110 protein-coding genes, 2 tRNA genes and 4 pseudogenes (2 of these 116 cut by a window edge) are annotated in these 108,728 nt (G+C 70.6%); 48 read left to right on the forward strand and 68 right to left on the reverse strand.

Annotation, left to right across the window (positions count from 1 at the left end; all coding sequences use genetic code 11):
* From ACYVF7_RS46720 to ACYVF7_RS46760, 9 genes and pseudogenes are all read right to left on the reverse strand, one after another.
* Window positions 1-126, reverse strand: partial view of a LysR family transcriptional regulator gene (locus tag ACYVF7_RS46720; protein ID WP_460352529.1) — the 5' end (the start) only. It extends 738 nt beyond the left edge of the window; 126 of the gene's 864 nt are visible here — the first part of the coding sequence; its start codon is at window positions 124-126; its stop codon lies beyond the left edge, outside the window.
* Between the two features lie 52 nt (window positions 127-178).
* The gene (locus tag ACYVF7_RS46725; RefSeq protein WP_460352531.1) at window positions 179-2,530 is read right to left on the reverse strand and encodes a glycoside hydrolase family 65 protein; all 2,352 of its coding nucleotides are present in this window, start codon (window positions 2,528-2,530) and stop codon (window positions 179-181) included.
* Window positions 2,527-3,297, reverse strand: coding sequence for an HAD family hydrolase (locus ACYVF7_RS46730; protein ID WP_460352533.1), 771 nt, complete (start codon window positions 3,295-3,297; stop codon window positions 2,527-2,529). Before ACYVF7_RS46730 ends, ACYVF7_RS46725 begins: the two co-directional genes overlap by 4 nt.
* A 153-nt stretch (window positions 3,298-3,450) precedes the next feature.
* Entirely contained in the window at window positions 3,451-4,479 is a 1,029-nt protein-coding gene (locus ACYVF7_RS46735) for an ABC transporter permease (protein WP_460352535.1), read from the reverse strand.
* Window positions 4,476-5,006, reverse strand: a complete 531-nt coding sequence (locus ACYVF7_RS46740) for an ATP-binding cassette domain-containing protein (RefSeq protein WP_460352536.1) — start codon at window positions 5,004-5,006, stop codon at window positions 4,476-4,478. The genes ACYVF7_RS46735 and ACYVF7_RS46740 overlap by 4 nt, the downstream gene beginning before the upstream one ends.
* A gap of 47 nt (window positions 5,007-5,053) precedes the next feature.
* Window positions 5,054-5,764, reverse strand: a pseudogene (locus ACYVF7_RS46745) (ATP-binding cassette domain-containing protein); the annotation flags it as partial.
* Window positions 5,765-5,846: 82 nt separating this feature from the next.
* A pseudogene (locus ACYVF7_RS46750) lies at window positions 5,847-5,993 on the reverse strand (ATP-binding cassette domain-containing protein); the annotation flags it as partial.
* Window positions 5,994-6,047: 54 nt separating this feature from the next.
* Window positions 6,048-8,054, reverse strand: a complete 2,007-nt coding sequence (locus ACYVF7_RS46755; RefSeq protein WP_460352538.1) for an NPCBM/NEW2 domain-containing protein — start codon at window positions 8,052-8,054, stop codon at window positions 6,048-6,050.
* Between the two features lie 128 nt (window positions 8,055-8,182).
* Complete coding sequence (locus ACYVF7_RS46760; RefSeq protein WP_433182760.1) at window positions 8,183-9,223, reverse strand: substrate-binding domain-containing protein; 1,041 nt, start codon at window positions 9,221-9,223, stop codon at window positions 8,183-8,185.
* 189 nt (window positions 9,224-9,412) lie between these two features.
* Between ACYVF7_RS46760 and ACYVF7_RS46765 the strand changes: the two genes are divergently transcribed.
* Complete coding sequence (locus ACYVF7_RS46765; RefSeq protein WP_460352540.1) at window positions 9,413-10,216, forward strand: DeoR/GlpR family DNA-binding transcription regulator; 804 nt, start codon at window positions 9,413-9,415, stop codon at window positions 10,214-10,216.
* A gap of 68 nt (window positions 10,217-10,284) precedes the next feature.
* Here the strand turns inward: ACYVF7_RS46765 and ACYVF7_RS46770 are convergent, their stop codons facing one another.
* A complete protein-coding gene (locus tag ACYVF7_RS46770) occupies window positions 10,285-12,570 on the reverse strand; it encodes an ATP-binding protein (RefSeq protein ID WP_460352541.1) in 2,286 nt (761 codons plus the stop codon).
* A gap of 467 nt (window positions 12,571-13,037) precedes the next feature.
* Here ACYVF7_RS46770 and mtlA point away from each other — a divergent pair, with 467 nt between their 5' ends.
* Both mtlA and ACYVF7_RS46780 read left to right on the forward strand, forming a co-directional pair.
* Window positions 13,038-14,207 carry a mannitol-specific PTS transporter subunit IIC gene (gene mtlA / locus ACYVF7_RS46775; RefSeq protein ID WP_460352543.1) on the forward strand — a complete coding sequence of 390 codons (1,170 nt, stop codon included), beginning with the start codon at window positions 13,038-13,040 and terminating at the stop codon, window positions 14,205-14,207.
* Between the two features lie 64 nt (window positions 14,208-14,271).
* A complete protein-coding gene (locus ACYVF7_RS46780; protein ID WP_460352545.1) occupies window positions 14,272-15,159 on the forward strand; it encodes an AraC family transcriptional regulator in 888 nt (295 codons plus the stop codon).
* A gap of 102 nt (window positions 15,160-15,261) precedes the next feature.
* Here ACYVF7_RS46780 and ACYVF7_RS46785 read toward each other — a convergent pair whose 3' ends face one another.
* On the reverse strand, window positions 15,262-19,398 hold the full coding sequence (locus ACYVF7_RS46785; RefSeq protein ID WP_460352546.1) for a beta-galactosidase: 4,137 nt from the start codon (window positions 19,396-19,398) through the stop codon (window positions 15,262-15,264).
* Between the two features lie 385 nt (window positions 19,399-19,783).
* Here ACYVF7_RS46785 and ACYVF7_RS46790 point away from each other — a divergent pair, with 385 nt between their 5' ends.
* From ACYVF7_RS46790 to ACYVF7_RS46815, 6 genes are all read left to right on the forward strand, one after another.
* On the forward strand, window positions 19,784-20,545 hold the full coding sequence (locus ACYVF7_RS46790) for an SDR family NAD(P)-dependent oxidoreductase (RefSeq protein ID WP_460352547.1): 762 nt from the start codon (window positions 19,784-19,786) through the stop codon (window positions 20,543-20,545).
* A gap of 234 nt (window positions 20,546-20,779) precedes the next feature.
* Window positions 20,780-22,066: an ABC transporter substrate-binding protein gene (locus ACYVF7_RS46795; RefSeq protein WP_460352548.1), complete on the forward strand. Its 1,287-nt coding sequence runs from the start codon at window positions 20,780-20,782 to the stop codon at window positions 22,064-22,066.
* Window position 22,067: 1 nt separating this feature from the next.
* Entirely contained in the window at window positions 22,068-23,009 is a 942-nt protein-coding gene (locus ACYVF7_RS46800) for a carbohydrate ABC transporter permease (protein ID WP_460352549.1), read from the forward strand.
* Window positions 23,006-23,824: a carbohydrate ABC transporter permease gene (locus tag ACYVF7_RS46805; protein WP_460352551.1), complete on the forward strand. Its 819-nt coding sequence runs from the start codon at window positions 23,006-23,008 to the stop codon at window positions 23,822-23,824. Before ACYVF7_RS46800 ends, ACYVF7_RS46805 begins: the two co-directional genes overlap by 4 nt.
* Window positions 23,805-25,082 carry a glycoside hydrolase family 36 protein gene (locus ACYVF7_RS46810; protein ID WP_460352553.1) on the forward strand — a complete coding sequence of 426 codons (1,278 nt, stop codon included), beginning with the start codon at window positions 23,805-23,807 and terminating at the stop codon, window positions 25,080-25,082. Before ACYVF7_RS46805 ends, ACYVF7_RS46810 begins: the two co-directional genes overlap by 20 nt.
* A 52-nt stretch (window positions 25,083-25,134) precedes the next feature.
* Entirely contained in the window at window positions 25,135-25,587 is a 453-nt protein-coding gene (locus ACYVF7_RS46815) for a DUF6292 family protein (protein WP_460352555.1), read from the forward strand.
* Here ACYVF7_RS46815 and ACYVF7_RS46820 read toward each other — a convergent pair.
* The 3 genes from ACYVF7_RS46820 to ACYVF7_RS46830 all read right to left on the reverse strand — a co-directional run bounded on the left by ACYVF7_RS46820 (window position 25,560) and on the right by ACYVF7_RS46830 (window position 27,641).
* Complete coding sequence (locus ACYVF7_RS46820; protein ID WP_460352556.1) at window positions 25,560-26,255, reverse strand: type 1 glutamine amidotransferase; 696 nt, start codon at window positions 26,253-26,255, stop codon at window positions 25,560-25,562. The two genes, ACYVF7_RS46815 and ACYVF7_RS46820, sit on opposite strands and share 28 nt — an antisense overlap.
* A 116-nt stretch (window positions 26,256-26,371) precedes the next feature.
* Window positions 26,372-26,761 (reverse strand): bleomycin resistance protein, encoded by a 390-nt coding sequence (locus tag ACYVF7_RS46825; RefSeq protein ID WP_460352557.1) that lies wholly within the window; start codon window positions 26,759-26,761, stop codon window positions 26,372-26,374.
* 25 nt (window positions 26,762-26,786) lie between these two features.
* A complete protein-coding gene (locus tag ACYVF7_RS46830; protein WP_460358489.1) occupies window positions 26,787-27,641 on the reverse strand; it encodes an oxidoreductase in 855 nt (284 codons plus the stop codon).
* Between the two features lie 354 nt (window positions 27,642-27,995).
* On the opposite strand from ACYVF7_RS46830, the gene ACYVF7_RS46835 reads away from it, so the two are divergent.
* The 4 genes from ACYVF7_RS46835 to ACYVF7_RS46850 all read left to right on the forward strand — a co-directional run bounded on the left by ACYVF7_RS46835 (window position 27,996) and on the right by ACYVF7_RS46850 (window position 30,559).
* Window positions 27,996-28,481 (forward strand): DUF4870 domain-containing protein, encoded by a 486-nt coding sequence (locus tag ACYVF7_RS46835; protein WP_460352559.1) that lies wholly within the window; start codon window positions 27,996-27,998, stop codon window positions 28,479-28,481.
* 90 nt (window positions 28,482-28,571) lie between these two features.
* Window positions 28,572-29,207 (forward strand): hypothetical protein, encoded by a 636-nt coding sequence (locus ACYVF7_RS46840; RefSeq protein ID WP_460352561.1) that lies wholly within the window; start codon window positions 28,572-28,574, stop codon window positions 29,205-29,207.
* A 109-nt stretch (window positions 29,208-29,316) separates the two neighbouring features.
* A complete protein-coding gene (locus tag ACYVF7_RS46845) occupies window positions 29,317-29,727 on the forward strand; it encodes a VOC family protein (protein WP_460352562.1) in 411 nt (136 codons plus the stop codon).
* An 82-nt stretch (window positions 29,728-29,809) separates the two neighbouring features.
* Entirely contained in the window at window positions 29,810-30,559 is a 750-nt protein-coding gene (locus ACYVF7_RS46850) for a PQQ-binding-like beta-propeller repeat protein (RefSeq protein WP_460352564.1), read from the forward strand.
* A gap of 75 nt (window positions 30,560-30,634) precedes the next feature.
* Here ACYVF7_RS46850 and ACYVF7_RS46855 read toward each other — a convergent pair whose 3' ends face one another.
* Window positions 30,635-30,895: a YciI family protein gene (locus ACYVF7_RS46855; protein WP_460352566.1), complete on the reverse strand. Its 261-nt coding sequence runs from the start codon at window positions 30,893-30,895 to the stop codon at window positions 30,635-30,637.
* Window positions 30,896-30,919: 24 nt separating this feature from the next.
* Here ACYVF7_RS46855 and ACYVF7_RS46860 point away from each other — a divergent pair, with 24 nt between their 5' ends.
* Entirely contained in the window at window positions 30,920-31,504 is a 585-nt protein-coding gene (locus ACYVF7_RS46860) for a Crp/Fnr family transcriptional regulator (protein ID WP_460352568.1), read from the forward strand.
* Complete coding sequence (locus ACYVF7_RS46865; RefSeq protein ID WP_460358492.1) at window positions 31,414-31,623, forward strand: Crp/Fnr family transcriptional regulator; 210 nt, start codon at window positions 31,414-31,416, stop codon at window positions 31,621-31,623. The genes ACYVF7_RS46860 and ACYVF7_RS46865 overlap by 91 nt, the downstream gene beginning before the upstream one ends.
* 16 nt (window positions 31,624-31,639) lie before the next feature.
* On the opposite strand, the gene ACYVF7_RS46870 is transcribed toward ACYVF7_RS46865, so the two are convergent.
* Window positions 31,640-32,029 carry a nuclear transport factor 2 family protein gene (locus ACYVF7_RS46870; RefSeq protein ID WP_460352569.1) on the reverse strand — a complete coding sequence of 130 codons (390 nt, stop codon included), beginning with the start codon at window positions 32,027-32,029 and terminating at the stop codon, window positions 31,640-31,642.
* Window positions 32,030-32,115: 86 nt separating this feature from the next.
* On the opposite strand from ACYVF7_RS46870, the gene ACYVF7_RS46875 reads away from it, so the two are divergent.
* On the forward strand, window positions 32,116-32,874 hold the full coding sequence (locus ACYVF7_RS46875; protein ID WP_460352571.1) for a helix-turn-helix domain-containing protein: 759 nt from the start codon (window positions 32,116-32,118) through the stop codon (window positions 32,872-32,874).
* Between the two features lie 64 nt (window positions 32,875-32,938).
* On the opposite strand, the gene ACYVF7_RS46880 is transcribed toward ACYVF7_RS46875, so the two are convergent.
* Complete coding sequence (locus ACYVF7_RS46880) at window positions 32,939-33,550, reverse strand: class I SAM-dependent methyltransferase (protein WP_460352573.1); 612 nt, start codon at window positions 33,548-33,550, stop codon at window positions 32,939-32,941.
* Window positions 33,551-33,675: 125 nt separating this feature from the next.
* Complete coding sequence (locus tag ACYVF7_RS46885; protein WP_460352574.1) at window positions 33,676-34,335, reverse strand: TetR/AcrR family transcriptional regulator; 660 nt, start codon at window positions 34,333-34,335, stop codon at window positions 33,676-33,678.
* A 77-nt stretch (window positions 34,336-34,412) separates the two neighbouring features.
* On the opposite strand from ACYVF7_RS46885, the gene ACYVF7_RS46890 reads away from it, so the two are divergent.
* Window positions 34,413-35,108, forward strand: coding sequence for a carboxymuconolactone decarboxylase family protein (locus tag ACYVF7_RS46890; protein WP_460352575.1), 696 nt, complete (start codon window positions 34,413-34,415; stop codon window positions 35,106-35,108).
* 75 nt (window positions 35,109-35,183) lie between these two features.
* On the opposite strand, the gene ACYVF7_RS46895 is transcribed toward ACYVF7_RS46890, so the two are convergent.
* Complete coding sequence (locus ACYVF7_RS46895; protein WP_460352577.1) at window positions 35,184-35,906, reverse strand: TetR family transcriptional regulator; 723 nt, start codon at window positions 35,904-35,906, stop codon at window positions 35,184-35,186.
* An 85-nt stretch (window positions 35,907-35,991) separates the two neighbouring features.
* On the opposite strand from ACYVF7_RS46895, the gene ACYVF7_RS46900 reads away from it, so the two are divergent.
* The 5 genes from ACYVF7_RS46900 (at window position 35,992) to ACYVF7_RS46920 (ending at window position 39,493) form a co-directional block, all read left to right on the forward strand.
* Window positions 35,992-36,450, forward strand: a complete 459-nt coding sequence (locus ACYVF7_RS46900; protein ID WP_460352579.1) for an SRPBCC family protein — start codon at window positions 35,992-35,994, stop codon at window positions 36,448-36,450.
* 263 nt (window positions 36,451-36,713) lie between these two features.
* Window positions 36,714-37,256: a hemerythrin domain-containing protein gene (locus tag ACYVF7_RS46905; protein WP_460352581.1), complete on the forward strand. Its 543-nt coding sequence runs from the start codon at window positions 36,714-36,716 to the stop codon at window positions 37,254-37,256.
* Window positions 37,257-37,297: 41 nt separating this feature from the next.
* Window positions 37,298-37,666 carry a hypothetical protein gene (locus tag ACYVF7_RS46910; protein ID WP_460352583.1) on the forward strand — a complete coding sequence of 123 codons (369 nt, stop codon included), beginning with the start codon at window positions 37,298-37,300 and terminating at the stop codon, window positions 37,664-37,666.
* A gap of 152 nt (window positions 37,667-37,818) precedes the next feature.
* Entirely contained in the window at window positions 37,819-38,370 is a 552-nt protein-coding gene (locus tag ACYVF7_RS46915) for a YceI family protein (protein ID WP_460352585.1), read from the forward strand.
* 166 nt (window positions 38,371-38,536) lie between these two features.
* Complete coding sequence (locus ACYVF7_RS46920) at window positions 38,537-39,493, forward strand: sigma-70 family RNA polymerase sigma factor (protein ID WP_460352587.1); 957 nt, start codon at window positions 38,537-38,539, stop codon at window positions 39,491-39,493.
* A 168-nt stretch (window positions 39,494-39,661) separates the two neighbouring features.
* Here ACYVF7_RS46920 and ACYVF7_RS46925 read toward each other — a convergent pair whose 3' ends face one another.
* Entirely contained in the window at window positions 39,662-40,393 is a 732-nt protein-coding gene (locus ACYVF7_RS46925; RefSeq protein ID WP_460352589.1) for a permease prefix domain 1-containing protein, read from the reverse strand.
* Window positions 40,390-40,728 carry a PadR family transcriptional regulator gene (locus ACYVF7_RS46930; protein WP_460352591.1) on the reverse strand — a complete coding sequence of 113 codons (339 nt, stop codon included), beginning with the start codon at window positions 40,726-40,728 and terminating at the stop codon, window positions 40,390-40,392. The genes ACYVF7_RS46925 and ACYVF7_RS46930 overlap by 4 nt, the downstream gene beginning before the upstream one ends.
* Window positions 40,729-40,937: 209 nt before the next feature.
* On the opposite strand from ACYVF7_RS46930, the gene ACYVF7_RS46935 reads away from it, so the two are divergent.
* The 3 genes from ACYVF7_RS46935 to ACYVF7_RS46945 all read left to right on the forward strand — a co-directional run bounded on the left by ACYVF7_RS46935 (window position 40,938) and on the right by ACYVF7_RS46945 (window position 42,459).
* Window positions 40,938-41,369, forward strand: coding sequence for a DoxX family protein (locus ACYVF7_RS46935; protein ID WP_460352593.1), 432 nt, complete (start codon window positions 40,938-40,940; stop codon window positions 41,367-41,369).
* A 192-nt stretch (window positions 41,370-41,561) separates the two neighbouring features.
* Window positions 41,562-42,011, forward strand: a complete 450-nt coding sequence (locus ACYVF7_RS46940) for a peptidase inhibitor family I36 protein (RefSeq protein ID WP_460352595.1) — start codon at window positions 41,562-41,564, stop codon at window positions 42,009-42,011.
* Between the two features lie 34 nt (window positions 42,012-42,045).
* The gene (locus ACYVF7_RS46945; RefSeq protein ID WP_460352597.1) at window positions 42,046-42,459 is read left to right on the forward strand and encodes a hypothetical protein; all 414 of its coding nucleotides are present in this window, start codon (window positions 42,046-42,048) and stop codon (window positions 42,457-42,459) included.
* 76 nt (window positions 42,460-42,535) lie between these two features.
* Here ACYVF7_RS46945 and ACYVF7_RS46950 read toward each other — a convergent pair whose 3' ends face one another.
* From ACYVF7_RS46950 to ACYVF7_RS46970, 5 genes are all read right to left on the reverse strand, one after another.
* Complete coding sequence (locus ACYVF7_RS46950; RefSeq protein ID WP_460358494.1) at window positions 42,536-43,237, reverse strand: chitinase; 702 nt, start codon at window positions 43,235-43,237, stop codon at window positions 42,536-42,538.
* 329 nt (window positions 43,238-43,566) lie between these two features.
* Window positions 43,567-44,250: an acetamidase/formamidase family protein gene (locus tag ACYVF7_RS46955; RefSeq protein ID WP_460352599.1), complete on the reverse strand. Its 684-nt coding sequence runs from the start codon at window positions 44,248-44,250 to the stop codon at window positions 43,567-43,569.
* 422 nt (window positions 44,251-44,672) lie between these two features.
* Window positions 44,673-45,770 (reverse strand): D-alanine--D-alanine ligase family protein, encoded by a 1,098-nt coding sequence (locus tag ACYVF7_RS46960; protein WP_460352601.1) that lies wholly within the window; start codon window positions 45,768-45,770, stop codon window positions 44,673-44,675.
* A gap of 105 nt (window positions 45,771-45,875) precedes the next feature.
* Complete coding sequence (locus tag ACYVF7_RS46965) at window positions 45,876-46,880, reverse strand: NAD(P)H-dependent glycerol-3-phosphate dehydrogenase (protein ID WP_460352603.1); 1,005 nt, start codon at window positions 46,878-46,880, stop codon at window positions 45,876-45,878.
* Entirely contained in the window at window positions 46,877-47,980 is a 1,104-nt protein-coding gene (locus tag ACYVF7_RS46970; RefSeq protein ID WP_460352605.1) for a 1-acyl-sn-glycerol-3-phosphate acyltransferase, read from the reverse strand. The genes ACYVF7_RS46965 and ACYVF7_RS46970 overlap by 4 nt, the downstream gene beginning before the upstream one ends.
* 79 nt (window positions 47,981-48,059) lie before the next feature.
* On the opposite strand from ACYVF7_RS46970, the gene cofC reads away from it, so the two are divergent.
* Both cofC and ACYVF7_RS46980 read left to right on the forward strand, forming a co-directional pair.
* Complete coding sequence (gene cofC / locus ACYVF7_RS46975) at window positions 48,060-48,713, forward strand: 2-phospho-L-lactate guanylyltransferase (RefSeq protein ID WP_460352607.1); 654 nt, start codon at window positions 48,060-48,062, stop codon at window positions 48,711-48,713.
* Between the two features lie 144 nt (window positions 48,714-48,857).
* Complete coding sequence (locus ACYVF7_RS46980; RefSeq protein ID WP_460352608.1) at window positions 48,858-49,058, forward strand: hypothetical protein; 201 nt, start codon at window positions 48,858-48,860, stop codon at window positions 49,056-49,058.
* 73 nt (window positions 49,059-49,131) lie between these two features.
* Here ACYVF7_RS46980 and ACYVF7_RS46985 read toward each other — a convergent pair whose 3' ends face one another.
* The 4 genes and pseudogenes from ACYVF7_RS46985 to leuC all read right to left on the reverse strand — a co-directional run bounded on the left by ACYVF7_RS46985 (window position 49,132) and on the right by leuC (window position 51,853).
* Window positions 49,132-49,416, reverse strand: coding sequence for an HU family DNA-binding protein (locus ACYVF7_RS46985; RefSeq protein ID WP_345443946.1), 285 nt, complete (start codon window positions 49,414-49,416; stop codon window positions 49,132-49,134).
* A gap of 108 nt (window positions 49,417-49,524) precedes the next feature.
* A complete protein-coding gene (locus tag ACYVF7_RS46990; RefSeq protein ID WP_460358497.1) occupies window positions 49,525-49,755 on the reverse strand; it encodes an SCO5555 family protein in 231 nt (76 codons plus the stop codon).
* Between the two features lie 103 nt (window positions 49,756-49,858).
* On the reverse strand, window positions 49,859-50,446 hold the full coding sequence (gene leuD, locus ACYVF7_RS46995) for a 3-isopropylmalate dehydratase small subunit (protein ID WP_460352610.1): 588 nt from the start codon (window positions 50,444-50,446) through the stop codon (window positions 49,859-49,861).
* An 11-nt stretch (window positions 50,447-50,457) separates the two neighbouring features.
* Window positions 50,458-51,853 (reverse strand): annotated as a pseudogene (gene leuC / locus ACYVF7_RS47000) (3-isopropylmalate dehydratase large subunit).
* A 76-nt stretch (window positions 51,854-51,929) separates the two neighbouring features.
* On the opposite strand from leuC, the gene ACYVF7_RS47005 reads away from it, so the two are divergent.
* The 3 genes from ACYVF7_RS47005 to ACYVF7_RS47015 all read left to right on the forward strand — a co-directional run bounded on the left by ACYVF7_RS47005 (window position 51,930) and on the right by ACYVF7_RS47015 (window position 54,515).
* Entirely contained in the window at window positions 51,930-52,643 is a 714-nt protein-coding gene (locus ACYVF7_RS47005) for an IclR family transcriptional regulator (RefSeq protein WP_345443956.1), read from the forward strand.
* A 98-nt stretch (window positions 52,644-52,741) separates the two neighbouring features.
* On the forward strand, window positions 52,742-53,377 hold the full coding sequence (locus ACYVF7_RS47010; RefSeq protein ID WP_460352612.1) for a MerR family transcriptional regulator: 636 nt from the start codon (window positions 52,742-52,744) through the stop codon (window positions 53,375-53,377).
* Window position 53,378: 1 nt separating this feature from the next.
* Window positions 53,379-54,515 (forward strand): helix-turn-helix transcriptional regulator, encoded by a 1,137-nt coding sequence (locus tag ACYVF7_RS47015; RefSeq protein WP_460352614.1) that lies wholly within the window; start codon window positions 53,379-53,381, stop codon window positions 54,513-54,515.
* 299 nt (window positions 54,516-54,814) lie between these two features.
* Here the strand turns inward: ACYVF7_RS47015 and ACYVF7_RS47020 are convergent, their stop codons facing one another.
* Entirely contained in the window at window positions 54,815-55,726 is a 912-nt protein-coding gene (locus ACYVF7_RS47020; protein WP_460352616.1) for an SDR family oxidoreductase, read from the reverse strand.
* A gap of 83 nt (window positions 55,727-55,809) precedes the next feature.
* On the opposite strand from ACYVF7_RS47020, the gene ACYVF7_RS47025 reads away from it, so the two are divergent.
* Complete coding sequence (locus ACYVF7_RS47025; protein WP_460352618.1) at window positions 55,810-56,793, forward strand: hypothetical protein; 984 nt, start codon at window positions 55,810-55,812, stop codon at window positions 56,791-56,793.
* A 232-nt stretch (window positions 56,794-57,025) separates the two neighbouring features.
* Entirely contained in the window at window positions 57,026-57,808 is a 783-nt protein-coding gene (locus ACYVF7_RS47030; RefSeq protein ID WP_460358500.1) for an SAM-dependent methyltransferase, read from the forward strand.
* 27 nt (window positions 57,809-57,835) lie between these two features.
* Here ACYVF7_RS47030 and ACYVF7_RS47035 read toward each other — a convergent pair whose 3' ends face one another.
* On the reverse strand, window positions 57,836-58,741 hold the full coding sequence (locus ACYVF7_RS47035; RefSeq protein WP_460352620.1) for a helix-turn-helix domain-containing protein: 906 nt from the start codon (window positions 58,739-58,741) through the stop codon (window positions 57,836-57,838).
* 86 nt (window positions 58,742-58,827) lie between these two features.
* Window positions 58,828-59,064 (reverse strand): DUF397 domain-containing protein, encoded by a 237-nt coding sequence (locus ACYVF7_RS47040; protein WP_460352621.1) that lies wholly within the window; start codon window positions 59,062-59,064, stop codon window positions 58,828-58,830.
* 198 nt (window positions 59,065-59,262) lie between these two features.
* Here ACYVF7_RS47040 and ACYVF7_RS47045 point away from each other — a divergent pair, with 198 nt between their 5' ends.
* Entirely contained in the window at window positions 59,263-59,766 is a 504-nt protein-coding gene (locus ACYVF7_RS47045) for an ATP-binding protein (RefSeq protein WP_460352623.1), read from the forward strand.
* A 136-nt stretch (window positions 59,767-59,902) separates the two neighbouring features.
* On the opposite strand, the gene ACYVF7_RS47050 is transcribed toward ACYVF7_RS47045, so the two are convergent.
* The gene (locus tag ACYVF7_RS47050; RefSeq protein WP_460352625.1) at window positions 59,903-60,964 is read right to left on the reverse strand and encodes a DUF2332 domain-containing protein; all 1,062 of its coding nucleotides are present in this window, start codon (window positions 60,962-60,964) and stop codon (window positions 59,903-59,905) included.
* 153 nt (window positions 60,965-61,117) lie between these two features.
* Between ACYVF7_RS47050 and ACYVF7_RS47055 the strand changes: the two genes are divergently transcribed.
* The 3 genes from ACYVF7_RS47055 (at window position 61,118) to ACYVF7_RS47065 (ending at window position 66,840) form a co-directional block, all read left to right on the forward strand.
* Entirely contained in the window at window positions 61,118-62,599 is a 1,482-nt protein-coding gene (locus ACYVF7_RS47055) for an MFS transporter (RefSeq protein WP_460352627.1), read from the forward strand.
* Between the two features lie 139 nt (window positions 62,600-62,738).
* A complete protein-coding gene (locus tag ACYVF7_RS47060; RefSeq protein ID WP_460352629.1) occupies window positions 62,739-65,945 on the forward strand; it encodes a BTAD domain-containing putative transcriptional regulator in 3,207 nt (1,068 codons plus the stop codon).
* 481 nt (window positions 65,946-66,426) lie between these two features.
* Window positions 66,427-66,840 (forward strand): DUF4345 family protein, encoded by a 414-nt coding sequence (locus ACYVF7_RS47065; RefSeq protein WP_460352630.1) that lies wholly within the window; start codon window positions 66,427-66,429, stop codon window positions 66,838-66,840.
* A gap of 80 nt (window positions 66,841-66,920) precedes the next feature.
* Here ACYVF7_RS47065 and ACYVF7_RS47070 read toward each other — a convergent pair.
* The 4 genes from ACYVF7_RS47070 to ACYVF7_RS47085 all read right to left on the reverse strand — a co-directional run bounded on the left by ACYVF7_RS47070 (window position 66,921) and on the right by ACYVF7_RS47085 (window position 70,547).
* Window positions 66,921-66,993: transfer RNA gene (locus ACYVF7_RS47070), tRNA-Glu, on the reverse strand.
* A 233-nt stretch (window positions 66,994-67,226) separates the two neighbouring features.
* Complete coding sequence (locus ACYVF7_RS47075) at window positions 67,227-67,619, reverse strand: hypothetical protein (RefSeq protein WP_460352632.1); 393 nt, start codon at window positions 67,617-67,619, stop codon at window positions 67,227-67,229.
* Window positions 67,619-69,625 (reverse strand): DUF4132 domain-containing protein, encoded by a 2,007-nt coding sequence (locus tag ACYVF7_RS47080; RefSeq protein ID WP_460352633.1) that lies wholly within the window; start codon window positions 69,623-69,625, stop codon window positions 67,619-67,621. Before ACYVF7_RS47080 ends, ACYVF7_RS47075 begins: the two co-directional genes overlap by 1 nt.
* A gap of 634 nt (window positions 69,626-70,259) precedes the next feature.
* Window positions 70,260-70,547 (reverse strand): hypothetical protein, encoded by a 288-nt coding sequence (locus tag ACYVF7_RS47085; protein ID WP_460352635.1) that lies wholly within the window; start codon window positions 70,545-70,547, stop codon window positions 70,260-70,262.
* Between the two features lie 556 nt (window positions 70,548-71,103).
* On the opposite strand from ACYVF7_RS47085, the gene ACYVF7_RS47090 reads away from it, so the two are divergent.
* The 3 genes from ACYVF7_RS47090 to ACYVF7_RS47100 all read left to right on the forward strand — a co-directional run bounded on the left by ACYVF7_RS47090 (window position 71,104) and on the right by ACYVF7_RS47100 (window position 73,184).
* Complete coding sequence (locus ACYVF7_RS47090; RefSeq protein WP_460352636.1) at window positions 71,104-71,562, forward strand: peptidoglycan-binding domain-containing protein; 459 nt, start codon at window positions 71,104-71,106, stop codon at window positions 71,560-71,562.
* A gap of 148 nt (window positions 71,563-71,710) precedes the next feature.
* Window positions 71,711-72,805 (forward strand): hypothetical protein, encoded by a 1,095-nt coding sequence (locus ACYVF7_RS47095; RefSeq protein ID WP_460352638.1) that lies wholly within the window; start codon window positions 71,711-71,713, stop codon window positions 72,803-72,805.
* Window positions 72,806-72,917: 112 nt separating this feature from the next.
* Window positions 72,918-73,184: a hypothetical protein gene (locus ACYVF7_RS47100; RefSeq protein WP_460352640.1), complete on the forward strand. Its 267-nt coding sequence runs from the start codon at window positions 72,918-72,920 to the stop codon at window positions 73,182-73,184.
* 28 nt (window positions 73,185-73,212) lie between these two features.
* Here ACYVF7_RS47100 and ACYVF7_RS47105 read toward each other — a convergent pair whose 3' ends face one another.
* From ACYVF7_RS47105 to ACYVF7_RS47125, 5 genes are all read right to left on the reverse strand, one after another.
* Complete coding sequence (locus ACYVF7_RS47105) at window positions 73,213-73,356, reverse strand: hypothetical protein (RefSeq protein WP_460352642.1); 144 nt, start codon at window positions 73,354-73,356, stop codon at window positions 73,213-73,215.
* Between the two features lie 94 nt (window positions 73,357-73,450).
* Window positions 73,451-73,690 (reverse strand): hypothetical protein, encoded by a 240-nt coding sequence (locus tag ACYVF7_RS47110; protein ID WP_460352644.1) that lies wholly within the window; start codon window positions 73,688-73,690, stop codon window positions 73,451-73,453.
* Between the two features lie 5 nt (window positions 73,691-73,695).
* The gene (locus ACYVF7_RS47115) at window positions 73,696-73,959 is read right to left on the reverse strand and encodes a DUF7161 family protein (RefSeq protein WP_460352646.1); all 264 of its coding nucleotides are present in this window, start codon (window positions 73,957-73,959) and stop codon (window positions 73,696-73,698) included.
* 74 nt (window positions 73,960-74,033) lie between these two features.
* Window positions 74,034-74,390 (reverse strand): hypothetical protein, encoded by a 357-nt coding sequence (locus tag ACYVF7_RS47120; protein ID WP_460352648.1) that lies wholly within the window; start codon window positions 74,388-74,390, stop codon window positions 74,034-74,036.
* Window positions 74,391-74,858: 468 nt separating this feature from the next.
* A tRNA-Gln gene (locus ACYVF7_RS47125) sits at window positions 74,859-74,930 on the reverse strand.
* Window positions 74,931-75,157: 227 nt separating this feature from the next.
* Between ACYVF7_RS47125 and ACYVF7_RS47130 the strand changes: the two genes are divergently transcribed.
* On the forward strand, window positions 75,158-76,234 hold the full coding sequence (locus ACYVF7_RS47130) for an MFS transporter (RefSeq protein WP_460352650.1): 1,077 nt from the start codon (window positions 75,158-75,160) through the stop codon (window positions 76,232-76,234).
* Window position 76,235: 1 nt separating this feature from the next.
* Here the strand turns inward: ACYVF7_RS47130 and ACYVF7_RS47135 are convergent, their stop codons facing one another.
* The 6 genes from ACYVF7_RS47135 to ACYVF7_RS47160 all read right to left on the reverse strand — a co-directional run bounded on the left by ACYVF7_RS47135 (window position 76,236) and on the right by ACYVF7_RS47160 (window position 80,786).
* Entirely contained in the window at window positions 76,236-76,619 is a 384-nt protein-coding gene (locus tag ACYVF7_RS47135; RefSeq protein ID WP_460352652.1) for a VOC family protein, read from the reverse strand.
* An 82-nt stretch (window positions 76,620-76,701) separates the two neighbouring features.
* Window positions 76,702-78,096: a glutamate--tRNA ligase gene (gltX, locus tag ACYVF7_RS47140; RefSeq protein WP_460358502.1), complete on the reverse strand. Its 1,395-nt coding sequence runs from the start codon at window positions 78,094-78,096 to the stop codon at window positions 76,702-76,704.
* A gap of 31 nt (window positions 78,097-78,127) precedes the next feature.
* Window positions 78,128-78,892: a fumarylacetoacetate hydrolase family protein gene (locus ACYVF7_RS47145; RefSeq protein WP_460352654.1), complete on the reverse strand. Its 765-nt coding sequence runs from the start codon at window positions 78,890-78,892 to the stop codon at window positions 78,128-78,130.
* A 99-nt stretch (window positions 78,893-78,991) separates the two neighbouring features.
* Window positions 78,992-80,245 carry a cellulose binding domain-containing protein gene (locus ACYVF7_RS47150; protein ID WP_460352656.1) on the reverse strand — a complete coding sequence of 418 codons (1,254 nt, stop codon included), beginning with the start codon at window positions 80,243-80,245 and terminating at the stop codon, window positions 78,992-78,994.
* A gap of 128 nt (window positions 80,246-80,373) precedes the next feature.
* The gene (locus tag ACYVF7_RS47155; protein WP_460352658.1) at window positions 80,374-80,574 is read right to left on the reverse strand and encodes a hypothetical protein; all 201 of its coding nucleotides are present in this window, start codon (window positions 80,572-80,574) and stop codon (window positions 80,374-80,376) included.
* An 8-nt stretch (window positions 80,575-80,582) separates the two neighbouring features.
* Window positions 80,583-80,786, reverse strand: a complete 204-nt coding sequence (locus ACYVF7_RS47160; protein WP_460352660.1) for a hypothetical protein — start codon at window positions 80,784-80,786, stop codon at window positions 80,583-80,585.
* Window positions 80,787-81,340: 554 nt separating this feature from the next.
* Here ACYVF7_RS47160 and ACYVF7_RS47165 point away from each other — a divergent pair.
* Entirely contained in the window at window positions 81,341-81,685 is a 345-nt protein-coding gene (locus ACYVF7_RS47165) for an antibiotic biosynthesis monooxygenase family protein (protein WP_460352662.1), read from the forward strand.
* A gap of 16 nt (window positions 81,686-81,701) precedes the next feature.
* Here the strand turns inward: ACYVF7_RS47165 and cimA are convergent, their stop codons facing one another.
* A complete protein-coding gene (gene cimA, locus ACYVF7_RS47170; RefSeq protein ID WP_460352664.1) occupies window positions 81,702-83,273 on the reverse strand; it encodes a citramalate synthase in 1,572 nt (523 codons plus the stop codon).
* A 356-nt stretch (window positions 83,274-83,629) separates the two neighbouring features.
* Here cimA and ACYVF7_RS47175 point away from each other — a divergent pair, with 356 nt between their 5' ends.
* From ACYVF7_RS47175 to ACYVF7_RS47185, 3 genes are all read left to right on the forward strand, one after another.
* Complete coding sequence (locus ACYVF7_RS47175) at window positions 83,630-84,205, forward strand: Uma2 family endonuclease (protein WP_460352666.1); 576 nt, start codon at window positions 83,630-83,632, stop codon at window positions 84,203-84,205.
* Window positions 84,206-84,418: 213 nt separating this feature from the next.
* Window positions 84,419-84,757 (forward strand): hypothetical protein, encoded by a 339-nt coding sequence (locus tag ACYVF7_RS47180; protein ID WP_460352667.1) that lies wholly within the window; start codon window positions 84,419-84,421, stop codon window positions 84,755-84,757.
* A gap of 23 nt (window positions 84,758-84,780) precedes the next feature.
* Window positions 84,781-85,320, forward strand: a complete 540-nt coding sequence (locus tag ACYVF7_RS47185; RefSeq protein WP_460352669.1) for a hypothetical protein — start codon at window positions 84,781-84,783, stop codon at window positions 85,318-85,320.
* Window positions 85,321-85,373: 53 nt separating this feature from the next.
* Here the strand turns inward: ACYVF7_RS47185 and ACYVF7_RS47190 are convergent, their stop codons facing one another.
* The 3 genes from ACYVF7_RS47190 to ACYVF7_RS47200 all read right to left on the reverse strand — a co-directional run bounded on the left by ACYVF7_RS47190 (window position 85,374) and on the right by ACYVF7_RS47200 (window position 89,192).
* Entirely contained in the window at window positions 85,374-86,471 is a 1,098-nt protein-coding gene (locus ACYVF7_RS47190; RefSeq protein WP_460352670.1) for a branched-chain amino acid aminotransferase, read from the reverse strand.
* Between the two features lie 146 nt (window positions 86,472-86,617).
* The gene (locus ACYVF7_RS47195) at window positions 86,618-87,664 is read right to left on the reverse strand and encodes a 3-isopropylmalate dehydrogenase (RefSeq protein ID WP_460352672.1); all 1,047 of its coding nucleotides are present in this window, start codon (window positions 87,662-87,664) and stop codon (window positions 86,618-86,620) included.
* 229 nt (window positions 87,665-87,893) lie between these two features.
* Window positions 87,894-89,192, reverse strand: coding sequence for an ROK family protein (locus tag ACYVF7_RS47200; RefSeq protein ID WP_460352673.1), 1,299 nt, complete (start codon window positions 89,190-89,192; stop codon window positions 87,894-87,896).
* Window positions 89,193-89,331: 139 nt separating this feature from the next.
* Here ACYVF7_RS47200 and ACYVF7_RS47205 point away from each other — a divergent pair, with 139 nt between their 5' ends.
* Both ACYVF7_RS47205 and ACYVF7_RS47210 read left to right on the forward strand, forming a co-directional pair.
* Window positions 89,332-90,729, forward strand: a complete 1,398-nt coding sequence (locus tag ACYVF7_RS47205; RefSeq protein ID WP_460352675.1) for an APC family permease — start codon at window positions 89,332-89,334, stop codon at window positions 90,727-90,729.
* Window positions 90,726-91,619, forward strand: coding sequence for an ROK family protein (locus ACYVF7_RS47210; RefSeq protein ID WP_460352677.1), 894 nt, complete (start codon window positions 90,726-90,728; stop codon window positions 91,617-91,619). The genes ACYVF7_RS47205 and ACYVF7_RS47210 overlap by 4 nt, the downstream gene beginning before the upstream one ends.
* A gap of 531 nt (window positions 91,620-92,150) precedes the next feature.
* Here ACYVF7_RS47210 and serA read toward each other — a convergent pair.
* Window positions 92,151-93,755 carry a phosphoglycerate dehydrogenase gene (serA, locus tag ACYVF7_RS47215; protein ID WP_460352679.1) on the reverse strand — a complete coding sequence of 535 codons (1,605 nt, stop codon included), beginning with the start codon at window positions 93,753-93,755 and terminating at the stop codon, window positions 92,151-92,153.
* Window positions 93,756-93,934: 179 nt separating this feature from the next.
* Between serA and ACYVF7_RS47220 the strand changes: the two genes are divergently transcribed.
* Window positions 93,935-94,609: a hypothetical protein gene (locus ACYVF7_RS47220; protein ID WP_460352681.1), complete on the forward strand. Its 675-nt coding sequence runs from the start codon at window positions 93,935-93,937 to the stop codon at window positions 94,607-94,609.
* Between the two features lies 1 nt (window position 94,610).
* Here the strand turns inward: ACYVF7_RS47220 and ACYVF7_RS47225 are convergent, their stop codons facing one another.
* The 4 genes from ACYVF7_RS47225 to ACYVF7_RS47240 are packed head-to-tail and all read right to left on the reverse strand — an operon-like array spanning window position 94,611 to window position 98,312.
* Window positions 94,611-95,291, reverse strand: coding sequence for a response regulator (locus ACYVF7_RS47225; protein ID WP_460352682.1), 681 nt, complete (start codon window positions 95,289-95,291; stop codon window positions 94,611-94,613).
* Window positions 95,288-96,418, reverse strand: a complete 1,131-nt coding sequence (locus ACYVF7_RS47230; RefSeq protein WP_460352683.1) for a sensor histidine kinase — start codon at window positions 96,416-96,418, stop codon at window positions 95,288-95,290. Before ACYVF7_RS47230 ends, ACYVF7_RS47225 begins: the two co-directional genes overlap by 4 nt.
* 48 nt (window positions 96,419-96,466) lie before the next feature.
* Window positions 96,467-97,417 (reverse strand): ABC transporter permease subunit, encoded by a 951-nt coding sequence (locus tag ACYVF7_RS47235; RefSeq protein ID WP_460352684.1) that lies wholly within the window; start codon window positions 97,415-97,417, stop codon window positions 96,467-96,469.
* Window positions 97,398-98,312 (reverse strand): ABC transporter ATP-binding protein, encoded by a 915-nt coding sequence (locus ACYVF7_RS47240; protein ID WP_460352686.1) that lies wholly within the window; start codon window positions 98,310-98,312, stop codon window positions 97,398-97,400. Before ACYVF7_RS47240 ends, ACYVF7_RS47235 begins: the two co-directional genes overlap by 20 nt.
* Before the next feature lie 199 nt (window positions 98,313-98,511).
* Between ACYVF7_RS47240 and ACYVF7_RS47245 the strand changes: the two genes are divergently transcribed.
* Window positions 98,512-99,696: a lipase family protein gene (locus ACYVF7_RS47245; RefSeq protein ID WP_460352688.1), complete on the forward strand. Its 1,185-nt coding sequence runs from the start codon at window positions 98,512-98,514 to the stop codon at window positions 99,694-99,696.
* A 114-nt stretch (window positions 99,697-99,810) separates the two neighbouring features.
* Here the strand turns inward: ACYVF7_RS47245 and ACYVF7_RS47250 are convergent, their stop codons facing one another.
* The 10 genes and pseudogenes from ACYVF7_RS47250 to ACYVF7_RS47295 form a co-directional block, all read right to left on the reverse strand.
* Window positions 99,811-100,437: a thymidylate synthase gene (locus tag ACYVF7_RS47250; RefSeq protein WP_460352689.1), complete on the reverse strand. Its 627-nt coding sequence runs from the start codon at window positions 100,435-100,437 to the stop codon at window positions 99,811-99,813.
* A 2-nt stretch (window positions 100,438-100,439) separates the two neighbouring features.
* Window positions 100,440-101,144 (reverse strand): hypothetical protein, encoded by a 705-nt coding sequence (locus ACYVF7_RS47255; RefSeq protein ID WP_460352690.1) that lies wholly within the window; start codon window positions 101,142-101,144, stop codon window positions 100,440-100,442.
* A gap of 300 nt (window positions 101,145-101,444) precedes the next feature.
* Entirely contained in the window at window positions 101,445-102,428 is a 984-nt protein-coding gene (gene ilvC / locus ACYVF7_RS47260; protein WP_460358505.1) for a ketol-acid reductoisomerase, read from the reverse strand.
* A 36-nt stretch (window positions 102,429-102,464) separates the two neighbouring features.
* Window positions 102,465-102,989 (reverse strand): acetolactate synthase small subunit, encoded by a 525-nt coding sequence (gene ilvN / locus ACYVF7_RS47265; RefSeq protein WP_460352692.1) that lies wholly within the window; start codon window positions 102,987-102,989, stop codon window positions 102,465-102,467.
* Between the two features lies 1 nt (window position 102,990).
* Window positions 102,991-104,757: pseudogene (locus ACYVF7_RS47270) on the reverse strand (acetolactate synthase large subunit); the annotation flags it as partial.
* Window positions 104,758-105,067: 310 nt separating this feature from the next.
* Window positions 105,068-105,619, reverse strand: a complete 552-nt coding sequence (locus ACYVF7_RS47275; protein WP_460352694.1) for a cysteine hydrolase family protein — start codon at window positions 105,617-105,619, stop codon at window positions 105,068-105,070.
* Window positions 105,616-107,055: an MFS transporter gene (locus tag ACYVF7_RS47280; RefSeq protein WP_460352695.1), complete on the reverse strand. Its 1,440-nt coding sequence runs from the start codon at window positions 107,053-107,055 to the stop codon at window positions 105,616-105,618. Before ACYVF7_RS47280 ends, ACYVF7_RS47275 begins: the two co-directional genes overlap by 4 nt.
* Window positions 107,052-107,501 (reverse strand): MarR family winged helix-turn-helix transcriptional regulator, encoded by a 450-nt coding sequence (locus ACYVF7_RS47285; protein WP_460352696.1) that lies wholly within the window; start codon window positions 107,499-107,501, stop codon window positions 107,052-107,054. Before ACYVF7_RS47285 ends, ACYVF7_RS47280 begins: the two co-directional genes overlap by 4 nt.
* A 19-nt stretch (window positions 107,502-107,520) precedes the next feature.
* Complete coding sequence (locus ACYVF7_RS47290; RefSeq protein ID WP_460352698.1) at window positions 107,521-108,495, reverse strand: zinc-binding dehydrogenase; 975 nt, start codon at window positions 108,493-108,495, stop codon at window positions 107,521-107,523.
* A gap of 1 nt (window position 108,496) precedes the next feature.
* Window positions 108,497-108,728: the 3' end of an LLM class F420-dependent oxidoreductase gene (locus ACYVF7_RS47295; protein ID WP_460352699.1), read on the reverse strand. It continues 611 nt past the right edge of the window; only the last 232 of its 843 coding nucleotides appear in the window; the start codon falls outside the window, past its right edge — the gene reads right to left on this strand; the stop codon is at window positions 108,497-108,499.

A 108,728-nucleotide genomic window follows, 5' to 3' on the forward strand; every position in this document is an offset into this window, starting at 1 on the left:
CTCCCGCTCGACGATGCCGAGCTGCTGGGAGAGGGTCGGCTGCGCGACGCTCAGCAGCTGGGCGGCCCGGCGCACGCTCCCGGTCTGGGCGACGGCGAGGACGTACCGCATCTGACGCACGTCCACGCGCTCCCCTTCCCGCCCCTGTGACGATGATCACACAGATCCGGGAGTTCCTCTACCGGGTGGTCTTGTCGCGGCGGGCCGGTTCGCGGCCGGGTGGCTGGGCGGGGGCGGGCCGGGACGGCGGCGGGGGGACGTCCATCCGCACGGCGCCGCCGTTCAGGTTCACCGGCTGCCCGTGGTGCTCGATCTGCAGCGGGTCGCCGCTCAGGAGCTCGTACACCGTCTCGTCGTGGGTGATGGTGACCCGCAGGCGCCGGCCGCGGAACCTCATCCGGAACGCCAGCCGCGAGATGCCCGGAGGCAGCCGGGGCGCGAAGCACAGCCGCGCGGTGTACTGGCGCATCCCGCCGAACCCGGCGACGAGGGCGTTCCAGGCGCCCGCGAGGGAGGCGATGTGCAGTCCGTCGCGCGTGTTGTGCTCCAGGTCCCGCAGGTCCATGAGGGCGGCCTCGCCGAGGTAGTCGTGGGCGAGTTCGAGATGGCCGGTCTCGGCCGCCATGACCGCCTGAGTGCAGGCCGACAGCGATGAGTCGCGCACCGTCAGGCCCTCGTAGTACACGAAGTTGCGGACCTTCTGGTCGTCCGTGAACGCGTCCCCGCGCAGGTGCATGGCCAGCACGAGGTCCGCCTGCTTGACGACCTGCTTGCGGTAGATGTCGAAGTACGGATAGTTGAGCAGCAGCGGGTAGTGGTCGGACGGGGTGTTCTCGAAGTCCCACCGCGCGTGGTGGGTGAAGCCCTCGTTCTGCGGGTGCACCTCGAGCCGCTTGTCCCAGGGAATGACGACGGCGGCCGCGGCGTCGCGCCACTCCGCCGTCTCCTCCTCGGTGACGCCCATCCGGCGCGCCTGCTCCGGGTACTGCTCGGCCAGGTCCGCGGCGGCCCGGAGGTTCCGCTGGGCCATGAGGTTCGTGTAGACGTTGTTGTCGACGATCGCGCTGTACTCGTCCGGGCCGGTGACGCCGTCGATGCGGAACCTCCCCTTGGCGTCGTGGTGGCCGAGGCTGCGCCACAGCCGCGCGGTCTCCACGAGGACTTCGAGCCCGACGTCGCGGGCGAAGTCCTCGTCCGCTGTGGCGTCGACGTAGCGGATGACGGCGTCGGCGATGGCCGCGTTGATGTGGAACGCCGCCGTACCGGCCGGCCAGTATCCGGAGCACTCCTGACCGGCGATCGTCCGCCAGGGGAACGCGGCGCCCCGCAGCCCGAGCTGCTCGGCCCGTTCCTTGGCGAGGTCGAGTGTCGAGTGCCGCCAGCGCAGGGCGTCCGCGGCCGCGTCCGGGCGGGTGTAGGTCAGCGGCGGCAGCACGAACATCTCGGTGTCCCAGAACGTGTGACCGTCGTAGCCGGGACCGGTCAGGCCCTTCGCCGGGATCGGGCGGCGCTCGGCGCGGGCGCCTGCCTGCAGCGTGTGGAACAGGCCGAACCGCACGGCCTGCTGGACCTCGGCGTCGCCGTCCAGCTCGACGTCGGCGCCCGCCCAGAAGTCGTCGAGGAGCTCCCGCTGTTCCCGTACGAGCCCGTCCCAGCCGGTCATCTTCGCGGCGGCCAGCGCGGCGATCACCTGGTCGTGCACGGCGGGCCGGGATCGGCGGCTGGACCAGCCGTAGGCGAGGTACTTGACGAGGCACAGTCGCTCGCCGGGCTGCAGGCGGGTGGCCACCGTGTAGCGGCAGACGTCCTCGAAGCCGTCCATGTTCACGGTGTGCTCGGGGCCCTCGATCTCATGGCCCATCGCCGCGGCGACGCGCAGGTCGCTGTGGCGGGTGCGGTGCACCATGACGGCGGTGTCCTTGTCGGCGACCGATTCCTCGCCGACGAGCGGGGACTCCAGCCGCCCGGCCATCCGCGGGTCCTTGCCCATGTCGGGCAGCGACTCGTTGGCGACCAGCTCGGACTGCACGACGACGCGCACCGGCCGGTCGACCGCCTCGACCTCGTAGTGGATCGCGGCGACGCCCCGCTGCACCAGCGAGACCATCCGGACGGTGCGGACCCGCACCGAGTCCCCGGCCGGGGACGTCCACTCGACGTTCCGGGTGAGGGTGCCCTCCCGGAAGTCGAGCACCCGCTCGTGGGAGCGCAGTTCGCCGTAGCGGACGTCGAACGGCTCGTCCTCGACGAGCAGCCGGAACAGCTTCCCGTTGGTGACGTTGATGACCGTCTGGCCCGACTCGGGATAGCCGTAGCCGGCCTCGGCGTACGGCAGCGGCCGCAGCTCGTAGACGGAGTTGAGGTAGGTGCCGGGCAGCCCGTGCGGCTCGCCCTCCTCGAGGTTTCCGCGCAGGCCGATGTGCCCGTTGGACAGCGCGAACACCGACTCGCTCTGCGCGAGCATGTCCAGGTCCAGGCTCTGCTCCCGGACGCACCACGGTTCGACCGTGTAGGCGGTCTGCCGGATCATGCGCCCTCCCGTCCGTCCCGCGCGGCCGGCGTGCCGTCGCCGCCCAGGAGCTCCTCCAGGTCCTTGACGACGTGGTCCGCGCCGTGCGCCATCAGCTCGGCGGCCTGACCGATCCGGTCGACGCCGACGACGAACCCGAAGCCGCCCGCGCGGCCCGCCTGCACGCCGGCGAGCGCGTCCTCGAACACCACCGCCCGCGCCGGCGGCACCCCGAGCGCCGCGGCCCCGGCGAGGAACATGTCGGGCGCCGGTTTGCCCGCCAGCCCGCGCTCCTGGGCGGTCAGCCCGTCGACGCGCGCGTCGAACAAGCCGGCGATGCCGGCGGCGTCGAGGACCTGGGCGGTGTTGGCGCTGGACGACACGACCGCGGTCGGCAGGCCGGCCGCGCGGGCGGCCTGGACGTAGCGCACCGACCCGGGGTAGACCTCGACGCCGTCCTCGGCGAGCTTGCGCAGGACGAGCTCGTTCTTCCGCTTACCGAGTCCCTGGATCGTCGGGGCACCGGACGGGTCGTCCGGCGACCCTTCGGGCAGCGTGATGCCGCGCGACTCCAGGAACGACCGGGTCCCGTCCTCCCGGCGCTTGCCGTCGACGTACTCGTCGTACTCCTTGACCGGGTCGAACGGCCGGTACGACGGTCCCTCACGCTCCCGGAGGAACTCGTCGAACATCTCCTTCCACGCCGCGGCGTGCACCGTGGCGGTGCGCGTCAGCACCCCGTCCATGTCGAACAGCAGGGCCGTGACCCCGTCCGGCAGTCCGAGCATGTGTCTTCCTCCCGCGATCGGCGATGACACATGCGTACCCCATGCCCTTGGGATAAGCGCGGCCGGGGCGAATCAGGTGGGCAGGCCGGCTGGGGATCAGGTGGGCAGGCCGACCGCCCTGGGAGCGGATCAGGTGGGCAGGCCGGCTGGGGATCAGGTGGGCAGGCCGACCGCCCGCTCGCCCGTACGGCGCTGCTGGATGATGACCGCGATCACGAGCAGGGCGCCCTGGGCGACGTTCTGCCAGAAGGTGTTGACGCCGACGACGTTGAGGCCGTTGTTGAGGGCGCCGAGCAGGAGGACGGCCAGCAGCGTGCCCGCGACCCCGCCCTTGCCGCCCTTCAGCGCCGCGCCGCCGAGCGCGGCCGCCGTGATCGACTGCAGTTCCAGGCCCTCGCTGCCGCTGGTGGGCTGCCCGGAGCCGGTCCGGGCGGTGAGGATGATGCCCGCGAGCGCGGCGATGATCCCGGCCAGCGCGTACACCGCGATCAGGTACTTGTTGATGTTGATCCCGGCGAGCCGCGCGGCGGTGTCGTTGCCGCCGATGGCGTAGATGTTCCGCCCGACGTCGGTGTACTTGAGCATCAGGTGGATCGCCAGCGCGACCACCAGCAGGATGCAGACCTGCACCGGCAGCCCGGCGATCCGGCCGCGCGCGATGAAGATGAACAGGTCGTCGCCGAGGACGAAGCCCTGCGCGCGGCCGCCGGAGATCAGCTGGGCGATGCCCTTGTACGCGGCGAGGGTGGCCAGTGTCGCGATCACGGGGTTGACGCGGCCGTACACGATGACGAGGCCGTTGACGAGGCCGGCCACGATCCCGACGCCGATCGCGGCGGCGATGCCGAGGAACGGATTGTGCCCGGTCGACATGAACGCCATCGCGGAGATCACCGAGGCGACGCCGGCCTGGGAGCCGACGGAGATGTCCATCGCGCCGCAGATGATGACGACGGTCTGCACGACCGCCAGGAGGCCGGCGACGGTGGCGGCCTCGCCGATGACCTGGACGTTGGACCAGGTCAGGTAGCCGGAGTTCAGGAACGTGAAGATGGCGACGACGACGATGAGGGCGGCGACCAGGCTGATGTTCTGGGGGCCGATCGCCGTGAGGATCCGGCGCGGCACCCCTTCCCTGGGCTCGGCGTCCACCGGCTCGCGGGAAGTGGTCGTCCTGGTCATGCTGGTCCCTCCTGCACGGTCGTGGACAGGTCCTCGGCCATGGCGAGTTCGAGGATGGCCTCCTCGGTGGCCTGGGAGCGGTCGAGCTCTCCGGTGACGCGGCCGTTCTGCATCACGACGACGCGGTCGGCGAGCCCGAGCACCTCGGGGAGCTCGGAGGAGATGACGAGGATGGCCACGCCGGACCGGGCGAGGTCGTCGATGAGGTGGTAGATCTCGGCCTTGGCGCCGACGTCGATGCCGCGCGTGGGCTCGTCGAGGATCAGCACCTTCGGCTTGCGGGCGAGCCAGCGCGCCAGGACGACCTTCTGCTGGTTGCCGCCGGACAGCTTGCGCACCTCGTGCTCGATGTCGGGGGTGCGGACGTTCAGCCGGTCGACGTACTCCCGGGTGAGGCGGCGCTCCTCGGCGCGCCGGACGAACCGGAAGCGGCGAAGCCGGTCGAGCACCGCGAGGGAGGTGTTGTCGCGCACCGAGCGCTCCAGGAGGAGGGCCTGGGCCTTGCGCTCCTCCGGGGCGTAGCCCATGCCGGCCCGTACGGCGTCGCGGGGCCGCCGGAGGCGCAGGGGCCGCCGGCGACGCGCACCTGCCCGGAGCGGATCGGCAGGTCCCCGACGATCGCGCCCGCCAGTTCGGACCGGCCGGCGCCGACCAGCCCGGCCAGCGCGACGACCTCGCCCGCCCGTACGGAGAGGCCGACGTCCTGGACGTCGTCGGTGGTCACGGAGTCGACCTCGAGGACGACCTCGTCGGTGGCGCTGTGCTCGCGGGCGAACATGTCCGACAGGTCGCGGCCGACCATCATCCGGACGATCTCGGCCTCATCGGTCCGGTCGACGTCGCGGACGCCGACCAGCCCGCCGTCGCGCAGGACGGCGATGCGGTCGGCGATCCGGAAGATCTCCTGCATCCGGTGGGACACGTAGACGACCGCGAGGCCCTGCTCCCGGAGCCGCCGGATCAGGTCGAACAGCGCCTCCACCTCGTTCTCCGACAGGGAGGAGGTCGGCTCGTCGAAGGCGATGACCTTCGCGTCGGTGGTGAGGGCGCGGAGGATCTCCACGAGCTGCCGCTGCGCGGGCGTGAGGCGCGAGCCGAGGGCGTCGGGGTCGAGGACGCGCTCGAAGCCGAGCCGCCGCAGGTCCTCCCGGACGCGGGCGCGCAGCCCCGCCCGGTCGAACGCCCGGCCGGCCTTGCGGGGCAGCGCGCCGAGGTAGACGTTCTCGGCCACGGAGACGTGCGGCACGATCTCGGGCTCCTGCGGGATCACCCGGATGCCCGGCACGCCGGGCGTCGGCGGGGGCGTGCAGGGCGAGCGGCGCGCCGTCGAGGATCACCTGTCCGCCGTCCGGCAGGTAGTCGCCATTGATGATCTTGATGAGGGTGGACTTCCCCGCGCCGTTCTCGCCCATGAGGGCGGTGACGGCGCCGCCGGGGAAGTCCAGCGTGACGTCGTCCAGGGCGCGCACCCCGGCGAACCGCTTTCCGATGCCCACGGCGCGCAGTTCCGTCATGCGGCCTCCTCGGCCGGTGAGGCGGGGCGGCCCGCGGGCCGCCCCGCCAGGTGATCAGGTGCAGGTGATGCGGGCGTCCGCCCAGTCGGCGTGGTCGCTGTCGTTCCCGTTGCCGCCGTCGGTGACGATGAGGCGGACGAAGCTCGCCCCGCCGACGCCGGCGGTCAGGTGCGCCGCCGGGTCGGCGGTCGTGAGCAGGCCGCTGTCGGCGACCTTCTTGCCGTCGGCCCAGATCTCGAAGGTCACCGAGCCGTTGGTCGTCTTCTCGTCGTCCACGCCGACGTCGGCCGCCACGGACGTGCACTTCTTGGCGGCGTAGTACTCGATGGTGCTCGGCGCGTGCGCGCCCAGGCCCTTCTTGTAGACGGCGCCGTTGATGGTGATCGGGTGGCCGTCGCCGGCCGCCGTCTCACCGTTGCTCATGTCCTTCTCCACCGGCCCCCAGCCGTTCGACGCGCGCACCCAGGGCAGGTCGCTCAGGTACGTCGTTCCGGACGACGGGGTCGTCAACTTCATGACGGTCGCCTGGACGGTCGACCCGGCCGAGGCGCCCACGTACGTGGTCGTCGCGGTCAGGTCGTACGCGCCGGCGGCGGCGTCCTGCGGCGGGGTGACGGTCCAGGAGGTGGTGAAGGACCTGTCGGTGCCGAGGGCGGGCGTGCTCCGCCGGGACGCGGCCCGTACGGTCCAGCCGTCCGGCGCGGTGAGACCGGTGCGGACCGCGAGCGCGGGCAGCCGCCCCGCGTTGGTCGCCGTCGTCGTCACGGTGACCGGTGTGCCGGGCTGCACGATCGGCAGGCCACCGGGGTAGGCCACCGGCAGGCCGACGCCGACGTCCACGGCCGGCGGGTGCAGGGCCCACTTGCGGTCCGCCGAGACCCGGAGCAGAACGGTCCCGTGCGCGGGAACGGTCGCCGCGAGTGTTCCGGCCGTCTCGCGGGTCGTGTGCGCCCACAGGTCGCGGACCGTGTAGCCGGGCGCCGCGGGCAGGCCGGCCGCCGTCGCCGAGGTGCTGATCCGCTGTGGCGCGTCGGACTCGTTGAACAGCGCGACGGCCCGGTCGCCGTTCTGCAGCGGCTTGACGAAGACGTCGCGGCCGCCGTCGGTGCTGATCGGGGCGCCCTGGACGCCGAGCGGGTCCTGGTCGACCGCGATGACCTCATGGTTGGTGAGGATCTTCATGGTGGCGGCGGTGGCCTTGCGCAGGTCGCTGCCGATCAGCAGCGGCGCGGCCATCTCCGACCAGAGGCTGAAGTGCGACTTGTACTCGGTGTCGGTCATGCCGCCGTTGCCGACCTCGAGCATGTCCGGATCGTTCCAGTGCCCGGGCCCGGCGTACGGCGCGAGCGCCATGTTCTGGTGGACGATCGACAGCATCGAGGAGTACGAGTCGGAGATGTCGCCGGTGGTGCGCCAGGAGTTGCCGACGTCCTTGGCCCACGTCCACGGCTTGTTCTCGCCCCACTCGCACATCGAGAACAGGATCGGCCGGCCCGTGGCGGCCAGCGCGTCGCGCATGGCCGTGTACCGCTTGACCGCGTCGACGCCCTGGTTGTTGCAGTTGTCGTACTTCAGGTAGTCCACGCCCCAGGACGCCCACAGTTTCGCGTCCTGCTGCTCGTGGCCGAGCGAGCCGGGCATCGTCTGCGCGCAGGTCAGCGTGCCGGCGCTGGTGTAGAGGCCGAACTTCAGGCCCTTGGAGTGGACGTAGTCGGCGAGCGACTTGATGCCGTGCGGGAACCTCGTGTGGTTCGGGACGTAGTCGCCGTTCGCGTCGCGGTCCTTCTCGGCCCAGCAGTCGTCGAGGTTGACGTACTGGTACCCGGCGTCCTTCAGGCCCGAGGACACGAACAGGTCGGCGATGCCCTTGACCATGTCCTCGTTGAAGTCGGCGCCGCAGTGCGTGGCGTTCCAGTTGTTGAACCCCATCTGCGGGGTCCTGGCGAGGCCGTTCTCGAGCGCCGCGGCCGGCGGCGCCGACGCGAACGTGAGCGCCACCGCGGATGCGGCGCTCATCGCCAGCGCGGCGAGGGCGGAGGTGATGGAATGGACGGTGCGCATGCTCGTCTCCTCAGGGGTCGGGGATTGCGCACGAGGGGACGGAGCGGCGTAGTGGCGCCGCCCCGTCCCCGGCGACCGATGGACGGCGGAGGATGTCCACCGGTCACGTTCGGGGGATCCGCGGTGGATCAGGTGCACTTCACGCCGGACTGCCGCCAGTTCGTCGGGTCGACCATCTTGGTGGGGGCGAAGGCCTCCTGCGGCATGGCCTTGCCGTTGCGCAGGTAGTCGACCATCGTCTGGACGGCGAGCCCGCCGACGTCGTAGCCGTTGATGAACAGCGCGGCCTTCATGCCGGTCTGCTTGCCGGAGCCCCAGTCCTTGCAGGCGAGGTACGCGCCGAGCCCGACGCCGTCGATGTCGGCGGCCTTGTACCCGGCGTTCTGGATGGCGTTGACGGCGCCGGAGACGTTCTCGTCGTTGCAGCCCCAGACCACCCAGTGCTTGACCGAGCGGTTCCCGGAGACGGCCGCGGCGGTCTTGGACTGGGCATCGGGCGGGGTGTTGTCGGTACCGACCTTGACGACGCGCACCTTCGTCCCGGCCGCCTGCTCGAACGCCGACTGCGCCGCGACCACCCGATCGGTGCACACGGTCACGTCCTGCTTCCAGGCGGCGATGATCGCCGTGTCGGCCGCCTTCCAGCCCGCCTTCTTGAACTCCTCGCCGGCGCGCTGCCCGACCTGCGTGCCCATCTGGGTGCCGGAGAAGCCGACGCGGGGCGCGAGCTGGTCCTTGGGGCACTTCGACGGGTCGGTACCGGTCTTGCAGATCTGGTCGTCGCTGGACAGCAGGGCCACCTTGGCGGCGGCGGCCGTCTGCACGATCTGGGGGCCGACGGCCGGGTCCGGCGGGACGATGATCACGCCGGTGGCCTTCTGCGCGATGGCGGCCTGGGTCTCCGAGACGGCCTTGTTGGTGTCGTTGCCGAGGTTGACGACCTTGACGTCCACGTCGCCCAGCTGTTTGGCCTTGGCCTGGGCGCCCGAGGCTTCGTCGATGAAGTACTGCTGGTCCCCCTGCTTCTGCAGGTAGGCGATCGTGATCTTTCCGGAGACCTTCTTGCTCGCGTTGGTGGAGGTGCTCTCCTTTCCTGACGAACAGGCGGTAAGGCCGAAGGCGACGGCGATCGCGATGAGGGCGCCGCCGAGCGTGCGTGTTCGCGCCATGCTCTGCCTTCCTTCCGGTGCTGGTCTGATCCGGTTGCCCCCGAGTTGCTGCTGAGTCACCAAGTGATTGCTTCGTATCATTGCCAACAGGAACCAACAAGACTCGATTCGATAACGTGTTGAGTGGTGTTGACATCTGTCGATTCAGGCGGGACGCTGCCTCCGTGGCCGAGGCGCGAAGGGGGGACGATGCTCGCCCAGCAGCGGCAGCAGGCGATCCTTGAGCTGGTCCAGCGGCGCGGCGGCGTCCGCGTCGCCGACCTCGTCCGCGAGTTCGGCGTCTCCGACATGACGATCCGCCGCGACCTCGAGGTCCTGTCCGAGCGCGGGCTCGTGACGAAGGTCCACGGCGGCGCGACCACGGTCGGCACCGCCTCCACCGAGGAGCCCGGCTTCGCCGCCAAGTCGGTGCGCCAGCGTCAGGAGAAGGAGGCCATCGCGCTGCGCGCCGCCCAGCTCGTTCGGCCCGGCACGGCGATCGCCGTGTCCGCCGGCACCACCACGTGGACGCTCGCCCGCCACCTGACCGACGTGCCGGACCTCACCGTGGTCACCAACTCGGTACAGATCGCCGACGTGTTCTACCGCGCCGCCCGCGGGGACCAGACGATCGTGCTCACCGGCGGCATCCGTACCCCGTCGGACGCGCTCGTCGGCCCCGTGGCGGTCAACGCCATCCGCTCTCTCAACGTCGACCTGCTGCTGCTGGGCGTGCACGGCATGAGCATCCGCGCCGGGTTCACGACGCCGAACCTCATGGAGGCCGAGACCGACCGTGCGATGGTCGGGTCGGCGCGCCGCCTGGCCGTCCTCGCCGATCACACCAAGTGGGGCACGGTGGGCCTGAGCACGATCGCCCGGCTGGCCGACGCCGACGTGCTCATCACCGACTCCGGCATCGGCGACGACGCCCGCAAGGACCTTTCCGAGACGGTCGGCGAGCTGGTCGTCGTCGACGCCGGGTCCGTACGGGACGGGGAGGACGCTGGGTGAGCGGGCGGTCGCCGTTCATCGGCTGATGCCTCGCGGATCTCCACGTCGAAGGCGTCCGACCACCGCGGTCACCGCTGGGCCGTCCAGGCGCTGGCGATCTGGGTCCTGGAAGTGAAGTCCAGCTTGCGCAGGATGCGTTCGACGTGGCCCTCGGCGGTGCGCTGGGCGATGACCAGCTTGCCCGCGATCTCTTTGTTGCTCATGCCCTGTGCGATCAGCTCGGCGACCTCGCGCTCCCGGCGGGTGAGCGTGGCGAAGATTCCGGCATCGGGGTCCATGGCGTCGGCGTGCGGTGCCGCGGCTTCATCCAGGGCGTGGGCGAAGACGTGTTCGTGGGGACGGTTCGCCCCCCGGGTGTACGCGACGGAGAACTTCTCGTCGCCGCAGGTCCGCTGAAGCCGTTGCTCGTATCCGTCGTGAGCCTCCGAAAGGTAGCCGGGGATCGGAACCCCGGCCGACCGCCAGAGGGCGCGGGCGGCGCCCAGCAGTTCGGCGGCGCGTGTGTGCCGCGCCTCGTCCGCCGCGATCCAGGCGAGGACCTCGACGCAGTGGGCGCCGGCCAAGTGATCGTCATCGGCCGCCCTCGACCGCAGCCCCTTGCGGATCAGCGCCGCGGCCTCCTGCGCGTGACCGCGCCGCCACCGGTCGAGGCCGCAGAGCCACAGGGCGTACGACTGCGACCAGCGTGCGTCGTCGTCCTCGCACATCGCCAGGCATTCGTTGGACAGGCTCCTCGAACGGTCCTCGCCCATCAGCACGGCGGCGACCGCCAGGTGGAAGAGCGCGGTCCAGGACCGCCCCCGGTCGCCGGTCGCGCGATGGCCGGCCAGCGCACTCTCCAGCAGCGCGCACGCGCGTGGCAGGTCGTTCTCCAGGAGTGCGGCCAGGCCCTTCGTATGAATCGTGCTGGCAATCTCGGCGCGGTCTCCGAGTCGCTCGGCCAGCGCGCCGGACTCCTGCAAGAGTGGCTCGGCCTCGGCGTGATCGCCGTGCAGGAGCAGGATGCACGCTCGCGCCCACAGCGCCTTCGCGCGCGTGGCGCTCGGGCCGCTTTCCTGTGTGAGAACCCGATCCAGCCAGCGGCGCCCCTCGCTGAGGGAGCCCCAGGACAGCGGAGTGCTCCAGACCGCGGCGGCGATGGGCGAGGCGGCCGATGCCTCGCCCGGCTCGCTCAGGCAGAACTCCAGCGCGGCGTGTATGTCGGCCTGCTCCTGCCGGATCCGGCCGAGCCACGTCAGCTGGCGCTTGCCGAACCATTCGGTCTCCGCGAGTGCCGCCGTCTCGGCGCACCAGTCGCGGTGCCGCCGTCGCACCGCGTGCTGCTGCCCGGATTCGGCGAGGCGTTCGCGTCCGTACTGCCGCATCGTCTTCAGCAGCCGGTACCGTACGTTCCCGCCGCGTGCGTCTCGGTACAGGATCGACTTCCCGACCAGCCCCACTATCGCCTCCAGGATGGTCTCCTCCGGTAGATCCGCACCCGAACACACCCGCTCGGCGGCCTCCAGGTCACATCCGTCGGCGAACACCGACAGCCGTGCCCACAGGGTGCGCTCCGCGGGCGAACACAGATCATGGCTCCAGTCGACCAGCGCCCGCAGCGTCCGCTGACGGGGCGCGACGGCAAGGCCCTCACTGCGGAGCAGCCGGAACGGGTCGTCCAGCCGATCCAGCAACTGCTCGACAGACAGCGCTCTCATGCGCTGAGCCGCGAGCTCGATGGCCAGCGGAATTCCGTCCAGCCGCCGGCACAGCAGGACGACGGCCGGGAATTCCTCGGCGGCGATGGTGAAGCCCGAAACGACGGCCGCCGCCCGCTCGGCGAACAGCCGCACCACCTCGTAGCGCTCGACGGCGTCCGCCGGCGAGACGTCGGCCTGGTCCGGGACCGGCAGCGGCCGGATCTGCAGGACGTGCTCCCCATCGGCGCCGAGGACCTGCCGGCTGGTCGCCAGTACCCGCAGGCCGGGAGCGAACCGCAGGAGGTGGCCGACCAGGTCCACGCACTCCGGATGCAGGTGCTCGCAGTTGTCCAGGACCAGCAGCAGCCGCCGATCTTTCAGCTGCTGCGCCAGGAGCACCGGTTCCGGACGGCCCTGGCAGCCGAGGGCATCGGCCACCGCCCAGGCAGGCGATGTCCCGCGTCCCGCCGAGGCGAGGTCGACCAGCCACACCCCGTCGGGAAACGCTCGCCGAACCCCGGCGGCCACCCGCAGTGCCAGCCGGGTCTTTCCCACACCGCCGACGCCGACGAACGTCACCAACCGGCTGACGGACAGCAACCGCTTCCCTTCTGCCAGCTCGTGCCGGCGGCCGATGAAGCTGGTCACCTCGGCCGGCAGATTCCCCTCCGACACGCTCCTCGTGACCGCACCCGGTCGCGAGACGGCTGGGCCACAGCGCTCGGTCATCAATCCCGCCACCTCGTACGGCCGGGGCTCATGAGGGCCTCCCAATGCGATCCAGGGCCTGCGTGCCCGGGAGCCGAGCAGAGCGATCTTCGGCGGGGAGAACGTCCACGCCACTCACGTTGGTATCTGTCTGATTGATTTCCGTTTATAGGTACATTACGCCCGATCGTGTGATATTCGGTCAACTGATCAGCCACGATTAGGGCCGATCAGCACCGTGTCTTGAGGAATCCGTTACCTGCGGCTTAGCCGCCCCGCCGCGATGGTCCGTGGACCGGGACGGGATGCCATCCGACCAGGTCGGACACTGCTCCCCCGCGCTTGAGAGCCGACCCGAGCCGAGTATCTTCGAGATGATCGGAGCCCTCGGGCGATTTCTTGTTAACCGGATTTTGAAGCACCCGGAGGCCGTCATGGCCACTGCGTACACCCCCGCCGTCACCGGAACCGGGGTCAAGGCCCATATCCAGCGTCTGGGCGGCTACCTGGCCGGGATGGTGATGCCCAACATCGGGGCCTTCATCGCCTGGGGCCTGATCACCGCCCTGTTCATCCCGACCGGCTGGCTGCCGGACAAGCAGTTCGCCGCCCTCGTCGACCCGATCATCACCCTGCTGCTGCCGGTGCTCATCGGCTACACCGGCGGCCGGATGGTCCACGGCCAGCGCGGTGCGGTCGTCGGCGCGGTCGCCACCGTCGGCGTCGTCGTCGGGGCCAAGATCCCGATGTTCCTCGGCGCGATGATCCTCGGCCCACTCGCGGCATACGTGCTGAAGAAGGTCGACGAATTCACCGCCGACCGGACCAAGTCCGGCTTCGAGATGCTGGTGGACAACTTCACCGCCGGCATCATCGGCGGCGCCCTGGCCGTCTTCGGCGTCTGGGGCGTCGCCCCCATCGTCCGCCAGGTCACCACCGCGGCGGGCCACGGCGTCGAGTGGCTGATCCACCATCACCTGCTGCCATTCGCCTCAGTGCTGATCGAACCCGCCAAGGTCCTGTTCCTCAACAACGCCGTCAACCACGGCGTGCTCGGACCGCTCGGCGTCGCCGAGGCCGTCAACCACGGCAAGTCGATCCTCTTCATGCTCGAATCCAACCCCGGCCCAGGCCTGGGCGTCCTGCTGGCCTACCTGTTCTTCGGCCCGAAGGCGCTGCGGCCGAGCGTGCCCGCCGCGATCGTCATCCAGTTCCTCGGCGGCATCCACGAGATCTACTTCCCCTACGTCCTGATGAAGCCCCGCCTCATCCTCGCCTCCATCGCCGGCGGCGCCGCGGGCATCGGCACCTTCATGATCACCGGCGCGGGACTGGTGTCCGTGCCTTCGCCCGGCAGCGTCCTCGCTTATGCGGCCGAGACCCCGAAGGGCGGCTGGTCCGGCGTCTTCGCCGGCGTGTTCATCGCCGCGGCGGTCTCCTTCGTGGTCGGCTCGATGCTGCTGGGCTTCGGCCGGTTCGCCCGAATCGGACCTCCCCGGCGATCCACCACGCGCCCGTCGGGTCGGCAGGCGGGTGCCACCGAGGGGGCGTTTCAGATCCCGGGAACCGAGCGCCGGACACCGCGGCATATCACCGGCGAATGACCGATGGCGCCGGAGGCATGAATGCGATGGCCGTGATCCTTGGCCGCGATGTTTCAATCGTTTTATGCCGCTGGACGCACTCTGCGCTCTGATGGCCCGTCACGCCCGGGCCGACGGAACGACCGCCATCGAGAATCTGCTGATCGGCCGCGAGGAGTCGGACTCGCCGCCGCCGGTGTCCTTGGCCGGAACGCGCATGTCGCTGATCGCCCAGGGCGCCAAACGTCTCGCGCATGACGAGCACGTGTACGACTTCCGTGCCGGGCAGTACCTGGTCTCATCCATCGCCATGCCCCTCAAGTGCCGCTTCAGCGATGCCACCCCGGAGCGGCCGGTGTTGGGCCTGTGCCTGCTCCTGGAGTCCTCGGAGGTCGCCGAGGTGATGTTGCAGACCGCTCCCGGCACCTTTCCGCGGAACGACGACACCACGCCACCCGCCGTCGCCTTCAGCACCGCGTCCGGGGAGCTGCTCGACGCCGCCGTGCGACTGCTGCGCCTGCTCGACCAGCCGCGCGACAGGGACATGCTCGCCCCCCTCTTCAAACGTGAGATCCTCTGGCGCCTGATCACCAGCGAGCACGGCGCGACGGTTCGCCAGATCGGTCTCACCGACGGCAAGCTCTCCCCTATCGCCAAAGCGGTGCAGTGGATCCGGGAGAACTATCGAGAGCCGTTTCAGGTGGAAGACCTGGCAGCGCTGATCGGGATGAGCACCTCCGCCTTCTACCGGAACTTCCAGGCCGTCACCCGGACGACTCCCATCCAGTACCAGAAAAAGATCAGACTCCATGAGGCCCGGCTTCTCCTAGCGGCAAATCCGAAAGACGTCACGCATATCGCGTACCTCGTGGGATACGACAGCCCGTCCCAGTTCAGCCGGGAGTACCGCCGGCTCTTCGGCGCGTCCCCCAGCCAGGACGCGATTCAATTCGCATCGCGATCTCGCCCGTGACGCGCCCCGCGGCCCTCGCCGGCGTCCCTCTCATCTCCGCCCACGCCGCGTCGGCTCCGCTCCTGGTATGGAGCGGAGCCGACGCGCGTGCCGTCGGACGGGTCAGCCGGAGCAGGTGAGCACGGGGTTCGCCCAGTCGCCGTGGTCGTTGCCGTTGCCGTCGCCGGTGTCCCCGACGATCAGGTCGACCACCTGGCCACCGGTGACCGGGACGTCGATCGAGATGGCCGGTGTCGAGCCGGTGACCGTGGGCGTGGTGATCAGCGTCTTGCCGTCGAGCACCACGCTGAACGTGACGGTTCCGTTGTCGCCTTTCTCGTCGTCCATGCCGACGGTCGCGGTGAACCTGCTGCACGTGCCGCCGAGGTAGACAGCGACGTCACTGACGGCGTTGGTGCCGAGTCCCTTGGCGTACACCGTGCCGTTGATGGTGATCGGGTTGCCGTCACCGGCGGCCTGCTCGCCGACGCTGGTGTCCCGCTCGACCGGGCCCCAGCCGTTGGTCGACGACAACCAGGGCAGGTCGCTGACCTTGTCCTGACCGGCCGGCGGCACCGGCGGTATCGGGCCGACGATCCGCTCGTCGCTGAACGTCCGCCGACTGCCCTGCTGGGTCATGCTCGCGGTGGCCGTGATCGGGGCTGGTTTTTCGATGGTCGCGGGTGGGGTGATGGTGAACGTGAAGGTGGCCGACTGCCCGCTTTCCAGCCTTCCGGCGGACGTGGGCGTCGGAGCGCCGGCCGTCCAGCCGTCGGGCAGCCTCAGCGCCGGGGTCACGTTCTCCGCCGTGCCGCCGTTGACGCTCACCGTCTCCGTCGCGGTGAACGCGGTCCCCGCGGTCACCGTGCCGGGAACCTGCAGGTTCACGGAGGAGATGGGCGGCTGCGGCATCTGGTACTCGGCCCCGTTGTACCGCGGGCTGGTGTTCTGGGTGACCGTCAGCGGGGACGCGTGGCTGCCGTAGTCGGTCAGCGCCACTGTGCCCAGGCCGCCGGTGGAGCCGTCCAGGTTCCACACGGCGATCTTGATGTCGTTCGTGCCGTGCGGGTTCAGCACCCCGTTCGGGATCGGGAAACTGTGCTGTGGGCCGAGGTAGTTCACGTAATTGCCCATGTCCCAGCCGTTGACGAAGATCTCCGCGCGGTACTTGCGGGACGGGTTGTCGCTGATGGTCAGGCCCAGCGACGTGTCCTGGCCGGGCGGCAGTTGCAGCGTCACGTTGGTGGCGTACCAGGAGACGCCCGGCGTCTTGTCGGTGGCCGGCAGCGTCACCGGCTGCCAGGTGCCGGTCGAGTAGCCCGGCAGGTACCAGCCGGCGCGCTCGCCGTAGAGGCCGCCGACGCTGAGTGGCCCGCGCACGGTGTCCAGTGGTGATTCGCCGCCCCGGGCGCCCTGCAGTTTCCAGGTGATCGTGTTCGGGGACCCGACCAGCCTGGCGCCGGTCAGCCCGCGGGCCGCCTTGTTGCCGCTGGACTCGTTGTAGTCCTCCTCATGGCCCATGTTCACGGTGAGGACCGAGATCAGGTTGTCGGGGCCGGCGTGCACCGACCCGGCCGGGAGCGTGTACGTCCTGGTGCCGTCGGAGGTGGAGCTGCCGAGGAAGACGCCGTTCAGCCAGACCGATGATGCGGCCGCGCCGCCGCCGCTCTGCGTGGACAACGAGATCCCGGTCTCCTTGCCGGTGCCGGTGAAGCGGCCGCGGTACCAGGTGCTGCCGGTGTGGAAGCCGTAGTCGTCGGCGAACAGCACCGGCAGCGTGCCGGGGGTGGTGATGCTGTTCGTCGTCATCTTGTCGGCCACCGCCCAGGTCGAGTCGTCGAACCTGGGCTGCGCCTCCGGCGACTCCTGGGTGTGCACCCAGTTGGTGAGTGCCGGCAGCTCGATCGGGGCGGCGGTCGGCACCTTCCCGACCAGGCTGCCGTCGCCGGATGCCGTGGTGGTCACGGCAGAGCCGTTCCAAGTGATCTTCGACGCGTCGCTCCACACCTCGATCGAGCCGTCGGTGTCCACGTCACCGGTCAATTCGACCGTCGAGCCGCTGGTCGTGGCGGTGCGCACCAGGTGCGTGCCGCGCACGAGGACCGGACCGGACGCGGTGTCCTGCCGCCAGAACGTCTTCGCCGTGGCCGTGTCCGCCAGCAGCAGTTGCAGCGGGTGGCCGCCGCCGGTGATCCGCACCCGGGCCAGGCCCTTGTGCGTGTAGTTCAGCCGCAGGTCGCCGGTGGCGGGATCCCACGTTTCGGTGACGTCGCCGCCGGTGGACGTGACGGTCGGCTTCGAGGCGTACCGCAGCACCGTCTCGCCCGCGGTGCCGGCGTCGCCGTAGAGCACGGCGACGTCGTGGCCGCCGATCGTCGCGTTGGTCATCAGCTCGGACGTCGAGTACCGCAGCTGGTTGCCGCCGAGGTCGTAGTCCGCCACGATGATCTTCGACTCGCGGCCGTCGAGCGCGATGCCGGTGCCGGGTTGTTGCGGCACGGTCGGGTAGGTCGCGGGCTGGTTCGTGGGCACGGTCAGATCGATGGCGTCGATCGCGACGTAGTCGTCGGTCGAGCCGGAGCCGTGCCGGCCGTCCACCACGATCTTGAGCGTGTGCGGGCCGTCGGTCAGGCCGCTCTTCTGGAACAGCACCGCCTGGTTCGCGCTGCCGGAGTCGTCGACCGTGCCCTGCAGAACGCCGTCCAGGTAGACGTCGGCGTACCCGTGGTTGTCGGTCTGCGATCCGATCCAGCGGACGGCGGTGCCGGTGAACGGCACGGTCAGCGAGTCGCCGGCCGTCTTGGAGAACGACTCGGTGTGCTTGTAGTCGCCTCCGGTGTAGCTCTGGTCGGCCACGTGCGACCAGGATCCGGAGTACTTCAGGGCCGCGTCGTTGTCATCGTAGGTGTAGGCCTGGTCGGTCACCGGCTTGGCGTTGAAGTCGAGCGAGATGTGCGTGGTGTCCTTCGACGTCGACGTGGAGTCGGAGTGCCGCAGCACGTGGAACTGCGTGCCGGTGTCCGGGTTCTTCCGCGCGGTGTCGACGATCCGCGAGTTGTCCGGATCGGTCACCGGGATCGCGTCGGTCTTGGTCAGCGGCGCCGCCGCCTGGGTGAAGTACCCGATGAGTTTGTCCTGGTCGTACTTGGGGTCGAGCTGGCGGGTCTCGCGGATCGCGGCGCCGTAGTCGTAGGAGGTGTAGTTCTGCGGCATGCCCAGCCAGCCCCAGTTGGTGCCGCCGTAGGTCATGTAGAAGCTCTGCGAGGTCGCGCCGACCGCGATGTTCTGCTTGTAGAACACGTCGGCGAACTGGTCATTGATGAGCTGCGCGCACTTGTCGTACCCGGGGCCGCCCCACGGGTCGAAGGCGCCGCCCTGGAACTCCGCCGTCTCCAGCGGCTTGCCGCCGGCCTTGCCGCCGCTGATGTCCGGTACGCCGTTCCAGCGGCTCGGGTTGCTGCAGTTGAAGCCCTGCGGGTAGGAGTCCATGCCGTCCACGTCGAGCGCGGCGGTACCGGCGTTGAACGTGCCGTTGTTGTTGCCGACCAGCGGGACCTTGATGCCGTCGGCCGTCGCCTGGTTCTCCAGGTGCTTCATGTACGCCCGGCCGGCCCCGCTGCCGTTGTAGTACTCGTTCTCCACCTGGTACTCGATCACCGGTCCGGTGCCCGTGGTGAGCTGGTGGCGGGCCAGGATCGCGTCGATCTTGGACTGCCACTCGTCGGAGTACTTGAGGTAATCGGCGTTGTCGCTGCGGGTGTTGCCGGCCTTGGTGGACAGCCAGCCGGGGAAGCCGCCACCGTCGACCTCGGCGTTGATGTACGGGCCGGGCCGGGCGATGACGTACAGGCCTACCTGGTCGGCGATGTCGAGCAGCTTGTCCACGTCGCGCACCCCGGTGAAGTCATAGACGCCCGGTGCCGGCGAGTGGTAGCCCCAGTCGAAATAGAGCGAGACGGCGTTGAAGCCGGCCGCCTTCACCTTCTGGAACACGTCCCGCCATAGGTCCTGGTTGGGCAGGCGGAAGTAGTGGAACTCGGCGGACCATAGGTACGTGCGCTTCCCGTCGATCTTGAACGAGTAGCCGTCGTACGTCACCGAGTGCGCCGTCCCGGCGGCGGAGGCGGGGGCCGCCGCCGAGAAGGGCGCGGCGTTCGCCACCGAAACGGTGCCGGCGCCCGCTCCGAGCAACGTCAGGGTCAGGATCGCGGCCATGGCCGCGCGCGAGCGGGCCAGGAGTCGGAGGATGCCAGGGAGCATGTTCGGGGCCTCGCTTACCAGCGGGACGCGTTTAAAGCTGTGTAAACGCGCTGTTTCGTGTGTGCAGTGTGCTGCCTGCGAAAAGACGGCGTCAAGGGGCGGTATGTGCCGTTTCGCGATCGATTGTGGACGATCAGCCGCATCACGTCCTGGACCGTAAGCGCCAGGGATGCGGTTCGTTCGACCTCGCGAATGCCCACCACGCAAGACAGGCGACCAATCCGACGCCATTGGCGTTGAAAAATGTTGGTTTCGTGGTGACCGCACTCTTCGCGCGAGGATCGTGCAAGCACCAGCGAGGATCGTTCTAACGCTTTCGCAGGTCACGCTGGTTGAGTGATGGGCGGCCCGCAGCAGCGTGGCCGTTCATCGAAAGGCTTGAACCATGACTGCTCGTCTTGAGGGAACCGTCGCCCTGGTCACCGGAGCCTCCAGTGGCATCGGCCACGCCACCGCATTGGAGCTCGCCCGCGAGGGCGCCTCCGTGGCCCTGGTCGGACGGCGCGAGGACCGGCTCACCGACCTGGCCGCGGAGATCTCCACCGTCGGCGGGCAGGCCCTGGTCGTGCCCGCCGACATCACCAACGCCCAGGCCGCCGCAGAAGCGGTCGAGCGGACCGTCGAGGGCCTGGGCCGCCTGGACACCCTGGTCAACAACGCCGGTCTCATGCTGCTCGGCCCCGTCCCCGGCGCGGACCTGAACGACTGGCGGCGCATGATCGACATCAACCTCATGGGCCTGATGTACACCTCCCACGCGGCCGTCCCCCACCTGATCAAGGCAGCCGCCCAGCAGCCCCGCCAGGTCGCCGACATCGTCAACATCGGCTCACTCGCCGGCCGCGGCGCCTTCGCCATGTTCGCCGTGTACTCCGCCACCAAGTTCGGCGTCGGCGCCTTCAGCGAGGCACTCCGCCAGGAACTCGCGTCCCAGCACGTCCGCGTGTCCGTCATCGAGCCGGGCAGCGTCGACACCGAACTGCGCACCCACAACCCCGACGTCGTCCAGCAACAGATCACCTCCGCCCTGGGCGATATCGAGCGGCTGCAGAGCCAGGACATCGCCGACACCGTCGGCTACATCGTCACCCGACCCCGCCACGTGGCCGTCGCCGAACTTCTCGTACGCCCCACCCAGCAGGTCTGACCTGCGCCGACCCGGACCCCCCGGATATCCGGGCGCAGGACTGGGGCACGCACGACCACGACATTTAGCAGGAACCTTTCCAATGACCCTTGACAGTGACCTCTGCCCCAAGTAGGAAGTGGTCCTACCAATAGGTGTCAAGTCGTGGATACGGCGAGCCTTTTTGGGCGAAGTAGGGCTAGAGGTCGGATGTCTTGGCCCTTTTCGCCGTCCTGGCGGGAGAAGGGTGACGCAGTGAAGAGGATCATCGCTCTGGGGGCGGCGGCCGTGCTCGCCCTCACCGGATGCTCGGTCAAGGACGACTCCGGCGGCAGCGGAGGCAAGGGCAAGAAGCAGATCACGTTCCTGGTGTTCGAGACGCCGAACCAGACCCCGCAGGTCTGGGACGCGGCGATCAAGCGGATCACCGACAAGTACCCCGACATCTCGGTGAAGAAGCTGGTCTCGCCGACGCAGGACCGCACCGCGTACGCGAAGCAGCTGCTCACCTCCGGGCAGCTCCCCGACGTGATGATCGCCGTCTCGCCGGCCGGGTTCGCCGAGTCCGGCAACCTGTACGCCTGGCAGCCGAACGAGCTGAAGGACTTCACCTACCCGAACAACGGCGCGGTGAACGGCAAGATCTACCAGCTCCCGGCCAACAGCCAGACGATCCCGGTCGTCTACTTCAACAAGGGCCTGTTCGCCAAGGCCGGCATCGCCACCCCGCCGAAGACGTACGGCGAGATGATGACCGACGCGCAGAAGCTCAAGGCCAAGGGCATCACGCCGTTCGTGGTCGGCGGCGGCAAGGACATCCACGACGCGCTCGGCCCGACGTTCGCCGGCATCCTCGGCACGGACCTGTACGCCAAGAACCCGAACTGGATGCACGACCGCCGCGCGGGCAAGGTGAAGTTCGCCGACCCGGACTACGTGAAGGCCGCCGGCAAGCTCGCCGACCTCGCGTCCAAGGGCTACATCGACAAGCGGATGCTGTCGCAGGACTACGCCGCGACCCAGTCGGCCTTCCTGGCCGGCAAGGGCGCGATGTACGCGATGGGCAACTGGTTCGCCGCGGCGGCCGACGACCCGAAGACCAAGCCCTCCTTCGACATCGGGCAGTTCTTCTGGCCGTCCGACGACGGCAAGCTCGTCGTCCCGACCTTCACCGGCGGCGGCCTGCTGGTCAACGCGCACTCCAAGAACCTGGACGCGGCCAAGAAGTTCGCGCTCGCGTACCAGCTCGACAAGACCAACCTCGACGCCTCGACCAAGAACGACGGCCTCTTCCCGGCGATCAAGGGGTACACCCCGCCGGCGAACTCCGGGCCCGTCTTCAGGACCGGCTACGACATGTTCAAGCAGGCCGAGTCCCAGAACGCGGTGGTCCCGGCGTTCGGCTTCGAGGCCGGCGACGACGGCATGCTGCCCGGCGTCTCGGACAAGTGGAGCACGTCGATGGGCGACCTGGTGACGGGCCAGAAGAGCGCGGCCGAGGTCGGAAAGTTCCTCGATTCCGAATGGCAGAAGGCCTCCTGACGTGGCGGTCGAAGTGGCGCGTCCGCCCACGCGGACCGGCTCGCCGGCGGCCCCCCGCCGCCGGCGGCCGGTCTGGCCGCGTGTGTGGCACTTCCTGTCCTTCGGCGCGCCGGGCGTGCTGGTCTACGTCTGCTTCGTGCTCGCGCCGATCGCCGTCAGCGTCGGGTACAGCCTGACCAACTACAACCCGTTCGGGCCGAAGACGAGGTTCGTCGGGCTGAGCAACTACAAGGACCTGTTCACGGACTCGGAGTTCCTCACCTCGCTGAAGGTCACGACGATCCTGACCCTCATCGTGGTGATCGTCCCGAACGTCCTGGGCCTGGGCGTGGCCCTGCTGCTCGACCGCCGGGGCTGGTTCTACAACGCGCTGCGCAGCGTGTTCTTCACGCCCGTCGTGCTCAGCTCCGTCGTCGTCAGCATCATCTGGACCCGCCTGCTCGCCGACGACGGCCTGATCAACCAGGCGCTGCGCGGTGTGGGCATCGGGCATCCGCCGGGCTGGCTGTCCGACCCGTCGTACGCGCTGTACTCCGTGGGCGCGATCCTGTCCTGGCAGATGCTGGGCTTCTGCGTGGTCGTCTACCTCGCCGGGCTGCAGGGCGTTCCGCAGGAGCTGCACGAGGCCGCGCAGATCGACGGCGCCGGGCCGGTCGAACGGTTCCGGAAGATCACCTGGCCGCTGCTGGCCCCCGCGCTGACCATCAACACGATCGTCATGCTGATCACCGGATTCAAGGCCTTCGACCACATCCAGGTGATCACGAACGGCGGTCCCGGCACCGGCACTACCGCGACGATCGCCTTCAACGTGCTGCAGACCGGCTTCAACGCGAACCGCCAGGGCTACGCCTCCGCGATGGCCGTCGTCATGCTGATCATCGTGGCCGTCGCCTCCGCGGTCGCCCTGCGGATCCTGCAGAAGCGAGAGGTGTCCCTGTGAGGCGCTCGATCCGGCCGCTCGTGGCGACCGCCGTCGCGGCGATCTTCTTCGTGCCGCTGTACGTCGTGTGCGTCAACGTCATCAAGCCCGGCCCGAAGATCGCCAAGTCGCCGGCGTCGCTGCCGATCCCGCCGACGCTGCACAACATCACCGCGGTGCTGACCCGCCCGGACCGGCTGTTCTGGGTGAGCCTGACCAACAGCGTCGTCGTCACGGCGCTGTCGATCCTCATCCTGACCGTGCTGTCGTCGATGCTCGGGCACTACCTGGCCCGCACCAAGAGCCGGTGGGGCCGGTGGCTCACCCTGCTCCTGCTGTGCGGCCTGATGATCCCCCCGCAGGTCATCCTGATCCCGATCACGCAGGTGCTGCGGTTCGCGCACCTGATGACGACGATCCAGGGCCTCGTGCTGTTCAACGTGGGCTACTACGTGCCGTTCGGGGTGTTCGTCTTCACCGGCTTCACCCGCTCGATCCCGGTCGAACTGGAGGAGGCCGCGGCGATGGACGGCGCGGGACGGTTCCAGATCTTCTGGCGCATCGTCTTCCCACTGCTGCGCCCGGCCACCGCCAGCGTGCTGATCTTCCTCGGCGTGTGGATCTGGAACGACTTCATCGACCCCCTGGTCATCCTCGGACCGGGCCAGGGCACCACGATCACGACCGGCATCTACCGGGCCATCGGGCAGTACCAGGCCGACTTCGGCACGGTGTTCGCCCTGATGTTCCTGGCGACGCTGCCGGTGCTGATCTTCTACCTCGCACTGCAGAAGCACTTCGTGAAGGGTCTCACCGGTGGCGCGACCAAAGGTTGATCCCGAAAAGGGCCGGGTGTACGAGCACGGCTGGCAGAGCTGGAGTCCCTCGACGACGTACCCCGTCACCGGGACGAGCCACCGTCCGGCGGCACCGGCGATGCAGACGATGTGCTGGCGCCCGGGCCGCCCCGGCCCGGAGCGGGGCTTCCAGGGCGAGGGCCTGCTCGCCGTCGACCCGGGCGACGGCGGCCCCGCCCGGGTGTACGCCGGGCCCGACGGCCGTACGGAGGTCCCGTCGATCCGGGCGACGTACGCCGACGGTGTTCTGGACATCGAGGCGGACGGCGAGATCGAGGAGACCGTCCACGAGGGTCCGATCGAGTCGGCGCTCGCCGCGTGGGCGGACGGCTTCACCGCCCGCGCGGGGGCCGGCGCGCCCCGCCGGGCGCCCACGGCGTGGTGCTCCTGGTACCACTACTTCGGCGGGGTCACCGAGGACGACGTCCTGGAGAACCTCGACGCCATCGGCAGGCACGACCTGCCCGTGGAGGTCATCCAGATCGACGACGGCTGGCAGGCCGAGATCGGCGACTGGCTCGCCTACTCCGGCCGGTTCTCCTCGCTCGAACGCCTGGCCGACCGCATCCGCCAGGCCGGACGGCGGCCCGGCATCTGGATCGCGCCGTTCCTCGTCGGCGCGCGCAGCCGCCTCTCCCGGGAGCACCCGGACTGGCTGACCGGCGACGCCGGCCACAACTGGGACCAGGACCTGCGAGGACTCGACATCTCGCGCGCGGAGGACCACCTACGGGAGATCTTCGGGACGCTCCGGTCGTACGGCTTCGACTACTTCAAGCTCGACTTCGTGTACGCGGGGGCGCTCGGCGGCCTCGAGGCCTACCGGCACGGCCTGACCGTGATCCGCGAGGCGGTGGGCCCGGAGGCGTACCTGCTCGGGTGCGGAGCGCCGATCCTGCCGAGCGTCGGCCTGGTCGACGCCATGCGCGTCTCCCCCGACGTCGACCCCGCGTACGAGCCGACGGACGGGGACTTGTCCCGCCCGTCGCAGCGCGCCGCCGCGACGACCACGGTCGGACGGGCGTGGCAGCACGGCCGGTTCTGGGTGAACGACCCGGACTGCCTGATCGCCCGCCCGGCGGTGGAACGCCGCGAGGAGTGGGCCGATGTCGTGGAGCGGTACGGCGGCCTGCGCGCGTCCTCCGACCGGATCGCCGACCTCGACGACTGGGGCCTGTCCACCACCCGCCGCCTGCTGTCCGAGATCCCCGACCCGGCCACGCCTTTCATCCGCTGACCTGTCCCCGAAATCGGTCGCCGCTGATCGGCGCTCCTGTGATGATGAGCCGATGGCCGGACCAGAACGCACGGATCATCGCGGCTACGGCGAGGCCGTCATCCGCGAACTGCAAGCGCTCGACATCTGGGTCGAAGGACACCTGGGCATCCAGCAGAGCGCGTCCAAGCGCGCCATGTCGATCAGCCTCGACCCCTTGCAGTTCTGGGACAACCGCCGCTTTGAGAACACCATCAGGGTCGGCCTCGAATGGGACGAGGAGCAGGGCTGGACCGTGCTCGACACGAATGAGCCCGGAGCGGTGCGAGGCCTCGCGTACACCTATTACGGCCTGGGCATGGACCTGGTCCCCGAACCGGCGGAGGTCGCACGAACCGTCGAGGCGCTATGCGCTGACGAGAGCTTCAGTGACAGGTCCATCTATAAACGCCGAAGAGCCGAAGACCACGACCCGGAATTCGAAGCGGCGCTGGCCGCTCATCTTCGGCCCGCAGACGGCGATTGAGGCCGGGCGCGTTCGCAGCGCTGGGCGGCCTCGCTGGACTCGTCAGCCACCTGCCTCACAAGTCCGCCGAAGTTGGCCGCGAGGCGTCTCGCGTTCCGCGCCGACTCCGGCTCGGCCTCCTCCGCCTCGGCGCGCAGCGCTCGAAGATCCAACCCGGACTCGGCGAGGGCCGCCTCATCCCAACGGTCGAGCCGGTCGGCTCCGGCCTCCGGATGGAACTGCACGCCCCAGGCCCGCTCTCCTACGCGGAAGGCCTGCACCGGACAGGCTTCACTCTCGGCGAGTCGTACGGCGTCGGGCGGGAGCTCGGTGATTTGATCTCGATGGTTCTGAATGACGCGGAATTCCCCGGGCAGCCCGGCGAACAGTCGGTCGGTCTCGGCTTCGCGGCGCAGCGAGACGGGACACGATCCGCGCTCCGGCCGACCATGCTCGCCGCGCACCGCACCTCCGGTCGCCACAGCCAGCACCTGAGCGCCCAGGCAGATACCCAGCAGCGGAACGCCGTCGGCTACCGCACGCCGGGCGAGCTCGCGTTCCACCGGCAACCACGGGGCGTGTTCGTCGTCGTCAGGCAGAAAGCCGCCTCCCAGCAGCACGACCGCGTCGAAGCCATCTGGCGTGCTGGGGGTCGAAACGCCAGGGACCACCATGACTTGCAGCCCCATCTCTTCCCACCACGATCGGAGGCGCCCGATTCCGCTCCGCTCGGCGTTCTGGACGACGAGGACGCGCGGGGATCGGGAATGAAAGGAAGTCACTGCCGCACTCATGACTGGGGCCCCTACCGCGGGCGCGTCCCGAGATGCTGGGACAGGCGCAACAGATAGCCATCCGGATCCTGCACGGCGAACTGCCGCACGCCCACGGCATCAACAGCTCGCTCGTACCAACGCTCTTCCAACGGCAGGAACAACCCGCAGCCGGCGGCCAGCACAGCGGCATGGATCTGCCCGACGTCCTCCACCTCGATGCTGAGGTTGATGCCCCGCCCATAGGGGTGGTCAAGCTCCGCACGGGGGTAGAGCCGGTCGCGACTCAATGGCTGCTCCAGCATGAGCTCTGCCCCACCTCGCTCCAGGTAGGCGAAACGCTCCTCCGGACGTGCGTAACGCACCTGGAACCCCAGCAGGCGGTAGAAGGCCAGGCTGGCCTCGATGTCGGAGACGATCAATTCCGGAACCAGACACGACATCTCGTCACCACCCGAGTTCCGTGAGGTCCTCCGGGCTCAGCTTCAGCGCGGCGGCGGCGATGTTCTCCTCCAGGTGCGTCAGGGAGCCGGTGCCGGGGATCGGCAGGATGTTCGGCGACCGGGCCAGCAGCCAGGCGATGGCCACCTGCGGCACGGTCGCGCCGTGCCGGGCGGCGACGGCCTCCAGGCGCTCGGCCGTGATCGGCTGGAAGCCCCCGACCGGGAAGAACGGCACGTACGCGATGCCCGCCTCCGCGCAGGCGTCGACCATGGGATCGTCGTCGCGTTGGGCCAGGTTGTAGAGGTTCTGCACACAGGCGATCGGCGCGATCGCGCGGGCCTGCGCGAGCTCTTCGGCGGAGACGTTGGAGACGCCCAGGTGGCGGATCAGGCCCTCCTCGCGCAGCGCGAGCAGCGCCTCCAGGGGCCCGGCCAGGGAGGCCTCGGAGCGGTCGAGGTCGCCCATCCGCAGGTTCACGACGTCCAGGCGGTCCACGCCGAGCGACCGCAGGTTCGCCTCCACACCGCGACGCAGATTGCCGGGCGTGAGCCCGGTCTTCTCCGCCGCGGGCAGGGCGATGTCGGAGCCCTCGACCAGCGCGCCCACCTTGGTCACGATCACCAGATCGTCCGGGTAGGGAGACAGCGCCTCCCGGATCAGCTCGTTGGCCGCCACCCCGTCACGCGCGTAGTAGTTCGAGGTGTCCAGGTGGTTCACCCCGAGCTCCACGGCCCGGCGCAGCACGGCCAGGGCCGTGGCCCGGTCCGGCCGGTCGCCCCGCGGCCAGCCGGTCAGCTTCATCGTGCCGTACCCGATCCTCGCGACGCTCAGGTCGCCGCCCAACGCCCACCGTTCCATCGTCACGACCACCAACCCTAAAGCGCCGGAGTGAAACCCGGGGCCGGGCACGGAGCCGGGTCGGTGTGGCATTTGCCGCACGATGTTGATCTTGGAAAGGTAAGATCCCGCTCTGGAGCGCCGGGAAGCCTGGTCGGCAATGACCACAGGCATACCCAGGAGGCGCCGGATGGCCGAGTTCCCTCAGCCGCCCGATCGACGGCCGTGGGCGGAACGTCGCCTCCGTGAGGTCCGGGCTCCGATCCCTGTGCGCGTCCACCGCGGACACCGGCGCACCCTCGCCGCTGCCGCCGGGGGACCACGCGCGACCGTTCCCCGGGCCGACGCAGCCCATCACCCTCCTGGAGGAGTGTCATGACCAACCCCGGCGAACCGTGGCCCGAACAACCCCCTGGGGGATCACCTGGTTTCGTCCCTGCGGGTCCGCAGCCGTACGGTGCTCCCCCGCAGCCGTACGGACCGGGCGCCTACCCTCCTGGAGTCGGGCTGAATGACGATGCCATGTGGTCGCTGCTGGCCTACGTCGGCCAGCCGGCCTTCGGCTTCATCGCACCGCTCGTCGTCTATCTCGCCCGCAGGAACCAGTCGCCGTTCATCCGATTCCACGCCGCCCAGGCCCTCAACCTGGCACTGAGCTACATGATCGTGCTCATCGGCGGCGCGGTCATCGCGTTCGTCAGCCTCCCTGGCCATCCGGCCCTCGTCCTCGCCCTGGTGGTCTTGCTGGTGTTCGTGCTCGCGGCCGTGCACCTGATCTACGTGATCATCGGTGCGATCAAGGCCAAGCGCCAGGAGATGTACCGGCTGCCGGTCTGGCTGTGCTGGCGCATGATCCGGTGATCAGCCCTCCGGCTCGGTCCGAGTGGTCGCGGCGCAGGCCGCCTCCCGGCTCAGCCGGCCTGCGGCGCGCCGTACGCGATACTGAGCCGCATGAGGCTGATCGGCACCGGCCCGGATCGATACTGGCGCGCCTCCTCGATCGCGGCGAAGGTGGCGCTGGCCGCGCTGCTGGTGTTCGCGCTCACGCATCGCGACTGGGACCGCTTCGCCGACAAGGCCATGGGCACCCGCGCCATCGCGTACCCCCTCGTCGCGCTGCTCGTACCGGCGGTCTGGGCGATGTGGCGGCGGCTGCGCGGCCCGGTCCGCTACCCCTGGGACGTGGACGCGTTCCTCGTCGCCCCCTTCGTCATCGACGTCGCGGGCAACGCCGCCGACCTCTACGACCGCGTGAGCTGGTTCGACGACGCGTGTCACTTCGGCAACTGGGCCCTGCTCGGCGCCGCGGCGGGCGCCACGCTCCGGCGCGGACGGGCACTGCCGGCGTTCGTGCTCGCGCTGTGCGTCACCGGGCTCGGCGCCATCGCCGCGATCCTGTGGGAACTGGCCGAGTACCTCACCTTCATCATGGGCACCCCGGAGACGGTCGGCATCTACCGGGACACGCTCGGCGACGAGGCCCTCGGCCTGTCCGGCGCGGCGGTCGCCGGGGTAGTGACCGCGCTGCGTGCGCGCGTCGCCACCGGAGCCCGGCCGGCACCGCGCGCGGACGGCGAGCCGGCCTGATCAGAACGTCGTAGGACCAGCGGCCGATGGGCGCATGATCATGGGCTCTCTAGGCTGGGGGCCACCCCGTCGGCTCACGATGGACCCGCGCCCACCAGGAGGTATCCCGATGCCGGCTGACGCCACGGCTCATGTACGCATCGCCCGCCCGTCACGTGACCTGCGGGCGGCGGAGCGCTTCTGGATCTCGGGTCTCGGCCTCGACGTCCTGTTCCGGCATGAGTCGGACGGCACTCCCGGAGAGCACTCGCTTCTCATGGCCGGCTGGCCCGACGCCGCCTGGCACCTGGAACTCGTCCACGACCCCGCCGCCCCCATCGATCCGCGGCCGACTCCCGAGGACCTGCTGGTGATCTACCTCGGCGAGCCCGTGCCCGACTCCCTGGTGGAACGGCTCGAACAGCACGGCGGAAAGCGCGTACCCGCGCACAATCCGTACTGGGACAGGTGGGGCGTGACTCTCGAGGACCCGGACGGCTATCGGCTGGTGCTGTCCACCCGCACCTGGTCCAACGCGTAGGGCGTTCGCCCGGCGGGCGGTCGGCTCCTCCCCTAGCGTTGATCCACTTGTGCGGGACGGACGACTTCAGGGGACGGTACGGATGACCGACGGACGAAGCGGCGCGTACGCGGTGACCGGGCTGCCGGACGGTGCGGAGATCGCCTGGGTCGCGGACCTCGGCCACCCGGTCTTCGCGCCGCCGGTTCTCGCCGGGGACACCCTGCTCGTGGGTGACTCGCTGGGGAGGGTCCATGCGCTCGACGCCGTGACGGGCGAGCGGCGTTGGCGTTCTCCCGACCGCGACGACGACGAGACCTGCAAGACGGTCGTCACCGTCTGGCGCGACGAGGTCATCGTCGGGGTCTGCGGCGAATTCAACTACTTCGACACCTTCGCCGGCGCCGGGTACGACGACGATGAGGAGTTCGACGAAGACGAGGAGGATTTCGAGGATTCCACCGACGGGCAGATCAGCATCCTTGATCTGCGATCGGGAAGGCTCCTGCGGACGGCGCCGCGAGGCTGGTACCCCTCCGTCGTCGGCGACCGCCTCATCCTGATCAGCCTCAACGGGGGCGTACGGGCGGTCGCCCTGCCGGACCTGACTCCGCTGTGGTGGAACAGGGACGCGACCGGGCGGGTACAGACCGCCCCCGCGGCCGGGCCGGACGATCTCATCTACCTGTCCGGTGGACGAGAGGCCAACCGCACGCACGGCGGACTCCTAGCCTTGGACCTTCGCACCGGCGCGGCCGCAGCCGTCCCGCCCGCGCCACCCCGCCTCCCTGCGCTGTTTGCTCTGCTTACCCCGGGTATACACCTGGAACGGTCCGATGCATACCTGAGGTGAGCAGAGCAAAGTCCTGTGGACGTTCCCGGCTTGCCCGAGGTCCGGACGCCCCGAAACGACCGCTGGCCGTGACCATCACGAAATCCGGGCCAGAACCCACTCTCGTACGTCGTGCACCCGGACGCCCGGCGTCGTGTAGTACGGATCGGCGTCCATGATCGCGTCCAGTCCCGTGCGGTCCACGTCGAAGATCAGCATCGCGCCGCTGTCGTCCGCCCACGGTCCGGCGGCGATGAGCCGCCCCTCGGCGTGCAGGCGGGCCAGGAACTGGCGGTGGGCGGGACGGGCGGCGAGTCGTTCGGGGCTCTCGGTGAAGGCGAGTTCGACGATCAGCATGCGGCCGACGGTACGTTCGTGGGCGTGACCACGTCTGTATCGGTCGATACACCTGAGCAGTGGCGGTCGCTGAGCGCCGTACCGTTGCTGGCCTCGCTCCCGGACGCGGCCTTGCGGCAGGTGTGGCACGACTCCGCGCCGCGCGCGGTGCCGGCCGGGCAGGTGCTGCGCAACGCGGGCGATCCCGCCGGTCACCTCCTACTGCTGTTGCGCGGCCGGGTGGCCGCCGCGACCACGACGGCCACCGGACGAGTCATCCGCTTCGGCGACTGGACGGCCCCCTGCGCACTGGACAAGATCGCCGTGATCGACGGCGGAGGACACACCGCCACCCTGACCGCACTCATGCCCTGCGTCGTGCGAAGCCTGCCACGCGACCGTTTCCTGACCCTCGTCGACGACGCGTCCTCGGTGCGGACACACGTGCTGCGCACTCTCGCCGGGCACGCGCGGCGGCAGCAGGAGCGCCTGACGGCGACGGCCACGCTGCCACCGATGCCCGGCTGTCGGCCTGGCTGCTGGACCAGGCGGCCACCGTTCCAGACCGCCCGGTCAGCCTTCCCGGCAGCCAGCAGGCCCTCGCCGACCTGCTGGGGGTCACCCGCGTGACTATCAATCGCGCCCTGGCCCGGCTGCAGCACGACGGACTGATCGAACTCCACCGCCGCACCATCGTCATCCTCGCCCCGGAACTCCTCGAGCTCCGCGCGCACGGCCGCCCCCTCTGACGATTAGTTGGCCGGGTCAGTGATCAGCGAATTCCCACCACGCCAGATTGGCGGCCGCCTGGGCCACCGGCTCGATGATCTCCCACGCCTCGGCGATCAACCCATCGTCGAACCGCCAGATATCGACGACCGCGATCCCGGGCCCGGCGCCGGGAAGCCGGCGCCGCGAGTACATCACGACGTGATCACCGTCGGCCAGCACGTGATGGACCTCGACCTGCATCTCGGCGAGCGGGATGAGCGCGGAGCGTACGGCGGCGAGCCATTCCGCCTTGGTCGACGAGGTGGAATCCGGCCGGTGATGGACGAAGTCGTCGCTCAGCAACGCCTCGAGCGCATCGACGTCGCCCGTCTCGACCAGTTCCGCCAGCGCCCGTTGGACGGTGCTCTTGTTCTCTGTGGTCATTGCGGCAGTGTTTCCGCCGTCGCGAGGGTTGTCGATGAACTCGGATTTCATGGCGCAGGACCCCACGATGAGTAGCATCGCTGGTCATGCACACGGTCGGGGAGCTGTTGCGGCAGTGGCGGCATCACCGGCGAATCAGCCAACTCGATCTCGCGATCGCCGCCGACGTCTCAGCTCGTCACGTCAGCCTGGTGGAAACAGGCAAGTCCAACCCGAGCGCCGACATGGTCCTCCGGCTCGCGGATCAGCTCGACGTGCCGTTGCGTGAGCGCAACCGGCTGTTGCTCGCCGCCGGTTTCGCACCCCGGTACGCCGAGCGGCCGGTCGACGCGGGCGCGATGTCGGCGGCATGGGACGCGGTCGAGAGGGTGCTCCGCGCGCACGAGCCGTACCCGGCGCTGGTCCTCGATCGCCGATGGAACATCGTGATGACCAATCGCGCTGTCGACCCGTTCTTCGCGGACGTCGCCCCCGACCTGTTGCGGCCGCCGATCAACATGGTGCGGCTGGGACTGGACCCGCGCGGGCTCGCTCCTCAGATCGTCAATCTGGCCGAGGCGCGTGCGGTACTCCGTACCCGCATCCGGCGTCAGCTTGCCATCGTCCCCGACGCCGAACTCACCGCGCTCTACGAGAAACTGCTGGCGCCCGACGCCGAGGACGCGAGCCACCCGGACGAGTCCGAGGTCGTGACCTCGATGATCTTTCGCTTCGGCGGACGAGAACTGCGGCTGTTCTCGACCATCACCACGTTCGGCACTCCGGTGGACATCACCCTGGACGAGGTCGCGATCGAGTCGTACTACCCCGCGGACGCGGAGACCGCCGCCTACTTCACGAAGTAGATCCGCCGTACGGCGTCCTCGTCGGTGGCGTCCACGTTCCTTCGTCGGATGTCGGGTGCGGGGATCAGATCCTGGTCGCGGTGACCAGCCAGGCCTCGATGCGGCCCGGTGGGACGGAGACGTCGATCGCCGAGGGCTCGATCGAATCGAGCCGCCACCCGTCGCCGAAGTCAGCGGTGATCTCCTCGTGGGTCAGCTTGTGCGGTCCCCACCGGCCGGGCTCGCGGTCGCTGATGCCGAGCATGAGGAATCGGCCTCCGGGTCGGAGTACGGACCGCAGGGCGGTGACGTAGGAGGTCCTGTCCTGTTCGCCGAAGACGTGGAACAGCCCGCTGTCCAGCACCGTGTCGAAGGATTCTCCCAGGTCTGCCAGGCGCCTGGCGTCGTGCCGCAGGAAGCGTGCGCGAAGGCCTCGTTCGTGGGCCTTGCGCTCGGCCGTACGCAGGGCGTTGCCGGCGAGGTCGACGCCGGTCGCCTCCAGGCCGAGGCCGGCTGCCAGCAGGGTGTGTTCGCCGGTGCCGCATCCGGCGTCCAGCATCTGCCCCTGGAGCGCACCGGCCTCGGCCAGTGCGAGGAAGGCCGGCTGGGGTCGGCCGATGTCCCAGGGCGGTGGACTGGCGTACAGATCCTCCGGCGTCGCCACTCCCCGGTGTGGATGGCCGTCTTCACTGCTCATCGGGTTTCTCCCGTCGTCGCCTCACACTCACGCACCGCCAATTTATCGAGACAAGTGTCTACGATCAACACGAATGTCTACAAAAGCAGCGCTGTCTATAGGGCGACGCCGTACGACCTGGGTGTTCACGACATCGTCGGGCGGACTCCGACGAGCTTGGTGAGGAATCGGTCGATCTGGTCTTCGAGCGGGGGCCAGGGAAGGTCGGGCTCGTTGACGCGCATCGAGACGGCGCCGTGGACTGCCGCCCTCAGGTCGAGTGCCACCGCCGTGGCGTCGTCGGCGGGCGCGAGTCCGGCGTCCATGCACCGCTGTACGGCCGCCGTGACGCGTTCGGCGAGCTCCTGTTTGAAAGCCAGGTGCGTCCGCTGGTTGAGGGTGCTCTCGTGGAGCACCTTGTAGAGGCCGGCGTGGTGGCCGACCCAGGTGCCGATGAAGAGCAGCCGGGCCCGTAGCCGGCCGACCGGGTCGGCCGCGGCGGTCTCGGCCTGGTCGAGATCGCGCATCAGGTCGCGGTGGCTGCGCTCCAGCGCGGCGTAGACGAGGGTGTCCCGGTCCTCGAAATGGATGTACACGGAGGTCGCGGCGATGCCGACCTCCCGCGCCACGGCGCGCAGGGACAGCGCCTCGTCGTCACCGAGCTCGTCGAGCAGCCCGAGGGTGGCGGACAGGATCTCGTTCCGCAGCCGTTCGCCCTGGCCACGGGGGTTGCGGCCGCGTGCGCGTCGCGGCGCCGGACCCTGCGCCTCGGAGGTCTCATCGTGCGCTGAGGAGGTCGCGTCCATAGATCCGCCATTGTATTGGAACGATCGTTGCCTTACAGTCGTAGCGCTACAGCCGTTCACTCAATGAGGGAGTCCTCATGCACGTTCCGTCCGACACCCAGGCGAAGGCGCTGGACCCGGTGTTCGCGGAGATGAGCGCCGCCACCGACCGCAAACTCTGGGAGGAGATCCCGGAGCTGTCGACGCGGGAGAAGATCCTGCTGTCGCTCGTCGCCGACGTCTGTCAGCAGACGCTCGGGCTGCCGTTCGAGTCGCACGTCGTGATGGCGCGGGAGCACGGCCTGTCGGCCGATGACCTCCGGGAGCTTCTCCGCTTCATCTCGTACGACAGCGGATATCCGGCGGCGCTGGCCGCCCTGGCGCGGCTGGCCGACGTCGAGCGCGAGCAGGGTCTGGCCGGCCCCACCGGCCAGAGTCACGAGGTGAACGCCGACGGCACGGAGAGCCCGATCCCCGCGCGGACCCGGCAGGCCGTCCGCAACCTCGACGCCCCGTTCGCCGACTACATGGACCTGCAGTCACGCATGCGCGCCGGCATGAGTCTCCTGAGCGTACGCGAGCGCGCGTTCGCGACGATGACGGTCGACGTGCTCTACCAGACGCTGGACGAGAGCTTCCGCACGCACGTGACCCGTGCCCTGAGCACCGGCGCGACCCCTGACGAGGTCCGCGCGGTGGTGCGGTTCTCCGCCCGGTTCGGCATGACGAAGGCATGGCACGCCCTCCGCGCGCTGAACGCGCTGTTCACCGAGACCGGAACCGTCTTCGCCTGACCGCTCCCCGGCGAGGCGGCCTCCGCGTGATCCGCCCGGCCGCCTCGCCGATCCACGGCTCCGGCGGTGAGCCGATCAGCCGCTCGCCGGGCGCGGCCCCTCGATATGGCCGATGCCTTCGTTGAGGACGGTGGCCGCCCTCCGGACATCAGCGGCGACCGCCTCGTACAGCCGGGCCGGGGCCAGACCACGGCCCAGATGCAGGCGCAGGCTGCGAGCCTGAACCTCCCACAGCCCGAGCAGCGCCACTGCCACGATCCGCACCTCCGGGGCGTCCGGGCTGGTCGCGGTGCGATCGGCGAGTAGTTCGCCGACCACACCGGTCAGCCGGTCCGTTGTGTCGCGCTGATGGGCGCGCAGCGCGGGCGTGGAGGCGATCAGGGCGCCGAACCGCTTGACGGCGGCGATGGCCCGAGCCTGGTCCCGCTGCGCGTCGAGCCAGGTCGTCAGGGCATCCAGCTCCCCCTCCAGCACACGCAGGCAGGCCTCTACCGGCGTGAGGTCGGGGACGGTCAGGATGGTGCGCAGGGAGGCCTCGGTCGCCTCCCAGCGGTCCAGGATCAGCGTCTCCTTCGTCGGGAAGTAGTTGAACACCGTCTTCACCGAGACCCCGCACGCTTCGGCGATCTCCGCGACACGGACGGCGTCGAACCCCCGCTCGAGGAACATCTCCGTCGCCGTGTCGGTCAGCCGCTGTCGCGTCAGCCACTTCTTCCGCTCCCGCAGCCCCCCGGTCGGCGGCTCGCCACCGCTGAAGCCGCGCAGGGCCGACCAGTCCACCGTCGTATGGGCGCTCATGACCCACAGATTAGTACTCTCGATATAAATTTACTTCTAGAGTATTTTTTTACCTAGCTGTAGAGACGTCTGTCCGGGAGGGCTCATGAGCAGCACCATCCACATCGTCCGTGACTACCCCCACCCACCGGCCAAGGTCTGGCGCGCCGTGACCGACCCGGAGCTGATCCCCCGCTGGACGGCGACCGGAGCCGGAGCCCGGCCCGAAGGCTTCCTTCCCGTCGTTGGGAACAGGTTCAGGTTCGTCGCGAAGCCCAAGCCCGGCTGGAGCGGTGTGGTCGACTGCGAGGTCCTGGAGGTGGAGGAGCCCGCCCTGCTGCGCTACTCCTGGCGAGACGAGGCCGGCGGCGAGGTGACCGAGGTGGCCTACCGCCTGGAGCCGCTCGCCGACGGCACGCGCTTCACCTATGACCACACCGGTTTCACCGGCATCGGCGGAGCCTTGATGGCCGCGGTGCTCGGCCGCGTCCGCCGCAAGATGCTCAGCGTGGGCCTGTCCGCCGTCCTGGACGATCTCGACGATGAAAGGCTCCCCCACGTTTGAACGCGAGAGCAACCGCAGCGGCCCCTGGCGTTGCCCCGGCGGCGGCGCCGTGGTAGATCCAGTGCTCGTGCCGCGTGCCGGCGCCAGGTGGACGGCGTCGGCATGGAGGCACCGTGATCAAGGAGACCGCCATGCGTCCACGCCTTCGGTCCCGCTAAGGGGCGTCTGGGCCTGATCGGCCCGTACCGCGGTCCAAGCCGAACCTGCCACCGCCGCATCATGGGCGGCCGGTTCCGTGTGCCCTCCTTGATCGAAAGTGATTCATGTCTGATTCGTACGCTGAGTCCACCCCGGCTCACGCGGGTGCTCCGGAGGACCGGGCACGGTCCCTCGGCGGGCAGTTGGCCGAGGTTCACCAGTGGCTCCGTGCCGAGCTGGCGCGGCTCCGCGAAGAGATCGCCGCCTATCCCGGCGGCGACACCGTACGGTCCCCCGCTCCGCTGCGGGTGCACTGCACGGCCTTCTGCCAGGCGCTGACCCGGCACCACACCAGCGAGGACACGACGGCGTTCCCGGCCCTCGGCGAGCGGTTCCCCGAGCTGATCCCCGTGCTGGAAGAACTGCGGCAGGACCACCAGCTGGTCGCCGACATCCTCCGCAGACTGCAAGAACTCCTCGCGACTCTGACACCGGACAACGCCGTGCCGGTACGGCGTGAGCTCGACGGGCTGACCGCGATCCTCGAGTCCCACTTCCGGTGGGAGGAGCGAAGGCTCCTGGACGCCTTCGACGCGCTCCGGACGCCGGAGGCGAGCGAGGACCTGTTCGGCCCGACCGTCCGCGGCGATGGCGAACACCGCCGGTAGGAGCCCCGGCGGCGTGACGCGTCCCGTGGGACGATCGCGAAGTGGCGCGCTTCGATCGTTACGTGGAGGAGCTGCTCGACTTTCTGCTGACGCGGCTGGATGAGCCCGGCTTCGATCGTCTCCTCGTCCATGAGCCCCGGCGGATGTCGGCCGCGTACGTCGAGACGGGCGGCGGCCGCTGCGAGACGCGAGGGGTGTTCTTCACGGGTTGCGGCACGTGCTCGCGGATCCCGCCGGGGACGGTGTTCACCGGTTACCCGGGCATCGACGTCGAGGACTGGCCGTGCACGCCGGTGCGGTCCCTGATGCTGCGGTTCGCCGACGACCCGGGGTACGACGAGGCGTGGAGACCCGCGTATGCCCGGCTCGTTTCCGGGAGGTTCGTCCACGAGGACGAGGTCGGCCGGTAACCGCCAGGCGGTCCGTGAGCCAGGGGAGCAAGGCCCGGCCGTGGGCGGTGGATCCGGCTCGCTGGACGTTCCGGGAGGCGGGTTGTGTTCAGTTGAAGATTCAACTAAACTCACCATCGCTACTCGTTGAACATTCAAGCACAGGAGCGACCATGAGCGTCACCGCCACGGACCTTGGACTGACCGCAGGCACCTGGAACATCGACCCGGCCCACTCCGAGGTCACCTTCACCATCCGCCACCTCATGACCAAGGTGCGCGGCTCGTTCACCGAGTTCTCGGGCTCCGTCGAGATCGCCGAGGACGTCCAGGCCTCCACCGCCACCGCCGAGATCAAGCTCGGGTCGATCGACACCCGGAACGCCGACCGCGACAACCACGTCCGGTCCGCCGACATCCTCGACATCGAGAACCACCCGGCGATGACGTTCCAGACCAAGGGCGTCCGCGTCGAGGGCGACACGAACCTGCTCGACGGCGAGCTCACGATCAAGGGCATCTCCCAGCCGGTCACCCTCGAGGTCGAGTTCATGGGCGTCGGCGAGGACCCGTGGGGCGGCACGCGCGCCGGCTTCAGCGCCACCGCCTCCATCAACCGCAAGGACTGGGGCATCGAGTTCAACGTTCCGCTGCCCGGCGGCCAGAAGGCCCTCCTCGGCGACAAGGTCGACCTCCAGCTGGAGATCCAGGCCGTCCGCGCCTGAGACCTCGCACACCACGGTCGCCGTACGCACCACGGCATAGAGCACTCGCGGGAACACCGCGGGTGCTCTCTGTCATGTTGAGGGTGCCCTCAATCGGGTATCGCGGAACAGCAGAGGACACATTCGCGTTGATCCGTTTGGGATTCGATGTGAGAGCGAGGTGGCCATGGCGGCGACCACGAACGACAGCAGGCGCGTCAGGCGGCCGGGGCGGGCGGCCGACGGCGATCTGCTTGGGGCATACCTGGATGAGATAGCCGCCACGCCACTTCTGAACGCCGAAGAGGAGATCGAGCTCGCCCTGGCCATGGAGGCCGGGCTGCTCGCCCACAACCACCTCGACGAGGACACCTTCCCGGACGGCGCGACCCGCGAGGAGCTCGAGGAGATCGCGGCACGCGGCGACGCCGCGAAGGACCGTTTCATCCTGGCCAACCTCCGCCTCGTCGTCAGCGTGGCCCGGCGCTACCCCACGGACGGCCTGAGCCTGCTCGACCTGATCCAGGAGGGCACGATCGGCCTGATCCGGGCCGTCGAGGGCTTCGACCCGCGCCGGGGTTTCAAGTTCTCCACCTACGCGACGTGGTGGATCCGGCAGGCCATCGGCCGGGCACTGGCCAACTCGTCCCGGTCCGTACGGCTGCCAGGCGCGGTGCACACCGACGTCAACCGGCTGCGCAAGGCCCGCCGTGAGCTGGTCCTGCTGACCGGCTCGGAGCCGACCGACGAGGAGCTGGCCGCCGAGCTCGACCTGCCGGTGGAGCGCATCGGCGAGCTGGACCGCTGGGACCGTACGCCCGCGAGCCTCGACGCCGTGGTCGGTGAGGACGAGGAGACCTCGCTCGGCGACCTCCTCGCCGACGAGACCACGCCCTCGCCCGAGGAATCGGCGATGGCGAGCGTTCAGCTGGAGATCATCGACGACATGCTGGAGCGCCTGGAGCCGCGTGAGGCGGTCGTGCTGCGCGCGCGGTTCGGCCTGGAGGACGGCACCGAGCACAGCCGCCGGGAGATCGCGACCCGCCTGGGCGTGTCCGCCGAACGGGTCCGGCAGATGGAGCTGGCCGCACTGCGCCGCATGCGCGAGATGGCCCAGCGCATGGACGCCCCCCTGGCCGCCTGACACCGACCAGAAAGACGGTGGTCCGGCCCGCGATCAGCGGACCGGACCACCGTTTCATATGGCCAGAAGAGGCCGTCGGAGCCGGCCCAGAGCATGGACGTACCCCTGGCCGTCTGACCGGGCGCGCTCACCTGTCGGGTCGCACCCTGGCCGCGTAGCCGGGCGCGCTCACCCCCTGGTTCGCTGCCATGTCGGCCGGCCACGGCCCCGGGCGAGGAGACAGGCGCGGGTCGCACGGACGGTGAAGGCCAGCCGGGCGAGGCTGGCGGCCGAGGCCGCCACCGCCGGAAACGCGGCGAACCGGCCGGGCGCGCCGGCCGCCTGCGCGGCGAGCAGGGTGACCAGGGTGATGTCGATCGGGACGGTGCCGCCGACGGCGACGGTCGCGGTGGCGAGCGGACGGGCGGGCAGCCACCGGGCGAGCCGTCCGGTGGTGGCCACGGTGAACAGGGTGCCGGCGATGGCGATCGCGAGGGCGACCACGGCCAAGTGGACGGCCGGCCGGGCTCCGGCGGGGATACCGGCCCAGCGCCAGGGCGCGGTGGGCCGGGCGGCGATGCCGCCGGCCAGGGCGGCGCCCACCCACAGGGCGCCGATCAGCGGACCGGCTGTCAGCACCGTCAGCGCGGTCCGGCGAGCCTGGGCGGCGGCGAGCTCGGCACGGAATCCGTCGGCGACCTGATCCGGGCCGCCGAATTCGGTGACGGCCGCGTGGGCGGCCTGGACGGGGTCCATCCCGGCGTCGGCGTGGGCATCGGCGGCGTCGGCGAGCCCGGCGGCCAGCTCGTCCAGGATGTCGCGGCGCGCCCTGTCCGGGCCGATCAGCCTGCCGGCGGTATCGGCCAGGTAGGACCCGATGACGTCCTCCGGAGGCCCGGGGGGACCGCCCGGACGGGTCATGGTGTCACCGGCCGTTGATGTGGACCGAGCAGAGCGGTGACGGCGGCGGAGAACTCCCGCCAGGCGTGCCGTTCGGCCTCGAGCGTCCGGCGGCCACTCGAGGTGAGTTCGTACACCCGCCTGCGCCGGCCGCCTTCCTCCGACCACGTCGCGCGCACGAATCCGGCTCTCTCCAGCCGGCGCAGCGCCGGGTAGATCGTGCCGGTGGGCAGGTCGAACCGCCCCTCGCTGCCGACCCGCAACGCCTCCATGACCGCATAGCCGTGCCGTGGGCCGTCGTCCAGCGCGGCCAGCAGCATGCCGTCCAGATGGCCCTTCAGTGCTTGTGCGCTCATACGTAGCAATGCTACTGTCCAGACATAGGTAGTAAAACTACATGTAGCAAAGCTTCCCAACGGCTCCTCAGGGCTGGATCACCGGGCCGCGCGGGCCCCGTCGGCGGGCCCCTCACGCGCCGGGACCTCGGCTTCCGCCGATCCCTGGCCTTGCGCGGCCCCGCCCGCGGCAACCTCGGACACCGCATCGACGAGACGAGGACGTCGGCATGGACACGACGATCGACTCACCGGCCGTCACTGACAGACGTGGATCCCCGCGCCGCCGATCGGCCGGCTACTGGACGGCCACCGTCCTGGTGGCGGGCGAGATGGGAGTGGGCGGCATCTGGGACATCGCGCGCATCTCGTACGTGCGCGATGTCGTGACGCACCTTGGCTATCCGTCCTACTTCCTGGTGCTACTGGGCACCTGGAAGGTGCTGGGCGCGGTCGCCATGGTCGTTCCGCGCCGCCCGTTGCTCAAGGAATGGGCCTACGCGGGCGCCTTCTTCACGTACACCGGGGCCATCGCCTCCCACCTGACCACGGGCTACGCCCTCGGTGAGCTGGTGCCGCTCACCGTCTTCACCGCACTGACCGTACTGTCGTGGACACTGCGGCCTCCGGGCCGCCGCATGGGCCGCTCCGCCAAGCCCTGAGCCCGGGAGGACGCAGAGGCCGAATCCCGGGCTCGCGATCGCTGGATCCACGGTCCCATTCGAGCGCCCGGCAATTAGGTCCTGCGGCTCTGTTTCCGGGATGGACGGTCAGGCAGGGTGAGCGTGCCCACGAATTCCAGGGGACGACCGGGTCTCAGTGCGGTGCGGTTCCCCGCGGTGGAAAGGACTCCCTTGCTCAGTCTGACCAAGCACGGCATCAAACTCCTGACGGCGACCGCGTTGGCGGGAGCGACCATCGCGGCCGGCACCGGAGCGGCGTCGGCACAGGCCAGGACGGCAGACGCCGCACCCGCCGCGAAGTCGGGCGTCTCCACGGCCAGGACCGGAGAGATCACCTGCCCGCGAGGCTACGCCTGCTTTTACGACCACACGTATTACCGGTGGGGGATGGTGTACGACAAGCCGACGAAGAAGCACCCCTACAAGTGCAATGTGGTCGAGCGGTGGAGTCTGCAGGCACCGGCGGTGTCATATCAGAACCGGACCACGTACAAGGTGAAGCTCTTGTCATCGAGGGGGAAGACAATCCGCACCATCCCGCAAAGGGGCGTGCACGGCGCCTTCAGTCCCAAGAGCGGGATCAAGGGAACCGTCGCCTACGCCTGCTTCGTCAAGCCCTGACCGCTGCCCCCGGCTTCCGATGAAAGGAACTCCCTTGCTTAGTAGGACCAGACACGGCATCAAACTTCTGACGGCGACCGCATTGGCGGGTACGGCCATCGTGGCCGGCGCCGGAGCCGCATCCGCGCAGTCGGGCGGCGTCGCGGCCAAGGGCGGACCGATCACCTGCCCGAGGGGAACGGGCTGCGTTTACGACACCACCTATTACAAGCACTCGATGACTTCCATCGTCCCCAAGTTCTTCCTCAACAAGTGCACGAGGAACTCAGCGTTCGCACTCCGCTACAATCCGGTCAATTCCTATCAGAACCGGACCGTGTACAAGATGAGGATCTACGACCAGAGCTTCAAGCTGATGCGCGTCGTCCCGTCACGAGGACACCATGGCGCCTTCAGCCCCAAGAGCGGGTTCAAGAAGTACGTCGGCTGGATCTGCTTCGTCAAGTGATCCTGCCGCGCACCGGAAACGCCGGGGAGAGCGGACGACGAGTCGCTCCCCCGGCGTCGGTGCCTCCTGACGGTGGTCAGCAGGTGAGGTTCGCGCCCGGGTCGACACCGATGATCGCGGCGAAGCTCCGGTAGAGGCTGACGCGGTGCTGCATCTGGCCAACGTTCTTGCCGTTGCACTCGAGCGCGCCGTTGATGCTGCGGATCGTCTCGCCGAACCCGCGCTGGTTCACCATCGCGTCGTGCGGCGTCACGGTGCCCGCGCCACGTTGCGTGTTCCAGAACCAGAGCGCCGTCTTCCACGAAACCGTCGCATCCCGCTCCACCAGCCACGGATTGCGGAGCAAATCGACGCGCAGGGCGTCACCGGCCGCCTTGTAGTTGAAGTTCCAGCTCAGCTGCAGGGGGCCACGCCCGTAGTACGCGGCCTGGCCGGCCGGGCAGCCGTACGGCTGGTTCCAATCGCAGTAGTGCGGATAGTTGGCGGTGTTCTGCTCCACGACGTGGACCAGGCCACCGGTCTCGTGTGAGACGTTGGCCAGGAACGCCGCCGTTTCCCGCTTCTTGACCGCGTCGCCGCCGGTGTTGGCGAATCCGGGGAAGGCGCTCATCGCCGAGACCAGCCCGTTGTAGGTGTAGAAGCCGTTCCGCCTCGGGAACATCTGGTCGAAATCAGCCTGGCTGACGACGAATCTTCCGGCCTTCGCGACCGCCGATTCCGGGACAGCCCAGGCTGCGGTAATCACGCGGGCGGTGCCGACCAATCCCACCGCCGCCATTACGGTCGAAACAGCGAGAACTCGTCTGATCAACGCACTTTCTCCTCACGGAAGAGCGGGCCATGCGACCCCGTTCCGCTATACCCCGTCCGCCCAGTGCGACAACAATATTCTTCCGAAGGCATGGTCACGCCCGACGTGTCGCATTTTGTGAGGAGAATTGTCAGGCGTGAACGCGGCATCGGCACTTTCTTCACGAGGCCGCGTACAGGAAACGCCGGGGGGAGCGGGAGACGAGTCGCTCCCCCCGGCGTCGGTGCCTCCTGACGGTATCCGAGCACTATCCGCTAGACACCACCTCCTCCTTCGCGCTACCCCGCGCGAGCCTTTTAGGCGACGTCGGCGGTCAAACCCGCGACGGTCGCATCGAGAGAACTGGTCGTTAGGGGCATCAGCACCGGTTCGGTCACCCGGAACCGTTCGACGCCCCGTTTGGTCAGATGCACGCGCAGGTCGACCCAGCCGTCCGCCGTACGGCACCGGCCCCGTTCGGGGAAGTGCAGGTCCCCGGCGGAGATCCGGGCCCCCATGACATGGACCGGCAGAAGGATCTGCGCTCGCGGCGTGAGGGCCCGGCAGGAGGCCCTGATCCGCCCGGCGTACGCGGCGGCACGGCTGCGCTCGGCCCGTGCGACCCGGGCGTGCTCGGCCGGTGCGACGCGGGTGTGCTCGGTCGTGGCCGGGGCGATGCGGCCGGGGACCGCTCCGGCCAGGTCGCCGGCGGGATCTCGCAGCATCGCGTGCGAGGGCGCGAGACCGAGGACGCCCGGATGCGCGCCGGTCGCGGGGCGGCCGTCCGTACGGCCGATGCCGAGGACCTCGATCATGAGAAGGTCACCCGGCTCCGCGCCGACCACTCCGACCGGACCGCACAGCAGTTCGCCGCCTTGACACTCCATTCGTACGGAGCCGCCCGCGACCAGTTCGGCGACGGGCGGGATCTCCGGATGCCAACGATCGTGGCCGGACGCGTGGCGGACGGTCGGGACCGGGGCGGCGGGCGTGAACAGCATCGTTTTGGTCCCTTCGATCGCCGGCTTCGGAACACCTCAATCCTGCACTCGGGGCTGTTTCGGTGTGGTTTCGCGCCTCTTAAACCGCCGTCAACGGACGTTCACCGGGATCAGACACTGGATCACCATCAGCGGGACCTGCAACACCCGCGAGGAGGTGCTCAAGCGGGACGGCACGAACGTCGTGACCGACTCGAGCTGCGCGGCCACCTCCGGCAGCCGGCACAGCCCGTACGACGGGGCGACCTGGATCCCACCACCTGGAAGCCGTCGCTGACGTCGTTCTGGTGCACGTACGCGCGCGCCTGGATCCAGGTCAAGTGGTACTACAGGCTGACACTCCAGAGCGCGGAGAAGACCGCGCTGACCAGCATGCTCAACACCTGCTGACCCCGCGCCGCACGGCCCCGGGGGCCCCGGGGCTAGCGGAGGCCCAGGGGACGAGCCAGGGCCGTACGGATCCAGCGGTCAACGAGGGCCGGGTAGTCCAGGCCCGTCGCCGCCCACATCTTCGGGAACGCCGAGGCGGGCGTGCAGCCGGGCATCGTGTTGATCTCGTTGAGGATCAGCCGGCCGTCCGGGGTGTAGAAGAAGTCCACCCGGGCGAGCCCCTCGCAGCTCAGCGCGTCGAACGCCTGGACCGACAGCCTCCGGACCTCGTCGATCACGGAGGCCGGGAGCTCCGGCGGGATGTCGAGCGACAGGCCCTCGTCGAGGTACTTGGCCTCGAAGTCGTAGTAGTCGTGGCCGGAGCCGACCCGCACCTCCGCGGGCAGGCTCGCCTCGGCCGGGTCGTCGTCGAGCCCCTGGAGCACGCCGCACTCGATCTCGCGCCCCGGCACGGCCGCCTCGACGATCACCTTGGGGTCGTGCTCGCGCGCGACCTCCACCGCGGCCTCGAGCTCGTCCTCGGACTCGACCTTCGAGATGCCCATGCTGGACCCGGCGCGGGCCGGCTTCACGAACACCGGCCAGCCCAGTTCCTTGATCTCGTCGACGACCTGCTTGCGCTCGCGCCGCCACTGGCGGTCCTTGACGACGACGTACGGGCCGATGGGCAGGCCGCAGCCGCGCCAGATCGCCTTCATGTACTCCTTGTCCATGCTGGCGGCGCTGGCGAACACCCCCGCCCCGACATAGCGGACCCCGGCGAGCTCCAGCAGGCCCTGGATCGTGCCGTCCTCGCCGTACGGGCCGTGCAGCAGCGGCAGCACCACGTCGACCTCGCCGAGCGTGCGCGGCACCTCGCCCGGCTCCACGACGACCAGGCCCCGGCTGTCCGGGTCGAACGGCAGCGCCAGCGGCAGCCCGTCCTCGGCGACCTCCGGCAGGCGGCCGTCCTCGATGGCGAGCCGCTGCCCGGAGGCGAGCACCCAGCGGCCGTCGCGCGCGATGCCGATCGGGATGACCTCATAGCGGTCCTGGTCGATGGCGGCCATCACGCTGCCCGCGGTGAGACACGAGATCGCATGTTCCGAACTACGTCCGCCGAAGACGACGGCGACCCGCATCCTGCTCATCGACCCCACCTCTTCTCACCTGCACCGACAGTCGGGTCCACCGACCTTACCGGCATTCGCCTCATGACGTTGATCCCCGTTTCAGGGGAAAGAGGAGCCCTCAGGTCAGACCCCGTACCGTTCGGGCTTCGGAGTACGCGACATCAGCAGGCGGCCGGCATCCTTCGGGCTCAGCCCGCCGTGCATCACCGCGACGATGCCCTCGGTGATCGGCATCTCCACATTGTGCCGCCGCGCCAGCTCGAGGATCGCGTCGCAGGACTTGACGCCCTCGGCCGTCTGCTTGGTGACCCTGACGACCTCCTCCAGGCTCATGCCGCGCCCGAGGTTCTCGCCGAAGGTGCGGTTCCGCGACAGTGGCGAACTGCACGTCGCGACCAGGTCGCCCATGCCCGCCAGCCCCGCGAACGTGTGCTGGTCCGCGCCGAGCGCCGCCCCCAGCCGGGCGATCTCCGCCAGGCCCCGGGTCATCAGCAGCGCCCGTACGTTGTCGCCCATGCCCATGCCGGCCGCGATGCCGACGGCCAGGGCGATGACGTTCTTGACCGCGCCGCCGAGCTCACAGCCGATGACGTCATGGTTCGTGTACGCGCGGAAGTAGGGGGTCATGCAGGCGAGCTGCAGCTTCTGCGCGGTCGGCTCGTCGACGCACGCCACGGCGGCGGCGGACGGCTCCTCGAGAGCGATCTCACGGGCGAGATTCGGGCCCGTCACGACCGCCACGCGCTCCTCCGGCACGTCCGCCACCTCACGGACGACCTCGCTCATCCGCTTGCAGGTGCCCAGCTCGATGCCCTTCATCAGGCTCACCAGCACCGCGTCGGCGGGTATCAGCGGCCGCCACTCCGCCAGCCCCGAGCGCAGCGTCTGGGCGGGGACGGCCAGCATGACGTACGCCGCGCCGTCCAGTGCCTCGGCGACCTCGGTGGTGGCCCTCAGCCGGTCGGGGAGGCGTACACCCGGGAGATAGTCGGGATTCTCCCGCCGCTCGTTGATCGCCTCGACCAGCTCGGCGCGGCGCCCCCACACCGTGACGTCACCGCCCGCGTCGGCCAGCACCTTGGCGAAGACGGTGCCCCATGATCCTGCCCCGAATACCGCGATCTTCAAGAGGCCTTGGCCTCCTTGCCCGTGTCGCTTCCCTCAGCCTCGGCCGTACGGTCCGCCGGGGCGTCGCCCGCCGCACTCGTCTCCGCTTCGGCCGTGCCGTCCTGCTCGGCCTCGGCCGCGTCACTCGCCTTGGCCTCCACCGTACGGTCCGGCTCAGCCTCGGCCGCACGGCTCGCCTTGACGCCGGCCCCGTCACTCGCCTCCGCGCGGGCCGTACGGTCCGGCTCAGCCGCCTCACGCGCCTCCGTCTCGCCCGCACGTTTCGGCTCGGCCGCGTCGCCCGCCTCCGCGTCGGCCGTACGGATCGGCTCGGCGTCGTCCGTTCGGCTCGCCTCAACCTCGGCCGCGTCGGTCGCCTCGGCCTCGGTCGGATCGCCCTTCTCGGCGGCGCGGCGGGCGCGAGTGACCTCCTTGTGGTCGTACAGCTTCTCCGGCGCGGGCTCGCCGCGCAGCTCGCCGAGCAGGTCGGCGATGGCCCGCATGATGTCGGCGGTCGCGGCGTTCAGCGTCGCCGCGTCGAGCGGCCGGCCCTCGTACTTCGACAGGTCGACCGGCGGACCGGCGATGACGTGCATGGTCTTGCGCGGGAACGGCCGGAACTTCTTCGTGCCGTACGGCCACAGGATGTGCGCGCCCCAGTGCGCGACGGGGATCACCGGGACTCCGGTGGTGAGGGCCATCCGCGCGGCGCCGGTCTTGCCGGCCATCGGCCACAGGTCCGGGTCGCGGGTGCAGGTGCCCTCCGGGTAGAAGATCACGCACTCGCCCCCGCGCAGGCCCTTCTCGGCGTCACGGAGGGCCAGTGCCGCGTCGGACCGCTCGCGGTACACCGGGATCTGCCCGGTCCGGCGGATGATCCGCCCGATCACCGGGGTCTTGAACACGCCGGCCTTGGCGAGGTAGACGGGGAAGCGGCCCGCCTTGTAGATGAAGTGGGCGAGGGCGAGGGGGTCGGACCACGACAGGTGGTTGACGGCAATGATCACTCCGCCCTTCCGCGGGATGTTGTCCTGCCCCTTCCAGTCCCGCTTCAACAGCGTGAACAGCAACGGGCGCAGAATCCCCACGACGATCGCGCGCCAGACGGGCGACTGATCCATGCCCTCCTCCTCACTTCGTCCCGGTCGCGCCGGGGTGTCGTCAAGTGTCGCGGGTGGTTCCGCGTAGTGTCGACCCACGATGTCCGATACCCATCGCCTCGCGTGGACGCTCGTCGTGCCGGTCAAGCCGCTGGCCCGCGCGAAGTCACGGCTGTCCGGCCCCGCGGGCCCGCATCGCGAACGGCTCGCGCTGGCCATCGCGACCGACACCGTATCCGCCGCGCTGCGCTGCCCACGGGTGCGGGGGGTCGTGGTGGTCACCGACGACCCCGTCGCCGCCCCCGCGCTGGCGGCGCTCGGCGCCCACGTCGTGCCCGACGAGCCGGACGCCGGGCTCAACCCGGCCCTCGTTCACGGCGTCGAGCGGGCACGGCTGCTGGCCCCGGACGGGGGCGTGGGCGCGATGTCGGCCGACCTGCCGGCCCTGCGGCCCGCCGAGCTAGATCGGGTGCTGGAGGCCGCCGAGGAGGCGCCGAACGCCTTCCTGCCCGACCTCGCGGGCGCCGGTACGACGCTGTACACGGCACGGCCCGGGATGATGTTCGCCCCCGCCTTCGGGACGGACTCCCGCGCCCGGCACCGGGAGCTCGGCGCGCGCGAACTGCTGCTGGACGACGTCGCCAGCGTGCGCCAGGATGTCGACACGATCGACGACCTGCGGGCCGCCTTGGCGCTCGGCGTCGGACCGCGCACGGCCTCCGTGGCCCCTCTGCTACCGGTCGGCGCCGGATGACGGAGCGCCGTACGGCTCCCGTGGCCCCCTGCCGCCGATCAGTGCCGAGTGACGGACCGCCGTACAGCCTCCGTCGCCCCACTGCCACCGGTCGGCGCCGGGTGACCGACCCCTGTACGGCCCGGACGCTTTAGTCTGTCCGGCATGCAGGGGACGGTGAAGGCGTACGACGCCGAGACGCGGACCGGCAGCGTGCTGCTGGACGACGGGAGCGAGATGGCCTTCGACGCGGCGGCGTTCGACGCCGGCGGCCTGCGGCTGCTGAGGTTCGGGCAGCGGGTCAACCTGGCGGTCGAGGGCGAGCGCATCACGGTCGTCACGCTGTCGACGTTCCCCCTGCCCTGAGCCGCTTCTTCTCACCAACGACCACGACGGCGCCCGGGAGACGGATGTCTCGCCGGGCGCCGTCGATGGACCGTTATTTCTTCTTGGCTCCGGCCACGAGGTTCTTGAAATCCGAACCGGCCTTGAACTTCGGAACCGAGGTCGCGGGCACCTTGATCGTGGCGCCGGTCGCCGGGTTGCGGGCCTCGCGAGCCGGCCGATCGGCCTTCTCGAAAGATCCAAAACCGGTGATGGCCACCTTCTCGCCCTTGGCCACGGTCTCCTGAATGGTGTCCAGGATCGCGTCAACGGCTTCCGTCGCCGCTTTCTTGCTACCTACTCGCTCAGCGATCGCATCGACGAGTTCGCGTTTGTTCATGGGTTTGCTCCTCTTCCCCCTTGCTCGCTCGAAACTAGGGGACCTTGGGCCATCTACACAATCACCCATGGCCGATGTTTTCGGCTGTGTCGCAGGCCGAAGAGCCATTCAAGGAACGTTTTCATCGTCGTCGAGCTCGATCATGAAGGATTCGAGACGCTTGATCGCAAGTGTCGGATCCCTCTTGGCAAGATCGGTTATCAGCAAGAGTTGCCTGGTCAGGCGGGGTTTGAGCCCATCCGGGAGGTCGGCGACGCGCGTGTGCGCCTCGCGCAGCCGCCGGGCAAGGGCGTTCAGCTCCGGGTCGTCCCAGTGCGGCCCGGACGTTGTTGCCATCATCACACTTCGTCACCTGCTTCCCGTGGAGGCGCGCCGCGCCTCGGACGGCAGAAGGGGCCGGCAGCGACTGCTGCCGGCCCCTCCACCGTACGTACGCGGGCGATCAGGCCGTCACCGGGAGCCAGGGCCGCCGGTTCTGCTCGAAGGTCGTGATCGCGTCGGCGTTACGGAGAGTGAGGCCGATGTCGTCCAGACCCTCCAGCAGCCGCCAGCGGGTGTAGTCGTCGATCTCGAACGTCTGAACGCCGTCCTCGCAGCGCAGCTCGCGGCGCTCCAGGTCGATGGTGAACTCCTTTGCCGGGTTCGCCTCGATCTTGTCCTGGAGGCGCTCTACGGTCTCCTCGGACAGTTCGATCGGCAGCAGGCCCATCTTGGTGGCGTTGTTGCGGAAGATGTCGCCGAAGCGGGCCGACACGACGGCGCGGAAGCCGTACTGCTGCAGCGCCCAGACGGCGTGCTCGCGGGACGATCCGGTGCCGAAGTCGGGCCCGGCGACGAGGATCGACGCGCCCTGGTACTCCGGCTGGTTCAGGACGAAGCCGGGGTCCTCGCGCCAGGCGGCGAACAGGCCCTTCTCGAAGCCGGTACGGCTGACCTGCTTGAGCCAGACCGCCGGGATGATCTGGTCGGTGTCGACGTTGTCGCGCCGCAGCGGCACGGCGCGGCCCGTGTGCGTGGTGAAGGCTTCCATGGCTGGCTCCGTTACAGGTCGGCCGGGGCGGTCAGGCGCCCGGTGACGGCGGTGGCGGCGGCGACGGCGGGCGAGACCAGGTGGGTGCGGCCGCCCTTGCCCTGCCGGCCCTCGAAGTTGCGGTTGGAGGTCGAGGCGCTGCGCTCCCCCGGCTTGAGCTGGTCGGGGTTCATGCCCAGGCACATCGAGCAGCCCGCCTCGCGCCACTCGGCGCCCGCGGCCTTGAAGACCTCATTGAGACCCTCTTCCTCGGCCTGCGCCTTGACCTTCATGGAGCCCGGCACGATGAGCATCCGCACGCCGTCGGCGACCTTGCGGCCCTTGATCACCTCCGCCGCCGCGCGCAGGTCCTCGATCCGGCCGTTGGTGCAGGAGCCGACGAAGACGGTGTCGACGGCGACGTCGCGCAGCGGGGTGCCCGCGGTCAGGCCCATGTACTCCAGGGCCCGCTCGGCGGCGGAGCGGCGCGTCGGCTCCGCGAACGAGGCCGGGTCCGGCACGCTCGACGCCAGCGGAGCGCCCTGGCCGGGGTTGGTGCCCCAGGTGACGAACGGGGTGAGCTCGGAGGCCTCGATGACGACCTCCTTGTCGAAGGTCGCGTCGTCGTCGGTGCGCAGCGACCGCCAGTACTCCTTGGCGGCCTCCCAGTCGGCGCCGGAGGGCGCGTGCGGGCGGCCCTCGAGGTAGGCGAAGGTCGTCTCGTCCGGCGCGATCATGCCGGCGCGCGCCGGCCTCGATGGACATGTTGCAGACCGTCATGCGGCCCTCCATCGACAGCGACCGGATCGCCTCGCCGCGGTACTCGATGATGTGGCCCTGGCCGCCGCCCGTGCCGATCTTCGCGATGATCGCCAGGATGAGGTCCTTGGCGGTCACGCCGTACGGCAGCTCGCCGTTGACCGTGACGGCCATCATCTTCGGCTTGCGCTGTGGCAGCGTCTGGGTGGCGAGGACGTGCTCGACCTCGCTCGTGCCGATGCCGAACGCCAGCGCCCCGAACGCTCCGTGCGTGGAGGTGTGCGAGTCGCCGCAGACGACCGTCATGCCCGGCTGGGTCAGGCCCAGCTGCGGGCCGATGACGTGCACGATGCCCTGACCGGCGTCGCCCATCGGGTGCAGGCGGACGCCGAACTCCGCGCAGTTCTTGCGCAGCGTCTCGACCTGGGTGCGCGACACCGGGTCGGCGATCGGCTTGAGGATGTCGGTGGTCGGGACGTTGTGGTCCTCGGTGGCGATCGTCAGGTCCGGGCGCCGGACCGTACGGTTCGCCATGCGCAGGCCGTCGAAGGCCTGCGGGCTGGTGACCTCGTGGATGAGGTGGAGATCGATGTAGAGGACGTCCGGCTCGCCCTCGGCGCTCCGTACGACGTGCGCGTCGTAAACCTTGTCCGCCAGTGTTCGGCCCATCACTCCACCTCTTCCGGGTCTCTTACTCCTCTGCTCACGACTTGCATCTCAGATTGCGAGACGGCAGTATCGAAGCATGGACAACTCTAGCGGAGTCGGCGTGCTGGACAAAGCCGTTCTCGTCCTGAACGCCCTGGAGGCCGGCCCGGCCTCGCTCGCCCAGCTGGTGCAGACGACCGGCCTGGCCCGGCCCACCGCCCACCGGCTCGCCGTCGCGCTGGAGCACCACCGCATGGTCCACCGTGACACCCAGGGCCGGTTCATCCTCGGCCCCCGGCTGGCCGAGCTGGCCGCCGCGGCCGGCGAGGATCGTCTCCTCGCCGTCGCTCAGCCGATCCTGACCCAGTTGCGCGACCTGACCGGCGAGAGCGCGCAGCTCTACCGGCGGCAGGGCGACGTGCGCGTGTGCGTGGCGGCGGCCGAGCGGATGAGCGGGCTGCGCGACACCGTCCCGGTCGGCAGCGCGCTGCCCATGACGGCGGGCTCCGCCGCCCAGATCCTTCTCGCCTGGGAGGAGCCCGACCGCCTGCACCGAGGGCTGCGCGGCGCGAAGTTCACCGCCACGACGCTCGCCTCCGTACGGCGCCGGGGCTGGGCGCAGAGCGTCGGCGAGCGCGAGCAGGGGGTCGCCTCCGTTTCCGCCCCGATCCGGGGCACCGGCGGCCGGGTGATCGCGGCCATCTCGGTCTCCGGGCCGATCGAGCGCCTCACGCGCGCCCCCGGCCGCATGCACGCGCCGCCCGTCCTGGCCGCCGCCGAAAAGATCTCCGAGTCGATGCGCCGCGGCTGAGCCCCGCGCCGGCCGCTCCTCCCCCGAGTCGCGGCAACGGTTGGATAGTGACGCCCCCCAAGAATTGGATAGCGATAGTATCCAGTCGAGGGGGGCGCATGAAGATCTCTGAGCTCAGCGATCGGAGCGGGCTGCCGGTCCAGACGATCAAGTACTACATCCGGGAGGGCCTCCTCCCGAAGGGCACGGCCACCGCGGCGACCAGGGCGGAGTACGACGGCCGGCATCTCGATCGGCTCCGGCTGATCAAGGCCCTCCGGGGGGTGGGCGATCTGCCGATCGCGTCCGTCCAGCAGATCGTCGCTGCCGTCGACGACGAGGACATCCCGCTGCACGAGCTGCTCGGCACGGCCCAGTACGCCCTGGGCCCCGGGGCCGAACCGCACCCCGAGGACCCCGACTGGCGGGCCGCGCGAGAGGACGTCGACGCGATCATCGCCGAGCTCGGCTGGCGGGTGCTGCCGGACGCCCCGACCCGTGACCTCCTCGCCCAGGCCTTCGTCGCCCTGCGCCGGCTCGGCCTGCCCATCGTCCTGAGCGACCTCCGCCCGTACATCGAGGCCGCCGAGCTCATCGCGGACCACGAGGTCGGCGCGCTGTCGCTCGACGAGGACCGCGAGAAGGCCGTGCAGACCGTCGTCGCCACCAACGTCCTGTACGAACGGGTCCTCATCGCCCTGCGCCGGATGGCCCAGGAGAACGTCTCGGCCCTCCGCTTCGACGACGAGGGCTAAGGTGCGCGCGGCTCGGCTGATCTCCCTCGTCCTCCTGCTGCAGAGCCGGGAGTCGATGACCGCCGGGGAGCTGGCGCGGCGACTCGAGGTCTCCGAACGCACCATCACCCGCGACATGCTGGCGCTCGCGGAGGCTGGCGTTCCCGTGTACGCCGACCGCGGCCGGGGCGGCGGCTACCGGCTGCTCGAGGGCTACCGCACCCGGCTCACCGGACTGGGCCGGGCGGAGGCCGAGGCGCTGTTCCTGTCAGGGGTTCCCGGTCCGCTACGCGACATGGGATTGGGCGACGCCGCGCTCGCCGCCCGGCTGAAGGTCTCGGCGGCGCTGCTGCCCGAGCTGCGCGACGCCTCCGCGACGGCCGCCCAGCGCTTCCACCTGGACGCCCCCGCGTGGTTCCGCATCGCGGACCGCCCACCGCTGCTGCCGGAGCTGTCACAGGCGGTGTGGGACGACCGCGTCATCTCGGTCCGCTACCGGCGCGGCGATCGGGTCACCGACCACGCCCTCGAGCCGTACGGCCTGGTGCTCAAGGCCGGCGTCTGGTACACGGTCGGCCGTGAGGTCGGCCGTGAGGTCGGCCGTGAGGTCGGCCGTGAGGTCGGCCGTGACGTCGGCCGTGACGTCGGCCGTGACGTCGGCCGTGACGTCGGCCGTGACGTCGGCCAGGAAACCGGCCAGGGTCGAATGGTTCGGGAGAGTCCGGGTCGGTCGGGTGGGGAGACTCGCGTCACGGGCCGGTTCCTGGTGTTCCGCGTGGATCGTTTCGAGGACGTGCGCCGCGACGAGGACGGCTTCGTCCGTGACGAGGACTTCGACCTGGCGGCGTTCTGGGACGAACGGGCGGAGGCATTCGAGCGCTCACTGCTGAGGACGCGCGCCACGCTCCGGCTGACACCCGCGGGGCTGCGGGTGCTGCGCCATGTCGCGGATCCCGCCGCGCTGCCCGACGCGATGGCGTCGGCGGGCGCCCCCGACGAGCAGGACCGGGTGACGGTGGTCCTGCCCGTCGAGTCGATCGAGGTCGCCTACTCCCAGATCCTCCGCCTCGGCCCGGAGGCGGAGGTCCTCGACCCGCCCGAGCTGCGCGCCCTTCTGGCGGACGCCGCCGGCCGCATGAGCCGCCTGTACGACACGTAGGCGCACGCGGGTCACCGGCGTGGACGAGTACTTCACCCTCGTCGTCGGCGCGGACGACGAGGGCGGCGAATTCTGGGCCCGGCTCGGCACCGTACTCGACTCCTGCGCGCCAACCGAGATGGGCCCGTCCCGCCGTCTTGCGCGGCATCGCCGCGGAGAGCGCCGACGACGACGGCTGCTGCTGATCCGTTCAGCTCGGTGCCGCCTGAGCGGCGATCACGCTTCGGCGAATGCCGTGTCCAGTCGGCTCGGTGCCGCCCGGGCCGCGATCACGCTTCGGCGAACGCCGTGTCCAGGCCTCATCGGTAGCCGGCGTCGTCGGCGGGCCGACCGGCCTGTCGCACCTCGGTGATGTACCGCCATGCGTCCGGCCGGGTGCCGTCGGCGTCGGTGAAGCCGTAGACGTTCGCCAGCCCGCCACTGGAGAGCGTCTGCCCGCTCCACCGGCCGACGTCGGGGTCGGCGGCGAGCGCCGCGACGGCCCGGCCGACGTACGTCGGCGACTCGGAGACGCAGAAGTGCGGCTCCTTCGCCGTGGCGTCCCGCCAGTTCTCCTCGGTGACGCCGTAGATGTCGAGCATCGCCTCGGACCGCATCCAGCCGGGCGTGACCGCGACCGCCGTGCCCCCGAACGGGCGCAGCTCCTCGGCCTGGGCCAGCGCCATCCGCTGTACGGAGACCTTGACCAGGTCGTAGAAGTACCCGACGTCGGCGCGGTACGCCGCGTTGAACTCGGCCGTCCCGTCCGTCATCTCGACGACCAGGCCACCCGGCCGGCGGATGAGCAGCGGCAGCGCGCAGTGGCTCGTGATGGCGTGCGTGTCGATGCCGAGCCGCAACATCCGCAGCCCGTCCTCCAGCGGCTGCTCCCAGAGCCGCCGCCCGAACCTGAGGTACACGTCGCCGCCCCAGATGTCGTTGATGAGCACGTCGAGCCGCCCGTGATCCCGGTCGATCCGCTCGACGAGGGCGCGTACCTGGTCGGGCTCCAGGTGATCCACGGCCACGGCGATGCCCTCGCCGCCCGCCGCCGTCACCAGCTCGGCCGTCTCCTCGATCGTCTCGGGCCTCCCCACCTCCGAACGCCGCTCGCGCGTCGTCCGCCCGGTGACGTACACGGTGGCGCCCGCCCTGCCGAGTTCGACCGCGATCGCCCGGCCCGCGCCCCGGGTGCCCCCGGCGACCAGTGCGACCTTCTCCTTCAACGTCATACCTCTCCCCTTTCCGCGTGCCGAGGATGCTGGCAGCGAAAGCAGACACCTTGTGTCGTCTTTACGCGGGGAATCATGAGGAGGTGGACTTCGAGACCGCCGCTGACCGGCTCTACGGTGTCTCCCCGTCCGAGTTCACCGCCACGCGGAAGCGGCTGGCCGGGGAACTGTCCCGGGAGGACGCCCGCCGCCTGACCGCGCTCCGCCGTCCGACGGTGTCGGCGTGGGCGGTGAACCAGCTGGTCCGCGACGGGGCGGTCGCGCCGCTGCTCGAGCTGGGCGAGCGGATGCGGGAGGCGTGGTCGTCCGGCGGCGACGTGGGCGAGCCGGAGCGCGAGCGCGGCCCCCTGGTGGACCGGCTGCTGCGCCGGGCGCGAGAGCTGGCCGAGGAGGCGGGCCGGCCGCTGGGCGAATCCCAGGCCCGCGAGGTGGAGGACACCTTGCAAGCCGCCGTCGCCGACCCTTCGGCCGCGGAGGCCGTACGGGCCGGGCGCCTGGAGCATCCGTTGAGCCACTCCGGGTTCGGGCCGCTCGGCGCCGTTGCGCCCTCGGTCACGCATCGCCGGAAGCCGGCCCCGCCCAAGGAGGACCCGCGCATCCGCGCCCGGCGGCTGAAGGAAGAGGCACGGGCCGCCGCCGCACGGCGGGCCGAGGAGGCTGAGCGCGCTCTCGCCGAGTGGCGGTCCGAGCGCGACGCCGCGCGGAAGGCACTGGCCGATGCCGAACGGCGGCTGCGGGAGCTACGGGAACAGGTGAAGGCCGCCGAGGCGGAGCATGCCGAGGCCGCCGGCACGCCCAGGTCTCCGAACGCGAGTACGAGCGCGCCGCGCGTACGGCCGAGGACGCCCGCCGCCGCGCCGACGAGGCCGACCACGCCGCAGACCACTGACGACGCCCCCGACACACCGCAGCCGCCGACCGCGTCTCAGGCCGCCGTCGCCGGCCCTTCGGCGGCGGAGGCCGTACGGACCGGGCGCCTGGAGCACCCGTTGAGCCGCGCCGGGTCCGGACGCTCGGCACCGTCGCGCTGCAGGCCGTTGACGACGGCGCCGACGTGCCGCAGCTGATGACGGCCCTGAAGTGCGGCAACCCACCAGCACCGAACGCGCCATCGTGGCCGGTGCCGGGCGTACCCCGCGGTCGCCGGCCGCGTCTGCGGACACGTCCCCCGGCCGTTCACGGGAGGACCGAACACGCCGCGCACTGTTGAATCAACCGAGTGTCGCTGGCAGAGTAAGATCCACATAAATCCTGGAAGGGTGAGATGTGACCTACGTGCCCCGCCGTGGCCTGGCCGATGTGGACACGAACGTTCCCAATATCGCCCGAATGAACGATTACTTCCTCGGCGGGAAGGATAATTTCGCCGTCGACCGGAAGGCCGCCGACGATCTGCTCGCGATCGCGCCCGAGATCAAGGATATGTCCGTGGAGAACCGGGCGTTCCTGGGGCGCGCGGTGCGGTTCCTCGCCGAGCAGGGCATCGAGCAGTTCATCGACGTCGGATCCGGGCTGCCCACGCAGCGCAACACTCATGAGGTCGCCCGGTCGGTGACGCCCGACGCGCGAATCGTCTACGTCGACAAGGACCCCGTCGTCCTCTCGCACGCGCGGGCGATCCTGGTCGACAACCCGCGGACGGCGGTCGTGGAGGGCGACGTCCTTCACTCGGAGGAGGTCCTCGCCGAGTGCCAGCAGCGCGGGCTCATCGACCTCGAGCGTCCGGTGGCCATCGTGATATGCGGCGCGCTGCACTTCATCCCGCATTCGGATGACCCGTTCAAGAGCGTCGCCTGGCTGCGTGACGCGATTCCGTCCGGGAGCCATCTGGCGATCTCTCACGTCGTCTTCGACACCCACAAGGACATCGTCGATCCGATCGAGGACATCTACCGGGCGATCCTGGAGCGGCCGGGCGAGAACGCGGCACGGACACGCGACCAGGTGCTGCCGTTCTTCGACGGCTTCGAACTGGTTGATCCCGGGCTCGTCTATCTCCGGCAGTGGCGCCCGGACAACCCTTTGGAGGTGCGTTCGCCGGAGAAGGTGTGGATGCTGGGCGGCGTCGGACGCAAGCCCTAGAGACGGGCTTTTAGACCGGCGCTGGCCTCACAGTTCCTTGAGGATGCGGCCGAGGGTGTCGCGGATGCGGGTGGCCGGCTCGGCGTCGATGCACAACCGCTCCATCACCGCCAGATAATTATCCACATCATCACGCTTATCCAAGTACAACGCACTCGTCAACTGCTCCAAATACACCACATCCGGCAAATCCGGCTCAGCAAACCGCAAAATACTGAACGGACCACCCGCCGCCGCATGCCCACCCAGATGAAACGGAACCACCTGCAACGTCACATGCGGCAACTCCGTCACCTCGATCAAATACTCCAACTGCCGCCGCATCACCGCAGCCCCACCCAACGGCCGCCGCAACGCCGCCTCATCCACCACCGCCCAAAAATGCGGCGGATCATCCCCCCGCAACAACGCCTGACGCCGCATCCGCAACCCCACACGCCGCTCGATCTCATGACCCGGCGCATCCGGATGCCCCAGCAACGTCACCGCCCGCGCATAATCCTCCGTCTGCAACAACCCAGGCACGAACTGCACCTCATACGCCCGGATCCGAGACGCCGCCTCCTCCAACCCGATGTACACCTCAAACCACGACGGCAAAATGTCCGAATACGAATGCCACCAACCCGGCTCATTCGCCCGCTCCGCCAACGCCAGCATCGCCGCACGCTCATCCTCCGAGCGCACCCCGTACAAGCTCAGCAGATCCGCGACATCCCGCGCCCGAAACCGAACCCGCCCCAACTCCATCCGGCTGATCTTCGAATGCGAAGCCCGGATCGCCTCACCGGCCTCCTCACACGTGATCCCCCGCGCTTCACGCAACCGCCGCAACTGCGCCCCCAGCACAATACGCAGCACCGTCGGGCCACCACGATGATGACCGAACAGGCTGCTCACGGCCGTCTCGCCGTCAGGCTGAGAACCGATCATGTGCTCCCCTCAGAACACCGAATCCGCCCAGTGTCCCACCGGGGGCGCCGATTGCAAAGCGGTCACGTCGAACGAGCATGCGGACGCTAAAGAAGCATGTGGTCGAAGTCTCCGTCCTTGGCGCCCTGGATGAAGGCGTCGATCTCGGCACGTGTGTAGAGCAGCGCCGGGCCGTCCGGGAAGCGGGAGTTCCGTACGGCGATGGCGCCGTCGGGCAGCTCCGCCAGCTCGACGCAGTTGCCGCTCGGGTTGCTGGCCCGGCTCTTGAGCCAGCTGACCTCCTTCAAGCAGGACGCCGACATTCCGTTGTAGGCCTGATACATCCTCGCCCCTCCACGCCTCTGTCGAGAATGCCCGGTCGCACCTGACGGCCGGACGCCGCTCCCCCCACACGCTGCACGCTCAGATGCACGTGCATTTGAGTGTGCAGCCGTGCTTGCATATGCACGACTTGAGGAGCAAGATAGCGGAAGCGGCGCACCGGGCGCCCGGCGACGAACAGGACTTCCCCAGGGTTCGCAATGACCATGTCCCCCCTGCGTGAAACCACCGGCATCCCCCTGGCCCACCGAGGCTGGGACGACTGGCTGACGCGTCTCGACAACGCCCCGCACCAGGTTCCCGACCGCCCGTGGGTGGCCACCCGGAACCTGCCCGCGGAGGCCGAGTCGCCGAAGATCGCGCGGGACGTCACGAAGACCACGTTGATGGAATGGAGCCTGGGGCAGTTCTACGACGACGCGTCGATCGTCGTCTCCGAACTCGTGACGAACGCGGTCCGCCACGGGCTGCGTTGCGGGATCGGCTTCGAAGAAGCCCTCCGGCTCGTACTGGTCCGCTACCGCTGTCACCTGGTCTGCATGGTCACCGACCCGGCGGACCGCGCCCCGGCCATGCGGGAACCCGACTATGTCGCCGAGACCGGGCGGGGCCTGCACATCATCGACGCCATCAGCCGGGCCTGGGGCTGGACCCCTCTGCTGGGCGGCGGCAAGGCCGTCTGGGCCGCGTTCTCCATCACCTGACCGCCCGCGTCACGGTCGTCCGGCCACATCACCGCTCACGCGCAGGACACCACGTCGGCGTCCACGCGTCCGGTCACATCACCGCTCGTACCCACGACACCGCGTCGGCGTCCACGCCTCACCGCGTCCGGTCACATCACCGCCCCTCGTACATGCCCCCGTTCCTCCACGTGTCACCGTGGCGGGGATCGGTGATCCACTCCACGTGCCCGTCGGTGATCGCCAGCACCCGTTCGGCGGCGTCTCCCTGTCGCAGGCGTGCCGCGAAGGCGACCGGGCCGAGTTCTCGCGAGCCCTCGAGGGACAGGTGGAACAGCGCGTGCGTCCGGCCGACGGCGGCGATCGCCTCGTCGAAGCGGTCGCGGCGGTCCTCGGGGACGTGGATGCGCGTCGCGGCGTGGAAGACGACGACCGGCGTGCCCGGCGGCACGTCCGCGACCAGGTGCGGAAGCACCTCCACGGCGTCACCCGCGATCGTCCGCGGCGGGTCGGCGGCGGCCGCTTCCAGGGCGGCGGCCTGCAGGTCCGCCTGTTCCCGGTTCTCCGGCCAGATCAGGGAGCGCAGCCACAGCCGCTCGTCCGGGTCGGTGACGTCGACGGGGTGCAGATCCACGCCGACGCGATCGGCGATGGCCGGAAGAGGACCCAGATCCGGCGCGGGGCCGGCGCCCTCCCACCGGGAGCGGATCTCCACCGGTGAGGCCGGCGGCCCCCAGGTCCGGCCGCCGAGATCGTAGCGGTAGTCATCGAACCGCAGCAGCAGGCCCGCGCTGCACCCGATCTCGATCAGCGTGACGGGTTCGCCGGTCATGTGGGCGACGGCGGCGAGTCCGAGGCGCAGGACCGTCGCCCGCTTGACGACGTTCGTCTGGACCATGTGGCGCCGCATCAGTTCGACGAGTTCCGGCCGCCGGGTGAGGCAGAAGTCGGTGAACGCCGGACCCGGGTCGCCGTCCGGCGGCCGTGTGGACCCGGTCGAGGGATACCAGGCCGCCAGGTCGTGCGACGGGTCCCGGAGCAGCAGACAGTGCACCGCCGCGAACAGCAGGTTCGTGGGGAGCCGGCCGGCAGGGGCCTGCGCGGCGAGCGCCAGCAGCCGCTCGTCCGCCGCCACGACCGTACCGAGCCGGCCGTAGAGCGGAGACGTGGGGAAGTGGCGGGGCGCGTCCGCGAACAGACGTGTCAGTTCGTAGGCCATACCGGGATGCTGACGACGGCCATCGACATTGGTCAACGTTGATTATCGTCATCATTCGACCGCGAGTTGAGGCTCGCAGGGCGTTCATGGCCGGTCACCGGCCCACCGGTGACGCGGAGTCTCCGGAGTGACTTCAACGGAACGGTTGAGGTCATGGACGTGAGAGACGAAGAACCGCAGGTAAAACCGGACGGACGGCCGTGGTGGACGCTGGCGGTGGTCAGCGCGGCACAGCTGTTGGTGGTGCTGGACGGGACGATCGTGAACATCGCGCTGCCCTCGGCGCAGCGCGCGCTCGGGATGTCGGACGGGAGCCGGCAGTGGACCATCACCGCGTACGCGCTGGCCTTCGGCGGGCTGCTGCTGATCGGCGGAAGGGTCAGCGGCGCGCTCGGGCACCGGCGCACATTCCTGATCGGGCTGCTGGGCTTCGCGGCCTCTTCGGCGGTGGGCGGCGCGGCGGTGGACCCGCTGATGCTGTTCGGGGTGCGGGCGGTACAGGGAGGGTTCGCAGCCGTGCTGGCTCCTGCCGGGCTGTCGCTGCTGACGACCACCTTCACCCAAGCGCGCGAGCGCGGCCTGGCGTTCGGAGTGTTCACGGCGGTCGGCGCGGCCGGTTCGGCGATCGGCCTGATCGCCGGTGGCCTGCTGACCGAGTACGTCGGTTGGCGGTGGTGCCTGTACATCAACGTGCCCATCGCGGTGGCGGCCGTACTCGGCGTCGCGATGGTGCCGCCCGACCGGCCGATCGCCGCGCCGAGGCGGCTGGACGTCGCCGGGGCGTTGTTGAGTCTGACGGGGTTCGCGGCGGTCGCGTACGGGTTCGGCCGGGCCGAACCGCTCGGGTGGGGATCGGCCGAGGTACGGGCACTGCTGGCCGGCGGGGCGGTGCTGCTGGCGGCGTTCGTCGCCGTCGAGTCCCGCGTGGCACACCCTCTGCTGCCGATGCGGGTGCTGGTGCACCGTGTTCGCGCCGGGGCGTTCCTGGCCATCACCCTGATGTTCGTGGCGATGTTCGGGTTCTACCTGTTCATGAGCTACTACACCCAGGCCGTGCTGGGCTACTCCCCGGTCCAGGCCGGACTGACGCTGATCGTCAACGCGCTCGCCGCGCTGGCCGGGTCCACGCTCATCGCCGGGAGACTGCACGGCCGCGTCCAACCCGCGGCGCTGATCGTGCCGGGGCTGCTCGCCGCAGCCGCCGGAGTCCTGATCCTGACCCGCTTGACGGCCGACAGCACAGATGTGTTCGCGGTCTTCCTGCTGCCCGCGCTGGTGCTCACCGGGCTCGGCCTCGGCTGCGTCATGCCCCCGACCGCCGCCCTGGCCACCGAGGGGATGCGCGGACACGACATCGGAGCCGCGGCCGCCGCTTACAACGCCGCCCAGCAGTTGGGTGCGGCCTTGGGCACCGCGCTGCTCAACACTCTGGCCTCCACCGCCACCGCCGCCTTCCTGGCCACTCACCGGAACGCCCCGCCGGCGGCGGCCGTGCACGGCTACACCCTCGCCCTCACGGTCGCGTTCGCGATCCTGCTCGCCGCCGCGTGCCTCACCGCACCACTGATCATCGCGCGGCGTAGCGGAAAGGACGCTTCGGTACAGGAGCAGGCCATCACCTCGACCCGACACTGAACCCTGCGTGCCCAAGGCCTTCAGGGCCTGTCTCGCTGTCCTCCTGCGCGGTGACTTCGAGACAGGCCCTACGGGGATTCTGGCCGGATATGCCCACGGCCCCGTCTCGCACACCGCGTCGATCCGCGACAATCTGGGCATGCGATTCGGCATCCTGGGCCCTCTGGAGGTCCGCGCCTCAGATGGCGCCCCGGTCGCGGTCGGCGGCCCGCGCGTACGCGCGCTGCTCGCCCTGCTGCTGCTCGACGCGGGCCGGGTGGTGACCGCCGAGCGCCTCATCGACGCCCTGTACGGGGAGGATCCCCCGGCCGGAGTCGCGAACGCCCTGCAGTCCCAGGTCTCACGGCTGCGGCGTGGCCTCCGGAGTGTCGACGGGTCCGGCGACCTGGTGGAGTTCCACCCGGCGGGGTACCGGCTCGCGGTCGAGCCGGACGACGTGGACGCCCTCCGTTTCGAACGGCTCGCCCGGGACGGCCGGCGCGCCCTGGCGGCCGGTGACCACGCCCGCGCCGCCGCCCTCCTGCGCGAGGGACTCGATCTCTGGCGTGGCCCCGCGCTGGCCGACGTGACCGCGGCGTCGTACGCCGAGGCGCAGGCCGCCCGGCTCGAAGAGCTGCGGCTGGGCGCATTCGAGGACCACGCCGAGGCGCGGCTCGCGCTGGGGGGCCATCGCGATCTGGTGACCGGGCTCCAGCAGCTTGTGGCGGCCCATCCGCTCCGGGAGCGCCTGCGCGGGCAGCTCATGCGCGCCCTGTACGGGGGTGGCCGGCAGGCCGAGGCGCTCGCGGTGTTCGAGGACGCGCGGCGCACGCTCGCCGACGAGCTGGGCGCCGACCCTTCGCCGGAACTGGTCCAGATCCACCTCGCCATCCTCCGGGCCGATCCCGCGCTGACCGCAGGCCCTCCGCAGGAATCGGTCTCCTCGACCCGGAGCACGCTCGCCTCCCAGCTCACCAGCTTCGTCGGGCGCCAGGAGGAGCTCTCCCGCGTCGGCGGGCTGCTCGCGGCCGAACGCCTCGTCACACTCGTCGGGCCAGGCGGCACCGGCAAGACCCGCCTGGCGATCGAGGCGGGCGGCCGCGTGCCGGGCGAGGTCCGCTTCGTCGACCTCGCCGTGATCGAGGGTCGTGCGAAAGACGGGAGCGGCACGGTGGCCCAGACGGTCATCGACGCACTCGGGATCCGGGAGGCCGGGCGGCTGCCCGCCGCACCGGGTTCGCAGCCCGACCCGGCCGGACGGCTCGTCGAGGCCCTCACCGACCGGGATCTTCTGTTGATCCTGGACAACTGCGAGCACGTGATCGACGAGGCCGCCGGGCTCGTGCACCGGCTGCTCGGAGCCTGCCCCGGCCTGCGGATGCTGGCGACCAGCCGGGAGGCCCTCGGCATCACCGGTGAGGCGCTGTGCCCCCTCACGCCGCTCGCCGTCCCCCCGCCCGGCGTGGATCCGGCCGACGCGCTCGGCTATCCGGCGGTGCGGCTGTTCGCCGACCGGGCGGCCGCCGTACGCCCGGGCCTGGAGCTCGACGCCCCGGCCGTCGCCACCATGGTGCGCGTCTGCGACGCGCTCGACGGACTGCCGCTCGCGATCGAGCTGGCGGCGGCGCGGCTGCGCACGCTCACCGTCGAAGAGGTCGCCGCGCGCCTCGGCACACCGGACGGCCCCGGAGCGTACGACCGGTTCCGGCTGCTGTCGCGGGGCGACCGGACGAAGGCCCCTCGCCACCGCACCCTGCGCGCCGTCGTGCAGTGGAGCTGGGATCTGCTCGGCGAGGACGAACGCCTGGTCGCCCGGCGGCTGACCGTGTTCGCGGGCGGCGCGACCCCGCGCGCGGCGGCGCGGGTCTGCGACCTCTCCGAGGAGGAGACCGACGACCTGCTCACCGACCTCGCCGACAAGTCCCTCGTCGAGGGCGACGGCGGGCGGTACCGCATGCTCGACACCATCCGTGAGTTCTGCGCCGAACGCCTGGCCGAGGCCGACGAGACGGAGACGGCGCGCGCCGCCCACGCCGCGTACTTCCTCGAACTGGCCGAGACCGCCGAACCCCACCTGCGCCGGGCCGAGCAGCTCGAGTGGCTGGCCCGGCTGAACGCCGAACGCGGCAACCTCCTGGCGGCGCTCCGCGTGCTCGTCGACACGGACCACGCCCGTGCCCTGCGGATGCTCGCGGCGATGTCGGCCTACTGGTGGCTGCGCGGACTGCGCAGCGAGGGCGCCGCGACCGCCACCGAGCTGCTCGCCCTGATCGGCTCCGAACCGCCGGCCGGCATGGATGAGGAGTACGCGTTGTGCGTCATGCTCGCCCTGCACGGCGGCGGCGACGACCCGGCTCTCGACGGCTACCGGCGCCGCGTCGATTCGATCATGGCGGACCTGGGCTCGGACCGGCCGACGCTACGGCCGATGTCCACCCTGCTCTGGGCGCTGAACGCCGGTCCCTCCGAGTCCAACATCGAGCTGCAGGAGGCGCGGATGGGCCGGGACCCGTGGTCCGGGGCCCTCCGCCACTTCGGAGGCGGCTATCAGCTGCTGTTCGCCGGCGACCTCACCGGGGCCGACTCCGAGTTCTCCCAGGGAGAGGCGGGCTTTCGCGCGTTGGGCGATCGCTGGGGGCTGTCGGCGATGCTGGCGGAGCGAGGTCGCATCGCCGCGGCGCGCGGCGACTGGGAGAGGGCGCGAGCGCTGATCGACGAGGCCGTCGAGTACCTCCGGCAGCTCGACTCCGCCGAGGACATGGCGGACTGCCTGTGGCTGACCGCCGAGATTCGGCTGCGCCGCGGCGATCTCGACGGCGCCCGGGAGAGCTTCGAGCACGCACAGGTGCTGGCCCGCCGGGCGGGCGGGGCGGAGAAGATCTCCGACACGCTCGTCGGCCTGGGAGAGGTCGCCCGTTTGCGCGGTGACCTGGCGGAGGCACGCCGCCACTATGAGGCTGCGCTGAGCCGATGCGTGGCGGACGCGTTCGCGATCCGCTACACGCGGGCGATGGCGCTGATCGGGCTCGGCCGGCTCGCCGAGGCGGAGGGCGACGCCGCCGAGGCCGAGGCACGCTGCCGGCAGGCGATCGCCGTCGGCGTCGAGCAGGGGGACATCCGGCTCCTGGCCCACGCCGCCGAGGCCCTGGCCGGAGCGATCGTGCTCCGGGGCGACGGCGCGCGAGCCGCCCTCCTGCTCGGAGCCGGGGCCGCGCTGCGCGGTATCTCCCTGGCGGGCGATCCCGACGTCGCCCGCGTGGCCGACCGGGCGCGGGACCTCATCGGCGCCGAGGCCGTCGCCACCGCCCGGGAACGCGGCGCGGCCATGTCACGGGACGAGGTCCTCGCCCTGCTCACGGCCGTGTAAAACGGCGCGGCCGGCCGCGTAGCGCGCCGAGACGCTCTCCTGCTCAGCTCCTCGTAGCCGGGCACGGCGGCCGCGTAGCACGCCGAGACACTCCCCCACTCACCACCGCGTAGCCGACACAACGGCCACGTAGCACGCCGAGACGTTCCCCGGCTCACCGCTGGGTAGCGGCCGGAGAGGACGCCGCGGGCGACCAATCCACGGCCGAATCCGGGGGCCCCGTACTCCCGACCGGGCTAGATGGGACCACGCCGCCCACCGTCGGTCACCTCCTCAGGCGGCACACGTCCGCACAGCCGCGACCAGGCGCTCCCCCGCTCACCGTAGCGAGACGGTACGCCCGGCCGCGCGGCGCAGCCTTGCCCGCCGCTGCGTAGAGGCGCGCGGCGGCGTGACGCGGTGAGGCGCTCGTCCTGCCCACCTCGCGTAGGGGCGGGCCGCGTCGATTACCTGGCAGGTCATCGACGCGCCGCCACCGCGGATGCTGGGCTACCGCCCGTACGAGCCGTACGGCGTGACGCGGGAGGACGGGATGGACGAGGTGGTCATCGGTGTGGTCGCCGTTCTCTTCGGCGGGATGGGCCTCTACGGCCTGCTCGCGCCGACCGCGCTCCTGGCCCCGTTCGGCACGCTGGTGCGCTCGGCGGATGGGCGCAACGAGGTGCGCGCGGTGTACGGCGGGTTCGGCGTCGCGGTCGCCCTGACGCTCGTGCTCGCCCTCCTCGACGACGGGCTGCGGGCCGGGCTGGTCCTCGCCGTGGCGCTGGCCCTCGCGGGCATGGCGGGCGGCCGGATCATCTCGTTCGCGGTCGAGCGGCCGGCCGGTTTCTTTCCAACCGTCTTCTACCTGCTCGTGGAAGCGCTACTGGCCGTCACGCTGGCGGCCGCCCGTTGAACCGGGCCGATGCTCTCGGGATCTGCCGGGAAAACAGCGAAGGCCTGATCACTGTGTGATGATCAGGCCTTCGACCTGTGTAGTCCCGACCGGATTTGAACCGGCGTTACCGCCTTGAGAGGGCGGCGTCCTAGGCCACTAGACGACGGGACCTCGTGTCTCGCTCGCTCGGTCTCCCTCGCGGGCGACGCCCAGCTTAGCGGACGTTCTCCCCTTGTACGAACCGGGCATCGGCCCGGGCCCCACATGAGAAGCGGGTCGCTTCCGATGTCACCGGAGGACCCTGCCGACTCGCCGGGACCGAATCTCGTCCCCGCCTGCCGACTCCTCAACTGTACCGGGTGATCACAACGACGCCAAACCGCGCTCAGCGGGACGGAGCGGGATCAGCCGCCGACCAGCGGGACGAGCTTGAGGAAGACGATCTCCGTGTCCGCGCCGAACTCGACGACCTCATCGAGATCGTCGGCCTGGCGGTCACCGACGAGCAGAATGAAGCCGTTCCGGCCGAAGGCCCGCTCGGCGAGGTCGGCCTGCCGCTCCGCGTCGACGCGCCTCGCCTCGCGCAGGAGATAGCCGTTCAGCTCCGTCTCCGCGTCGTCGGGCCGTACGAGGCCGCGGAAGTGGCGCGACGGCCGCGCGTTGTGCCGGGCCACCTCCTCGCGCACCCGCGTCCGGATCAGGTCGCGCACCGTGATCCGGTCCGGCAGGTCGGGCAGGGACATCTCGTCGAGTCGCCGCCCCGTCGCGGTCTCGTCCCGGACCGTCACGGTCGCCATCACACGCTCCGCTCGATCTGCCGGAGGATGTCCGGGTCGGTGATGCCCGTGTCGTCGGCCAGCAGGAACGCCTTGCTGAGGATCAACGACAGCCGCTCGTCCTCGAAGGGGATGAACAGCCCGTCCCCCGCGGCGCCGCGGGACGAGGGCACGATGCACAGGTAGGCGTCGTCGGGCTCCATGAGGATGTTGGCCGAGCCGAGATGGATCTTGTACGTGCGCCGGGAGCCCCGTACGCGCAGGAACCGTCCGCTCAGCTCGACCCGGTCGGCGATCCTGGTGCGGGGCAGCAGCCGGGCCAGCGCGTCGCGGCGGACCTCGGCGGAGGCGCTGAGATCCCCGAAACCGGCCCGGTGCCAGTAGTCGCGGTACCGGTCTTCGCCCCGGTCGGTCCACTCCGGGTCGGCGGCGATCGACGTCACCCCGACGAACAGGTCCACGTCGCGCATGACCTCGCTGAACACGGTCGGCGGCACGTCCTCCAGCGCCGCCTCGCGCCAGCCGTCGTCCGTACGCCGCTCGAACCGGACCTGGTCGGTCGAGGCCAGCTCGTCCTGCCAGGCCGGATCGACGTACTCGACGAAGAGGCGCCCCCGCCAGCGTCGGCCGGGAAGCACACGCGTCGCCTCGCCTTCGTACCCGCCGTCCCAGGGGCCGAGCATCCCCGCCTGCCAGCCGCGCGCCTTGAACAGCGCGTAGAGCCGCCGGTACCGCAGGATGTGCGCGGCGAACCGGTTGGAATAGATCCGGGTCTCCTCTTCGGCCGGAGTGAGCAGGTAGATCTCCCGGAACGCCTGCTTGAACGGCTGGCGCAGGTGGCGCTCGGTCAACTGGTCACGCCACGCCCGGATCTCGCCGGGCGTCGCGCGGACGGGATGCCACAGCCGGATCACGGCGTCCTCCCCCACCGCGGCCCAGGGCTCACCGGCCGCGTCGACGAAGCGCCGGCCGCCCTCGACCGGCAGGCCGGCGCGCCACTCGCCGGGCGCGACCTCGACCTCCCAGATCAGGCGTTCGGTGAGGGGACGACCGAGCGGGTGCTCGGCCTGCTCCGCGCGCCACCGGCCGTAGGCCTGCCCGGACTCGGCGAGCAGCGCGCCCTCCAGTGCTCGGGTGAGCGTCGTGAGGTGCGCTCGGGTGCGTTTGACGAGCTCCCGCAGCTCCTTGAGCCGCTCCGGGTGGTCGCGCCGGACCGCCGCGGGCACACCGCGCAGGTCGTTCCCGTCGCGGCGGTGCCAGGTCAGCGTCGCGTCCTCGCCGACCGTGATCCGCGCCTCGTACTCCCCGACCGCGCCCCGGTACACGCCGTCCGGCCCGAACCCGAGGTCGGGCAGCCGGAAGGCGACCTCGGTACGGTCCGCGAGCGCGGCGTCGATCCGCTTGAGGCTCCGGTCGAGCTGCTTGGGCACCCCGGCGTGGCGGACGATCCCGCGCACGGCCCGCAGCGCGGCCGCCGCCTCCGGCGTCGGGAACTCCTGCGCCGACCGGGCGACCTCGAACACCAGCGCCTGCGACGGGAGCGTACGGGCCGCCGACGGGGCGACCGCGACGGCCGGCAGCAGCCGGTCGAGCAGCTCGGGCAGCCAGGTCTCGTCGCGAAGCAGGGCGACGCGGACCGCCCGGCCGAGCACCGCCACCTCGTCGGTCGCGAACGCCTTGTCCGCGGCGTAGGGGATCTCACCGGCCTGGATCGCGGCGGCCCGTACGACGGCGGTCTCGAGCACGGTCCGCGCGAACCCGGCGTACGCCGAGTCCGCCAGCCGCTCCCAGTCGTCCCCGCTCGGCGGCTCGTTGTAGATCCTGGCGCGGATCACGTCCAATGACTTACGCGTCGCGCCGTCGAGCCCCTCGGCCAGCGCCTCCTCTGCCACGACGACCGGCCCGGGCAGCGTCTCGGCCACCGGTGCCGGCTCCCCGCCGGATTCCGATCCGGAGCCGGATTCCAGTGAGCCGGATTCCGGCGTGGACTCCCCCAGGTGGACGGAGATGAGGGTTCGCAACGACATACCGGCGATCTTGGCACGCCACAACGACAGAATTCCGCGCGCCGGGAATCGGGTGCGGGAAAGGACCATCGGGAGCAGGCACGGACCGGAGCACGCGCCGGGAGCGAGTGCGATCCGGGACCGAGTGCGCGCTGGGACCCGTCTGGAGCCGGCGAGAGCCGGGACCCGCTGGGGCCGAGTGCGGGCCCGTGACGCGCCGGGCAGGTACGGGCTGGGAGCCGCCGAAAGCAGGTGCGGGCCGGAGCGGGAGCGGGCGGGCGGCCCGGAGGCCGGGAGCGAGCGATTGGCCGGGGCAGGTACAGGCCGCGACCCGTCGGGAGCAGCTGTGGCCCGGAACGGGAGCGGGCAGGTGGCTCGGAGCAGGCGGGCCGGGGACCGGAAGCGAGCGAGTGGGCCGGGGCAGGTACCGGGACCCGTCGAGAGCAGGTACGAGCCGGGACGTGTCAGAGCGGGAGCGGCCAAGCGGCCCGGAGCAGGCGGACCGGGGACCGGGCGCGGGCAGGCCGGGCACGGGCAGGCCGGGAGCCGGCAGGCCGGGAGCGGGCGGGGCGGAAGCGGGCGAGGCGGGCCGTCGTCGCGCCGAACGCCCCGCCGGAGCGGAGCGTTCGGCGCGGAGACCGTGGGTGTGCCGGCCTCAGGCGCGCTTCCAGCGCCACCGGCCGTTCGAGTACTTGACGCACCGGTACCTCTTGTGGGTCTTCACCGCGTACCCGTAGCGGCCGTGCGCGGCCTTCGGGCAGTACGAGCCGGGCGTCACGCACGTCCAGTGCTTGGTGTAGGGGACGTGCTGGGCGTGACACCGCGCGGCGCTGTCGGCACTGACGCCGGATCCCTGGATGCCCGCCTCGGCGGGCCCGCCGACGGCGAGGCCGCCGGCCAGTACTGCGACCGAGACGGCGGTCGCCGCGATTCTCCCGTGCATTCGTCTCCTCATGAGCGTAAAAGCGGGGCAACACGCCGTTTCTACGCTCAATCGGCAGTTAACGGGTGCATCTGGCCGAACACGGACCGCACGTGAACCGATCGCCCGGCTCAGGGGTCAGTACGGCCGACGTCGCACGGGACGAGGCAGGCGTCCGTACGGCCGACGCCGTGCGAGAAGAGGCAGAGACCCGTACGGCAATCGTCGCCCCGGAAACGGCACGGGTCCCTACGACCGACGTCACGCCGCACGAGGCAGGAATCCATACGGCCTGCGTCGCACCGGAAGCGGCACAGGTCCGTACAGCAGGCCTCGCACCGTACGAGGCTCGGGTCCGTACGGCCGGCGTCCCACCGTACGAGGCACAGGTCCGTACGGCAGGCGTCGCGCCGTACGTGGGGCGGGCGCATAGGGCAGGCTTCCTGCCGCGAGGGACAGGGTCTGCTCTCCGGATGGCGAGGAGGCCTTGACCAGCCCGAACTCTTCGGGTCAGGAGTTCGTCTCTCCCTATGTACTCGCATATCGCGAGGGAACCCACCATGGGGAGGTGGATCGCATGACCGTACAGGCATCCTGGCCGATCCTTCGGCAGGGCAGCACGGGGCCGGACGTCACCGCACTGCAGTACCTGCTGCGGGGCGCCCGGGACCAGTGGCGCGGGCTCGCGGCCGACGGGGTCTTCGGACCGGCCACGGACAGCGTCGTACGGGCGTTCCAGGACGTCGCGGGCCTGACCATCGACGGAGTCGTCGGCCCCGCGACCTGGGAGAAGCTGACCGACGGACAGACGATCGGCTCGACCGTCCGCGAGGGCGACAAGGGCGAATACGTCAAGGCGGCCCAGACCGAGCTGGTCAAGCACGGCGACCTGAAGTCTTCCGCCCAGGTCGACGGCGTCTTCGGCCCGGGCACCGACACCGCGACCCTGCGGTTCCAGGAGCGGGCGGGCCTGACGGTCGACGGAATCGTGGGCCCGGCCACCTGGGGGCAGCTGATCTCCCGCTCCGGGAACTGATCGGCTCACGGACCGCGCCCGCGAGTGAATGACCCGACGGCCGCATGACCACCGGTCATGCGGCCGTTCCCGCTGTCGCCGCAGGAGACGCCGGCTTCGCCGGACGGACCGTTGACAGCGCGGCCGGCATCACGAGAAGGTCCCGGCGATGAAGATCGCCGACTTGACCCCGTTCGAACGCCGGCTATGGGACGCGTTCCCGCGCGGTGACAGCGTCGAGGCACCCGACGCCGGCGATGAAAAGGCCGAGGAAGGCCGTTCGTGGGGTCCGGACCGGACCGTACGCGCCGAGGTGATCCGAAAGCTCCTTCTCAGCGGCCGCCCCGCCGACGGGGAGATCGCGGCACTCCGCCTGGCGGGCGCGCGCATCGTGGGACGGCTGGACCTGAAGTACGCGACAGTCCCCTACCCGGTTCGATTCTGGAATTGCCACTTCGAACGCGCCCCGATCCTGTACGGCATGCACGTCCGTCAGCTGAACCTCAGCGAGTGCCATCTGCCCGCCCTGGACGCCGCCACCATTCGCGTCGACGGCGTCCTGCGGCTCACCGGTTGCCGCATCCCCGGTGAAGTACGGCTCGGCGGCTCGAAGATCTCCGGAGCCTTCTTCCTCGACGAGGCCCACCTGGGCCGAGAGCGCGTCGACGAGTTGGAGCGGAAGCCGATCCTGCAGCTCAATCAGGCCACCATCGCCGAAGACGTGTGGGGACCGCGATTGGTGGTCCACGGACAGGTCTCACTCGCCGGGGCGACCATCGGCGGAGCCGTGAACCTGGAGGAGGCCGACCTGAGTGAGCCGGGTCGCACGGTGTTGCACGCCGACACTCTGACGGTCGGTGCCAATCTGAGCGCCTGGCGGCTCCGCACCGACGGTGCGATCAATCTGCGCGGCTCGAAGATCCCCGGTCAGCTGAACCTCATCGAGGCGCGCCTCGCCAACCCCGGCGGAGTCGCACTGCGAGCCAGCAGCTGCACGGTCGGCGAGCTCTGGCTGAGCGATGCCGCGCCCATCGATGGTTCGGTGAATCTGCGTCGCTCGCGATTCGAACTCATCCGCGCTGCTCCCGAGGTCTGGCCGGCCCAGGTCAGGCTCGACGGGCTCACCTACGGCTCACTCACCCCGCACCTGCCCGCGCCGGCGGCTCGAGCTTCTGGAACGCGACGAGGACGGCTACGTTCCGTACGCCTACGAGCAGCTCACCGCGGCGTACCGGCGGATCGGCGACGACACCGCCGCCCGTGAGGTACAACTCGCAAAGCAGCGCCGGCGCCGCGCCACGCTGTCCTGGTACGCCAAGATCTGGGGTTACGTCCAGGACGCCACCGTCGGCTACGGTTTCCGGCCGACACGGGCGATGGCGTGGCTCCTGGCGCTGCTCGTCCTCGGGAGCGTCGTCTACGGAGTGCACCCTCCCCAGCCCGTCGAGCCCGGCAAGGCCCCGGATTTCAACGCCGCCGTGTACACCCTCGACCTCCTCCTGCCGGTCATCGACTTCGGTCAGGAGAAGGCTTTCAATCCGCACGGCGTATACCAGTGGTTCGCCTACCTGCTCGTCGCCGGGGGTTGGATCCTGGCGACGACCGTGGTCGCCGGCATCACGCGCAGCCTCAGCCGCCAGTGACCGGCCGTCGGGGCCGGAGCGTGTCGCGTCACTCGGGAAGCCGCGGAAGACGCCGTCCTCGTCCGCGCTGGTCGACCACCGCCGGCAGCGACGACTCGTCGTCGTCCGTGAGCAGCCCGACGACCTCCTCGACCGGCAACTCCCGATAGGCCACATTGTCGACGAACTCCACGCCGTCGCCACGCCACGTGGCCCGACCAGGTGGCGCAAGATCACGGTCGTACCAGGGTCGGCGCATGAGTGACACACGCGCCGTCAGGGATCCGTCACAGGCCGCGGCCCCGTCGCCGCTCGGCTTCGATTTCGGCCGCGAGTGCGGATCGCTCCGCCTGATGCCGGCCAAGGAGTTCGGCGCTGTAGGCCGTCCAGGCGGCCTCTTGGTCTGCGGTCATCTCGGCCCCGTCGACTTCGGATTCGACATCTGGATGGGCATCGAGGAATGCCGCGAACAGCAAACCCATCTCCCGGCTGTGCCGGCGGTTGAGCTCGATACGTCGCGGATCCATCGCTCTCACGCCTCCGGCGAATTCTCGCAGAGCGCCAATTGGTCGAACACGACCAACGCCATGCGCGTGGGGTCGCCCGGCGGGTGAACCCGCAGCGTGTGATGTGGGTTTGGTTCATCATCAACGATGACGACCGTTTCGATCCCGGCCGGCAGGTCTGCGGGCCAATCGATTTCATCGGTGGGTTCCTCGACGAGGACCCGGGCGAGCCTTCCTCGCAAGCCCGTCTGGTTGTACCGCAACGGCGTGCGGTCCCGATTCTCACTCACGCGCTGATCTCCTCCTCGTCCTTGGGGACCACGCGTCCGCGGCGAAGAAGTGGATCGTCCAAACGTCCCGCCCGCTATCCGCGCAGGCGGGCCGCGACCCGCTCGGCTTCATCGGCGTCCAGCGGATAGGGGCTGCCGTACAGGATCGGGCCGGCGATGACGGCGGGGCCTACGACCGGCGGAAAGCCGTGCTCGGCGGCGAGTCGGCTGGCGGCGGGATTGGGCCGGCCCGGTCGGGTCCGGCCAGGGCGGTCCTCAGCGTGCCACAGGGTCAGGTCATCGCCGAGCCTGGTGGATCGTATGTGCTCCGAGCCGAGCAGGCGAGCCACCTCCTGCACGAGTTCCATCCCGGAGAAGTTCGTCGTCACCTGCTGGACACCACCGGCGGTGACCACCAACAGCCACGCGGCTTCGCCTTGTCCGTCCGTCATCCCGGGATCATATGGCCCGCCTGTGAACCGCGCGACGAGTTGAATTCTGAGCAGCACGGATGCACTTTTACCTGGCTGCGCGCTGCCCGTGCACGTGACCGCCTGACGCTGCCCTCTCAGTGGCGAACGTCCGGACCTATGCCCGCGGAGCCTACGACGCGATTTCCCCGGACCGGTCAACACCACCCGCCCCCGTTACGGGCAGACTCTGACCACCATCCAGGTCACGGCTGAACAACGCTGACCGAATTCAGTTTGTGCCGTGGCCGGATACCGACGCTTCGTAGCGCCTGGCGTGTTCTACGCGCCAGGCGCTTCTGCCTGGGGCGCGGACCGCCGTCAGCCCGTGCTCCATGGTCTCGGAGCGGGGCGCAATGCGTCCGGGCCACTCACAACATCGAACGTGCGGCTTCCGGACAAGAAAAGAGCGGGGGTCTCGATGAGACTCCCGCCGAGGTCAGCGACTTGCTGGGGTACCAGGACTCGAACCTAGACTAACTGAACCAGAATCAGTCGTGCTGCCGATTACACCATACCCCACTGGCCTGCGGATCTTCCGATCTCCAGCGCCTCGGAAAGTTTAGCGGACGTTCGCGGGTGCTCGCGAACTAGATCCGCCGAGGCGCGCCCTCCCGCAGCGGCCCGTGGGTGTGGAACGCCCGTTCTGTTCCGGAGCGTACGGCACGGTTACGCTCCCAGATGTGGATCAAACGGGCGGGTTGAGGCGGGGCACCGCGACCTGGGTTCTTTACACGGTGCTGAGTTGTATGGGGTTCCTGCTCAACGGCATCGGGGCGGTTCTGGCGCCGCTGCAGAAGGACCTGGGGGTCGACCGGGGCCAGGTGGCCTTCTATCCCACGCTCTTCGCGGTGGGGCTGCTCGTGGTCGGTCTGGTGGGCGGTCCTCTGGTGGGCCGTGTCGGGCGGGGGATGGCGCTGCGTGCGTCGATCGGCGGGATGATCGCGGGTGGTCTGCTGCTGGCCACGCCCGTGCGGGTTCTGACGCTGGCCGGCGTGCTGCTCCTCGGCATCGGCGGGGCGCTGCTCATTCAGCTGATCCCGCCGCTGCTGGGCGCGCTGCACCCGCACGCTCCGGCCGCCGCGGTCGGTGAGGCGAACGGCCTGGCGAGTGCGGCGTCCGTGCTGGCGCCGCTGGCGGTGGCCGGTGCGCTGGCGGGCGGTCTCGGCTGGCGGGCCGGTTACCTGGCGGCTCCGCTGGTGTTGCTCGCGGTCGTCGCGCTCTTTTCTTGGCGCGTTCCAATGCCTGATGCGGCCGAGCCTCACGAGGACACGCCGGTCGGTTCGAGAGCCGCGTTGATCGGGCCGTGGATCGAGGTGCTGCTGGCGGTGAGCGTGGAGTTCTGCATGGTGTTCTGGGCCGCGTCGGCGGTCGGTGACTGGCATCACGCGTCGGCGGGGCTCGCTCCCGCGGTCGCCGCGCTGTTCCTGGTCGGCATGGCCGCGGGGCGCTCCTTCGCGGTGCCGGTCACCCGCCGGCTGCGTGGGCACCGGCCGTTGATGCTGACGTGCGTGGCCGTCGCGGGCGGCGGCTTCGCGCTGTTCTGGGCGGCTCCCTCGCTGCCGCTGTCCGGCCTCGGGCTCGCCGTCGCGGGGCTGGGCGTCGCACTGCTCTACCCGACCACCGTGAGCCGTACGGTGGCCGCGTGGCCGCACGCTCCGGACAAGGCGGCGGCACGGGCCGCCATGGCCTCCGGTCTGGCGATCGGTGGCGCGCCGTTCCTCCTCGCCCGGCTCTCCGACACGGTCAGCCTGCGGACGGCCTATCTGATCGTCCCGGCGCTGCTGATCGCCCTCGCGGTGCGGTCCGTGGCGGCGCGGGCGTAGCTCAGGCGCCGGGCAGGAACAGGCAGAACGGGTGCCCGGCGGGATCGAGGCAGATCCGCACACCCTCCAGAGGCTGATGGTCCGCGACCTCCGCGCCCGCGGCCACCGCGTGCTCGACCGCGGCGTCGAGGTCGTCCACCTTGATGTCCAGGTGGGCCAGCATCTGCTGGTGGCCGGGTTCGGTGGGCCAGACCGGGCGGACGTACTGTTTCTCGGTCTGGAACGACAGGCCGACTCCACCGTCGGGGTCGGTCAGCTTCACCCAGTCGGGTTCGTCCGCCACGACGTCCCAACCGAGCAGCCGCCGGTAGAAACCGGCGAGCTCACGGGCGTCGGGCGACTCCAGCACGATTGCGGACAGTGTCAACCGAGGGCTGTCGCTCATGTCACTCCTCGATCGGGCCGTTCCCCGCCCGGGGCGTGGACGGTCATCAGGGCGAGACCGTCCATGCCCCTTGGGTGCCGGGCTACTCCGCGGTCAGCCGGTCGAGTGCCGTACGGACGCGGGCGAGCGTACGGTCGCGGCCGATGATCTGCAGCGATTCGAAGAGCGGCAGGCCGACCGTACGGCCCGTGACGGCCACGCGGATCGGGGCCTGCGCCTTGCCGAGCTTCAGGCCGTACCGGGCGCCGATCTCCTCGGCCCGTGCCTTGAGCTCTTCGGCCGTCCACTCCGCGTCCTGGAACGCCTCCAGCGCGCCCCGGAGGATGTCCGCGGCGGGCTCCTTCATCGCCTTGTTCCACGATGCCTCGTCGATCACCGGCTCGTCGAGGAACGCGAAGTCGACCATCGCCGTGATCTCCGAGAGCACCGCGACGCGCGTCTGCGCCAGCGGCGCGAGCCTCGCGAACACCTCCGCGTCGTACTGCTCGGGCGACCACGGGGCGTGCGGCTCCCGCAGCCAGGGCGCGCAGCGCTCGGTGAAGTCCTCGACCGGCAGCGCGCGGATGTACTCGCCGTTGAACGCGCGCAGCTTCTTGACGTCGAAGAACGCCGGGGAGCTGTTGACGTCCTCCAGCCGGAACTCCTCCTCGACCACGCTCCACGGGACGATCTCGCGGTCGCCGGAGGGCGCCCAGCCCAGCAGCATGAGGTAGTTGCGCGTGGCCTCGGCGAGGAAGCCCTCGGCCTGGTAGTCCTCCAGCGCGACCTTGTCCCGGCGCTTGGAGAGCTTCTGGCGCTTCTCGTTCACGATGACGGGGACGTGCGCCCAGGTGGGCGGCTGCGCGCCGAGGGCCTCCCACAGCAGCTGCTGCTTCGGCGTGTTCGACAGGTGCTCGTCGCCGCGGATGACGTGGGTGATGCCCTGGACCATGTCGTCGACGACGTTGGCGAGCATGAACAGCACCGAGCCGTCCGCCCGCGCGATGACGAAGTCCTCGATCGTGGCGTTCTCGAACGCGGGCTTGCCGCGGATCAGGTCGACGACGATCGTCGTGCCCTCGTCCGGAGTGCGGAAGCGCAGCGCGCGCCCCGGGCCCGGCTCCAGGCCGCGGTCGCGGCAGAAGCCGTCGTAGCCGCGGTGGGAGTCACCGGTCCGCGCGATCACGTCGTCGCGCGTGCAGTCGCAGAAGTACGCGCGGCCGGCGGCGCGCAGCCGCTCGACGGCCTCGCGGTGCTTGTCGGCGTTGGCCGACTGGAAGTACGGCCCTTCGTACTCGTTCTCGTCGATGCCCAGCCAGCCGAGGGCGCGGATGATCCCCTCGGTCCACTCCGGGCGGTTGCGCGAGGCGTCGGTGTCCTCGATGCGCAGGACCAGCGCACCGCCCGCCTGCTTGGCGAAGACCCAGTTGAACAGCGCCGAACGCGCTCCCCCGACGTGGAAAATGCCGGTGGGCGACGGCGCGAACCGGGCTCTGATGGTGCCGGAGCCGTGCTCCGGGGAAGAAGGGTCAGTCACGGGACACCACTGTATTGCTGAGCGTGCCGATGTTCTCGATCATTACGGCCACCTCGTCGTCCACCTGCAGCGGCCCGACGCCCTCCGGCGTGCCGGTGAGGATGACGTCGCCGGGCAGCAGGGTCATGATCTGGCTGACGTACTCGATCAGCTCCGGGATGCCGTGGAGGAGCTGCTTCGTGCTGGACGACTGGCGGGTCTCGCCGTTCACCGTGGTGGTGATGGCGAGGTCGGACGGGTCGAGCTCCGTCTCGATCCACGGACCGAGCGGGCAGAAGGTGTCGAAGCCCTTGGCCCGCGTCCACTGCCCGTCACGCTGCTGAAGATCGCGCGCCGTGACGTCGTTGGCGCAGGTGTAGCCGAGGATGACGTCCGCCACCCGGGACGCCGGGACGTCGCGGCACAGCCGCCCGATGACGACGGCCAGCTCACCCTCGAAGTCGACGCGCTCGGACAGGCTCGGGTAGACGATGGTCTCGCGGTGGCCGATCACGGCCGTGGACGGCTTCATGAAGACGACCGGCTCGGCCGGTGGTTCGCCGCCCATCTCACGGGCGTGCTCGGCGTAGTTCTTGCCGATCGCGACGACCTTGCTCGGCAGGATCGGCGCCGTCAACCGCACGTCGGCCAGTGGCTGGCGCTCCCCGGTGAGCTGGATCTCCCCGAACGGGTGGGCGGCGATGGTGGCGATGGTCTCGTCGTCCTCGACCACGCCGAAGGACAGGCCGCCGTCTTTGGTGAACCTCGCGATACGCACGTTACGAGGCTATCGACATCCGCCACTGCCCTCGCCGTCGGTCTCCGTAAGACTGAAGCCGGTCACCGCGCGACTCGGCTCACCGGCCCGGCAGACGGCTCAGCGGGCGACGAACGCGCAGGGCGCTCCGTTCAGCCGGCAGTCGGCCGGCATCGACGGCGATCCGGAGCCGCCGAACCGGACCTCGAGCGTCGCGCCGGGGGCGATCGGCCGTGCCGTCGCCGTACTGGTGAGGACCGCGTCCTCACCCCTCCGCTGGAGGACCGCGTCCCAGGTGTTGTGGATGTCGGCCCCTGGATACCGGAAGGAGAGCGTCCAGGACGGCATCGGCTGGTCCCCGTGGTTGGCGATCGTGACGGTGCCCTCGAAGTAGCCCGCGTCGCGCTCGACGGTGCGGTACGCGATCTGCGCCCCGGAAGGGGCGGCATGACGGACAGGCTGCGGCGCGCATGACTTGCCGCCGCACGGGGCGGGATGCTTGTCGCCCCCGGAGAACCCGCCGTACACCAGTAGGAACCCGACGCCCATGAGAACGGCGCCCGCGAGGATGACGCCGACCCGGAGCGCTCGGGTGAGCGGTCTCCTCCCGGCCACGGGAGGTGCCACCGGCCGGTACGGGCCGCCGGGCGGCAAGGGGATGCCCTCCTCCACGGTCACCGGCGCGGCGTACGGTCGCGGCGGCGGGATGATCGGGTGCACCTGCACGTCCGTCGCCGGCACGGGCCGCGTGGCGCCCGCCTGGCTCTCGCCCGCCTCCCCCGGCGCGCCGGCCGACGAAGGCCCGGCCACCGACGGCGAGTCGGCCTCCAGGAAGGGCCCAGGAGTCGGATCCGCCGACGCCCCGTCCTCGTCCGGCCGGTCCATGCGCTCCCCTGCCTCGGCCGCAGCGTCGGCCCTCGTCGATACTCCGGCCTCGTCCGGCCGGTCCACATGCTTCCCTGCCTCGGCCGGCGTGTCGACCGCCGTCGGCGCTCCGGCCTCGGTCCGACCGGCGGCCGATGACGATGCGCCGGTCGCGGTCGGCCGATCCGTGGTCGCCGATGCCGCCGCCTCGCCCGGCGCGTCGCCCGGCCCGTCGCCCGGCCCGTCGCCCGGCCCGTCGCCCGGCCCGTCGCCCGGCCCGTCGCCCGGCCCGTCGCCCGGCCCGTCGGCAGGAGGGTACGCCTCGGCCGAGGGGGCGGCCGTCGCGGCGGGCCCGGCCCCGGTGGGCGCGTCGGTGTCCGTGGAAGCCGTTGCCGCCGGGGGTCGACCTCCCGGCGGGACGCCTTCCGGGCGCCACGGGGTGCCGACCGGTATCTCGTCGGTCACCCGCAGATGGGCGGGGACGTCCCTGTCGTCCCGTTCACCCGCCATACCCGTCGCCATGACGCCCTTTCTTCCCTCGCCTACCCGTTCCGACGATCGGCGGGCCGGGTTGGTTCAGAACGTACGAGTGCCCGCGCGGTCGAACTCCGCGCGGGCACTCGTCGATGCGGTGAGGGTCAGGGTTCGAGCGGCCGGTCGAGGGCGCGGCAGGCGGCGAGCCGTTGCTGCCGGTCCAGCATCGCGGTGATCGACTTGACCGCCTCAGGACGCCTGGTCCGGCTGGCGTCGGCCAGCCACTGGCCGGCCTCGGCGATCAGCCGCAGCTCGGCGTCGCGGTCGTACCGGAGCGAGCTCGGCGTACGTCGCTTGGGGGGCATGCGACCTCTCAATCGCCGATGATCTTGTCGAAGAACACGAAGGCGCTGACGAAGGCGACCCCTGCGGCCACCATCGACGAGGCGAGCCGGCGGTCACCGATGAAGGTGAGCGCGCCGGCCAGCGCGGCGATGACGACGGCGCACAGCGCGATCAGGCCCGTACGGACGGAGAGATGCGATCCGCGTGGGGCCGCGGATTCACCTGTGCCCATGCCGTCGTTCCTATGGTCACTTCGCCCGAAGGCACGTAGAGTCATGGGTGTCTTGACCTCCTTAGGGTCGGGACGTAGCGATTGCTGACGGCCTCCTGTTCGCGCAGGGGGCCGTCGCCTTTTTCACGGCGACGACCTTGGCCGTACGTGAGAGAAGTGTGGCGCTAAATGACCTTCGTCCGCCACCGATTCTCCAACCTCGCGAAAGTTTCCTGCGCCTCGCTGGCCTCTTCACATGGGCACGAAACGCGGAATCACGTCCCCACCTGCGGCGATCTTAGTAAACAGAATTAGATTCCGAACGGTTTCATCGCCGAGAGCGAACAGCCCTTTATGATCATGGCGTCACCTCATATTCGGTGAAATCCCGACATACCACCGATCTGCACGCGCATTTCGACTGTTCGTTTGCACGTGCATTAGAACGTTCCTCTTCATTCGCACCCGCACTCCACAGGACATACGGGACGACACGCGGTACATACGGGACGACACGCCGCGCGTCGCAGTGCCCCCGGTGACGCCCCCCGGGCGCGCCGCGAGAGGATTCGCTCATGAGCGTGGTGAAGATCAACGTGCTGACCGTGCCGGAGCCGATGAAGGAAGAGCTGGAGCGCCGGTTCGCCGGGCGCGCCGGGCTGGTCGAGGGGGCCGACGGCTTCGAGGGGTTCGAGCTGCTGCGCCCCGTCGAGGGCACGGACCGCTACCTCGTCTACACGCGCTGGCGAAGCGAAGAGGACTTCCAGCGCTGGACGGAGAGCCGGGCGTTCGCGGAGGGACACGCCCAGGCGGCGGCCGGCGCGGGCCACGGACACGGACATGGGCATGGCGGCCCGGCGTCGACCGGCGCCGAGCTGTGGTCGTTCGAGGTCGTCGAGCGGGCCACCCCGAAGGAGTGACCCGCCCGGCCGGGCGTCAGGACGGGTCGTAGCCCGCGCGCAGCAGGCAGTAGGTCACCGACTGCGCGAGCGCGTCCCACGAGGCGGCGATGACGTTGTCCTCGACGCCGACGGTGCCCCACTCGCCCGTGGCGTCGCTCGACTCGATGAGCACCCGGGTCCGCGCGTCGGTGCCGTGGGCGCCCTCCAGGATCCGGACCTTGTAGTCGACGAGCTCCAGGCCCGACAGCTCCGGATAGCTCCGCTCCAGGGCCAGCCGCAGGGCACGGTCCAGGGCGTTGACCGGGCCGTTGCCCTCGCCGGTGGCAACGATCCGCTCCCCCTTGGCGTGCAGCTTGACCGTCGCCTCGCTGACCATCGTGCCGTCGGGCAGGCGCTCGACGATCGTGCGCCAGGACTCCACGTCGAAGTAGCGGGGGCCCGCGCCGTCGAGTTCCTCGCGCAGCAGCAGCTCGAACGACGCATCCGCCGCCTCGAAGGTGTACCCCGCCGACTCCAGCTCCTTGACCCGCTCGACGACCTGGCGGGCCTTGTCACCGGTCAGCTCGTAGCCGAGCTCCCGGCCCTTCAGCTCCACCGACGCCCGGCCGGCCATGCTGGAGATCAGCATGCGCATGTCGTTGCCGACCAGCTCCGGGTCGATGTGCTGGTAGAGCATCGGGTCGACCTTGACGGCCGAGGCGTGCAGGCCCGCCTTGTGGGCGAACGCCGACATGCCGACGTACGGCTGCTGGGAGCCCGGCGCGACGTTCGTCACCTCCGAGACGGCGTGCGCGATGCGCGTCATCTCGCGCAACTCGACGCCGAGCTCGTAGCCGCGCTTGAGCTGAAGGTTGCCGACGACCGTGAAGAGGTTCGCGTTGCCGCTGCGCTCGCCGTACCCGTTGGCGCAGCCCTGCACATGCGTCGCCCCGGCCTTCACTGCGGCGAGGGTGTTGGCCACCGCGCAGCCGCTGTCGTCGTGGCAGTGGATGCCCAGGCGCGCGCCCGAGGCCACGACCTCGGCGACCACGTCGGCCAGCTCGTCGGGCAGCATCCCGCCGTTGGTGTCGCACAGCGCGATGACGTCGGCGCCCGCCTCGGCCGCCGTCCGTACGACCTCGAGGGCGTATTTCGGGTTCGAGCGGTAGCCGTCGAAGAAGTGCTCGGCGTCGAGGAAGACCCTCTGGCCCTCCGCACTCAGGTGGGAGACCGTGTCGCGGATCATCGCGAGGTTCTCCTCCAGCGTCGTGCGGAGGGCCAGTTCGACGTGCCGGTCGTGACTCTTGGCGACAAGGGTCACGACGGGCGCGCCGGATTCGCGCAGCGCGGCCACAAGAGGGTCGTCCGCGGCCTTCGCACCGGCCCGGCGGGTCGCGCCGAACGCGGCGAGCTGCGCGTTCTCCAGGTCGAGCTCGGTCTGAGCCCGCTGGAAGAATTCGGTGTCCTTGGGATTGGCGCCGGGCCAGCCGCCTTCGATGAAGCCGACCCCCAGCTCGTCGAGGCGGCGCGCGATGATCAGCTTGTCCGCCACGGTGAGGTTGAGGCCCTCCTGCTGGGCCCCGTCGCGCAACGTCGTGTCGTAGACGTGGAAGCCGTCATCACGCATGGGTGCTGTCCTGTTCGTGTCTGGAATATGCGGCGCCGCCGGAAAACAAAATGACCCCTCACGGGACGTGAGAGGTCTGCGCGCCGGCGGTGTGTGAACGTCTAGGTGCCGGCGCGCCAGCCGATAATCACCAGGCTGATGCGCATGATGGCTCCGAGTCTGCCACACCCTCGCCCCGATGGACACATCCATCTCACGATCCGAGACGCGCTCCGCTCACCAGCCCGAAGGCGCGAGACCCGCCGTCGCGAATCGAACTGACGATCGGCCGATTCACCTGCGCACAGATCCCGTTATCGACTACCGTCCGTCACGCTACGCATACTTTACGTTCTAGACGACGGGAGAGGATGATCGTGCTGGAGAAGCCGACCGACATGGAGACCGACGAACGCAGCGACGTCGAGCGCCGTTGTCAGGAGCTCAGCGAGCGCTGGCCGGACCGCAAGGTCGAGATCATCGACGGCCGGATCGTGGTGAGGGAGGTGCCCACCACCGATCACGCCGATGTCATCTTCGGCCTGATGCTCCAGCTCATGCCGTACGTTGCGAAGCGCGGCTGGGAGATCTGGCAGGACGTTGCGCTCTTCCTTGGTCCGCAGGTCGACCGGTACCGCCCCGAGCTGCTCGTCGTGCCGCAGGATCCGCCCAAGTGGGGCGACGACCATGTCTTCGGCAACGCCACCCATCTCGTCGTCGAGGTCGTCTCCAAGAGCAGTGTCCGCGACGACCACGAGGTCAAGCCCCGGACCTGCGCGCGGGGCGGGGTTCCGCTGTATCTGGTGGTCGACACATTCGCCGGCAAGGCGCGACTGCTGAGCCAGCCCGGTAAGGACGGATACGCGCACGAGGTGGACGTGAAGCTCGGCGAGCCGATGGACCTCCCGGCCCCCTGGGAGCTGACCCTCGACACGGCCCGACTGACGGTCTGATCGCGTCGGCGGCCGATCCGCGTACGGGCCGCTCACAGCGCAGCAGACCAGCGATGCGGCCTCCAGCGTCCACAGGTTGGTGATCTTCGTCTTGCCTTCCGAGATCGGGGCGTGGGTTCGCGGATGATGGAAAGCGGCCGTACCTGGCCATCGCGTTGAGATGATGATCAAGAAACCGCCAGGATTCCTCTCGCCGCTCTTCAGGGGGAACACATGGACACGGGGCATCGACGGCCTGTCCGGGGTCACGTCGTCTCTTGGGACGAGGAAGCGGGATGGGGAGTGCTCACCTCGCCGGAGGTGCCCGGCGAGGTATGGGCGCACTTCTCATCCATCCGGCTTCCGGACCCGGACGCGTTCGCGGCGTTGAGTCCTCGTGAGCCTGTGCTCTTCACCTGGGAGGAAGCCGATCAGGACGGCTATTCCTTCCGAGCGGTCGAAGTTCGCCGGGCGTCCGACGTCACCGACTCCACCGTCTGGGGACAGGACGAGCCCGGGGACGCCCCCGGTTACCGCTCCGATCTAGAGATCCAGTGGGACGAAGATCGGTAGCGGGACAAACGAAAGAGGAATACATGCGCACGATGAGCAAGCTGCTCGTCGCCCCCGTTCTCGCGGCCGCCGTCACGACCGGTGCCGCAACCGCCGCCTCGGCGTCGGTGGCCCCTCAGGCCGCCCACAAGCACTTCACCTTCACCAAGAAGCACGAGGGTCACAAGTACACCGGCAAAGCGGGCACCTTCCACGCGCAGATCGCCGTGAAGCACCCCAAGAAGGGCTACCCGATGGCCTGGAGCTTCAAGGTCGCCCCGGCGCTGCAGGCGATCGCGACCGGCAGGATGACCTGCACCGCGACCGGACTGAACGGCCACTACCACGACAAGCACGTCGTGCCGGTGAGCTACCTCTGGCACTCCTCGGTCAAGGGACACCGCACGAAGAAGGTGTACAACCTGTCCCTCACCTGCCACTTCCCCGTGCAGGTCGCCGGGAAGCCCGGCAAGGCGACCATCGGTCACTCGTTCTACTACGCGATCGACCCCTCCTCGCGTAACCGCGTCGCCGCGCCCGAGGGTGCGTCGGCGATGACGACCACGGTCCGCATCAGCCGCTGACCTGATCGAGGGCGCGCCTCCCAGCGGGAGGCGCGCCCTCGCCGTGTCCGGCGTCAGGCGAGCTTGTGGATCCAGCCGTACGGGTCGGGGCGCTCGCCGTACTGGATGCCGACGAGCTCCTCACGGAGCCGCATCGTGACCGGGCCGGGCTCGCCGGAGCCGACGAGCCACTCGTCCTTGGCGCTCTTGACCCGGCCGACCGGCGTGATCACGGCGGCGGTGCCGCAGGCGAAGACCTCGGTGAGTTCGCCGGAGGCGTTGCCCTCCCGCCACTGATCCGTGGAGATGCGCCCCTCGGAGGCCGGGACGCCGAGGTCGGGGGCGAGCTTGAGCAGGGAGTCGCGGGTGATGCCGGGGAGCAGCGTGCCGGTGAGGGCGGGCGTCATGACGCGGGCGTCCGGGCCGGAGCCGTACACGAAGAAGAGGTTCATGCCGCCCATCTCCTCGACCCAGCGGTGCTCGTTCGCGTCGAGCCACACGACCTGGTCGCAGCCCTCCTGGACGGCCTGGGCCTGGGCGACGAACGCGGCGGCGTAGTTGCCGCCGCACTTGGCGGCGCCGGTGCCGCCGGGGGCGGCCCGGGTGTACTCCTCCGACAGCCAGACCGAGACCGGCTTGATCCCGCCGGTGAAGTACGACGCGGACGGCGAGGCGATGACGATGAACAGGTACGACGAGGACGGGCTGTTCACGCCGAGGCCGCGCTGGGTCGCGATGATGAAGGGACGCAGGTAGAGGCTGTGCCCCTCCTGGGTCGGCACCCAGTCGCGGTCGGCGTCGACCAGCAGTTCCAAGGAGCGGACGAACGTCTCCTCCGGCAGCGGCGGCATCGCCATCCGCTCGCAGGAGGTGTTGAAGCGCGCGGCGTTCGCGTACGGGCGGAAGGCGACGATCGACCCGTCGGCCCGGCGATAGGCCTTCAGGCCCTCGAACAGCTCCTGGGCGTAGTGGAAGACCGCCGTCGCCGGATCGAGCATCAACGGCGCGTACGCCTCAAGGCGCGCGTCATGCCAGCCGTGCTCCGCGTCCCACCGGATGGTGATCATGTGGTCCGTGAAGGCCTGGCCGAAGCCCGGGTTCTCCAGCAGTCGTTCGCGCTCGTCCGCCGGCGTGCGGTGGTCGGAGAGCCGCATGTCGAACTCGATGGTCATCTGACGTCCTCTCGCGGTGCGGCCTCTTCGCCGCTCCGTACTCATTGTCGCCTTTTGTCGCCTTCAAGTCTCCTTTGCTCACGGCAGCCCAAAAAGGGCGCGCCGTGGGGCGCGCCCGGAGGGTTTCCCTGGGGGAAAGGCGCGCCCTAGCCGGATACTCGCTCGGCGATGTCATCGCCCGCCTCGCGGGTGGACCGCGCGGCCCAGGCGCCCTGGCGCTCGATGAGGTCGTCGGAGACGGCCTGCTCCACCTTGCGGGCCTCGGCGGTCAGGCCGAGGTGGTCGAGGAGCAGCGCGACGGAGAGGACGGTCGCGGTCGGGTCGGCCTTGCCCTGACCCGCGATGTCGGGGGCGCTCCCGTGGACCGGCTCGAACATGCTCGGCGCCGCACCCGTGGGGTTGATGTTGCCGCTGGCCGCCAGGCCGATGCCACCGGCCACCGCCGCGCCCAGGTCGGTGATGATGTCGCCGAACAGGTTGTCGGTGACGATCACGTCGTAGCGCTCGGGCTGCGTCACGAAGAACATCGTGGCGGCGTCGACGTGGGAGTAGTCGACCTCGATGTCCGGGTACTCCTTCGCCACGGCGTCGACCGTGCGCGACCACAGGTCGCCCGCGTAGACCAGGACGTTGTTCTTGTGGACGAGGGTGAGCTTCTTGCGGGGCCGACGCGCCGCCTGCTCGAAGGCGTAGCGCACGACGCGCTCGACGCCGAACGCGGTGTTGAGGCTCTCCTGCGTGGCGACCTCGTGCGGCGTGCCCTTGCGGAGCACCCCGCCCGCACCGGCGTACAGGCTCTCGGTGCCCTCCCGCACGACCAGCATGTCGATGTCCTCGGGCCGGGTGTCGGCGAGCGGCGTCGCCACGCCCGGGTAGAGCCGCACCGGGCGCAGGTTGACGAAGTGGTCGAGCTCGAACCGCAGCCGGAGCAGCAGGCCGCGCTCCAGCACGCCACTGGGCACGGTCGGGTCGCCGACGGCTCCGAGCAGGATGGCGTCGTGCTCGCGGATCTCCGCCAGCACGGAGTCCGGAAGCGTCTCACCGGTCTTGTGCCAGCGGGCCGCGCCCAGGTCGTACGCCGTCTGCTCGATCTTGAGGCCGAGCGCGTCGAGGACCTTGAGGCCCTCGGCGATCACCTCGGGGCCGATGCCGTCGCCCGGAACGACGGCCAGGCGGATGCTGCGGGAAGCCATGCGTGTACCTTACCGGGTCGTCTCATCCCATGAGAAGTCGTCTCAAATTATGGGCGATTTCCGCCCATGCGCTGGATGCCGCCCGTTCCCTGGATGCCGCCGACCCGCGGGCACCGCCGGCCCCTGACGCGCCACGCGGTCCCGCCGCACCACCGGTCCCCGGCCCGCCGTACGGCGGGGAACCGTCCGGAGCCAGGAGCGGCGCCGAGCCCGGAAGCGCCGCCGGTTCTCATGCGCCGCGCGATCCCACCCCACCGCCGGCGCCTGTCGCGCGGCCCGTACCCGGCCCGCCGTACGGTCCCGGCGCGCCGTACGGGCCGGGGACGTTGCCCGCTCCGGCGATGGCCCGGTCGAACACCAGGGCGCGAGCGGTCGCCAGGCCCGTGGCCAGCGCGCCCAGGACGACCGCGTCATCGCCGAGCGGGGACACCTCGACGCGCGGCGGCCCGAGCGGCGTCATGGTCTCGAGCCGGTCGCGCACCTCGTCGAGCAGGACGTCCGCGCCGTGACCGCCGATGCCGCCGCCGAGGGCGATCAGCTCGGGGTCGAACAGGGCGATCACACCGGCCAGCGCGTGGGCGAGGTGGTCGGCCTCCCGCGCGACCGTCTGGACCGCCGTCGGCTCGCCGTCGCGCGCCTCGTCGAACACCCGCTTGGCCGTGATCTCGCCGGTCATGCCGAGCCGCCGGGCCGTGGCGACCACTCCGGTCGCCGAGGCGACCGCCTCGAGCATGCCGTGCCGCCGGGAGTCCGCCACGCGGGCGACCGGGTCGGCCTCCCCCATCGGCAGGAACGCGATCTCGCCGGCCGCGCCGCGCGCGCCGCGGTAGAGGCGGCCGTCGATGATGATCCCCATGCCGATGCCGGTGCCGATCGACACGTAGACGAAGTGCCGCAGCCCGGCGCCGAGCCCGTAGCCCTGCTCGCCGAGCGCGGCCAGGGCGATGTCGTTCTCGATCGCGAACGGCGCGGGCAGCCGCTCGGCGAGCTTCGCGGTGACTCCGGGGGTGTTCCAACCGGGGATGTTCGGCGCGAGGTGAAGGCGTTCGTTCTCGACGTCGTGCACGCCGGGCGTGCCGAGCACGATGTTGGTGATCTCACCGCCGGCCGCCGCGGCGAGACCGTCGACGATCTCGCTGAGCTGGCCGATCAGCTCGGTCGCGCCTCCGGACCGCGCGGGGACGTCCTCCCGTACGGCGATCTCGCCGCCGAGGTCGACCAGGGCGGCGCGCACCCACTGGCGGCCGACGTCGATGCCGATGACCCACCCGGCCTCCGGCCGGATCTCATAGAGCAGCGCCGCCCGCCCGGCGTTGCCGGTCCGGTGGCCGACGGGGCGGACCAGCCCGGCCCGCTCCAGGTCGGCCAGGGCCAGCGAGATCGTGGGCTTGGACAGCCCGGTCTCCTCGGCGAGCTGCGGTCGTGACACCGGCCCGAGCAGCCGGATCCGCTCGTACACCGCACGCTCGTTCATGATGCGCAACACGCTCGTGGTGTTGGCCGTCTCCCCGCCCCTGGGCACGTTCATCCTCTCGCCGTACGCTGCACAACAGAGTGTCACATGCCGTCGAGGACTTGATTTGTTAGGGAGGCTCTCTTACATTCTCCCCAAACGCCGCTGACCAGGCAGAAGGCCCCTATAGCGCCATGAAAGGGAGTGGGGAGCCATGACGTCTCCCACGGCACCGGGGTTCGAGCGTCGCCTCGGGCTGTTCCAGGCCACCACCGTCAACATGACACAGATGTGCGGCATCGGGCCGTTCGTCACGATTCCCGCAATGATCAGCGCCCTGCAGGGCCCACAGGCCATGTTCGGCTGGGTGATCGGCGCGATCATCGCGGTCGCGGACGGCCTCGTGTGGGCCGAGCTCGGCGCCTCGATGCCCGGCGCGGGCGGAACGTACCTCTACCTGCGTGAGGCGTTCCAGTACCGCACCGGCCGCCTCATGCCGTTCCTGTTCGTCTGGTCGGCGGTGCTGTTCATCCCGCTGATCATGTCGACCGGGGTGATCGGGCTGGTGCAGTACGCCGGGTACCTGTGGCCCGCGCTCGTCCACGGCAAGGGTCTGTCGACCCTCGGCCACGTGGTCGCGGTCGGCGTCGTCGGCCTGGTCGTCCTCGCGCTGTACCGGCGGATCGGCGACATCGGGAAGATGACCTCGATCTTCTTCGTCGTCATGCTGGTCTCGGTCCTCGGCGTGATCGTCGCGGCGTTCACCCACTTCCACTCCAGCCTGGCCTTCGGCTTCCCGCACGACTCGAGCTCGAAGTTCTTCAGCGGCCTGGGCGCGGGCCTGGTCATCGCGATCTACGACTACCTCGGCTACAACACCAGCGCCTACCTCGGCGCGGAGGTGCGCGATCCGGGACGGGTCATCCCCCGCTCGATCATCTACGCCATCCTCGGCATCATGGGGCTGTACTTCCTGCTCCAGCTGGGCGTGCTCGGCGTCGTGCCCTGGCAGGAGGCGAAGGACTCCAGCTCCGTGGCCTCCCTGGTGCTGGAACGCACCTGGGGCAAGGGCGTCGCCCAGGTGTTCACGGTCGGGATCATCATCACGGCGTTCGCCTCGGTCTTCGCCGGGCTGCTCGGCGGCTCGCGCGTGCCCTACAACGCGGCACGCGACAAGGTGTTCCTCCCGTGGTTCGGGCGGCTGCACCCGCGCCTGCACTTCCCCACGGTCGGCCTGTACGCGATGGGCGTCGTCACGGCGATCGGCTCGCTGTTCACCCTCACCGACGTGATCAGCATGCTCACCGCGGTGTTCGTGCTCGTGCAGTCGGTGGCCCAGATCGCCGCCGTCACGGTGCTGCGGATCCGTCGGCCGGACATGCCCCGCCCGTACAAGATGTGGCTGTACCCGCTGCCCAGCCTCGTGGCCCTCGCGGGCTGGATCTACATCTACCAGGCGGCCGGGCTCAAGCCGATCCTGCTCTCGGTGGCCTGGCTCGCCGCCGGCGTCATCGCCTACCTGGCCTGGGCCCGCGCCGAGCGGGCCTGGCCGTTCGGTCACGAGGAGATCCACGAGGGCTTCGCCGAGCACCCTGGGCAGGCCTCCGCATGACGATGGACGGTACGTCGGTCGGCGAGTTCGTGCTCGGGATCGACTTCGGGGGGACCAAGGTGGCGCTCGCGACGGCGAGCGTCACCGGAGAACCGGTGAAGCGCACGCGCCTGGCGACACACGCCGCCGACGGCGCCAAGGAGGTGGTGCGCCGGGTACTGGACGCGGCGCACGACCTCGTCGCGGGCACGCCCGGCCGCCTCGTCGCGGCCGGCGTGTCCACGTTCGGGGTGATCCGCGAGGGCCGGGTGCGCCTCGCGCCCAACGTCCCCGGCTGGGAGGACCTCCCGCTGCCCGCCCTGCTCCAGGACGGGCTGGGCGTCCCCGCGGTCCACGTCGACAACGACGTCAACGCGGCGGCCGTCGCCGAACTGCGCTGGGGCCGGCTCCAGGGGACGAACGTGGGTCTCTACGTCAACCTGGGCACCGGCACCGGCGCGGCCATCGTGGTCGGCGGCAAGGTCGTCCCCGGCACGCACGGCGCGGCCGGCGAGATCGGGTACCTGCTGCGCGAGCCCGGCGAGCCGGGCTACACGGACGGGCGCGCGCCGCTCGAGGAGTACACGTCCGGGAGCGGGCTGGCCGCCCGCGGATCCGCGCTGCTCGGCGAGCGGGTCACGGCCGAGGAACTCTTCACCCGGGACGAGCCCGCCGTGAAGGCGCTGCTCGACGACGCCGCCGCGGCGGTGGGGATGGCGGTCGCCAACCTGACGATCTTCCTCGACCCCGAACGCGTCGTCGTCGGCGGCGGGATGGCCGAGGTGTTCCTGCCCGCCCTCCGCGCCGCGATCGCCCGCGCGACGCCCTTCCCGCCGCCGGTCGACGCCGCGCGCTTCGTCGACGACGCCGCGCTGATCGGCGCCCTCGCCCTCGGCGTCGAGGCCGCCTGACGCGACCGGTCCCTTACGGGCGGACGGATTCGTCACCCGGGGCCGTATCGCCGGCGCGGGTCGGTCTCCTACGGAAGATGCGGATAGCACGCCTGCGGGCGCTCGCGGCGCTGTGGCCGCGGGCGCCCGTACGGCGAAGGGTCAGCGACCGGCGGCGCCGCCGTTGTCGCGGCGGTCCAGCGCGGTCTGAACGGCTCGGGCGGCCTCTTCGGCGACCTCGTCGGCAGGGGTCCAGACGGGAGTGGCGTCCATGGGATTCGTCTCCGTGAAAGGTGTCAAGGGCGGACGGATCAAATGGGACTCACGGCCAGCGGCGCACTCCGCGGCGGGTCGCCGGCCTGCCCAATGATCAGGCCCCGCCGCGGCGGCTAAGAATGAGTACGAAGCGCCGCATGACCTTTTCGACGCTACCCGCCGATCCCCATTCTGTCTCGCCTCTCGGCCGGGAATCTCACATACCAAGACGCTTTACCGAGCCGCGGCGTCCGACCTCGTCTTTCTCGAGGGCATTCCTCGACGAAGAATCTTCTTTCAGGCCGGCCGGGCCTCATGGTCGAGGTCGACCCGGCGCCCCTGGTCGGCGCCGATCTCCTCGGTGATCGCGTCGACGAGATCGAGGGTGAGCGCCGAGTCGACGGTCAGCGCGATCAGGGCCCGTCCGCCCTTCTCGTGCCGGCCCACCTGCATCCCGGCGATGTTGACGCCCGCGTCGCCGAGCAGCCGGCCGACCACGCCGACCATCCCGGGCCGGTCGGTGTAGGTGAAGAAGCCCATGTGCGCGGCCGGCGCGATCTCCATGACGTAGCCGTTCACCTCGACGATCCGCTCGACGTGCCGTGGCCCGGTCAGAGTGCCGGACACCGACACGGTCGCGCCGTCGGCCATCGTGCCGCGCACCGTCAGGAGGTTGCGCCAGTCGGGGCTGTCCTCGCACGTGGTCAGCGTCACCTCGACGCCCCGGGCGCGCGACAGCAGAGGCGCGTTGACGTACGTCACCGCCTCTTCGACCACGTCCGTGAACGCGCCCTTCAGCGCGGCCAGCTCCAGCACCTTCACGTCGTGCCGGGTGATCTCGCCGCGCGCCTCCACCTCGAGGCGCACGGGCAGGCCGCCGGCGAGCGCGGTGAAGATCCGCCCGAGCTTCTCCGCGAGCGGCAGCGCGGGCTTGACGTCCTCGGCGACGACCCCGCCCCGGACGTTGACCGCGTCGGGCACGAACTCGCCCGCGAGCGCCAGCCGGACCGAACGGGCGACCTGGGTGCCCGCCTTCTCCTGTGCCTCGTGGGTGCTCGCCCCGAGGTGCGGGGTGACCACGACGTTGTCGTGGCTGAACAGCGGGCTGTCGGTGCACGGCTCGCTGCCGAACACGTCCAGGGCCGCTCCCGCGACGCGTCTCTCCTTGAGCGCCAGGTCGAGGGCGTTCTCGTCGACGATGCCGCCCCGCGCGGCGTTGACGATCCGCACGGACGGCTTGACGAGCCGCAGCTCCCGGTCGCCGATGAGGCCGATCGTCTCGGGGGTCTTCGGCAGGTGTACGGAGATGAAGTCACTGGCGCTCAGCAGCTCGTCGAGCGGGACGAGCCGCGCGCCGAGCTGCGCCGCACGCGCCGCCTGGACGTACGGGTCGAAGGCGATGACCTGCATCCCGAATGCCGCGAGCCGCTGCGCGACGAGCACGCCGATGCGGCCGAGGCCGAGGATCCCCATGGTCTTGTCCTGCAGCTCCACCCCCGTGTACGCGGCGCGCCGCCACTCGCCGCGTTTGAGGGCGGCGTGCGCCTGCGGAACGTTCCGGGCGGTCGCCAGCAGCAGCGCGATCGCGTGCTCGGCCGCGGTGACGATGTTCGAGGTCGGCGCGTTGACGACCATGACGCCGGCGCGGGTCGCCGCCTCGACGTCGACGTTGTCGAGGCCGACGCCGGCGCGGGCGACGACGCGCAGCCGGGGCGCGGCGGCCAGCACGGCGGCGTCGACCGTCGTCGCGCTGCGGACGATCAGGGCGTCCGCGTCGGCCACGGCGGTGACGAGCGCGGCGCGATCGGCGCCGTCGACGCGGCGGAGCTCGAAATCGGGCTCCAGGAGCGCCAGACCGGCGGGCGAGAGCTCTTCGGCGATTAGCACGACAGGCCTTCTCACGGGCACGACCCCCTGCGCAGGTTGCACGGTACGGGGACGTGTGATCCGCACGAGGCGTGACCCTCGCCCTCCGCGACTTTAGTAATGCCCGGTGTATCCGCCAATGAGATCTGGTGAATAGGCGTTGCCTTGGCCGGGTTCGGCCCATCAGGTGTCCCACACGCACTAATGTCGGGCGCATGGCAAACGGAAACCCGACGCTGGCGGACGTGCTCGCCCAGCGCGGTGAACCTGAGGAGATCCTGCGCGCGCTCGTGGACGGCGGGGTCCTCATCGTGACCAACCCCGACGGCTCCGTCCTGGTCGGGCAGCTCGAGGATGAGAGCGTCGCGCTCGCCGCGTTCACCAGCCCGGGTGCGTACAGCGAGAAGTCCGAGAGCGAGGAGTTCCAGCAGGCCGACGCCGCCCTGCTGCTGGAGATCGCCCGCAGCGGCGAGGTCCAGGCGCTGGTGATCGACCCGGAGAGCGACGACGCCGCTCTCATCCCGTTCAGCGACGTTCAGGGCTACCTCGTCACCCAGGGCATGGGCGTCGACGAGGATGTCGAGGTGGCGTTCCGCGCCAGCGAGCACGAGTTGGTCCCGCACCTCAAGGACGGCGTCGCCGAGCGGCTGCCGGACTTCCCCGCCGTCGAGCGCGTGTGGATCTCCGACGTCCGCATGCCGAGCGGCGTCGAGGGCATCATGCTGCACGTCGTCATCTCCGAGGGCGCCGACCCGCAGCTCGCCAACGACCTGCTCCAGGCCACGATGGAGAAGCTGCCGGCCAGCGACGTTCCGGTGTTCGCGCACGTCGCGGACGACGAGAGCGAGGAGTTCCTCGCCGAGATGGAAGCCGCCGTCGTACGCCGCTGAGTCAGTGGGTTCCCGGCCGGACGAGACCGTTCTCGTAGGCGTAGACCACCGCGTGAACGCGATCGCGCAGACTCAGCTTGTCCAGGACATGGGCGAGGTGGGTCTTGACGGTCGTCTCGGCGATGAGCAGCGCCCGGGCGATCTCCGTGTTGGTCCGGCCGGCGACCACGAGATCGAAGACCTCGCGTTCGCGCGCGCTCAGCCAGGCCAGGGCGGCCGGCGGCCGTGGCGGGACGCGTCCCCGGTCGGTGAACGCCTCGATCAGCGGTCTGGTCACGCCGGGTGAGATGAGCGCGCCGCCGTGGGCGGCGGAACGCACCCCCAGCAGGAGTTCCTCCGGCATCGCGTGCTTGAGGAGGAAGCCGCAGGCGCCCGCGCGAAGGGCGTCATAGACGTATTCGTCCAGGTCGTAGGTGGTCAGGATGACGACGTGCGACCCGCTCCCGGGCGGGCCGGCGGCGATCCGGCGGGTCGCCTCGATGCCGTCCATCACCGGCATCCTGATGTCCATCAGGACCACGTCGGGTGCCGTCTCGCGCGTGCGCGCCACCGCGTCGGCCCCGTTGGCCACCTCCGCGACCACGGTGAGATCGGGCTGGCCGCCGACCAGCGCGACCAGCCCCGCGCGAACCAGCGCCTGATCGTCCGCCACCAGCACGGTGATCCGCCGTCCCGATGTCATGATCGGTCCTTCCGGGGAACGTAGGGAAGCGCCGCGGTCACCGTGAACCCGCCGTCCGTGGGCGAGGCGCGCAGGTTCCCGCCGGCCGCCTCCGCCCGCTCGCGCATGCCGAGCAGCCCCCGGCCTCCCGTGCCCGGCCGGCCGCCCCTCCGCCCCCGGTCCGACGGTCCGTTGACGATCTCGAGAGTGAGCCGGTCGTCGAGGTAGCACAGCGTGACGAGGGTCGGGGCGCCCGGCGCGTGCCGGGCGACGTTCGTCAGCGACTCCTGGACGATGCGGTACGCCGAGAGCTGCAGGCCGGGGCTCAGCTCGCGGACGCTCCCGGTTACCTTCAGGTCGGCCGGAACGCCGGCTTCGCGGGCACCGGCCAGGAGCGTGCCGATCTCGGCCAGGGAGGGCACCGGCCGGCGCGGCGCACCGCCGGGGCCGGTCTCGTCGTCCCGCCGTAGCGTGCCGAGCAGATGGTTCAGCTCGGTCAGCGCGTCGCGGGACAGGCCCTCCACCGTGGCGAGCGCCTCCAGCGGTGGCGATCCGTTCAGCCGGGCGGCCCCGGCCTGCACGGCGATCGCCGAGAGCTGGTGCGCGAGCACGTCGTGGAGTTCGCGGGCGATCCTGGTGCGCTCGGCCAGGTGTGCCGCCTCGACGGCGGCGGCGGCCTCGGCCCGTCGCGCGGTGGCCGCGTCGCCGACCAGGAACGCCGCCCCGAGGAGCGCGAACGGCAGCCCGGCCGCGCGGTGCAGGTTGAGCGCCACCCCGATGACGGCCCCGATCGCCAGGCAGGTCCGCCCGAGCCACCGCGCGTACCTCCGCGCCCCCGTGTCGTACGCGCCCACGCCGTACGCCGCCACCAGCACCGCCGCGAACGCCGCGATGACGTTCTGCCGCAGTGCGGCGCGGGCCGCGAGCACGCCGCCCGCGATCAGGAGCACCGGGACCGGGAACCGCCGCCGCCACAGCATGGGAACGGAGGCGGCCACCTCCAGGGCGAGGTAACCGAGGACGACCGGGGTGGCGGGGACGTGCGTGGCCGGCTTCCACCACCACGGCACGTCCGGCGCGCCCCACACGAACAACGCCGCCGCGACGAAGGCGTCGACCCGCCGTGGCGTCACGACCTGACCGGGCATGGTTCCCTCCCGCCGTGGGGCGCGCCGGCGCCCCACGGGACGATCTCATCAGTTCACATCGGAGCGGCGGAACACCAGAACGGCGGCGAGCGCGCCGGCCACGAGGGTCGCGGCCAGGCCCGCGAGGCCGGCGAGCGGACCCGGCGATCCACCGGCGTCGGGGATGAACCGCGACCAGAAATTGTCCGGCAGGGTGGTGACCGAGCCGAGCCCGGCGGCGAAGCCCATCCATTCCCCCACCCAGGTCGCGGGCGTCCACCGACCGGTACCGGGCAGTCCGGCCAGGGCCAGCATCGCGACGAAGATCCCGGCGGTGGCCGCCATCGTCCCGACCGAGCCACGTGTGAGGACGGCGGCGAGCAGCCCCACGACGGCGAACACCGCCAGGACCGGCAGCGCGCGACCGCACTGGGCGGCCGAATGACGCAGCTCGGCGGCCACCGGGGCGTCCGGATGAGGCAGGTGGTAGGCCCGGACCAGGATGGGACCGGCCGCCGCGAGCGCCGCCCAGCAGGCGGCGACGACGCCGGCCGCGGCGAGCCACAGGCTCACGAGCTTGGCGGCGAGCACCCGTCCGCGGTGCCCGCACCGGGCCAGCACGGTCTTCAGCGTCCGGCCCGACCATTCGCCCCCGATATGACCGCCTGCCAGCAGGGCCACCGCCAGCACACCGGGCAGCGACGCCATGAGCCCGGCCGCCTCGGCGCCCGCGGCCGCCGGATCGAGCTGCGCGGCGGTCCGTCGCGCGTCCTCGATCTCGCGCGCGTGCCGGAGCTCGGCCCGGGCCCGTGCGCTCGTCTCGGCGACCGCGCACGCCTGTCCTTCCGGCATCCCCATCTCCGCGCACGACGTCGGCGCGGAGGCCGTGTCGCGGGCGTCTCTTGCGGCATTGGACGCGCCGGCGACGGCCAGCAGCACGCAGAACAGCATGGCCGCGAACGCCACGCCGTACAGCAGGGGCCGGTTCAGTTTGCGCAGTTCAGCGCGGAGTGGACGCATCGGTGGCCTCCTCGGCGGCGGTCAGGGTCAGGAAGGCCTCTTCCAGGCCGGGGCGTTCGACGAGGATCTGGCGGGCCCATACGCCGGCGTTTCCGAGCGTTCGGTTGACCTCGCGGCCGTCGGCGCCCTCGACCAGCAGCGCCTCGGGCCCGTCGGTCCGCAGCGTCCGGCCCGCCAGGGCCTCCCGGGCGCGATCCAGGTCGGTCTCGTCGAGCACGACGCGCAGCCTCCGCCGTACGGTGGACAACCCGGCGACCGGTCCCTCCTCGACCAGGCGCCCGTGGTCCATCACCGCGACGCGATCGCAGACCTGTTCGACCTCCGCGAGCAGGTGGCTCGACAGGAACACCGTCGTCCCATCGTCCGCGAGGGACCGCAGCAGCGCCCGGAACTCCCGGATGCCGGCCGGGTCCATCCCGTTGGTCGGCTCGTCCAGCACGAGCAGGACCGGATCGGACAGCAGCGCCGCGGCGAGCCCCAGCCGCTGCCGCATGCCCTGGGAGTACGCCTTCACCTTCCGCTCGGCGACGGCGGACAGGCCGACCCGTTCCAGGGCCGCGCCGACCGCGTCGGGGCGGGGCGGAGGCGGTCCGTGCAGGGCCACCACCTCCAGGTTGCGGCGGCCGGTCAGCCACGGATAGAACGCCGGCTCCTCGATCATCGCGCCGACCCGGGCCAGTCCGTCGGGGTCGGGGAGCCGCTGCTCGTTCACCCAGGCGCGGCCCGCCGTCGGCCTGACGAGCCCGAGCAGCATGCGCATCGTCGTCGTCTTGCCCGAGCCGTTGGGGCCGAGGAAGCCGAAGACCTGACCGGCGTCGACCGTGAGATCCAGCCGGTCGACCGCCACCGTGGCGCCGTACCGCTTGGTCAGCCCGTCACATCGGATCACCCGCATGGGACCGACCGTAGGGAGCCGCGCGCGTGGCGTCCTCCTCCCGAGGATCCAACCGTGCCTCGTCCATTCGACGACACCGGTGGCGCGGCCCCCGCGTTCCGGCCACGGACGCGGGGCGCCCGCGTCGTCGAACGGGCGAGGCCGGGATCGGCCGCTCGCACGACGACGGCGCGCCCCGCGCTGCCTAGCGTCCTGTGCCATGAGACGCGCGATTCCTGCCCTCGCCGCCACGGCGGTCCTGCTCACCGCGTGCTCGGGGACCGCCGGTACCGACCCCGACGCGGGCGAGGCCAGTCCGCATCCGCGCCCCACGTGGGCGTTCTACCGTCCGCCGGCGCCCCTGCCGAGGCGAGCGCCCGGCACCCTGATCCGCAGCGAACCGGTCGCCGCGCCGACCGGGGCCCGTGGTCGCCTGATCCTGTACCACTCGCGCGATGCGGCCGGCCGGGACATCGCGGTCTCCGGCTCGGTGTTCGTGCCCGGAGGCAGACCGCCGGCCGGAGGATGGCCGGTCGTCGCCTGGGCGCACGGGACGACGGGACTGGGCGACTCCTGCGCGCCGTCCACCGACCCGTACCCGCTCGGGGGGATCGAGGACGGCCCGGCGCTGCTGGCCGCCGGGTTCGCCATCGTCTCGACCGACTACGAGGGCCTGGGCACCCCCGGTCCCCATCCGTACCTCGTCGGGCCGAGCGAGGCCCGCTCCGTGCTGGACGCGGTCCGTGCCGCCGTACGCCTGCCCGGGGACGGCCTCGGCCGGTCCTTCGTGGCCTTCGGCCACTCACAGGGCGGGCACGCCGTGCTGGTCACCGGCGAGCTCGCGGCGTCGTACGCGCCCGACCTGCGTCTGCTCGGCGTCGCTGCGGCGTCGCCGCCGATCGACCTGACGGCGCTGGCGCGTCACGTCACCGACCTCGACTACGGCACCGGACGGCTCGTCGAGGTGGCCGCCGGTCACAGCGCGGCCGACCCGGCCGCCCGGCTGGACTCGATCATGACCGCGGCCGGCCGGGCGGGCCTGAAGGTGCTCGAGACGGGCTGTGACGACGACGTGATCGGGGCCTACGCGAAACTGCCCGCGCGGGCCGTGTTCGCGAAGGATCCGCGCACGACGCCGCCGTGGTCCACCGGCCTGGTCCGCGACAGCGTCGACGCGCTTCCCCGCGGCGTTCCCCTCCTCATCCTGCAGGGCGGACGCGACCCGATCATTCCGGCGAAGCTCACGAAGGCCGCCGTCCACCGGATGTGCGGCCGCGGAGACGTCGTCGCCTACCGGGTCTACCCTCGCGCGTACCACAACGTCGTGCCGTCGGCAGCGTCGGACCTGAACGCCTGGATCACGGCGCGCTTCCACGGCACTCCCCCACCGGACGACTGCCGCTGACCGGGGCGACCGCGCGGGCACTCGGCCGCCGATCCGCATCGGTCCGGCGGCCATCCGCACGACGAGCGGCCGCTCACGCGACCGAGGTCGCCCGGGCGGCCGCCGTACGGTCGATCAAGCGGCCACGCGCATCGCGGTCCGGGCCAGGACGCTGGTGACCGCGCCGGTGTCGGCGATGTACACGTGCGGCACGTCGACGAAGACGCGCATCGTCCCCGCCGGAAGGCCCACCGCCCCGGCCACCTCGAGCTGTACCGCGCGCAGCGGCAGGTAGTTCAAGTAACTAGTAAAGGCGTTCTGGGACCGGAACGTCGCCGTCATCGAGAGCCGGCGGTCCCGGATCCGGAAGGCCAGGGCCGCCAGGCAGGGCACGGCGTCCTGGCGCTCGCCCGGGACCGTCAGCGAGATCCAGCCGCTCTTGGTCCACGGACGCGTCAGCAGCAGTCGGGTCACCCAGTCGAGCTGGTCGACGCCCCGCAGGTCGCGCAGCCGCGCGCCGTAGCTGTACTTGAACGGCGGCACGACGTCGGTCCGGGTGAACTTGGCCGTGTAGCGAGCGACGGCCTCCGCGTCGCCGTGCGCCCGGATGATCGGGTCGTCCCAGCCGAGGGCCGCGATCTCGAACAGCCGCGGCGGTGCCTCGATGACCGGCCCGCGGTCGTCGAGGCTCGCCTCACCTGTCGTCCACACGTGCCGCATGAGGCCGATCCAGGCGTCCCCGCACGTGAGCCAGCGTTCCATCCTCAGGACTCCACCGACGGGAAGCCGTACGGGTTGGCCGGCTCTCTGCGGCGCCGGGCCGTGCCCATGCGGACGTGGTAGACGAGGAAGAGGAGCGTGGCGGTGACCGCGATCCAGACGGTGACCACGATCGGGGTCGGCCGGGCGCCCGAGAGGCCGAGCAGCCCGATCGAGATGTAGGCCGCGTCGACGATCGCGAGCCCGATCGCGGTGACTCCGGGGCCGGACGTCGGCGCGAAGGCCTCGGGGTAGGCGGGGTCCACCGGGAGGTTCGGCGTCCAGCCGATCTCGCGGAAGTGGTCGCGGAGTTCCTCGACGTACAGCAGCCGGAAGTTGTTCATCGCCCGGGCCGTCCGCAGGTGCCGGGAGGTCGCCTCGATGAGGCGGAGGTACGGCAGGACGCCCATCGCGCCGAAGATCGCCGTCAGGGCGAAGACGTACGGGGGGATGCGATGCCAGGTGGTCAGTGCCGCCGGGTCGAGCACCTTGGCGCTCGCCAGGGCGACCACGGCGCCGAACGGCGCGGCCAGGAGGCTCATCGCCAGCCTGAGCATCTTCAGACGTTCTTCCGAGGCGGCCAGGTAGACCTGGTAGATCCCGCCGAAGTCGGTCGCAAGGAGTTGCACGAATTGTGTGGGGTCGATGTCGGCCCGGTCGCGGTGTACCCGCAGGTCCGTCCGTGGCGTCCCTAAGCCTGTCTTACGCATGAGCCCTTCCCGCTCTCGCGCCTCACGGTACGACTCCACCCCATGCGGCTCAACGGAGTCGAAACCGCCCATTCCGCCGACTTAGTATCCTCCCTCCCGGAGCCGGTCGGTGCCGAAATCCGATTGAGGCGCGGCCCAAAGATGGATTCGAAGCATTGTTTTACGGAGTGTTAAGCACCGTGGACAAGGCCCTCGCGGTTGCCGAATTTCACGCCCCGGAAAAGGCGTTGCCCCGGCCGTGCGGACGCACGCGCCGGGGCGAATCGTGGAGCCGGTGAGACCGGCTCGCCGCCGCTCGGGTCAGTCCTGCAGCCAGGACATCATCGGGCGGAGCTTGGCGCCGGTCTGCTCGATCGGGGAGTTCTGCTCCTCCTCGCGGCGCTTGAGGAAGTTCGGCCGGCCGGCGTCGAACTCCTCGACGAGCTCCTTGGTGAAGGTGCCGTCCTGGACCTCCTTGAGGATCTTGCGCATCTCCTCGCGGGTCTGGTCGGTGATGATGCGGGGGCCGCGGGTGTAGTCGCCGAACTCCGCGGTGTCAGAGACCGACCAGCGCATCTTCGACAGGCCGCCCTCGTACATGAGGTCGACGATGAGCTTCATCTCGTGCAGGCACTCGAAGTAGGCGGCCTCGGGCTGGTAGCCGGCCTCGACGAGGGTCTGGAACCCCGCCTTGATGAGCTCGGAGACGCCGCCGCAGAGCACGGCCTGCTCGCCGAACAGGTCGGTCTCGGTCTCCTCCGTGAAGGTGGTCTTCAGCGCGCCCGGGCGGGTGCCGCCGATCGCCTTGGCGTACGAGAGGGTGAGCGGCCAGGCGTTGCCGGTGGCGTCGCGCTCGACGGCGACGAGCACCGGCACGCCGCGGCCCTCGGTGTACTGGCGGCGCACGAGGTGGCCCGGGCCCTTCGGGGCGACCATGCACACGTCGACGCCCTCGGGCGGCTCGATGAGACCGTAGCGGATGTTGAGGCCGTGGCCGAAGAACAGCGCGTCGCCCTCGACCAGGGACGGGGCGACCGCCGTCCGGTAGACCTCCCGCTGCAGGTGGTCCGGGATCAGCACCATCGTGAGGTCGGCCTCCTCACAGGCCTCCTCCGGGGTGACGACGCGCAGGCCGTCGTTCTCGGCCTTCTCGCGGCTCTTGGACTCCTTCGGCAGGCCGACGCGCACGTCGACCCCGGAGTCACGGAGCGAGAGCGCGTGCGCGTGCCCCTGGCTGCCGTATCCGAGCACCGCCACGTGACGGTCCTGGATGACGCTCAGGTCGGCGTCGTTGTCGTAGTAGATCTCAGCCACTTGCCTTTGCCTTGCCTCTCTGAAATTTCACGCGCTGCGCTCGATGGCGCGCAACGAGCGGTCGGTGATGGAGCGGGCGCCACGGCCGATGGCCACCATGCCCGACTGCACCAGTTCCTTGATACCGAACGGCTCCAGGACCCTGATCAGGGCCTCCAGCTTGTCCTTGCTTCCGGTCGCCTCGATCGTGACCGCGTCCGTGGCCACGTCGACGACCTTCGCACGGAAGAGCTGGACGGTCTCCAGAACCTGGGAGCGGGTCTCCGCGTCGGCCCGGACCTTGATCAGCATCAGCTCGCGCTGCACCGACGCCGACGTGTCCAGCTCGACGATCTTGATGACGTTGACCAGCTTGTTCAGCTGCTTGGTGACCTGCTCCAGCGGGAGCTCCTCGACGTTGACGACGATCGTCATCCGGGAGATGTCCGGATGCTCCGTCGTCCCGACGGCGAGGGAGTCGATGTTGAATCCGCGCCGGGAGAACAGCGAGGCGACCCGGGCGAGGATGCCCGGTTTGTTCTCCACCAGGACGGAAAGCGTGTGCCTGCTCATGTCAGTCCGTGTTCTCCCAGTCGGGCGCCATGTCCCGGGCGATCTTGATCTCGTCGTTGCCGGTGCCGGCCGCCACCATCGGCCAGACCATCGCGTCCTGGTGCACGATGAAGTCGATGACGACCGGGACGTCGTTGATCTCCATGGCCTTGGCGATCGTGGCGTCCACGTCGGCCGCGTTGTCGCAGCGCAGCCCCACGCAACCGTACGCCTCCGCCAGTTTGACGAAGTCGGGGATGCGGCGGGACTGCAGGTCGGTGTTGGAGTAGCGCCCCTCGTAGAACAGGGTCTGCCACTGCCGGACCATGCCGAGGTTGCCGTTGTTGATGACGGCCACCTTGATCGGGATGCCCTCGATGGCGCAGGTGGCCAGCTCCTGGTTGGTCATCTGGAAGCAGCCGTCGCCGTCGATGGCCCAGACGGCCGTGTCGGGCCGCCCCTGCTTCGCGCCCATCGCGGCCGGGACGGCGAAGCCCATCGTGCCGAGACCGCCGGAGTTGATGAACGACCCCGGGTTCTCGTAGCCGATGAACTGGGCGGTCCACATCTGGTGCTGGCCCACCCCGGCGACGTACAGCGCGTCCGGGCCGACGACCTGGCCGATGCGCTGGATGGCGTACTGCGGGGCCAGGCTCCCGTCCTCCGGGCTGTCGTAGCCCAGCGGGTAGGTCTCGCGCCAGGAGTTCAGCTGGCGCCACCAGGCCTCGTAGTCGCCCTTGCGTCCGGCGGAGTGCTCGGCGCGCACCGCGTTGATCAGGTCGGTGAGGACGTCGCGGCAGTCGCCGACGATCGGCACGTCGGCGTGGCGGTTCTTGGAGATCTCGGCCGGGTCGATGTCGGCGTGCACGATCTTGGCGCCGGCTGCGAAGCTGTCGAGGCGGCCGGTGACCCGGTCGTCGAACCGCGCGCCCAGCGCGACCAGGAGGTCGGAGCGCTGCAGCGCGCCGACGGCGCCGACGCTGCCGTGCATGCCGGGCATGCCCATGTGCAGCGGGTGGCTGTCCGGCAGCGCGCCCTTGGCCATCAGCGTGGTCACCACGGGCGCGCCGGTCAGCTCGGCGAGCGTGCGCAGCTCGGCGGCGGCCCGCGCCTTGAGCACTCCCCCGCCGACGTACAGCACCGGCCGCTTGGCCTCGGTGAGGAGGCGGGCGGCCTCACGCACCTGCTTGGCGTGCGGGCGCGTCACCGGGCGGTAGCCGGGCAGCTGCATGGGCTGCGGCCAGACGAAGTCGACCGGGTTCTGCAGCGCGTCCTTGGAGATGTCGACGAGGACCGGACCCGGCCGGCCGGTCGAGGCGATGTGGAACGCCTCGGCGATCGTACGGCCGATGTCGGCGGGGTCGGTGATGAGGAAGTTGTGCTTGGTGATCGGCATCGTGATGCCGGAGATGTCCGCCTCTTGGAAGGCGTCCGTACCGATCGCGCCGCTCGCGACCTGCCCGGTGATCGCGACGATCGGCACCGAGTCCATGTAGGCGTCGGCGATCGGCGTGACGAGGTTGGTCGCGCCGGGACCGCTGGTCGCCATGCACACGCCCACCCTGCCCGTCGCCTGCGCGTACCCCTGAGCGGCGTGGCCCGCGCCCTGCTCGTGCCGGACAAGGATGTGGCGGATCTTCTGCGAGTCGAAGAGGGGGTCGTAGGCCGGGAGGATGGCCCCGCCCGGGATCCCGAACACGGTGTCGACGCCGACCTCCTCCAGGGCTCTGATGAGCGCCTGGGATCCGGTCATCCGTTCGGTCATCTGCTTCATCCTTGTGCTCTTGAGCGCTGGGCTCTGCCCCTTGGCGTGCCCGGGCGGGCGGTGCCGCCTGGTACGCGGTGCGCGGGGCCGGGGTTATGGCCAACAAAAAACCCCTCGCGCCGGACGGCGGTCGAGGGGAGCGCGCAAGCGATCTACTCGGTCAGCTTGCGCGCCGACCAAGTACGAGAATCAGGTTGCGGTTCATGGTGTCAACCATGCTGGGTTTCGCGGCCCGCGTCAAATTCCTGGACGGCATGTCTCACCATCCGAGACGAATGCGTTGATACACGCCGCCGGCCGCACCCGGCTGCGGGTGCGGCCGGTACGGCGGACCTCAGGAGAGCGACTTCGCCCACTCGTCGACGGTGAGGACGTCCGCCTGCCGGGGGAACACCTTCTCGGTGAGGACCCGGTGGATCTCCGGGTCCGGATCGGCGCAGCCGTCGGCCAGGACGGTGAGGCGGTAGTCCAGGTCGGCGGCCTGGCGCAGAGTGGACAGGACGACGCCGCCGGTGGCGACGCCGGTCAGCACGAGGTGGTCGATCCCGCCGGACCGCAGGACCAGCTCCAGATCGCTGCCGGCGAACGCGCTGACCCGCTTCTTCGTGACCACGACCTCGCCGGCGCGGGGCGCGACGTCGGGGTGGACGGCCGTTCCCGGGCCGTCGGTGATGAACACGTCCGGCGGCAGGGCCGAGAAGGCCTTGTTGCGGTCGCTGATCTCCGGATGGCCGGGGCGGAAGCCGATGACGACGTGGACGACGGGAACACCGGCGTCACGTGCGGCCTCGACCGCGCGGACGAGCCGCGGCAGGTAGTCCGCGTCCGGCACGCGACCGACGATGCCCTCCTGGACGTCCATCACGAGCAGGGCGGTGTTCTTCATTTCGACTCCGTTTCTCTGGTGGGGCGCGGGCCGGGCGTCGCCGCGGTCCGGCGCAGTGAGCGGTCGGCGACGGTGATCGCCAGGAACACGCCCGCGACGGCGAGCAGGAACCAGGCCAGACGGTGCAGGCCGCCCGTGTCGGCCCGATGGGTGAAGAAGGCGCCACCGGCCGCTGAGGAGACCATCGCGCCGAGGTAGGAGAAGGTGCGCAGCAGCCCGGCGGACGAACCGATCCGCGCCGGGTCGGCCTGGTAGTACACGGCGTTCTGGAGCGCGAGGCTGTTCAGGCCCTGGGGAACGCCGCAGACGAGGGCGACGGCGACCAGCAGCCACACCGCGCTGCCCGGGTGGAGCAGCAGGAGCATGGCGCAGGCGGCGACCTGGCCGACGGCGCCGACGATGAGCTTGCCGCGGATCTCCGCCCGGCGGCCGGTCGCGGCGGCGACGAGGATCCCGGTCAGGAACAGCGGCAGCTGCGCGAGCCCGGCCTGGGAGGCGGACAGCCCCCGCCCATCCTCCAGCCACTGGGTGTAGCCGTACAGGAAGGAGTACGACACGACGTAGGCGAGGAGCGCACGAGCGTAGGTGAGCAGCAGGGGCAGGTTGCCGCCGAACACGCCGAGGTCGATGAACGGCTCCGCCGCGCGCGACTCCCGGAGCGCGAAGGCGGCTCCGGCCACGACGGCGAGCACCGGCAGATACCAGTGGGCGGCCCCCGGGCTCATCAGGAACAGCAGCAGCGCGACGAGCGTCGCGGCGAACAGGGCCATGCCCGGCAGGTCCAGCCGGGCCGTCGGCCGTTCGGACGCGGCGCGTTCGGGAAGAGGTGTCCTCGGCAGCCGGAGCCGGCCGACGATCAGGCCGGCGGCCGCCAGCGGGATGTTGACCGCGAGGGTCGCACGCCAGCCGCCGACCGCGATCAGCAGCCCGCCCAGGGTGGGGCCGATGACGGCGACGGTCTGCGTGCTGATCGCGATCGCGGTGAGCACCTTGGCCGGACTGTCCCTGCCGGTGCGCTCGGCCTCGCTGCGGATGAGGTACATCGCGGCCGGGTAGCCGGCGCACGTGCCGAATCCGAGCAGCACCCGCGCGACGACCAGCGCGCCCAGGTTCGGGGCGAGGAGCCCGATCAGGCCGGCGATCCCGACGAGGAGGGTTCCGGCGAGGAAGAGGCGGCGCGGCCCGTACAGGTCGATCAGCCGCCCGACCACGGGCTGCCCGATCGAGGTGGCGAGGTAGAGCCCGGAGACCAGCCAGGCCGTCTGGGACGGCGGCACCCCGAACGCGGCGCCGATCGGCACCAGGGACACCGAGACGAGCGTCGAGTTGATCGGATTCAGGATCGCGCCCAGGATCATCGGGGCGAGCAGCCTGCGGTCGAAGGCGTCTCGCGGGGCGCTCCCCGTACGTCGCGAGAGGATGGCCTTCACGGTCATGAGCGCGTGAGCCGGTCCAGCAGGGCCAGCGCTTCGAGGACGGTCCGGCGCTCCTCTTCGGTGTAGTGCTCCTGGAGGGACCGGGCCAGCCATTCCTCGCCGGCCCGCCGCTTGTCCTCCAGGAACGCGCGGCCCGCCTCGCTCACCGAGATCAGCTGCCGGCGGCCGTCGCCCGGGTCGGGCCGGCGCTGGATGAGGCCCCGCTCCTCCAGCACCGCGAGGGTGGCGGCCATCGACTGGGGCCGGACGCGCTCGGCGGCGGCGAGAGCGCTCGCGGACGCCGGACCCTCCTTGTCCAGCCTGCTGAGCACGGAGGTCTGCGACGGTGTCAGCCCCTCCGTGTCGTACGTCTCCCGGAACCGCCGGCGGAGGCGGCCGACCACGACCCGGACCTCGTGCGCCGCGCGGACGGCCGACGCGGAAACGATCTCCTTGGCTTCCTCCATGGCCGCCACACTAGATTCTTCAGTGCAAACTGTCCAGTTTGGACTGAAGAGTTTGGCCGGTACGGGCTTGCGGTCCGATGTCGAGGACGGCCTTGCCCCGTACCCGGCGGGCGAGGAGCGCCTCGGCGGCCTCCGCGGCGCGCTCCCAGGGACCGCGCCAGCCGATCTGCGGGTCCAGCGCCTTCCGTGCGAGGAGTTCGACCAGGTAGGCGAGGTCCGGGCCGAAGTGCCCCGCCCGCCCGACGACGAAGGGCTCGACGCGCCCCCGCCCTCCGGCCAGCCGCGCCTTCTCGAAGTCGATCGTCGTCGGCGCGCGCGAGGCCATGCCGATGCTCTGCGCGCATCCTCCGTCCTCCAGCAGCCCGAACGCCTCGGCCAGCACCGGACCGCCCACGTTGTCGAGCACGCCGAAGACGGGAGCCGTGACGTCCCCCAGGCCGACGACGACCTCGTCGGCCCCGAGCTCACGGAGCCCTTCGGCGCGGGCAGGGCTTCCCACGGCGGCGATGACGTACGCGCCGGCGCGGGCGGCGAGCTGGACGGCGAAGCGTCCGACGCCGCCGGACGCCCCCGTGACGAGGACGCGCCGGCCGATGACCGGACCGAGCCTCCGCAGCGCCCGCAGGGCGGTGACGCCCGCCGCCGGAAGCGCGCTCGCCGCCCCCAGGTCGACGGAATCGGGAACGACGGCCAGCTCGGCGGTGTCGGCGGCGCGGTACTCGGCCCAGGCGCCCGCCGCCCATCCGAAGCCGGCGACGCGCGCGCCGGGCGGCGGACCGGATCCGTCGGCCGCGGCCCTGACGACCGTCCCGGCGGCGTCCATCCCGAGCACGGCGCCCGGACGCGCCCGCTCGGCCATGAACGCGACGTCCACGAAGTTGAGCGAGGCGGCGTGGACCTGGATCAGGACCTGGTCGTCGCGCGGAACGGGTTCGGGAACGACGCCGAGGCGCAGCCCTGCCGGTGCGCCGGGGTCGTGGATCAGTGCACGCATATCAGCGGTCCAGGTCGGCGTGCCGCTCGAGGAACCGCTCGACGTCGGCGGGGTCCTCCAGCGGCAGCGGGTAGACGATGAGCCGGTCGACGCCGAGTTCCGCGTAGCGACGGGCCTGCGAGGCGTCCACCGGAGAGAGCTGCAGGAAGTCGATCTCCAGGCGTCCCAGCCGGGTCGGGCGCTCCGCCTCGGCCGCCGCCTTCTCCAGCCCTGCCAGGTGGCGGACCAGGTCG

This window comes from Actinoallomurus acanthiterrae, assembly GCF_054775715.1.

What these genes read in the sequence shown, in the direction of transcription:
- ACYVF7_RS46725 (WP_460352531.1), bottom strand. Translation starts at nt 2,530, where the DNA reads ATGATCCGGCAGACCGCCTACACGGTCGAACCGTGGTGCGTCCGGGAG.
- ACYVF7_RS46730 (WP_460352533.1), bottom strand. Translation starts at nt 3,297, where the DNA reads ATGCTCGGACTGCCGGACGGGGTCACGGCCCTGCTGTTCGACATGGAC.
- ACYVF7_RS46735 (WP_460352535.1), bottom strand. Translation starts at nt 4,479, where the DNA reads ATGACCAGGACGACCACTTCCCGCGAGCCGGTGGACGCCGAGCCCAGG.
- ACYVF7_RS46740 (WP_460352536.1), bottom strand. Translation starts at nt 5,006, where the DNA reads ATGGGCTACGCCCCGGAGGAGCGCAAGGCCCAGGCCCTCCTCCTGGAG.
- ACYVF7_RS46755 (WP_460352538.1), bottom strand. Translation starts at nt 8,054, where the DNA reads ATGCGCACCGTCCATTCCATCACCTCCGCCCTCGCCGCGCTGGCGATG.
- ACYVF7_RS46760 (WP_433182760.1), bottom strand. Translation starts at nt 9,223, where the DNA reads ATGGCGCGAACACGCACGCTCGGCGGCGCCCTCATCGCGATCGCCGTC.
- ACYVF7_RS46765 (WP_460352540.1), top strand. Translation starts at nt 9,413, where the DNA reads ATGCTCGCCCAGCAGCGGCAGCAGGCGATCCTTGAGCTGGTCCAGCGG.
- mtlA (WP_460352543.1), top strand. Translation starts at nt 13,038, where the DNA reads ATGGCCACTGCGTACACCCCCGCCGTCACCGGAACCGGGGTCAAGGCC.
- ACYVF7_RS46780 (WP_460352545.1), top strand. Translation starts at nt 14,272, where the DNA reads ATGCCGCTGGACGCACTCTGCGCTCTGATGGCCCGTCACGCCCGGGCC.
- ACYVF7_RS46785 (WP_460352546.1), bottom strand. Translation starts at nt 19,398, where the DNA reads ATGCTCCCTGGCATCCTCCGACTCCTGGCCCGCTCGCGCGCGGCCATG.
- ACYVF7_RS46790 (WP_460352547.1), top strand. Translation starts at nt 19,784, where the DNA reads ATGACTGCTCGTCTTGAGGGAACCGTCGCCCTGGTCACCGGAGCCTCC.
- ACYVF7_RS46815 (WP_460352555.1), top strand. Translation starts at nt 25,135, where the DNA reads ATGGCCGGACCAGAACGCACGGATCATCGCGGCTACGGCGAGGCCGTC.
- ACYVF7_RS46820 (WP_460352556.1), bottom strand. Translation starts at nt 26,255, where the DNA reads ATGGGGCTGCAAGTCATGGTGGTCCCTGGCGTTTCGACCCCCAGCACG.
- ACYVF7_RS46830 (WP_460358489.1), bottom strand. Translation starts at nt 27,641, where the DNA reads ATGGAACGGTGGGCGTTGGGCGGCGACCTGAGCGTCGCGAGGATCGGG.
- ACYVF7_RS46835 (WP_460352559.1), top strand. Translation starts at nt 27,996, where the DNA reads ATGACCAACCCCGGCGAACCGTGGCCCGAACAACCCCCTGGGGGATCA.
- ACYVF7_RS46840 (WP_460352561.1), top strand. Translation starts at nt 28,572, where the DNA reads ATGAGGCTGATCGGCACCGGCCCGGATCGATACTGGCGCGCCTCCTCG.
- ACYVF7_RS46845 (WP_460352562.1), top strand. Translation starts at nt 29,317, where the DNA reads ATGCCGGCTGACGCCACGGCTCATGTACGCATCGCCCGCCCGTCACGT.
- ACYVF7_RS46850 (WP_460352564.1), top strand. Translation starts at nt 29,810, where the DNA reads ATGACCGACGGACGAAGCGGCGCGTACGCGGTGACCGGGCTGCCGGAC.
- ACYVF7_RS46855 (WP_460352566.1), bottom strand. Translation starts at nt 30,895, where the DNA reads ATGCTGATCGTCGAACTCGCCTTCACCGAGAGCCCCGAACGACTCGCC.
- ACYVF7_RS46870 (WP_460352569.1), bottom strand. Translation starts at nt 32,029, where the DNA reads ATGACCACAGAGAACAAGAGCACCGTCCAACGGGCGCTGGCGGAACTG.
- ACYVF7_RS46875 (WP_460352571.1), top strand. Translation starts at nt 32,116, where the DNA reads ATGCACACGGTCGGGGAGCTGTTGCGGCAGTGGCGGCATCACCGGCGA.
- ACYVF7_RS46880 (WP_460352573.1), bottom strand. Translation starts at nt 33,550, where the DNA reads ATGAGCAGTGAAGACGGCCATCCACACCGGGGAGTGGCGACGCCGGAG.
- ACYVF7_RS46885 (WP_460352574.1), bottom strand. Translation starts at nt 34,335, where the DNA reads ATGGACGCGACCTCCTCAGCGCACGATGAGACCTCCGAGGCGCAGGGT.
- ACYVF7_RS46890 (WP_460352575.1), top strand. Translation starts at nt 34,413, where the DNA reads ATGCACGTTCCGTCCGACACCCAGGCGAAGGCGCTGGACCCGGTGTTC.
- ACYVF7_RS46895 (WP_460352577.1), bottom strand. Translation starts at nt 35,906, where the DNA reads ATGAGCGCCCATACGACGGTGGACTGGTCGGCCCTGCGCGGCTTCAGC.
- ACYVF7_RS46900 (WP_460352579.1), top strand. Translation starts at nt 35,992, where the DNA reads ATGAGCAGCACCATCCACATCGTCCGTGACTACCCCCACCCACCGGCC.
- ACYVF7_RS46905 (WP_460352581.1), top strand. Translation starts at nt 36,714, where the DNA reads ATGTCTGATTCGTACGCTGAGTCCACCCCGGCTCACGCGGGTGCTCCG.
- ACYVF7_RS46915 (WP_460352585.1), top strand. Translation starts at nt 37,819, where the DNA reads ATGAGCGTCACCGCCACGGACCTTGGACTGACCGCAGGCACCTGGAAC.
- ACYVF7_RS46920 (WP_460352587.1), top strand. Translation starts at nt 38,537, where the DNA reads ATGGCGGCGACCACGAACGACAGCAGGCGCGTCAGGCGGCCGGGGCGG.
- ACYVF7_RS46925 (WP_460352589.1), bottom strand. Translation starts at nt 40,393, where the DNA reads ATGACCCGTCCGGGCGGTCCCCCCGGGCCTCCGGAGGACGTCATCGGG.
- ACYVF7_RS46930 (WP_460352591.1), bottom strand. Translation starts at nt 40,728, where the DNA reads ATGAGCGCACAAGCACTGAAGGGCCATCTGGACGGCATGCTGCTGGCC.
- ACYVF7_RS46935 (WP_460352593.1), top strand. Translation starts at nt 40,938, where the DNA reads ATGGACACGACGATCGACTCACCGGCCGTCACTGACAGACGTGGATCC.
- ACYVF7_RS46950 (WP_460358494.1), bottom strand. Translation starts at nt 43,237, where the DNA reads ATGGCGGCGGTGGGATTGGTCGGCACCGCCCGCGTGATTACCGCAGCC.
- ACYVF7_RS46955 (WP_460352599.1), bottom strand. Translation starts at nt 44,250, where the DNA reads ATGCTGTTCACGCCCGCCGCCCCGGTCCCGACCGTCCGCCACGCGTCC.
- ACYVF7_RS46960 (WP_460352601.1), bottom strand. Translation starts at nt 45,770, where the DNA reads ATGAGCAGGATGCGGGTCGCCGTCGTCTTCGGCGGACGTAGTTCGGAA.
- ACYVF7_RS46970 (WP_460352605.1), bottom strand. Translation starts at nt 47,980, where the DNA reads ATGGATCAGTCGCCCGTCTGGCGCGCGATCGTCGTGGGGATTCTGCGC.
- cofC (WP_460352607.1), top strand. Translation starts at nt 48,060, where the DNA reads ATGTCCGATACCCATCGCCTCGCGTGGACGCTCGTCGTGCCGGTCAAG.
- ACYVF7_RS46980 (WP_460352608.1), top strand. Translation starts at nt 48,858, where the DNA reads ATGCAGGGGACGGTGAAGGCGTACGACGCCGAGACGCGGACCGGCAGC.
- ACYVF7_RS46985 (WP_345443946.1), bottom strand. Translation starts at nt 49,416, where the DNA reads ATGAACAAACGCGAACTCGTCGATGCGATCGCTGAGCGAGTAGGTAGC.
- ACYVF7_RS46990 (WP_460358497.1), bottom strand. Translation starts at nt 49,755, where the DNA reads ATGATGGCAACAACGTCCGGGCCGCACTGGGACGACCCGGAGCTGAAC.
- leuD (WP_460352610.1), bottom strand. Translation starts at nt 50,446, where the DNA reads ATGGAAGCCTTCACCACGCACACGGGCCGCGCCGTGCCGCTGCGGCGC.
- ACYVF7_RS47005 (WP_345443956.1), top strand. Translation starts at nt 51,930, where the DNA reads ATGGACAACTCTAGCGGAGTCGGCGTGCTGGACAAAGCCGTTCTCGTC.
- ACYVF7_RS47010 (WP_460352612.1), top strand. Translation starts at nt 52,742, where the DNA reads ATGAAGATCTCTGAGCTCAGCGATCGGAGCGGGCTGCCGGTCCAGACG.
- ACYVF7_RS47020 (WP_460352616.1), bottom strand. Translation starts at nt 55,726, where the DNA reads ATGACGTTGAAGGAGAAGGTCGCACTGGTCGCCGGGGGCACCCGGGGC.
- ACYVF7_RS47035 (WP_460352620.1), bottom strand. Translation starts at nt 58,741, where the DNA reads ATGATCGGTTCTCAGCCTGACGGCGAGACGGCCGTGAGCAGCCTGTTC.
- ACYVF7_RS47040 (WP_460352621.1), bottom strand. Translation starts at nt 59,064, where the DNA reads ATGTATCAGGCCTACAACGGAATGTCGGCGTCCTGCTTGAAGGAGGTC.
- ACYVF7_RS47045 (WP_460352623.1), top strand. Translation starts at nt 59,263, where the DNA reads ATGACCATGTCCCCCCTGCGTGAAACCACCGGCATCCCCCTGGCCCAC.
- ACYVF7_RS47050 (WP_460352625.1), bottom strand. Translation starts at nt 60,964, where the DNA reads ATGGCCTACGAACTGACACGTCTGTTCGCGGACGCGCCCCGCCACTTC.
- ACYVF7_RS47055 (WP_460352627.1), top strand. Translation starts at nt 61,118, where the DNA reads ATGGACGTGAGAGACGAAGAACCGCAGGTAAAACCGGACGGACGGCCG.
- ACYVF7_RS47060 (WP_460352629.1), top strand. Translation starts at nt 62,739, where the DNA reads ATGCGATTCGGCATCCTGGGCCCTCTGGAGGTCCGCGCCTCAGATGGC.
- ACYVF7_RS47065 (WP_460352630.1), top strand. Translation starts at nt 66,427, where the DNA reads ATGCTGGGCTACCGCCCGTACGAGCCGTACGGCGTGACGCGGGAGGAC.
- ACYVF7_RS47075 (WP_460352632.1), bottom strand. Translation starts at nt 67,619, where the DNA reads ATGGCGACCGTGACGGTCCGGGACGAGACCGCGACGGGGCGGCGACTC.
- ACYVF7_RS47080 (WP_460352633.1), bottom strand. Translation starts at nt 69,625, where the DNA reads ATGTCGTTGCGAACCCTCATCTCCGTCCACCTGGGGGAGTCCACGCCG.
- ACYVF7_RS47085 (WP_460352635.1), bottom strand. Translation starts at nt 70,547, where the DNA reads ATGCACGGGAGAATCGCGGCGACCGCCGTCTCGGTCGCAGTACTGGCC.
- ACYVF7_RS47090 (WP_460352636.1), top strand. Translation starts at nt 71,104, where the DNA reads ATGACCGTACAGGCATCCTGGCCGATCCTTCGGCAGGGCAGCACGGGG.
- ACYVF7_RS47095 (WP_460352638.1), top strand. Translation starts at nt 71,711, where the DNA reads ATGAAGATCGCCGACTTGACCCCGTTCGAACGCCGGCTATGGGACGCG.
- ACYVF7_RS47100 (WP_460352640.1), top strand. Translation starts at nt 72,918, where the DNA reads ATGGCGTGGCTCCTGGCGCTGCTCGTCCTCGGGAGCGTCGTCTACGGA.
- ACYVF7_RS47110 (WP_460352644.1), bottom strand. Translation starts at nt 73,690, where the DNA reads ATGGATCCGCGACGTATCGAGCTCAACCGCCGGCACAGCCGGGAGATG.
- ACYVF7_RS47120 (WP_460352648.1), bottom strand. Translation starts at nt 74,390, where the DNA reads ATGACGGACGGACAAGGCGAAGCCGCGTGGCTGTTGGTGGTCACCGCC.
- ACYVF7_RS47130 (WP_460352650.1), top strand. Translation starts at nt 75,158, where the DNA reads ATGGGGTTCCTGCTCAACGGCATCGGGGCGGTTCTGGCGCCGCTGCAG.
- ACYVF7_RS47135 (WP_460352652.1), bottom strand. Translation starts at nt 76,619, where the DNA reads ATGAGCGACAGCCCTCGGTTGACACTGTCCGCAATCGTGCTGGAGTCG.
- ACYVF7_RS47150 (WP_460352656.1), bottom strand. Translation starts at nt 80,245, where the DNA reads ATGGCGGGTGAACGGGACGACAGGGACGTCCCCGCCCATCTGCGGGTG.
- ACYVF7_RS47155 (WP_460352658.1), bottom strand. Translation starts at nt 80,574, where the DNA reads ATGCCCCCCAAGCGACGTACGCCGAGCTCGCTCCGGTACGACCGCGAC.
- ACYVF7_RS47160 (WP_460352660.1), bottom strand. Translation starts at nt 80,786, where the DNA reads ATGGGCACAGGTGAATCCGCGGCCCCACGCGGATCGCATCTCTCCGTC.
- ACYVF7_RS47165 (WP_460352662.1), top strand. Translation starts at nt 81,341, where the DNA reads ATGAGCGTGGTGAAGATCAACGTGCTGACCGTGCCGGAGCCGATGAAG.
- cimA (WP_460352664.1), bottom strand. Translation starts at nt 83,273, where the DNA reads ATGCGTGATGACGGCTTCCACGTCTACGACACGACGTTGCGCGACGGG.
- ACYVF7_RS47180 (WP_460352667.1), top strand. Translation starts at nt 84,419, where the DNA reads ATGGACACGGGGCATCGACGGCCTGTCCGGGGTCACGTCGTCTCTTGG.
- ACYVF7_RS47185 (WP_460352669.1), top strand. Translation starts at nt 84,781, where the DNA reads ATGCGCACGATGAGCAAGCTGCTCGTCGCCCCCGTTCTCGCGGCCGCC.
- ACYVF7_RS47190 (WP_460352670.1), bottom strand. Translation starts at nt 86,471, where the DNA reads ATGACCATCGAGTTCGACATGCGGCTCTCCGACCACCGCACGCCGGCG.
- ACYVF7_RS47195 (WP_460352672.1), bottom strand. Translation starts at nt 87,664, where the DNA reads ATGGCTTCCCGCAGCATCCGCCTGGCCGTCGTTCCGGGCGACGGCATC.
- ACYVF7_RS47200 (WP_460352673.1), bottom strand. Translation starts at nt 89,192, where the DNA reads ATGAACGTGCCCAGGGGCGGGGAGACGGCCAACACCACGAGCGTGTTG.
- ACYVF7_RS47205 (WP_460352675.1), top strand. Translation starts at nt 89,332, where the DNA reads ATGACGTCTCCCACGGCACCGGGGTTCGAGCGTCGCCTCGGGCTGTTC.
- ACYVF7_RS47210 (WP_460352677.1), top strand. Translation starts at nt 90,726, where the DNA reads ATGACGATGGACGGTACGTCGGTCGGCGAGTTCGTGCTCGGGATCGAC.
- ACYVF7_RS47220 (WP_460352681.1), top strand. Translation starts at nt 93,935, where the DNA reads ATGGCAAACGGAAACCCGACGCTGGCGGACGTGCTCGCCCAGCGCGGT.
- ACYVF7_RS47225 (WP_460352682.1), bottom strand. Translation starts at nt 95,291, where the DNA reads ATGACATCGGGACGGCGGATCACCGTGCTGGTGGCGGACGATCAGGCG.
- ACYVF7_RS47230 (WP_460352683.1), bottom strand. Translation starts at nt 96,418, where the DNA reads ATGCCCGGTCAGGTCGTGACGCCACGGCGGGTCGACGCCTTCGTCGCG.
- ACYVF7_RS47235 (WP_460352684.1), bottom strand. Translation starts at nt 97,417, where the DNA reads ATGCGTCCACTCCGCGCTGAACTGCGCAAACTGAACCGGCCCCTGCTG.
- ACYVF7_RS47240 (WP_460352686.1), bottom strand. Translation starts at nt 98,312, where the DNA reads ATGCGGGTGATCCGATGTGACGGGCTGACCAAGCGGTACGGCGCCACG.
- ACYVF7_RS47245 (WP_460352688.1), top strand. Translation starts at nt 98,512, where the DNA reads ATGAGACGCGCGATTCCTGCCCTCGCCGCCACGGCGGTCCTGCTCACC.
- ACYVF7_RS47250 (WP_460352689.1), bottom strand. Translation starts at nt 100,437, where the DNA reads ATGGAACGCTGGCTCACGTGCGGGGACGCCTGGATCGGCCTCATGCGG.
- ACYVF7_RS47255 (WP_460352690.1), bottom strand. Translation starts at nt 101,144, where the DNA reads ATGCGTAAGACAGGCTTAGGGACGCCACGGACGGACCTGCGGGTACAC.
- ilvN (WP_460352692.1), bottom strand. Translation starts at nt 102,989, where the DNA reads ATGAGCAGGCACACGCTTTCCGTCCTGGTGGAGAACAAACCGGGCATC.
- ACYVF7_RS47275 (WP_460352694.1), bottom strand. Translation starts at nt 105,619, where the DNA reads ATGAAGAACACCGCCCTGCTCGTGATGGACGTCCAGGAGGGCATCGTC.
- ACYVF7_RS47280 (WP_460352695.1), bottom strand. Translation starts at nt 107,055, where the DNA reads ATGACCGTGAAGGCCATCCTCTCGCGACGTACGGGGAGCGCCCCGCGA.
- ACYVF7_RS47285 (WP_460352696.1), bottom strand. Translation starts at nt 107,501, where the DNA reads ATGGAGGAAGCCAAGGAGATCGTTTCCGCGTCGGCCGTCCGCGCGGCG.
- ACYVF7_RS47290 (WP_460352698.1), bottom strand. Translation starts at nt 108,495, where the DNA reads ATGCGTGCACTGATCCACGACCCCGGCGCACCGGCAGGGCTGCGCCTC.